The organism is Delftia tsuruhatensis (assembly GCF_903815225.1).
In the GTDB taxonomy this organism is placed as follows: domain Bacteria; phylum Pseudomonadota; class Gammaproteobacteria; order Burkholderiales; family Burkholderiaceae_C; genus Comamonas; species Comamonas tsuruhatensis_A.
The window spans coordinates 5,019,305-5,132,135 of sequence record NZ_LR813084.1 but is presented as its reverse complement, the minus strand read 5'-3'; the positions used below and the strand labels follow the sequence as shown (position 1 = coordinate 5,132,135).

General features: G+C 68.6%; 100 protein-coding genes and 1 tRNA gene (2 of these 101 cut by a window edge). 64 read left to right on the top strand and 37 right to left on the bottom strand.

What is annotated here, in order from left to right; translation table 11 throughout:
* From L1Z78_RS23375 to L1Z78_RS23350, 6 genes are all read left to right on the top strand, one after another.
* On the top strand, positions 1-495 hold the 3' portion of the coding sequence (locus L1Z78_RS23375) for a TlpA family protein disulfide reductase (protein WP_234642251.1). The gene continues 48 nt to the left of window position 1, outside the view; the window shows 495 of its 543 coding nt (coding positions 49-543); the start codon falls outside the window, past its left edge; the stop codon is at positions 493-495.
* Positions 496-641: 146 nt separating this feature from the next.
* Positions 642-1,106 carry an acetyl-CoA carboxylase biotin carboxyl carrier protein gene (accB, locus tag L1Z78_RS23370; protein ID WP_234638720.1) on the top strand — a complete coding sequence of 155 codons (465 nt, stop codon included), beginning with the start codon at positions 642-644 and terminating at the stop codon, positions 1,104-1,106.
* 132 nt (positions 1,107-1,238) lie between these two features.
* Complete coding sequence (gene accC / locus L1Z78_RS23365) at positions 1,239-2,603, top strand: acetyl-CoA carboxylase biotin carboxylase subunit (RefSeq protein ID WP_234638719.1); 1,365 nt, start codon at positions 1,239-1,241, stop codon at positions 2,601-2,603.
* An 84-nt stretch (positions 2,604-2,687) separates the two neighbouring features.
* Positions 2,688-3,578, top strand: coding sequence for a 50S ribosomal protein L11 methyltransferase (prmA, locus tag L1Z78_RS23360; RefSeq protein WP_234638718.1), 891 nt, complete (start codon positions 2,688-2,690; stop codon positions 3,576-3,578).
* Positions 3,579-3,653: 75 nt separating this feature from the next.
* The gene (locus tag L1Z78_RS23355) at positions 3,654-4,913 is read left to right on the top strand and encodes a zinc-ribbon and DUF3426 domain-containing protein (RefSeq protein ID WP_234638717.1); all 1,260 of its coding nucleotides are present in this window, start codon (positions 3,654-3,656) and stop codon (positions 4,911-4,913) included.
* Between the two features lie 33 nt (positions 4,914-4,946).
* On the top strand, positions 4,947-5,849 hold the full coding sequence (locus tag L1Z78_RS23350; RefSeq protein ID WP_234638716.1) for a carbohydrate kinase family protein: 903 nt from the start codon (positions 4,947-4,949) through the stop codon (positions 5,847-5,849).
* Between the two features lie 70 nt (positions 5,850-5,919).
* On the opposite strand, the gene L1Z78_RS23345 is transcribed toward L1Z78_RS23350, so the two are convergent.
* From L1Z78_RS23345 to L1Z78_RS23310, 8 genes are all read right to left on the bottom strand, one after another.
* Positions 5,920-6,840 carry a hypothetical protein gene (locus L1Z78_RS23345; RefSeq protein ID WP_234638715.1) on the bottom strand — a complete coding sequence of 307 codons (921 nt, stop codon included), beginning with the start codon at positions 6,838-6,840 and terminating at the stop codon, positions 5,920-5,922.
* Positions 6,841-7,017: 177 nt separating this feature from the next.
* Entirely contained in the window at positions 7,018-8,115 is a 1,098-nt protein-coding gene (locus tag L1Z78_RS23340) for a ribonucleotide-diphosphate reductase subunit beta (RefSeq protein WP_234638714.1), read from the bottom strand.
* A 200-nt stretch (positions 8,116-8,315) separates the two neighbouring features.
* Complete coding sequence (locus L1Z78_RS23335) at positions 8,316-11,237, bottom strand: ribonucleoside-diphosphate reductase subunit alpha (RefSeq protein WP_234638713.1); 2,922 nt, start codon at positions 11,235-11,237, stop codon at positions 8,316-8,318.
* 529 nt (positions 11,238-11,766) lie between these two features.
* Positions 11,767-12,396: a 1,6-anhydro-N-acetylmuramyl-L-alanine amidase AmpD gene (gene ampD, locus L1Z78_RS23330; RefSeq protein WP_234638712.1), complete on the bottom strand. Its 630-nt coding sequence runs from the start codon at positions 12,394-12,396 to the stop codon at positions 11,767-11,769.
* Positions 12,383-13,900 (bottom strand): sigma-54-dependent transcriptional regulator, encoded by a 1,518-nt coding sequence (locus L1Z78_RS23325; RefSeq protein ID WP_234638711.1) that lies wholly within the window; start codon positions 13,898-13,900, stop codon positions 12,383-12,385. The genes ampD and L1Z78_RS23325 overlap by 14 nt, the downstream gene beginning before the upstream one ends.
* Positions 13,900-15,663 (bottom strand): sensor histidine kinase, encoded by a 1,764-nt coding sequence (locus L1Z78_RS23320; RefSeq protein WP_234638710.1) that lies wholly within the window; start codon positions 15,661-15,663, stop codon positions 13,900-13,902. Before L1Z78_RS23320 ends, L1Z78_RS23325 begins: the two co-directional genes overlap by 1 nt.
* 2 nt (positions 15,664-15,665) lie before the next feature.
* A complete protein-coding gene (locus L1Z78_RS23315; protein WP_234638709.1) occupies positions 15,666-15,905 on the bottom strand; it encodes a PP0621 family protein in 240 nt (79 codons plus the stop codon).
* Positions 15,902-16,714, bottom strand: coding sequence for a cytochrome C assembly family protein (locus tag L1Z78_RS23310; RefSeq protein ID WP_234638708.1), 813 nt, complete (start codon positions 16,712-16,714; stop codon positions 15,902-15,904). Before L1Z78_RS23310 ends, L1Z78_RS23315 begins: the two co-directional genes overlap by 4 nt.
* Before the next feature lie 261 nt (positions 16,715-16,975).
* Between L1Z78_RS23310 and ffh the strand changes: the two genes are divergently transcribed.
* On the top strand, positions 16,976-18,364 hold the full coding sequence (ffh, locus tag L1Z78_RS23305) for a signal recognition particle protein (protein ID WP_234638707.1): 1,389 nt from the start codon (positions 16,976-16,978) through the stop codon (positions 18,362-18,364).
* 105 nt (positions 18,365-18,469) lie between these two features.
* Entirely contained in the window at positions 18,470-19,024 is a 555-nt protein-coding gene (locus tag L1Z78_RS23300) for a C40 family peptidase (RefSeq protein WP_234638706.1), read from the top strand.
* A gap of 2 nt (positions 19,025-19,026) precedes the next feature.
* Here L1Z78_RS23300 and L1Z78_RS23295 read toward each other — a convergent pair whose 3' ends face one another.
* From L1Z78_RS23295 to modA, 9 genes are all read right to left on the bottom strand, one after another.
* Positions 19,027-19,692, bottom strand: a complete 666-nt coding sequence (locus tag L1Z78_RS23295; RefSeq protein ID WP_234638705.1) for a DUF1266 domain-containing protein — start codon at positions 19,690-19,692, stop codon at positions 19,027-19,029.
* On the bottom strand, positions 19,689-20,897 hold the full coding sequence (locus L1Z78_RS23290) for a hypothetical protein (RefSeq protein ID WP_418921647.1): 1,209 nt from the start codon (positions 20,895-20,897) through the stop codon (positions 19,689-19,691). Before L1Z78_RS23290 ends, L1Z78_RS23295 begins: the two co-directional genes overlap by 4 nt.
* The gene (locus L1Z78_RS23285) at positions 20,891-23,116 is read right to left on the bottom strand and encodes a hypothetical protein (protein ID WP_234638703.1); all 2,226 of its coding nucleotides are present in this window, start codon (positions 23,114-23,116) and stop codon (positions 20,891-20,893) included. Before L1Z78_RS23285 ends, L1Z78_RS23290 begins: the two co-directional genes overlap by 7 nt.
* A 238-nt stretch (positions 23,117-23,354) precedes the next feature.
* Positions 23,355-24,683, bottom strand: a complete 1,329-nt coding sequence (miaB, locus tag L1Z78_RS23280; RefSeq protein ID WP_234638702.1) for a tRNA (N6-isopentenyl adenosine(37)-C2)-methylthiotransferase MiaB — start codon at positions 24,681-24,683, stop codon at positions 23,355-23,357.
* Positions 24,684-24,823: 140 nt separating this feature from the next.
* The gene (locus L1Z78_RS23275) at positions 24,824-25,225 is read right to left on the bottom strand and encodes a hypothetical protein (protein WP_234638701.1); all 402 of its coding nucleotides are present in this window, start codon (positions 25,223-25,225) and stop codon (positions 24,824-24,826) included.
* A 73-nt stretch (positions 25,226-25,298) separates the two neighbouring features.
* Positions 25,299-26,201 (bottom strand): formate dehydrogenase accessory sulfurtransferase FdhD, encoded by a 903-nt coding sequence (fdhD, locus tag L1Z78_RS23270; protein ID WP_234638700.1) that lies wholly within the window; start codon positions 26,199-26,201, stop codon positions 25,299-25,301.
* A gap of 51 nt (positions 26,202-26,252) precedes the next feature.
* On the bottom strand, positions 26,253-27,374 hold the full coding sequence (modC, locus tag L1Z78_RS23265; protein WP_234638699.1) for a molybdenum ABC transporter ATP-binding protein: 1,122 nt from the start codon (positions 27,372-27,374) through the stop codon (positions 26,253-26,255).
* Complete coding sequence (gene modB / locus L1Z78_RS23260; RefSeq protein ID WP_234638698.1) at positions 27,371-28,051, bottom strand: molybdate ABC transporter permease subunit; 681 nt, start codon at positions 28,049-28,051, stop codon at positions 27,371-27,373. Before modB ends, modC begins: the two co-directional genes overlap by 4 nt.
* 56 nt (positions 28,052-28,107) lie before the next feature.
* Entirely contained in the window at positions 28,108-28,881 is a 774-nt protein-coding gene (modA, locus tag L1Z78_RS23255) for a molybdate ABC transporter substrate-binding protein (protein ID WP_234638697.1), read from the bottom strand.
* Positions 28,882-28,986: 105 nt separating this feature from the next.
* Here modA and L1Z78_RS23250 point away from each other — a divergent pair, with 105 nt between their 5' ends.
* Both L1Z78_RS23250 and L1Z78_RS23245 read left to right on the top strand, forming a co-directional pair.
* Positions 28,987-29,805, top strand: a complete 819-nt coding sequence (locus L1Z78_RS23250; protein WP_234638696.1) for a TOBE domain-containing protein — start codon at positions 28,987-28,989, stop codon at positions 29,803-29,805.
* A gap of 73 nt (positions 29,806-29,878) precedes the next feature.
* Positions 29,879-30,295, top strand: a complete 417-nt coding sequence (locus tag L1Z78_RS23245; RefSeq protein WP_234638695.1) for a hypothetical protein — start codon at positions 29,879-29,881, stop codon at positions 30,293-30,295.
* 71 nt (positions 30,296-30,366) lie between these two features.
* Here the strand turns inward: L1Z78_RS23245 and L1Z78_RS23240 are convergent, their stop codons facing one another.
* Positions 30,367-31,512: an MFS transporter gene (locus L1Z78_RS23240; protein ID WP_234642250.1), complete on the bottom strand. Its 1,146-nt coding sequence runs from the start codon at positions 31,510-31,512 to the stop codon at positions 30,367-30,369.
* A 544-nt stretch (positions 31,513-32,056) separates the two neighbouring features.
* Between L1Z78_RS23240 and L1Z78_RS23235 the strand changes: the two genes are divergently transcribed.
* The 4 genes from L1Z78_RS23235 (at position 32,057) to L1Z78_RS23220 (ending at position 37,133) form a co-directional block, all read left to right on the top strand.
* Positions 32,057-33,253, top strand: a complete 1,197-nt coding sequence (locus L1Z78_RS23235; RefSeq protein WP_234638694.1) for an imelysin family protein — start codon at positions 32,057-32,059, stop codon at positions 33,251-33,253.
* Between the two features lie 103 nt (positions 33,254-33,356).
* Complete coding sequence (locus tag L1Z78_RS23230; protein WP_234638693.1) at positions 33,357-34,874, top strand: di-heme oxidoredictase family protein; 1,518 nt, start codon at positions 33,357-33,359, stop codon at positions 34,872-34,874.
* On the top strand, positions 34,874-35,959 hold the full coding sequence (locus L1Z78_RS23225) for an imelysin family protein (RefSeq protein WP_234638692.1): 1,086 nt from the start codon (positions 34,874-34,876) through the stop codon (positions 35,957-35,959). Before L1Z78_RS23230 ends, L1Z78_RS23225 begins: the two co-directional genes overlap by 1 nt.
* Positions 35,943-37,133 (top strand): DUF1513 domain-containing protein, encoded by a 1,191-nt coding sequence (locus tag L1Z78_RS23220; protein WP_418921646.1) that lies wholly within the window; start codon positions 35,943-35,945, stop codon positions 37,131-37,133. The genes L1Z78_RS23225 and L1Z78_RS23220 overlap by 17 nt, the downstream gene beginning before the upstream one ends.
* Positions 37,134-37,226: 93 nt before the next feature.
* Here the strand turns inward: L1Z78_RS23220 and L1Z78_RS23215 are convergent.
* The 5 genes from L1Z78_RS23215 to L1Z78_RS23195 all read right to left on the bottom strand — a co-directional run bounded on the left by L1Z78_RS23215 (position 37,227) and on the right by L1Z78_RS23195 (position 42,305).
* A tRNA-Met gene (locus tag L1Z78_RS23215) sits at positions 37,227-37,303 on the bottom strand.
* 128 nt (positions 37,304-37,431) lie between these two features.
* Positions 37,432-38,211 (bottom strand): enoyl-CoA hydratase, encoded by a 780-nt coding sequence (locus tag L1Z78_RS23210; RefSeq protein ID WP_234638690.1) that lies wholly within the window; start codon positions 38,209-38,211, stop codon positions 37,432-37,434.
* A 75-nt stretch (positions 38,212-38,286) separates the two neighbouring features.
* Positions 38,287-40,197, bottom strand: coding sequence for a M61 family metallopeptidase (locus L1Z78_RS23205; protein ID WP_234638689.1), 1,911 nt, complete (start codon positions 40,195-40,197; stop codon positions 38,287-38,289).
* Positions 40,198-40,317: 120 nt separating this feature from the next.
* Positions 40,318-41,028, bottom strand: a complete 711-nt coding sequence (locus L1Z78_RS23200) for a DsbC family protein (protein ID WP_234638688.1) — start codon at positions 41,026-41,028, stop codon at positions 40,318-40,320.
* A 131-nt stretch (positions 41,029-41,159) separates the two neighbouring features.
* Entirely contained in the window at positions 41,160-42,305 is a 1,146-nt protein-coding gene (locus tag L1Z78_RS23195) for an FAD-dependent monooxygenase (RefSeq protein WP_234638687.1), read from the bottom strand.
* Between the two features lie 133 nt (positions 42,306-42,438).
* Between L1Z78_RS23195 and L1Z78_RS23190 the strand changes: the two genes are divergently transcribed.
* Together L1Z78_RS23190 and ychF are read left to right on the top strand one after the other, a co-directional pair.
* On the top strand, positions 42,439-43,305 hold the full coding sequence (locus L1Z78_RS23190) for an MOSC domain-containing protein (protein WP_234638686.1): 867 nt from the start codon (positions 42,439-42,441) through the stop codon (positions 43,303-43,305).
* 69 nt (positions 43,306-43,374) lie between these two features.
* Positions 43,375-44,469, top strand: coding sequence for a redox-regulated ATPase YchF (ychF, locus tag L1Z78_RS23185; RefSeq protein ID WP_234638685.1), 1,095 nt, complete (start codon positions 43,375-43,377; stop codon positions 44,467-44,469).
* 148 nt (positions 44,470-44,617) lie between these two features.
* Here the strand turns inward: ychF and L1Z78_RS23180 are convergent, their stop codons facing one another.
* Both L1Z78_RS23180 and L1Z78_RS23175 read right to left on the bottom strand, forming a co-directional pair.
* The gene (locus L1Z78_RS23180) at positions 44,618-45,388 is read right to left on the bottom strand and encodes an IclR family transcriptional regulator (RefSeq protein ID WP_234638684.1); all 771 of its coding nucleotides are present in this window, start codon (positions 45,386-45,388) and stop codon (positions 44,618-44,620) included.
* Between the two features lie 85 nt (positions 45,389-45,473).
* Complete coding sequence (locus tag L1Z78_RS23175; RefSeq protein ID WP_234638683.1) at positions 45,474-46,439, bottom strand: Bug family tripartite tricarboxylate transporter substrate binding protein; 966 nt, start codon at positions 46,437-46,439, stop codon at positions 45,474-45,476.
* A 214-nt stretch (positions 46,440-46,653) separates the two neighbouring features.
* Between L1Z78_RS23175 and L1Z78_RS23170 the strand changes: the two genes are divergently transcribed.
* The 9 genes from L1Z78_RS23170 (at position 46,654) to L1Z78_RS23130 (ending at position 55,542) form a co-directional block, all read left to right on the top strand.
* The gene (locus L1Z78_RS23170; protein ID WP_234638682.1) at positions 46,654-47,820 is read left to right on the top strand and encodes a CaiB/BaiF CoA transferase family protein; all 1,167 of its coding nucleotides are present in this window, start codon (positions 46,654-46,656) and stop codon (positions 47,818-47,820) included.
* Positions 47,821-47,828: 8 nt separating this feature from the next.
* Entirely contained in the window at positions 47,829-48,548 is a 720-nt protein-coding gene (locus L1Z78_RS23165) for an enoyl-CoA hydratase/isomerase family protein (RefSeq protein WP_418921645.1), read from the top strand.
* A 28-nt stretch (positions 48,549-48,576) separates the two neighbouring features.
* Entirely contained in the window at positions 48,577-49,416 is an 840-nt protein-coding gene (locus L1Z78_RS23160; RefSeq protein ID WP_234638680.1) for a CoA transferase subunit A, read from the top strand.
* On the top strand, positions 49,413-50,147 hold the full coding sequence (locus L1Z78_RS23155) for a CoA-transferase subunit beta (protein WP_234638679.1): 735 nt from the start codon (positions 49,413-49,415) through the stop codon (positions 50,145-50,147). The genes L1Z78_RS23160 and L1Z78_RS23155 overlap by 4 nt, the downstream gene beginning before the upstream one ends.
* Before the next feature lie 23 nt (positions 50,148-50,170).
* Positions 50,171-51,664, top strand: coding sequence for a class I adenylate-forming enzyme family protein (locus L1Z78_RS23150; RefSeq protein ID WP_234638678.1), 1,494 nt, complete (start codon positions 50,171-50,173; stop codon positions 51,662-51,664).
* A 183-nt stretch (positions 51,665-51,847) separates the two neighbouring features.
* On the top strand, positions 51,848-52,315 hold the full coding sequence (locus L1Z78_RS23145; RefSeq protein WP_234638677.1) for a hypothetical protein: 468 nt from the start codon (positions 51,848-51,850) through the stop codon (positions 52,313-52,315).
* Positions 52,316-52,385: 70 nt separating this feature from the next.
* Positions 52,386-53,324, top strand: a complete 939-nt coding sequence (locus L1Z78_RS23140; protein ID WP_234638676.1) for an NUDIX hydrolase — start codon at positions 52,386-52,388, stop codon at positions 53,322-53,324.
* A 137-nt stretch (positions 53,325-53,461) separates the two neighbouring features.
* The gene (gene nadC / locus L1Z78_RS23135) at positions 53,462-54,343 is read left to right on the top strand and encodes a carboxylating nicotinate-nucleotide diphosphorylase (protein WP_234638675.1); all 882 of its coding nucleotides are present in this window, start codon (positions 53,462-53,464) and stop codon (positions 54,341-54,343) included.
* Between the two features lie 194 nt (positions 54,344-54,537).
* Positions 54,538-55,542, top strand: a complete 1,005-nt coding sequence (locus L1Z78_RS23130; protein ID WP_234638674.1) for a tripartite tricarboxylate transporter substrate binding protein — start codon at positions 54,538-54,540, stop codon at positions 55,540-55,542.
* Between the two features lie 9 nt (positions 55,543-55,551).
* On the opposite strand, the gene L1Z78_RS23125 is transcribed toward L1Z78_RS23130, so the two are convergent.
* Positions 55,552-56,472, bottom strand: a complete 921-nt coding sequence (locus tag L1Z78_RS23125) for a LysR family transcriptional regulator (protein ID WP_234638673.1) — start codon at positions 56,470-56,472, stop codon at positions 55,552-55,554.
* Positions 56,473-56,692: 220 nt separating this feature from the next.
* Between L1Z78_RS23125 and mdlC the strand changes: the two genes are divergently transcribed.
* From mdlC to L1Z78_RS23090, 7 genes are all read left to right on the top strand, one after another.
* Complete coding sequence (gene mdlC / locus L1Z78_RS23120; protein ID WP_234642249.1) at positions 56,693-58,240, top strand: benzoylformate decarboxylase; 1,548 nt, start codon at positions 56,693-56,695, stop codon at positions 58,238-58,240.
* 39 nt (positions 58,241-58,279) lie between these two features.
* Complete coding sequence (locus L1Z78_RS23115; protein WP_234638672.1) at positions 58,280-59,266, top strand: Bug family tripartite tricarboxylate transporter substrate binding protein; 987 nt, start codon at positions 58,280-58,282, stop codon at positions 59,264-59,266.
* Between the two features lie 421 nt (positions 59,267-59,687).
* Positions 59,688-60,878, top strand: a complete 1,191-nt coding sequence (locus tag L1Z78_RS23110) for an efflux RND transporter periplasmic adaptor subunit (RefSeq protein WP_234638671.1) — start codon at positions 59,688-59,690, stop codon at positions 60,876-60,878.
* Positions 60,875-64,051, top strand: a complete 3,177-nt coding sequence (locus L1Z78_RS23105; RefSeq protein ID WP_234638670.1) for an efflux RND transporter permease subunit — start codon at positions 60,875-60,877, stop codon at positions 64,049-64,051. The genes L1Z78_RS23110 and L1Z78_RS23105 overlap by 4 nt, the downstream gene beginning before the upstream one ends.
* 11 nt (positions 64,052-64,062) lie before the next feature.
* Positions 64,063-65,418 (top strand): TolC family protein, encoded by a 1,356-nt coding sequence (locus L1Z78_RS23100; RefSeq protein ID WP_234638669.1) that lies wholly within the window; start codon positions 64,063-64,065, stop codon positions 65,416-65,418.
* Positions 65,419-65,508: 90 nt separating this feature from the next.
* The gene (locus L1Z78_RS23095; protein WP_234638668.1) at positions 65,509-66,609 is read left to right on the top strand and encodes a sensor histidine kinase; all 1,101 of its coding nucleotides are present in this window, start codon (positions 65,509-65,511) and stop codon (positions 66,607-66,609) included.
* The gene (locus L1Z78_RS23090) at positions 66,602-67,240 is read left to right on the top strand and encodes a response regulator transcription factor (protein WP_234638667.1); all 639 of its coding nucleotides are present in this window, start codon (positions 66,602-66,604) and stop codon (positions 67,238-67,240) included. Before L1Z78_RS23095 ends, L1Z78_RS23090 begins: the two co-directional genes overlap by 8 nt.
* A gap of 3 nt (positions 67,241-67,243) precedes the next feature.
* On the opposite strand, the gene L1Z78_RS23085 is transcribed toward L1Z78_RS23090, so the two are convergent.
* A complete protein-coding gene (locus L1Z78_RS23085; RefSeq protein WP_234638666.1) occupies positions 67,244-67,765 on the bottom strand; it encodes a YqaA family protein in 522 nt (173 codons plus the stop codon).
* A 146-nt stretch (positions 67,766-67,911) separates the two neighbouring features.
* Here L1Z78_RS23085 and L1Z78_RS23080 point away from each other — a divergent pair, with 146 nt between their 5' ends.
* The 6 genes from L1Z78_RS23080 (at position 67,912) to L1Z78_RS23055 (ending at position 72,623) form a co-directional block, all read left to right on the top strand.
* Positions 67,912-68,436: a hypothetical protein gene (locus tag L1Z78_RS23080; RefSeq protein ID WP_234638665.1), complete on the top strand. Its 525-nt coding sequence runs from the start codon at positions 67,912-67,914 to the stop codon at positions 68,434-68,436.
* Between the two features lie 145 nt (positions 68,437-68,581).
* Positions 68,582-69,652 carry a tRNA dihydrouridine synthase DusB gene (gene dusB / locus L1Z78_RS23075; RefSeq protein ID WP_234638664.1) on the top strand — a complete coding sequence of 357 codons (1,071 nt, stop codon included), beginning with the start codon at positions 68,582-68,584 and terminating at the stop codon, positions 69,650-69,652.
* Positions 69,649-69,882, top strand: coding sequence for a Fis family transcriptional regulator (locus L1Z78_RS23070; RefSeq protein WP_234638663.1), 234 nt, complete (start codon positions 69,649-69,651; stop codon positions 69,880-69,882). The genes dusB and L1Z78_RS23070 overlap by 4 nt, the downstream gene beginning before the upstream one ends.
* A gap of 85 nt (positions 69,883-69,967) precedes the next feature.
* Positions 69,968-71,566: a bifunctional phosphoribosylaminoimidazolecarboxamide formyltransferase/IMP cyclohydrolase gene (purH, locus tag L1Z78_RS23065; RefSeq protein WP_234638662.1), complete on the top strand. Its 1,599-nt coding sequence runs from the start codon at positions 69,968-69,970 to the stop codon at positions 71,564-71,566.
* Complete coding sequence (locus tag L1Z78_RS23060) at positions 71,566-72,024, top strand: c-type cytochrome (RefSeq protein ID WP_234638661.1); 459 nt, start codon at positions 71,566-71,568, stop codon at positions 72,022-72,024. The genes purH and L1Z78_RS23060 overlap by 1 nt, the downstream gene beginning before the upstream one ends.
* Positions 72,021-72,623 carry a DNA-3-methyladenine glycosylase I gene (locus tag L1Z78_RS23055; RefSeq protein ID WP_418921644.1) on the top strand — a complete coding sequence of 201 codons (603 nt, stop codon included), beginning with the start codon at positions 72,021-72,023 and terminating at the stop codon, positions 72,621-72,623. Before L1Z78_RS23060 ends, L1Z78_RS23055 begins: the two co-directional genes overlap by 4 nt.
* A 44-nt stretch (positions 72,624-72,667) precedes the next feature.
* Here the strand turns inward: L1Z78_RS23055 and hemL are convergent, their stop codons facing one another.
* Entirely contained in the window at positions 72,668-73,972 is a 1,305-nt protein-coding gene (gene hemL, locus L1Z78_RS23050) for a glutamate-1-semialdehyde 2,1-aminomutase (RefSeq protein WP_234638660.1), read from the bottom strand.
* Entirely contained in the window at positions 73,956-74,915 is a 960-nt protein-coding gene (gene thiD / locus L1Z78_RS23045; protein ID WP_234638659.1) for a bifunctional hydroxymethylpyrimidine kinase/phosphomethylpyrimidine kinase, read from the bottom strand. The genes hemL and thiD overlap by 17 nt, the downstream gene beginning before the upstream one ends.
* A 115-nt stretch (positions 74,916-75,030) precedes the next feature.
* On the opposite strand from thiD, the gene L1Z78_RS23040 reads away from it, so the two are divergent.
* From L1Z78_RS23040 to L1Z78_RS23015, 6 genes are read left to right on the top strand one after another with little or no spacing between them, the layout of a single operon-like run.
* The gene (locus L1Z78_RS23040) at positions 75,031-75,183 is read left to right on the top strand and encodes a rubredoxin (protein ID WP_267967018.1); all 153 of its coding nucleotides are present in this window, start codon (positions 75,031-75,033) and stop codon (positions 75,181-75,183) included.
* A gap of 47 nt (positions 75,184-75,230) precedes the next feature.
* Positions 75,231-75,629: a response regulator gene (locus L1Z78_RS23035; protein ID WP_234638657.1), complete on the top strand. Its 399-nt coding sequence runs from the start codon at positions 75,231-75,233 to the stop codon at positions 75,627-75,629.
* Positions 75,629-75,994, top strand: a complete 366-nt coding sequence (locus L1Z78_RS23030; RefSeq protein WP_234638656.1) for a response regulator — start codon at positions 75,629-75,631, stop codon at positions 75,992-75,994. Before L1Z78_RS23035 ends, L1Z78_RS23030 begins: the two co-directional genes overlap by 1 nt.
* Before the next feature lie 15 nt (positions 75,995-76,009).
* Positions 76,010-76,537, top strand: coding sequence for a chemotaxis protein CheW (locus L1Z78_RS23025; protein WP_234638655.1), 528 nt, complete (start codon positions 76,010-76,012; stop codon positions 76,535-76,537).
* Between the two features lie 18 nt (positions 76,538-76,555).
* Entirely contained in the window at positions 76,556-78,808 is a 2,253-nt protein-coding gene (locus L1Z78_RS23020) for a methyl-accepting chemotaxis protein (RefSeq protein ID WP_234638654.1), read from the top strand.
* 58 nt (positions 78,809-78,866) lie between these two features.
* Entirely contained in the window at positions 78,867-85,220 is a 6,354-nt protein-coding gene (locus L1Z78_RS23015; protein WP_234638653.1) for an Hpt domain-containing protein, read from the top strand.
* 54 nt (positions 85,221-85,274) lie between these two features.
* Here the strand turns inward: L1Z78_RS23015 and L1Z78_RS23010 are convergent, their stop codons facing one another.
* Complete coding sequence (locus L1Z78_RS23010) at positions 85,275-86,756, bottom strand: cryptochrome/photolyase family protein (RefSeq protein WP_234638652.1); 1,482 nt, start codon at positions 86,754-86,756, stop codon at positions 85,275-85,277.
* A gap of 23 nt (positions 86,757-86,779) precedes the next feature.
* Here L1Z78_RS23010 and L1Z78_RS23005 point away from each other — a divergent pair, with 23 nt between their 5' ends.
* The 7 genes from L1Z78_RS23005 (at position 86,780) to L1Z78_RS22975 (ending at position 91,939) form a co-directional block, all read left to right on the top strand.
* On the top strand, positions 86,780-87,379 hold the full coding sequence (locus L1Z78_RS23005; RefSeq protein WP_234638651.1) for a YqgE/AlgH family protein: 600 nt from the start codon (positions 86,780-86,782) through the stop codon (positions 87,377-87,379).
* On the top strand, positions 87,376-87,834 hold the full coding sequence (gene ruvX / locus L1Z78_RS23000; protein ID WP_234638650.1) for a Holliday junction resolvase RuvX: 459 nt from the start codon (positions 87,376-87,378) through the stop codon (positions 87,832-87,834). Before L1Z78_RS23005 ends, ruvX begins: the two co-directional genes overlap by 4 nt.
* Positions 87,831-88,349: a bifunctional pyr operon transcriptional regulator/uracil phosphoribosyltransferase PyrR gene (gene pyrR / locus L1Z78_RS22995; protein ID WP_234638649.1), complete on the top strand. Its 519-nt coding sequence runs from the start codon at positions 87,831-87,833 to the stop codon at positions 88,347-88,349. The genes ruvX and pyrR overlap by 4 nt, the downstream gene beginning before the upstream one ends.
* 1 nt (position 88,350) lies before the next feature.
* Entirely contained in the window at positions 88,351-89,313 is a 963-nt protein-coding gene (locus L1Z78_RS22990) for an aspartate carbamoyltransferase catalytic subunit (RefSeq protein WP_234638648.1), read from the top strand.
* A gap of 76 nt (positions 89,314-89,389) precedes the next feature.
* Entirely contained in the window at positions 89,390-90,685 is a 1,296-nt protein-coding gene (locus tag L1Z78_RS22985) for a dihydroorotase (protein WP_234638647.1), read from the top strand.
* Position 90,686: 1 nt separating this feature from the next.
* Entirely contained in the window at positions 90,687-91,436 is a 750-nt protein-coding gene (locus L1Z78_RS22980; protein WP_234638646.1) for a lysophospholipid acyltransferase family protein, read from the top strand.
* A gap of 14 nt (positions 91,437-91,450) precedes the next feature.
* Positions 91,451-91,939, top strand: a complete 489-nt coding sequence (locus tag L1Z78_RS22975; RefSeq protein WP_234638645.1) for a GNAT family N-acetyltransferase — start codon at positions 91,451-91,453, stop codon at positions 91,937-91,939.
* Positions 91,940-91,952: 13 nt separating this feature from the next.
* Here L1Z78_RS22975 and L1Z78_RS22970 read toward each other — a convergent pair whose 3' ends face one another.
* The 4 genes from L1Z78_RS22970 to L1Z78_RS22955 form a co-directional block, all read right to left on the bottom strand.
* Entirely contained in the window at positions 91,953-92,339 is a 387-nt protein-coding gene (locus L1Z78_RS22970; protein WP_234638644.1) for a DUF1987 domain-containing protein, read from the bottom strand.
* Between the two features lie 35 nt (positions 92,340-92,374).
* A complete protein-coding gene (locus L1Z78_RS22965) occupies positions 92,375-92,992 on the bottom strand; it encodes a SiaB family protein kinase (protein WP_234638643.1) in 618 nt (205 codons plus the stop codon).
* A complete protein-coding gene (locus tag L1Z78_RS22960) occupies positions 92,989-94,368 on the bottom strand; it encodes a SpoIIE family protein phosphatase (protein ID WP_234638642.1) in 1,380 nt (459 codons plus the stop codon). Before L1Z78_RS22960 ends, L1Z78_RS22965 begins: the two co-directional genes overlap by 4 nt.
* Before the next feature lie 96 nt (positions 94,369-94,464).
* Positions 94,465-95,562, bottom strand: coding sequence for an ABC transporter ATP-binding protein (locus tag L1Z78_RS22955; protein WP_234638641.1), 1,098 nt, complete (start codon positions 95,560-95,562; stop codon positions 94,465-94,467).
* Between the two features lie 199 nt (positions 95,563-95,761).
* Between L1Z78_RS22955 and L1Z78_RS22950 the strand changes: the two genes are divergently transcribed.
* From L1Z78_RS22950 to L1Z78_RS22905, 10 genes are all read left to right on the top strand, one after another.
* Positions 95,762-97,408, top strand: coding sequence for an ABC transporter permease (locus L1Z78_RS22950; RefSeq protein ID WP_234638640.1), 1,647 nt, complete (start codon positions 95,762-95,764; stop codon positions 97,406-97,408).
* 40 nt (positions 97,409-97,448) lie between these two features.
* Positions 97,449-98,357, top strand: coding sequence for a LysR family transcriptional regulator (locus tag L1Z78_RS22945; RefSeq protein ID WP_234638639.1), 909 nt, complete (start codon positions 97,449-97,451; stop codon positions 98,355-98,357).
* 111 nt (positions 98,358-98,468) lie between these two features.
* Entirely contained in the window at positions 98,469-99,854 is a 1,386-nt protein-coding gene (locus L1Z78_RS22940) for an 8-oxoguanine deaminase (RefSeq protein WP_234638638.1), read from the top strand.
* Between the two features lie 25 nt (positions 99,855-99,879).
* Entirely contained in the window at positions 99,880-100,248 is a 369-nt protein-coding gene (arsC, locus tag L1Z78_RS22935) for an arsenate reductase (glutaredoxin) (RefSeq protein ID WP_234638637.1), read from the top strand.
* Positions 100,249-100,370: 122 nt separating this feature from the next.
* Entirely contained in the window at positions 100,371-101,915 is a 1,545-nt protein-coding gene (locus tag L1Z78_RS22930) for a Do family serine endopeptidase (RefSeq protein WP_234638636.1), read from the top strand.
* A gap of 310 nt (positions 101,916-102,225) precedes the next feature.
* Positions 102,226-103,728 carry an ATP-binding cassette domain-containing protein gene (locus tag L1Z78_RS22925; protein ID WP_234642247.1) on the top strand — a complete coding sequence of 501 codons (1,503 nt, stop codon included), beginning with the start codon at positions 102,226-102,228 and terminating at the stop codon, positions 103,726-103,728.
* Positions 103,729-103,783: 55 nt separating this feature from the next.
* Positions 103,784-104,188: a hypothetical protein gene (locus L1Z78_RS22920; RefSeq protein WP_234638635.1), complete on the top strand. Its 405-nt coding sequence runs from the start codon at positions 103,784-103,786 to the stop codon at positions 104,186-104,188.
* 41 nt (positions 104,189-104,229) lie between these two features.
* On the top strand, positions 104,230-104,904 hold the full coding sequence (locus tag L1Z78_RS22915) for a response regulator transcription factor (protein ID WP_234638634.1): 675 nt from the start codon (positions 104,230-104,232) through the stop codon (positions 104,902-104,904).
* Positions 104,901-106,301, top strand: coding sequence for an ATP-binding protein (locus tag L1Z78_RS22910; RefSeq protein WP_234638633.1), 1,401 nt, complete (start codon positions 104,901-104,903; stop codon positions 106,299-106,301). Before L1Z78_RS22915 ends, L1Z78_RS22910 begins: the two co-directional genes overlap by 4 nt.
* 151 nt (positions 106,302-106,452) lie before the next feature.
* Entirely contained in the window at positions 106,453-107,478 is a 1,026-nt protein-coding gene (locus L1Z78_RS22905) for a sensor domain-containing diguanylate cyclase (protein ID WP_234638632.1), read from the top strand.
* A gap of 56 nt (positions 107,479-107,534) precedes the next feature.
* Here L1Z78_RS22905 and L1Z78_RS22900 read toward each other — a convergent pair whose 3' ends face one another.
* Positions 107,535-109,142 (bottom strand): methyl-accepting chemotaxis protein, encoded by a 1,608-nt coding sequence (locus L1Z78_RS22900; RefSeq protein ID WP_234638631.1) that lies wholly within the window; start codon positions 109,140-109,142, stop codon positions 107,535-107,537.
* 430 nt (positions 109,143-109,572) lie between these two features.
* Between L1Z78_RS22900 and L1Z78_RS22895 the strand changes: the two genes are divergently transcribed.
* Positions 109,573-110,106, top strand: a complete 534-nt coding sequence (locus L1Z78_RS22895; RefSeq protein WP_234638630.1) for a DUF2939 domain-containing protein — start codon at positions 109,573-109,575, stop codon at positions 110,104-110,106.
* Positions 110,107-111,203: 1,097 nt separating this feature from the next.
* A complete protein-coding gene (locus L1Z78_RS22890; RefSeq protein ID WP_234638629.1) occupies positions 111,204-111,305 on the top strand; it encodes an IPTL-CTERM sorting domain-containing protein in 102 nt (33 codons plus the stop codon).
* Positions 111,306-111,334: 29 nt separating this feature from the next.
* Here L1Z78_RS22890 and L1Z78_RS22885 read toward each other — a convergent pair whose 3' ends face one another.
* Both L1Z78_RS22885 and yfcF read right to left on the bottom strand, forming a co-directional pair.
* Positions 111,335-111,568, bottom strand: a complete 234-nt coding sequence (locus tag L1Z78_RS22885; protein ID WP_234638628.1) for a hypothetical protein — start codon at positions 111,566-111,568, stop codon at positions 111,335-111,337.
* Positions 111,569-111,584: 16 nt separating this feature from the next.
* Positions 111,585-112,208, bottom strand: a complete 624-nt coding sequence (gene yfcF / locus L1Z78_RS22880; protein ID WP_234638627.1) for a glutathione transferase — start codon at positions 112,206-112,208, stop codon at positions 111,585-111,587.
* Positions 112,209-112,614: 406 nt separating this feature from the next.
* Here yfcF and L1Z78_RS28115 point away from each other — a divergent pair, with 406 nt between their 5' ends.
* Positions 112,615-112,831, top strand: partial view of a methyl-accepting chemotaxis protein gene (locus tag L1Z78_RS28115; RefSeq protein WP_275444440.1) — the start only. The gene runs 1,121 nt beyond the window's last position; the window shows 217 of its 1,338 coding nt (coding positions 1-217); it begins with the start codon at positions 112,615-112,617; its stop codon lies off the right edge, out of view.

The window sequence follows — 112,831 nt, the reverse complement described above, 5'->3', positions numbered from 1 at the left end:
GCGGTGGCGGCGGCGGCGGCCTTGGGAGGCGCTGGCCTCGCATGGTGGCGTTTTCAGCCCCATGCCATGGAGTCCGGCGTGGAGGAGCAGCTGTGGAGGCAGCAGTTCCTGACGCCCGATGGCTCGGCCATGACGCTGTCACGCTGGCGGGGCAAGCCGGTGCTGGTGAATTTCTGGGCCACCTGGTGTCCCCCCTGCGTGCGCGAGCTGCCCATGCTGGATGCGTTTTCGGCGCGCCAAGACCAGCACGGCATCCAGGTCATTGGCCTGGCGGTGGACAAGCCCGAGGCCGTGCAGCGTTTTCTGGGCCGCACTCCCTTGCGCTTCCCCGTGGCGCTGGCCGTGGAGGGGGGGCTGGGCCTGACGCGCTCCCTGGGCAATCTGCAGGGCGGGCTGCCCTTCACCGTGCTGCTTGGCGAGGATGGCATGGTGCGGCAACGTAAAATAGGTGAGCTCACTACCGAAGATCTGGCTTCCTGGAGTGCGAAAGGCTGATCCCGGGATCGGCCCAAGGCTGTGCAAGCTCAGGAAATGCCCTGAATTCCATGGCGACGTTGATGAAAAATATGCGGCAATGCGCGCAGAAGGGCGAAATTGGAGTAAATTCGCGCCCTATTTAGTTGTTAGCCGCTGGAGCTCCCATGGATTTGCGAAAACTCAAGACCCTCATTGATCTGGTGTCCGAATCGAACGTGTCGGAACTGGAGATCACCGAAGCAGAGGGCAAGGTCCGGATCGTCAAGAGCGAAGGCGCCGTGGTTCAGCACTATGTCGCCGCACCCGTGCAGGCGGCCCCCCTGCCCGTGGCAGCGCCCGTCGCAGCACCTGTTGCCGCGCCCGTGGCAGCTCCTGCAACCGAAGCCGCAGTCTCGGGCCATGTGGTGAAGTCGCCCATGGTCGGTACCTTCTACCGCGCATCCAGCCCGGGTGCCAAGCCCTTCGTGGAAGTGGGCAACCAGGTCAAGGAAGGCGAGACCATCTGCATCATCGAGGCGATGAAGATCCTCAACGAGATCGAAGCCGACAAGAGCGGCACCATCACACGCATCCTGGGTGAGAATGGCCAGGCGGTAGAGTACGGCCAGCCTCTGTTCGTCATCGAATAATCAGCAGGCGAGCGATGCCGCAAGCGGCACGACGCCCTGGCGCGAACGCATGCCGCGGCGCGACAGAGCAATTGGCTCAACTGACGGCTGCCGCCTGCGTACCGGCGCAGGCACCCGGCCGCGAGGACCTTCATGTTTAAGAAAATTTTGGTTGCCAACCGGGGCGAGATCGCCCTGCGCATCCAGCGCGCCTGCCGTGAACTCGGCATCAAGGCGGTGATGGTGTATTCCGAAGCCGACCGAGACGCCAAGTACGTCAAGCTGGCCGACGAAGCCGTGTGCATAGGCCCGGCGCCTTCGCCGTTGAGCTATCTCAACATGCCGGCCATCATCTCGGCCGCGGAAGTGACCGATGCCGAGGCCATCCACCCTGGCTACGGCTTTCTCAGCGAGAACGCCGACTTCGCCGAGCGCGTGGAAAAGAGCGGCTTCACCTTCATCGGCCCCACGCCCGACAACATCCGCACCATGGGCGACAAGGTCTCGGCCAAGCAGGCCATGATCAAGGCTGGCGTGCCCTGCGTGCCTGGCTCGGATGGTGAACTGCCCGACGATCCCGTGCAGATCCGCCGCATTGCCAAGGCCGTGGGCTATCCGGTGATCATCAAGGCCGCGGGCGGTGGCGGTGGCCGAGGCATGCGCGTGGTGCATACCGAGGCGGCGCTGATCAATGCCGTGCAGATGACCAAGGCGGAAGCCGGCGCTGCCTTCGGCAATCCGGCCGTCTACATGGAGAAGTTCCTGCAGAACCCTCGCCATGTGGAAATCCAGATCCTGGCCGACAACCACCGCAATGCGGTCTATCTGGGCGAGCGTGACTGCTCCATGCAGCGTCGCCACCAGAAGGTCATCGAGGAAGCTCCGGCTCCCGGCATTCCTCGGCGCCTGGTCGAGAAGATCGGAGAGCGCTGCGCCGCAGCCTGCAAGAAGCTGGGCTACCGCGGCGCCGGCACCTTCGAGTTCCTCTACGAGAACGGCGAGTTCTACTTCATCGAGATGAACACCCGCGTGCAGGTCGAGCACCCGGTGACCGAGTTGATCACCGGCGTGGACATCGTGCGCACCCAGATCATGGTGGCCGCGGGCGAGAAGCTGCCCTTCACCCAGCGCCAGATCAATGCCCAGCTCAAGGGCCATGCGATCGAGTGCCGCGTGAACGCCGAGGATCCGTACAACTTCATGCCCTCGCCGGGCCGCATCACGATGTGGCACGCACCGGGAGGCCCGGGTGTGCGCGTGGACTCGCATGTCTACAACAACTACTTCGTGCCGCCCAACTACGACTCCATGATCGGCAAGATCATCGTCCATGGCGATACGCGCGAACAGGCGCTGGCGCGCATGCGCACGGCGCTGCTGGAGACCGTGGTCGAAGGCATCAAGACCAACATTCCGCTGCACCAGGACCTGATGGTGGACGCCAAGTTCATGGAAGGCGGCACCAACATCCACTACCTGGAAGAGTGGCTGGCGCACCGCAGCGCCAACAAGCGTTGAGCGGGTCACCCGATTGACCATGCATGCTGGCCCCCGGCGACGGAGGCCAGCTTTTTCATTTATTGCATAGGAAAGGATGGGCCCATGTTCGAGTTGAGCCTGCTGTGCCCGGAAGACCGGGTTGAGACCCTCAGCGACGCGCTGGACGCACTGGATGCGTTGAGCGTGTCGGTGGAGGACGCCGACGCTCAGACCGAGGCCGAGCAGGCGCTGTTCGGCGAACCCGGCATGCCCCCGCCCAAGGATGGCTGGCAGCGCAGCCGTCTCGTGGCGCTGTTCCCCTCGCAGGAAGCGGCCGAGGAAGCGCGCGAACTGCTGCTGCCCCAGGACTTCTTCGAGGGCTGCAGCATCATCGCGGTCAAGCAGGTGCCCGAGCAGGACTGGGTGCGCCTGACGCAGTCCCAGTTCGCGCCCGTGGACATCACCCCCGAGTTCTGGATCGTGCCCACCTGGCACGAGCTGCCGCCCGAGGCGCGCGTGAGCATCCGGCTGGATCCGGGCCTGGCCTTCGGTACGGGAACGCATCCGACCACGCGCATGTGCCTGCGCTGGATCGCACGCCAGCCCCAGGGCGGCCTGGGCCGCACGCTGGACTATGGTTGCGGCTCGGGCATCCTGGCCATCGGCGCGGCCAAGTTCGGCGCCACCGACATCGATGCGGTCGATATCGACCCTGCGGCCGTGGAGTCCACGCGCTACAACGCCGACGCCAACGCGGTGCAGTTGAAGGCGGGCCTGCCCGATGCCGTGTCCGGTGAATACCGCACCGTGCTGGCCAACATCCTCGCCACGCCGCTCAAGGTGCTGGCACCGCTGCTGTGCGCGCGCGTGGCCGCTGGCGGGCATCTGGTGCTGGCGGGCATCCTGGAGCGGCAGGCCGAGGAACTCCAGGAAGCCTACGCACCCTATCTGGCGCTGGAGGTCGCAGACAGCGAGGACGGCTGGATCCTGATGACCGCGCGCCGCCCCGGCTGATACCGGCCCCGAGTCCCTGCGTGGCCGCTGCCTTCATGGCGCGGTCCGCCAGCAGCTGCCTACAATCGATCGCTGATGAGCCAAGTCACCCGCTGCCCCGCCTGTGGAACCCGCTTCAAAGTGGTTGCCGACCAACTGCGCATTTCGCAGGGGTGGGTGCGCTGTGGCGTCTGCCATGAAGTGTTCGACGCGTCCGAGGACCTGCAGCCCCTGCCCGCGGCTTCCGTGCATGCGCCCGGACATGCGGCAGACGGTGGTGCCGCGCGCCATGACCTCCAGCCCGAGGACGAGGACATCCGCGAGTTCCGGGAGTCGATGTGGCTGCCGACCGCCCCGGTGGGCTTGCAGGGGAAGGCATCGTTGGCAAAGACCTCCGGCCCCGAGCTCGCCAGGGCGGGTGCGACGGCATCACCACAGCCGCCTGCGGCGCCGGAGCCCTCGCCGCCACCTGCCTTGCCCGAGCCAGCCGCTGCACCCGCAACCACCATGCGGGCTGAAGCCGCAGCACAGGAACAGCCTGCTGCGTCGCTTGCGGATGAATTGCTGGCTGCGGCCAGCCTGAGCGGATCTGCCGGCCTGCCCGCCTCTGCTGCATCGCCGGCCGAGGCCGGTACCCTGCCGCCGCAGCGCGATGAGCGCAGTGATGGGGTGCTGGCAGGTGGCGTCGATGTCCGGTCGGAGCGCGCGCCTGCCGGGGCACCAGCTGCGCAAGACCCGCAGCAGGCCGCAGAGACCTGCGCCGTGTCTGTCCCCTCGCCGCAGTTCTCCCGCTGGCCTGACAGCGAAGCCGGCGAAGCCGCAGCCGCACTGCCCGAGGCCGAGCCCGGCTTCGTGCGCCAGGCCCGGCGCAAGGCGTTCTGGCGCCGGCCTGCGGTGCGCGCAGTTCTGTTGCTGGGCAGCCTGGCGGGCGTGGCGGTGCTGGCGGGCCAGGTCATGTGGAGCCAGCGCGATGCGCTGGCCGTGCAGCACCCTGCGCTGGCGCCGACGCTGCAGGCGCTGTGCTCCCTGGCCGGTTGCGAGCTGCAGCCGCGCCGCCAGATCGGTGACGTGGTCATCGGCAGCTCGGGCTTCAGGCAGCTTCCACGCACTGGCCAGTACCAGTGGAGCCTGAGCCTGGAGAACCGCTCCGACTTTCCCGTGGCCATGCCGGCGGTGGAGCTCACGCTCACCGATGCGCAGGACAAGCTGCTGCTGCGGCGCGTGATACGGCTTGAGCAGTTCGGCGCGCCCGCGCAGATCGAAGGCCACGGCGAGTGGAGCGTGACCGCTCCGGTCGAGGTACAGGGCCTGGAGGCGGCTGTCGCCGGCTACCGCGCACTGGTTTTTTATCCCTGAATTCCCCTGACTTTTCAAGAAAGCCGAGGCACCATGGCCGCTCTCATCTGCGGATCGCTTGCGTTCGACAACATCATGACCTTCGATGGAAGGTTTGCCGACCAGATCCTTCCCGACCAGTTGCACATCCTCAATGTGTCCTTCCTGGTGCCCACGCTGCGCCGCGATTTCGGCGGCTGCGCGGGCAACATCGCCTATGCGCTGCGTCTGCTGGGCGGCGATGCCTGGCCCATGGCCATGGTGGGCAGCGATGGCGAGGACTATGTGCAGCGCCTGAAGGCGCTGGGCGTGCAGACCGCGCACATCGGCCAGTTGCAGGACACGCACACGGCCCAGTGCATGATCATGACGGACCGCGACAACAACCAGATCACGGCCTTCCACCCGGGCGCCATGATGCAGGCCCACGGCAACCGGATCACGCCGCAACTCAAGGAGCATGTGCGTGTTGGCATCATTGCGCCTGATGGGCGCCAGGCCATGCTCGAGCATGCCCAGCAATTCAAGGCCGCCGGCATCCCCTTCGTCTTCGATCCGGGCCAGGGCCTGCCGATGTTCGACGGGCAGGAATTGCGCAGCTTCATCGAGCAGGCCGACTGGGTGGCCGTGAACGACTACGAGGCACGCATGCTCAGCGAGCGCACGGGCTGGAGTCTGGAGCAGATTTCGGAGCAGGTGCAGGGCCTGATCGTCACCTTGGGCGCGGAGGGCTGCGAGGTCTGGGTGCATGGCGACAAGACACTGGTGGCTCCGGTGCAGGCGGCGGCCGTGGTGGACCCCACGGGCTGCGGCGACGCATGGCGCGGCGCCCTGCTGTTCGGCCTGGAGCGCGGCTGGGAGCTGGTGCGCTGCGCCGAGCTGGGCAACCGCCTGGGGGCGCTCAAGATCGCCAGCCGCGGGCCGCAGAACTACGTGCTGGACTTCGATCAGCCCTGATGGATGGTCTGGCGATGAAAAAAGCCCGGCTCGAAAGAGCCGGGCTTTTTGCTTTGAGACCGGAAAAGTCTCAGGGCTTGTTGCCCGTGGGGAAGGGCCATGCGGCCTGAGGAGCCAGGCGGGTTTGCGCGATGGGCGCTGCGGCTGCGGGAGCGGCTGCAGGGGCGGGAGCGGCTGCGGGAGCAGCAGCAGCCTTCTTGGGCGCAGCGGCCTTCTTGGGCGCGGCCTTCTTCGGAGCTGCAGGAGCGGCGGCCTTGGCCGGCGCTGCTGCGGCCTTGGCGGGCGCGGCAGCCTTCTTGGCGGGAGCGGCAGCCTTCTTCGCAGCGGGCGCAGCAGCCTTCTTGGCGGGAGCGGCAGCCTTCTTCGCAGCGGGCGCAGCAGCCTTCTTGGCGGGAGCGGCGGCCTTCTTCGCAGCGGGCGCAGCAGCCTTCTTGGCGGGAGCGGCGGCCTTCTTCGCAGCGGGCGCGGCAGCCTTCTTGGCGGGAGCGGCGGCCTTCTTCGCAGCGGGCGCGGCAGCCTTCTTGGCGGGAGCGGCGGCCTTCTTCGCAGCGGGCGCAGCAGCCTTCTTGGCGGGAGCGGCGGCCTTCTTCGCAGCAGGCGCGGCAGCCTTCTTGGCGGGAGCGGCGGCCTTCTTCGCAGCAGGCGCGGCAGCCTTCTTGGCGGGAGCGGCGGCCTTCTTCGCAGCAGGCGCAGCAGCCTTCTTGGCGGGAGCGGCAGCCTTCTTCGCAGCAGGCGCAGCAGCCTTCTTGGCGGGAGCGGCAGCCTTCTTTGCAGCAGGCGCGGCAGCCTTCTTGGCAGGAGCGGCTGCCTTCTTCACAGCGGGAGCGGCGGCCTTCTTCGCAGCAGGCGCAGCAGCCTTCTTGGCGGGCGCTGCCTTGGCGGTGGCCGTGGTCTTCTTCACGGCTTCAGCCTTGGGAGCAGCCGCCTTCTTGGCGGTGGTCTTCTTGTCGGTGGGGGCCTTGGTGGAGGCCGTCTTCTTCGCAGTTGCCATCATCTTCTCCTTCGTTGATTTGCACAAAACACTTCGGGGTACGGGGCTCCGAAGCGATTCAAAGCGATGTGGAGTGACGCATCGCAATGAACACGGAGACGCCCCACGCCGCAACACCATCGGTGTTGCAAAAGCGTGAAGCGCGTCATGGATTGCATTGTGCCTGCAGAGAAGCGATTAATCCCAGGAAAGTGCGCCTCCGGTTTGATACTCGATGACGCGTGTCTCAAAGAAGTTACGTTCCTTCTTCAGATCGATCATCTCGCTCATCCAGGGGAAGGGATTTTCCTCGTTGGGGAACAGTGCCTCCAGGCCGATCTGCGTGGCGCGACGGTTGGCGATGTAGCGCAGGTAGCCCTTGAACATCGATGCGTTCATGCCGAGTACGCCGCGCGGCATGGTGTCCTCCGCGTAGCGGTACTCCAGCTCCACGGCCTTCACGAACAGCGCCGTGATTTCTTCCTTGAACTCGGCCGTCCACAGGTGCGGATTCTCGAGCTTGAGCTGGTTGATCAGGTCGATGCCGAAGTTGCAGTGCATGGACTCGTCGCGCAGGATGTACTGGTACTGCTCGGCGGCACCCGTCATCTTGTTCTGGCGGCCCAGCGCGAGGATCTGCGTGAAGCCCACGTAGAAGAACAGGCCTTCCATCAGGCAGGCAAAGACGATCAGCGACTTGAGCAGGGTCTGGTCGGTCTCGGGCGTGCCGGTCTTGAAGTCGGGGTCCATGATCGCTTCGATGAAGGGGATCAGGAACTCGTCCTTGTCGCGGATGGACTTGACCTCGTTGTAGGCGTTGAAGATCTCGCCTTCATCGAGTCCCAGCGACTCCACGATGTACTGGTAGGCATGGGTGTGGATGGCCTCCTCGAAAGCCTGGCGCAGCAGGAACTGGCGGCATTCGGGTGCCGTGATGTGGCGGTAGGTGCCCAGCACGATGTTGTTGGCCGCCAGCGAGTCGGCCGTCACGAAGAAGCCCAGGTTGCGCTTGACGATGCGGCGCTCGTCCTCGGTCAGCCCGTTGGGGTCCTTCCACAGTGCGATGTCGCGGTTCATGTTCACTTCCTGCGGCATCCAGTGGTTGGCGCAGGTGGCCAGGTACTTTTCCCAGGCCCACTTGTACTTGAACGGCACCAGCTGGTTGACGTCGGTCTTGGCGTTGATGATGCGCTTGTCGGCGGCGTTGACGCGCTGGTGTGTGCTGGAGGACGCGGTTGCCGCTCCGGCGCCTGCCGGCGTGTTCGAGAGGGTGGCGTCGTCGTCAAAGGTCAGCATTGCATGGTTCTCCGGCATGCCCTGGGGCATATGTTCAGTTCATTCGGTGCGAAAGATCTCTCTCTTTTCGCCCCGGTCAATGTAGGACCATGGGTGGCCTTGCGTGTTGAGCGGGCCCAAGGTCCGTGGCGGCGATACCGCGCACAGCGCTGGCTGGCGGGCGGCGCAAAGCCCCGATGCGGGGCTTTGCGTGGCCTGGCTTACTGGCAGGCTTCGCAGCCGGGATCGTCGATGGCGCAGAACTTGATGTCCGTCGCCGGGGCCTGGGCGCGCGCGGCGGCGGCAGCGGCTTCCAGGGCACTGGAGGTGCTCACGGCGGCGGGCTGTGCGGCTGCCGCCGAGGGGACGGCATTGAGCACGCGGCTTTGCACCGTGGACTTCTCGATGTTGGTGGCGCTGGTGGTGCGCAGGTAGTAGGTGGTCTTCAGACCGCGCAGCCAGGCCAGCTTGTAGGTGTCGTCCAGCTTCTTGCCCGATGCTCCGGCCATGTAGATGTTCAGGCTCTGGGCCTGGTCGATCCACTTCTGGCGGCGTGCGGCGGCCTCGACCAGCCAGGTGGGCTCGACTTCGAAGGCCGTGGCGTAGAGGTTCTTGACGTCCTGTGGCACGCGGTCGATGGGACGCAGCGAGCCGTCGAAGTGCTTGAGGTCCATGACCATCACGTCGTCCCACAGGCCCAGGCGCTTGAGGTCACGCACCAGGTACTGGTTGATGACGGTGAATTCGCCCGAGAGGTTGGACTTGACCGACAGGTTGCCGAACGACGGCTCGATGGAGGCATCGACGCCGACGATGTTGGAGATGGTTGCCGTCGGAGCGATGGCCACGCAGTTGGAGTTGCGCATGCCGTGCCGGGCGATCTTCGCGCGCAGCGCTTCCCAGTCCAGGCGGGCCGAGCGGTCCACCTCCACGTAGCCGCCGCGCGCCTTCTCCAGCAGGTTCAGCGTGTCCAGCGGCAGGATGCCCTGGTCCCACAGCGAGCCCTTGTAGCTGGAGTACTGGCCACGTTCCCTGGCCAGCTCGGTCGATGCCTGGTAGGCGTAGTAGCAGATGGCTTCCATCGACTGGTCGGCGAACTCCACGGCCGCGTCGCTGGCGTAGGCGATGCGCATTTCATAGAGCGCATCCTGGAAACCCATCAGGCCCAGGCCCACGGGGCGGTGGCGCAGGTTGGAATCCCTGGCCTTCTGCACGGCGTAGTAGTTGATGTCGATCACGTTGTCGAGCATGCGCATGGCCGTGTTGATGGTCTTGCGCAGCTTGTCGTGGTCGATGGCGCCGTCGGCAATGTGGCGTGCCAGGTTGACCGAGCCCAGGTTGCAGACGGCGGTCTCGGTGTCGCTGGTGTTCAGCGTGATCTCGGTGCACAGATTGGATGAATGCACCACGCCGGCGTGCTGCTGGGGCGAGCGCACGTTGCAGGGATCCTTGAAGGTGACCCAGGGGTGGCCGGTCTCGAACAGCATGGACAGCATCTTGCGCCACAGGTCCACGGCGGGGATGCGCTTGAACAGCTTCAGCTCGCCGCTGTCGGCCTTGGCCTCGTAGGCGGTGTAGGCGCGCTCGAAGGCGGCGCCGAACAGGTCGTGCAGGTCGCCGACGTCGGAGGGCGAGAACAGGGTCCACTGGCCCTTTTCCATGACGCGCTTCATGAACAGGTCGGGAATCCAGTTCGCCGTGTTCATGTCGTGCGTGCGGCGGCGGTCATCGCCGGTGTTCTTGCGCAGCTCCAGGAACTCCTCGATGTCCAGGTGCCAGGTCTCCAGGTAGGTGCAGACCGCGCCCTTGCGCTTGCCGCCCTGGTTCACGGCCACTGCCGTGTCGTTGACCACCTTGAGGAAGGGCACCACGCCCTGCGACTCGCCGTTCGTTCCCTTGATGCGCGAGCCCAGGGCGCGCACGCGCGTCCAGTCGTTGCCCAGGCCGCCCGCGAACTTGGACAGCAGGGCGTTTTCCTTGATCGATTCGTAGATGCCGTCCAGGTCGTCGGGCACCGTGGTCAGGTAGCACGAGGAAAGCTGCGAACGCAGCGTGCCGCTGTTGAACAGCGTGGGCGTGCTGCTCATGAAGTCGAAGGATGACAGCAGCTCGTAGAACTCGATGGCACGCGCATTGCGGTCGTCTTCCTGCAGCGCCAGACCCATGGCCACGCGCATGAAGAAGGACTGGGGCAGTTCGATGCGCGTCTTGCGCACGTGCAGGAAGTAGCGGTCGTACAGGGTCTGCAGGCCCAGGTAGTCGAACTGCTGGTCGCGTTCGGCCTTGAGCGCGGCGCCCAGGCGCGGCAGGTCGAACTTCAGCAGCTCGGGGTTGAGCAGTTCGTTGTCCACGCCCTTCTGGATGAAGCCGGGAAAGTAGTCCGCGTAGGCGGCCTGGATGTCGGCAGGCTGCACGTCGCGGCCCATGACCTCGCGCACGATGGTGTGCAGCAGCAGGCGGGCGGTGACATAGGTGTAGTCGGGATCCTTTTCGATCAGCGTGCGCGCGGCCAGGATGGAGGCCTTGAACACTTCCTCGATCGGCACGCCGTCATAGAGGTTGCGCAGCGTCTCGGCCACGATCGGCGCGGCCTGGATGTCGGCGTTCAGGTTGCTGCAGGAGGCTTCGATCAGGGCGCGCAGGCGGGCCTGGTCCAGCGGCACGCGCTGGCCGTTGTCGGTCACATGCAGCACGGGGGCCGGCGCGGCAGCGGCGGCAGCGGCGGCCTCGGCGGCCTTCTTCTGCTCGGCGCGCTCCTGGTTGCGGCGCTCGCGGTACAGCACATAGGCACGTGCTACATCATGGTGGCCGCCGCGCATCAGGCCCAGTTCGACCTGGTCCTGCACGTCCTCGATATGGAAGGTGCCGCCGCCCGGGCGCGAGCGCAGCAGGGCGCGCACCACGGCCTGGGTCAGCTCATCCACGGTCTCGCGCACGCTGGCCGAGGCCGCGCCCTGGGCGCCGCGCACGGCCAGGAAGGCCTTGGTCAGCGCGATGGCGATCTTCTGCGGAGTGAAGGGCACCACGTCGCCGCTGCGGCGGATGATCTGGTAGCCGTCCTGGGCGGACAGGTGGCTGGGGGAGGAAGGATTGGCAGCATCACCGTGCGCAGCGGGAGCCAAAGAATTCAGTGCTTCTTGCATGAGTTTCCTCAACGGGTGTTTGTGGATAGGACAGACGCGGGCCTGCACTGGGGGCAGACTTGCCGAGAGATGGATTCGGGGGCCGGATGTGCACACCGTTTTCACAGGGTGTTCACAACTTGTGAACACTAGATATGGTGTCCAGCGTGCTCTGGAGCACTACCTGTAGTGTATCGCCGTCTCATGTACACGGGGTCCTCACAACCGCAAAACCGGCTTTTTGTACCGCGCCAAAATGGTGCGCCACACGCAAGCCATAGCAGCAGATGACGGCAGCACGGAGGCTTGCGGGCCCTGTCCCGCCGAAAGCCGCGGCAGCCTTGACCCCGGGGTGCACGGTCCGCTGAAAGCCCCATGGACAGTGGGGCTGGGGCATGTGCATGCATTTGTAAAAAAAGTTCCGGCAACGCCGTGATGCGGCTGCACGCCACATCGGTTCCATCCTGGATTGACAACCGGCCTCGGCTCTGCCTGTGGAAAAGCCTGACGGGAAGCATTGCCCGGCAGGCTTTGTGAAGAGGGTGTGCGCTTACGTTGGGGCGTGGTCGGTGCCCGGGGGAAGCTGCCAGTGCGATGTCGGGCCATGGCTGGCCAGCAGCCGGCGCAGTCGAGGCCAGTCGAAGCCCGGCCCCGGATCGTGCTTGCGTCCCGGTGCGATGTGCTCGTGGCCGGCGAGATGGGCCACCGGATAGCGTTGCGCGATGGCCTCGCACAGGGTGTCCAGCGCCGCATACTGCGCGGGCTCGAAGCGAAGGCCTTCCAGGCCTTCCAACTCTATGCCGATGGAGTCGTCGTTGCAGCGGTCCCGGCCGCGCCAGCACGAGGCACCGGCATGCCAGGCACGTGCGTCGCAGTCGACGAACTGCCATATCTCGCCCTGGCGCGTGATGAGGAAATGCGCCGACACCTCCAGCCCGCGTATGCCCTGGTAGTAGGGGTGTGCGTCCCAGTCGAGCCGGTTCGTGAACAGCTGCTGTACCGCGCCTGTGCCGAACTCGCCGGGCGGCAGGCTGATGGAGTGCACGACCACCAGATCGATCCGCGCCTGCGCGGGACGTTCCCCGAAGTTGGGTGAAGGCAGGTGGCGGGCCTGCGCCAGCCAGCCTCCTTGCCAGATCCCTGCGGCGTGGAGCGGAGCCTGTGGCTCAGGATTCGCCATGGCCGCCTCCGTCCGCTTCGGCTCCGGCGTCGCCGGGCAGGGCGATGTTCAGGCGCTCTATGCGGTAGCGGATCTGGCGCAGGCTCAGTCCCAGCCGTGCGGCCGTGGCCGTGCGGTTGAAGCCGTTTTCCTGCAGTGCCTGCACGAGGATGCCGCGCTCGCGTTCGTCCAGCCAGGCCTGCAGATCCCGTGGCAGGCCGGCCTCGGCGGGCTGTGGCGCTACGAGCCCGTTGCTGTCCTGCGATCCGCCGGGTGGCGGCAGCGGCGGAGCTGGCGGCGTGCCGCAGGGCAGCTGCATCTCGGGGTCTATGCGCAGCGGTCCGTCCTCGCCCAGCGTGATGGCGCGGTGCAGCAGGTTCTCCAGTTCGCGCACATTGCCGGGCAGCGGCAGGCTGGCGATCTGCTCCAGCGTGCGGGCATCGATCTCGGGCATGGGCAGGCCCGATTCCTGGGACAGCCGCGCCAGCAGCGCGCGGCACAGGGCCGGGAGATCCTCGCGCCGCTCGCGCAGCGGGGGCAGCAGTACCTCGATGACGTTGAGGCGGTAGTACAGATCCTGGCGAAAGCGTCCTTGCTGCACGTCGGCGGCGAGATCGCGGTGCGTGGCGCTGACGATGCGCACATCGGCGGCCTCCTCCTGCGTGGAGCCCAGCGCGCGCACGCGGCGCTCCTGGATGGCACGCAGCAGCTTGGCCTGCATGGGAAGGGGAAGGTCGCCGATCTCGTCGAGGAACAGTGTGCCGCCGCGCGCCGCCTGGAAGTAGCCATCGCGGTCCTGGGTGGCTCCGGTGTAGGAGCCCTTGCGCGCGCCGAAGAACTCGGCTTCCAGGAGGTTTTCGGGAATGGCGCCGCAGTTGACCGCGATGAGGGGCCCGCTGGCGCGCTGGCTGCAGGCGTGCAGGGCACGCGCCACCAGCTCCTTGCCCGTACCCGACTCGCCGTGCACCAGCACCGGTGCCATGCCGCGAGCCACCTTGGCGATGCGCTGCTTGACGGCCTGCATGGCCGGCGAGTCGCCGACCATGGCATCCAGCGCGCCGCTGCCGCTGAGCACGGGGCCGGCGCCCGGCGCCATGGAGGGAGCGCGCGCCGGCATGGCTCCCGGCGGGGGCACGCCCCCCACGCCCTGCGCGGCCGAGGCCACGACCTGGCGGAATTGCTTGAGATCCACGGGCTTGGTCAGGTAGTCGAAGGCACCTGATCGCAGTGCCTCCACCGCGTTCTCGGCGGAGCCGTAGGCCGTCATGACCACGCAGCGTTCGCGGCGCTGCTGCTGGCGCAGATCCTGCAGCAGCTCCATGCCCATGCCGTCGGGCAGGCGCATGTCGGTGATGACCACGTCGAAGCGCTGGGTCTGAAGCTGCTCGCGTGCCTCGCCCACGCTGGCGGCGGTCTCCACGCGGTAGCCTTCGCGCAGCAAGGTCAGTTCATAGAGGGTGCGCAGATCCGGCTCGTCGTCCACGACGAGGATCGAGGCGGCTGCGGGCTGGGAGTTCACGGACATCACACCACAATCTGGTCAAACAGGGAGGCCGGCAGTGCCGAGGCCGGCGCCGCGCGGAACACGATGCTGAAGGCATTGCCTTCGACGAGGCCGCGCGGCGTGGGCCGTGACAGCCGCTGGTAGCTGATGCCGGCATCGTAGCGCTGGCACAGCTCCCGGCAGATGTACAGGCCCAGGCCGCTGGAGCGGCTCTCCGAGGAGAAGAAAGGCTCGAACAGATGGCGCTGGACCGTCGGCTCCAGCGCCGCGCCATCGCTCCAGACCTGCAGCCAGATCTGGCCTGCTGCCGGCGCGCCGGTCAGCACCTGCAGCGCATGTGCGTCCTGCGCACTGCTGCGGTAGCGCTGGGCATTGTCCATCAGGTTCACGAGGATGCGGCGCAGGTGCTCGTGATCGAAGACCACGCTTCTCGCCTTGGCGTCCAGATGGAGCTGGACGAGGCGTGCGGGCTGACCCTGGGCCTGCCATTCCTGGCAGACCTGGGCCACGTGCTGGTCCAGGTCGAGCAGGCCGGCATGGGTTTCGCCGATGTGCTGCTGGGCCCGGGCGATGTTGAGCACATCCTCGACGATGCGCGCCAGGCGCTCGGCATTCTGCCCCACGATGCGGCACAGCTGCTGCTGGGCCGGCTCCTGGGCCAGGTCCTCCGAGAGCAGGGCGTTGGCCTGGGTGATGGCGGCCAGCGGGTTGCGGATCTCGTGGGCCACGGCGGCGGACATGCGGCCCATGGATGCCAGCTTTTCGGTGCGCAGCCGCGCCTCCAGCTCGCGCAGGTCGTGCAGGAAGACCACGCACAGCTGCTGCAGCAGCGCGGGCTCGTCGGGGTCTTGTGCTTCGGGCACGGCCGCGACCTCGGTCAGCCAGGTGCGCAGGTGCAGGCCCGTCATGCCCTCCTGGCCGATGGACTGCAGATGGACGGCCGCCGAGATCGGCAGATTCTGGGCGAAGCTCTGTGCCACGGCGTCTTGCAGCCGCTGCCAGCCCGCATGTGCCTCCAGGGCGAAGGGCAGGCCGTGCCCGTCGGCCAGTCCCAGCAGGCGCAGGGCCGCCGGGTTGGCCTGCTGTACGCGGAACTGCGGATCAACCACCAGGACACCCTCGGCCAGGTGGCGGATCACCAGCGCATTGACCTGCTCCTGGGTCCGCGCCTTGCGGCTGCTGTGCTGTGCCAGGTGCCGCTCGCGCCGCACGCGGCGGGCCAGCTCATGCGTCAGGTAGGCCACGGCGAAGTAGCCGGCGCATGCAAAGCTGGCCTGGTAGTAGGCCTGGGTGCTGTCCAGATGGTTGGCCAGATCCTGCCATGCCACCCAGCCCAGGGTCAGCAGCGTGACGCTGGCGGTGGTGGCCAGCGCCAGCGTCAGGCCACCCAGCACGGCCGAGATCAGGATGGGGATGGCCAGCAGCGCCGAATAGTTGAGCGGGCCGGTCTGCAGCGTCTGCAGCAGGCTGATGGCCACGATGTCCACACCGATCACGGGCAGCCAGTGCACGCCTGCCCGGGGCGACGGTGGCTGGGCGCGCGCCGTCAGGCGCAGCAGCAGCGTCAGCCCCAGGTAGCCGAGGCAGACCAGCCAGACCAGCGGGTTGCTGCCGGGCTGCATTCCCAGAAGGGCCAGTTGCAGCAGCAGCAGCGCTGCGGCGATCAGCACACGCCCGGTCAGAAAGCCCTGCCACAGCCGCACGAAGGGCGCATTGGCATCGCGCAGCGACCGCGCTGCTGCCTCGTCCATGGCCGGGGTCTGTTCGGGGGCAGGATCCTGCATGTTCAGCGCCGCTGGGCCAGCGCCCGGTGCTCGGCGCTGCAATAACAGCGTCCCGCGGCTTCGAAGGCTTCGCTGCGTGGCAGGTGCAGGCCGCAGTGCGCGCACTCCACCATGTCCTGTGGCGCGGAAAGCGGCGCAGGCGGCGCCGCGCGCTGGCGCCGTTCCCGGACCTCGGCGCGCCGCTGGCCGCGCCACACGCCGATGGCAATGGCGACGACGATCAGTACCAGCAGGTATTTCATGCCGCCCGCCCCAGCAGAACTTCCATCACGAAGCGCGAGCCCGCATAGGCCAGCAGCAGCAGCAAGGCTCCCGCATAAAGCATGCGCACGGCACTGCGGCCACGCCAGCCAAAGCGTGCGCGGCCGATCAGCAGCACGGCAAAGGTCAGCCAGGACAGCAGCGAGAACACCGATTTGTGGTTCCAGACCCAGGCCTTGCCATACAGCTGCTCGCCAAAGAGCCATCCGGCGGCCAGCGTGGCCGTCAGCAGCACGAAGCCCGCGCCCACGAAGCGGAAGGTCAGGCGCTCCAGCGTCAGCAGCGGCAGGCCGCTGTCATGGCCGCCGCCCTGGCGCATGTGCTGCTCGGCGCGCGTCATCAATCCCGCATGGACCACCGAGGCCGCGAACAGGCCGTAGGAGGCGATGCCCAGCGCCAGGTGCAGCGGCAGCCAGGGCGAGGCATCGACATGCAAAGGCGTTCCCGGAAACAGGGCGGCCATGAGCACGGCGACCGTACCCAGTGCCGACAAGGCCAGTTGCGCCCGCATCTTGGGGAACAGCTGCTGCTCCACCGCATAGACCGTGAGCACCAGCCAGGCGGTCATGGACAGCGCCGGCGCAAAGCCGAAGTGCGGCTGCTCGCCCAGCAGGCCCCAGGCCAGGGCCAGGGCATGCAGCACCCAGGCCAGGCGCAGTGCGGCGCGCGCGCCTGCCTGGCTGATGCGTCGGGCGCCGACGGCCGGCACGGCATAGGCAACGGCGGCGGCCATGGCCAGCATCCAGCCCAGTGGCGATGCGTTGGCGGAAATCAGGGGGACAGCGAGCATGTTTCAATGATAGCTGGCGCTGCTGCGGCGACAGCTGCGCAGGCTCAGAATCCAGGCGCGCTGGGCCCGCCTGCCCCTGCGCGGCGGCAACCATGCCACGCGGCGGCAGCCCTGCCGGTCATCGGGTCGCCGGTACCGGCCCCGCCAGGGGCTGCGGGTAGAATCTCCGGGACATGCCGGACCCGCGGCGTCGACGCCGCCCGCCGGCCCGTGCGCCACGGCGCAACCCTCCATTTCCCGCAGCTTCCAGTCTCCCCGCTTATGGCCTCCGCTCTGACCGACAAACTTTCGCGACTCGTCAAGGAGATGCGCGGCCAGGCCCGCATCACCGAATCCAATGTGCAGGACATGCTGCGCGAGGTGCGCATGGCCCTGCTCGAGGCCGACGTGGCCCTGCCCGTGGTGCGCGACTTCATCGCGCGCGTCAAGGAAAAGGCGCTGGGGCAGGAGGTGCTGGGCTCGCTGCAGCCGGGCCAGGTGCTGGTGTCCATCGTCAACAAGGAACTCGCCGCCACCATGGGCGAGGGTGTGGCCGACATCAACCTCAACGCCCAGCCGCCGGCCATCATCCTCATGGCCGGGCTGCAGGGCGCCGGCAAGACCACGACCACGGCCAAGCTGGCCAAGCACTTGATCGAACGCCGCAGGAAGAAGGTGCTCACGGTTTCGGGCGACGTCTACCGCCCCGCCGCCATCGAGCAGCTCAGGACGGTGACGGCCCAGGCCGGTGCCGAATGGTTCCCTTCCACGCCCGACCAGAAGCCCCACGACATCGCCGTGGCCGCCCTGGACTATGCGAAGAAGCACTTCTTCGACGTGCTGCTGGTCGATACGGCCGGTCGCCTTGCCATCGACGAGTTGCTGATGGCCGAGATCAAGGATCTGCACGCCACGCTCAAGCCTGTGGAGACCCTGTTCGTGGTCGATGCCATGCAGGGCCAGGATGCGATCAACACGGCCAAGGCCTTCAAGGAGGCGCTGCCGCTGACCGGCATCGTGCTGACCAAGCTCGACGGTGACTCGCGCGGCGGCGCCGCGCTGTCGGTGCGCCAGATCACGGGCGCGCCCATCAAGTTCGCGGGCGTGTCCGAGAAGATCGACGGTCTGGAGGTCTTCGACGCCGACCGCCATGCCCAGCGCGTGCTGGGCATGGGCGACATCGTCGCCCTGGTCGAGCAGGTCACCAAGGGCGTGGACATGGAGGCCGCGCAGAAGCTGGCCGAGAAGGTCAAGAGCGGTGACGGGTTCGATCTCAACGACTTCCTGGCCCAGATCCAGCAGATGAAGCAGATGGGCGGCCTGTCCAACCTGATGGACAAACTGCCGGCGCAACTCACGGCCAAGGCCGGCCAGGTGGACATGGACAAGGCCGAGCGCGAGATCCGCCGCAAGGAGGGCATCATCTGTTCGATGACCGCCAAGGAGCGCAAGAAGCCCGAGATCATCAAGGCCACGCGCAAGAAACGCATCGCCGACGGCGCCGGCGTGCAGGTCCAGGAAGTCAACCGCCTGCTCAAGGAGTTCGAGCAGATGCAGGAGATGATGAAGAAGATGAAGGGCGGCGGCCTCATGAAGATGATGAAGCGCATGGGCGGGATGAAGGCCATGAAGGGCATGATGGGTGGCGGCATGCCCAAGCTGCCGTTCTGATTTCCCCCGATCCCCCGCGGACGCCACCTCCTGTCCGCCAAGCCGCAGCGCAGCCTGCGGCTTTTCTTTTGCCGCTGCAGGGCCTTTGTGAGAACATGCCTCGCCATGAGCAATGGTGTCCCGACTTCTCGCGCCCGCGCCCTGGTGCCGGCGCCACGGCTGTCGCGCCGCGACTGGACCTTGCTGGCGGCGGCCACGTTGCTGGCCGGCTGCTCCTCGGCGCCGCGCAAGGGCACGGGGCCCGCGCCGGCCCCTTCGCCCCAGGCGCTCAATCTCGATTCGGAACTGCGGGAGGCGCTGCTGGCACGCACCATGCTGGTCGTCAACACGCCCTATACCTATGGCGGCAATTCGCCCGAAGGGGGCTTTGACTGCAGCGGCCTGATCCAGTGGGCCGTGGGCGGCATCACCGAAAGCCGCCTGCCGCGCACCACGGCCCAGTGGGCGCAGTTCAGCAACCCCGTGGGGGGCGCCAGCCTGCAGCGTGGCGACTTCGTGTTCTTCAACACCCTGGGCACGCGGTACTCGCACATGGGCATCTTCGTGGGCAACGGCCAGTTCGTGCACGCGCCATCCAGTGGTGGAACAGTGCAGCGCGTGCGCATGGACAACAGCTACTTCGCCAGGCGCTTCACCGAGGCGCGCAGCATCTTTGCCTGAAGCTAGGCCGCATCCCAGTCCATGGCGTGCCAGGGATGGCGTGGATCGGCCACCCACTGGCGCACTTCTTCGGGCGTGACGCTGCGGCCCAGCACGTCGGCGCGACCATGGGCCAGCCATTGGCTGCGGCCGCGTGCATAGGCTTCACCAAACGCCTGCCAGTCGCCGAAGCAGTCCCGGGCACGGCTCGCATTCATGAGCAGGATCTGTTGCTGCAAGGCCTCGTCCAGCCAGCCCAGCAGCCAGGCGCAGCGCACATGGAAGGCCACGCGCGCACAGGCGAAGGCCATGGCGGCGCGGGGATCGTCGCCGGGCAGCAGGCGCTGCAGGTCCAGCGTGAACCAGCGCTGGCGCAGGCCTTCGGGCAACTGCTGCCGGGCCTGGGCATCGTCCAGGTCGGTGCGCAGGCCCAGGTGGTGCAGGACCATGGGGCGCAACTGGGAGGCCAGGGCCGCGTCGGCCCCGTGCAATTGCCGGTCGGCAAAGCCCCCTCGGATGGCGTGAAAGGCCATGGGGTGCGCCAAGGCCAGGGCCTGGTCCAGCGCGGCATCTCCCGTACGGTAGCTGCTGAAGTCACCGCGCTGGCGCGCCGCGCGGACGCGGCGCAGCCCGGCGCGGGCAGTCCAGGCCAGCAGCACCAGAATGATCAGAACGGTCCAGGCGTTCACCGCGCACCTCCTGCCGTGCGCCTGCGTGCCAGCGCCAGCGCCTGCTGCAGCGCCGGACTGCGTGGCATGCGTTCGAAGACGGCCACCGGCACCGTGTCGCGCCGTGCCGCGACCAGCCACTGCATGAGGGGGGTGCGGATGTCCAGCTGCTCCAGCAGTCCAGGGTGGGTCTGCAACAGCCACAACTGCTCGGCCTCGCCGTGCAGCTCGGCGGCCGCGCACCAGGCGGGTGCCGGGGGCTGCGCATGGAGATCGCGCAGGTGCGCGGGCCGGTGCACGATACCCATGGCCAGGGCATCCGCAGGTGCCTCGCCGTCCGCGTCCAGGTGGTTGAGCAGGGCCAGCACATCGGGCAGGTAGCGCGCGATGGGCGGGCGGTTCTGCTTGCCCTTGATCTGGTCGATGCGCAGCCGTCCGTCTTCCCGCACCAGGGCGCTGACGGTGATGCGCGGCTGGGCCGTGCCCGTGCGGTAGCTGAACAGGCGCAGCCTGCCCTGCTCGCAGGCTTCGGCATAGTGCTCGCCGTAGCCGCCGCGCAGTGCGCCGCGTTCGCTGAACTGGCCCAGGCAGTGGCGCATCATCTGGCTTTCATAGGCCATTTCGGCGCGCAGCTGTGGGCTCTTTGCATCGAACTCCACGAAGATGCCGAACTGGCCCTGCAGCAGCGCGCGTACGGCGCCGGGCTGGTGCCCGGCCCAGCCGCTGTCGCGCCTCTGTGCAAATGCCAGGTGCTCCAGCGTCCAGCGTGCCAGTGCCTGGGGGCAGTTGATGCGCTGCAGCTTGCCTTCGAGCGCCGTGCCCCGCCGCGTGGACAGGAACTCCAGCAGCCGGCCCTCCAATGCCAGCAGGGGGGCACTGTCAGGGTCCACCCACCACAGCGGCGTCTGGTGTGCCTGCGCCCCCGCGCCATGGCCCGATGCCGGCCGGGCCGCATGCTCGCGCAGACGTTCCAGGGCCCAGGCGGGCGGCGGGGCCCCACGGTGCAGGCGCAGCAGGTCGGCCTGCGTGGTCAGGGGCTGTACGGCGGGCGGTTCGGCATCGAGGTTGCCGACCACATGGCGGTAGAAATGGTTGGCCAGCCAGGCCGCGATCTCCTGGGTGTCGCCGCGCGCGGCGCTGCGCTCGCCGATGCGCTGCTTGATGGCGGGCGCGTTGACCACGTCGCGCGGGCGGTAGGCACGGCGCGCGGCGGTGGCTTTCACCACAGTTTCCACCAGGGCTTGCTGGCGGAGTGCAGTTTCTGGCAGCGCTTGAGGCCTTCCCGGGCCATGCGGTGCTCTTCTTCGCTGTCATCGGCCGTGAGTTTCGCGATGGCTTCGCGGTGCAGGGCGACGGCCTGCTCGAGGGGGCCGCAGCTTTCCATGGCGCAGGCCAGGCGGCGCAGCGTGTAGCACTCTCCCAGCGCGCGCACCTCGGGCAGCAGGGCCAGCAGGCGCGGATGCACCAGCTCTCCATGGTTTTCGGAGAAGAAGTCGAGCAGTGACATCAGGGCCGCCAGGTAGTCGCGCCGTTGTTCGCGCTGGTTTTCCTCATCCAGGTCACTGAACCATTCGTCCAGGCGTTCGAGCCAGATGCCGATCTCGCCCGAGCGGTCCAGCTGGTAGAGCGCCTGTCCGGCGCTGGGGAAGTAGTCCGTGGGGCTGTGGCGGCTGTAGCCGTGCTCCTGCGTGAAGTGCCACAGCTGCTCGGCCGCCGCGACGATGGCGGCGCGGTCGTTCTGGCCGATGGCACACCACAGCAGGCCGTCGTGGTGTTCCGCGAAGGGGCTGCTGGACAGGCCCTTGCGGTGCAGGGCCGCGGCATCGTCGTAGCGCTCGAGCATGCGGTACTTGATGGCCAGGTTGTTGCAGAGCATGGAGTAGACGTGCAAGTCGCCGTCCTTGTACATGCCCTGGCCGCTGGCCCAGAAGGACTCGAAGCGGGCCAGGCCCTCCTCGTAGTAGCGTTGCACCAGCGGCTCGCGCACTGCGTCGGCCGGCACCTGCCGGCCCGCTCCCATGATGGGGGCCAGGTCGTCCTCGTCGTCCAGCACCACGCCGGCTGCATAGCACCAGTGGCCGCCATGGCCTTGAGGGAAGGGACGTTGCAGCGCCTGCTGCGGGGAGAGCACGGCAAAGCGGGCGGCCCAGAGCATGGGCAGCAGCTCGGAGTTGGCGTAGCGGGGCTGCCCGCCCACGCCGCGCTCGAGCAGCGGCAGGGCCTGCTCCCATTGGCGCTCCTTGGCCAGTCTCCAGCCATCGATCAGGTCCAGCAGAGGGTGTCCGGGCGCCTGGCTGCGTGCCAGGGCCAGGTATTCGTCGGCGCTGCGCGGAGCTGCGGGGCTGTCCTCCAGGATCTCCTGCATGTCGGGGTCCAGTCCGGACCAGGCCAGGATCAGTGCCCAGGTCGGAGCGTGCGCGTTGTCGCTGTCCACCATGCGCAGGGCCAGTTCATGGCCCTGCCGGGCCGATCCCGGACGGCTGTGCAGCACGCTTTCCAGGGCCAGGTCGGCGGCCTCGGCCATGCGTCCCGCCTCCTGCAGCCATTGCAGCACCAGGCCGCTGAAGGGGTCGCCCGAATCGTCCACCAGTCCGATGCGTCCCGACGGCGCCAGCTGCAGGGCGGCCTCGGTCTGGCCCATGGCGTGGCAGGCCATGGCCTGAAGCCGCGCCGCATGGACCTTGCGATGGGTGCGCACGGCCTGCGAGGCGGCAGGGGTTTCGGTGCGCGCCAGATGCTGATCCGCCGCCATGAGCACGGCCGGAACGCTCTGCGGGGCCAGCGCGAGCACCTGGTGGGCCAGGTGCAGCCAGTCGCCGAAGTCCACGCCTTGCGCGGCCTGTGCCTGGCTCAGTTGCGCCGTGGCGGCCTGTACCTGGCGCACGGTGGCGGCCGCATCGCCGCGCAGTCGGGCCAGCTCGGCCTTGCGCAGGCAGGCGCGCGCATCGCGACAGGCGGGCGAGGCCTCTCCATCGGGATCGCTGCGTTCATGGTGGCGCTGCAGGTCCACGCCCTGCTCGGCCAGGTCCCAGGCACAGGCCTCGCGGGCCAGGTAGTGCCAGCCGTTCCAGTACCTGTACGGCTCGCCGGTGTGCGGCAGCCGGCCCATGAGGTCGGCGGCTGGCCCGAGCAGTGCCACGCCCCCTTCGCGGTCGAAGCGCAGCCGGCTCTGGATGTCGCTGAGCGCCAGGCTGGCCGTGGCCTGCAGGCGCTCCTGCCCGGACAGGGAGCGCAGCGCGGCATCGCGGTGTTCGCGCAACAAGGCATTGGCGGTCTCGGGCTGGTCCAGGTCGAGCCAGAGGTCGTGCAGGCGTTCCAGCTCACCTACGGTGGACGGGACGAAGCGCTGCTGGGCCAGCAGTTCCCTGACCGCGGCCTGGCGCTCGGGCGCGGCGATGCCGGAGCCCTCGTCGTCCTGTTGCAGCAACTCATGGGCCTGGTCCACGAAGGCGTGCAGGGCTTCGCCCTCCAGGACGGGGAGGCAGGGGGGCGGGCTGGGGTAGGGTCATGGAATCGATAGCAGGCAAGCGATGCTGGGAGAGCCATGCAGCCCGATGGGCCTCAAGGCGGCGACCCCGAGATGCTATCGGCAGCCCCTGTGTCCAGCCAGTGCCGCCCGCCTGTTTTCACGCTCTGTTACACGCCATGCCCCGCCTTTTGCCCGTGTGCCGCGGCAGGGTCCGTCAGTGGCGCACCACCACCTCGCCACGCAGCGTGAAGGTGCGCGCCTCGGTGATCTTCACATCGACCATCTGGCCGATCAGGCGTTCGTTGCCGGGGAAATTGACCACGCGGTTGCACTCGGTGCGGCCCATGAGTTCGCTGCCGTCGCGCTTGGACAGGCCTTCGACCAGCAGGCGCTGCACCGTGCCCACGCGCTCGTCGCTGATGTCCTTGATGTTCTGGTTGATCACGGCCTGCAGCTCCTGGAGGCGGCGCAGCTTCACGTCGTGGGGCGTGTCGTCGTGCAGGTTGGCGGCCGGCGTGCCGGGGCGCGGGCTGAAGATGAAGCTGAAGCTGTTGTCGAAGCGCACGTCGTGGATGAGCTTCATCATCTTCTGGAAATCCTCTTCGGTCTCGCCGGGGAAGCCCACGATGAAGTCGCTGCTCATGGCCATCTCGGGCCGGATGGCGCGCAGCTTGCGGATGGTGCTCTTGTATTCCATGGCCGTGTAGCCGCGCTTCATGGCCATGAGGATCTTGTCGCTGCCGTGCTGCACGGGCAGGTGCAGGTGGCTGACCAGCTTGGGCAGCCGGGCGTAGGCCTCGATCAGGCGCGGCGTGAACTCGTTGGGGTGGCTGGTGGTGTAGCGGATGCGTTCGATGCCGGGGATCTCGGAGACGTATTCGAGCAGCAGGGCGAAGTCGGCGATCTCGGCGGTGTCGCCCATCTTTCCGAGGTAGGCATTGACGTTCTGGCCCAGCAGCGTGACTTCCTTGACGCCCTGGTCGGCCAGGCCGGCGACCTCGACCAGCACGTCCTCGAACGGGCGGCTGACCTCTTCGCCGCGGGTATAGGGCACGACGCAGTAGCTGCAGTACTTGGAGCAGCCTTCCATGATGGAGACGAAGGCCGATGCGCCTTCCACGCGGGCAGGCGGCAGATGGTCGAACTTCTCGATCTCGGGGAAGCTGATGTCCACCTGGGGCTTTTGCCGGGCCGCGCGCGCGTTGAGCAGATCGGGCAGGCGGTGCAGGGTCTGCGGGCCGAAGACCACGTCCACGTAGGGCGCGCGCTTGATGATCTCCTCGCCTTCCTGGCTGGCCACGCAGCCTCCCACGCCGATGAGCACACCGCGCTCCTTCAGGTGCTTGTAGCGTCCCAGGTCGCTGAACACCTTCTCCTGCGCCTTCTCGCGCACGGAGCAGGTGTTGAACAGGATGAGGTCGGCCTGCTCGGGATCGTCGGTGGATTCGTAGCCCTGGGCCGCGCCCAGCACGTCGGCCATCTTGTCCGAGTCGTACTCGTTCATCTGGCAGCCGAAGGTTTTGATAAAGACTTTCTTGGACATGGTGGGGTTCCGTCGTGCAGCCACCACAGGACAGGGCGGTCTGCGAAAAAATGGAAAGGGCGGCCACCCCGGAGCGAAGGGATGGCCCATGGCCGCGTCTGCGCGGGCCTTTGCCGATGCTTGGGCGGGGAGCTCCGGCCTCAGTTGAAGATGCGCAGCAGCATCGACCTGGGTTTGTAGTGCTTGTCGGCTTCGGCCTTGGTCAGGATCCAGGCCTGGTGCACCCACTGCGTCTGCGGCTCGATCACGTAGCCCACGACGAGCTTGCTGCCCTGGTAGTTGGGCGCCTGCACCAGGGTGCGCTCGGGGCTGAACAGGCGAAAGCCTGGCGTGGTGCGCATGGCCTTGCCGTCGATTTCTATCTCGGGAAACCTGGAGGTCACGAGCAGTTCGCCGAACTGGGTCTGCGGCGGGAAGTTGCGCGTCTCGTTGGAGGGCAGGCCTTGCGCGGCGGCACCCAGGCTGGCGCAGGCCAGCGCGGCGAGCAGTGCGCCGGCGCACAGGCGCCGGGCGGGGGAGAGAAGAGGCTTGCAGCGGTTCATGGTGTACATCCAGGGGCTGAACCCGCGATTCTACGAAGATGCGCGGCCAGGGGTGCTGCACCGGGGCATTGGGTCAGGCGCTGCCCGGCGCATAGAGCACGGCCCTGGGCGGCCGGCACAGGCCCCAGAAGCGCAGGCCCGTCAGCTCGGCCATCTGCACGCCCATGGCCGTGGGCGCGGAAATGGTGGCCAGCGCCGCGATGCCGACCCTGGCGCACTTGCGCACCAGCTCATGGCTGCCACGGCTGGACAGCACGACGAAGCCTGGCTCGCCCAGGCGGCTTGTGCGCGCGAGCCGGCCCACGAGCTTGTCCAGCGCGTTGTGGCGGCCCACGTCCTCGAGCACGTCGGTCAATTGCCCGTCCAGCCCGGCCCAGCCTGCGGCATGCACGGCGCCGGCCTGGGCGTTGAGCAACTGCTGCGGCGGCAGGGCGGCCATGGCGGCGCAGACCGTGGCTGCATCGACACGGGCGATCCAGCCGTGTGCAGGCAGCGGGTCGAAGGACAGGTCCAGCGCCGCGAAGCTGTCCACGCCGCAGACACCGCAGCCCGTGCGCCCGCTCATGCTGCGGCGCCGGTCCTTGAGCCGCGCGAAGCAGCGCGAGGCGACATCGAGCTGCACCTCGATGCCATCCATGCCGGCCGGCAGTCCCGCGGCCTCGGCCGCCACGGGGCGCACTTCGATGCCGTAGCAGTCGGCAGCGCTGTCCAGGATGCCTTCGGTCAGGGCGAAGCCCAGCGCGAAGTCCTCCAGGTCGGAGGGCGTTCCCATCATCACGGCATGCGAGATGCCGTTGAAGACCAGGGCGATGGGGACTTCGCTGGCCAGGACCTGGGGCTCGGGCCAGGCGCGCACCGTGCCGTCGTCCTCCAGCCGCAGGCGGGTGACGTCGACGCTGCGCAACGCGGCGATGGCGGGGATGGCGACCGGACAGGCGGCGCCGGACTCGGGCAGGGGTTCGGTGAGGGCGTTCATGGCAGGGGCCGCACGGGTGGTGGGGCCATGATATCGGCGCGCCGCAGGGACTCAGTCCAGCAGTGCCATGCCCTTGATCTGCGCAAAGACATGCAGGCCCGGGGCGATGGCCAGCTGCCGTGCCGAATGCGCGGTGATCCGCGCCAGCAGCCGGGCCTGGCCCAGTTGCAGCGAGACCATGACCTGGCCCGGGCCGTCCTCGCGCGTGTCGCACACGGTGGCGGGCAGGATGTTGAGGATGCTGCTGTCCTCGGGGTGCTTCAGGCTCAGGCTCACGTCGCGTGCCTGCACGCGCAACTGCACCGGCTCCTCCACGGGGCGCGGCGTCGCCATGACCATGCGCAGCTGGCCTCCGTCGAATTGCAGCGTGCCCAGGTGCGTGGCGGGGTCGTGGTGCAGTGCCCGTGCATGGACCACGGCGGCCGCCGTGTCGCCGGCGCTCAGCGGCAGGTCCAGGCGTGCCAGCAACTGGTCCGTGGGACCGGCCGCGACGATGCGGCCGGTGTCCAGCAGCACCATGTGCCGGGCCAGGCGCGCGACCTCGTCGATGGAGTGGCTCACATAGACGACGGGGATGTCGAGTTCGCGGCGCAACTGGTCCAGATAGGGCAGGACCTCGGCCTTGCGCTGTGCGTCCAGCGCGGCCAGCGGCTCATCCATCAGCAGTACCTGCGGGCTGGTGGCCAGGGCCCGCGCGATGGCCACTCGCTGGCGCTCTCCGCCCGACAGCGTGGAAGGCATGCGGTCCATCAGGTGGCCTATGCCCAGCAAGGCCACGGCCTGGTCCTGGGACACCTTGCGCCGCGCGGCCGGCGTGCGCTTGAGGCCGTAGTCGATGTTGCGGCGCACGCTCAGGTGGGCGAACAGGCTGGCTTCCTGGAACACGTAGCCCAGTGCGCGCTGGTGCGTGGGAAGCCATCGGCCGGCATCGTCGTCCTGCCAGACGGCGCCGTTGACCACGACGCGGCCGCGCGCGCGCTCCAGCCCCGCCAGGCTGCGCAGGCAGGTGGTCTTGCCGCAGCCCGAGGGCCCGAACAGGGCCGTGACGCCGCGGCCCGGCAACTGCAGCCGCACGTCGAGGCGGAAGTCGGCGCGTGCCAGCGCGAGCGTGGCAAGGATTTCGGCGCCGTTGAGGTCGCCGTACATCGGGGGCGGGGAGAAGGCGGTCATCATGCCCGGCGGTCCTCGCGCGGCTGCAGCAGGTGCAGGGCCAGCAGCACCAGGAAGGAGAACACCACCATGCCGCCGGCCAGCCAGTGCGCGTGGGCGTACTCCATGGCTTCCACATGGTCGTAGATCTGCACCGAGACCACGCGCGTCACGCCGGGGATGTTGCCGCCCAGCATCAGCACCACGCCGAACTCGCCCACCGTGTGCGCGAAAGTCAGCACGGCCGCCGTGATGAAGCCCGGGCGCGCCAGCGGCAGCGCCACGGTGAAGAAGCGGTCCACAGGACCCGCGCCCAGGCTGGCCGCAGCCTCCAAGGGACGCTTGCCCAGCGACTCGAAGGCGCGCTGCAGCGGCTGCACCGTGAACGGCATGGAATACACCAGCGAGCCGATGACCAGACCGGGAAAGGTGAAGGGCAGGGTGCGCAGCCCCAGCGCCTGCGTCAGCTGCCCCACGGGTCCGTTGGGGCCCATGGTGACCAGCAGGTAGAAGCCGATCACCGTGGGCGGCAGCACCAGCGGCAGCGCCACCACGGCGCCGATGGGCCCTCGCCAGCGCGAACGCGTATGGGCCAGCCACCAGGCCAGCGGCGTGCACAGCGCCAGCAGCAGCACCGTGGTCACGGTGGCCAGCTCCAGCGTCAGCCGTATGGCGGCGTAGTCGTCGGCGGTAAGAATCATGCGGGAAGAATTCGGTGGTTCGCGGCGCAGGCCTCCAAAGAGAGGGGGAAGGCGCGTCAGCGCCTCAGGGGGAGCCCATAGCCGTAGGAACGGATGATGGCATGCGCCTTGTCGGCGCGCAGGTACTTCATCAGCGCGTTGGCGGCCTCGTTGTCCTTGCCGTTGTTCAGCACGATGGCGTCCTGGCGGATGGGCTCGTGCAGGGAGCCCGGCACCTGCCAGGCCGAGCCTTCGCGCAGCTTGCCGTTCTCCATCACCTGCGACAGGGCCACGAAGCCCAGCTGGGCGTTGCCCGTGGCCGCGAACTGGTAGGTCTGGGCGATGTTCTCGCCCATGACGATGCGCGGCTGCACCTGGGCCGTCAGGCCCAGCTTGTCGAGAGCTTCCATGGCGGCCGTGCCGTAGGGCGCGAGCTTGGGATTGGCCACGGCGATGTGCCTGTAGTCACCGGTCCTGAGTACCTCGCCCTTGTCGTCCACATAGCCGGCCTTGGGGCTCCACAGCACGAGCTGGCCGATGGCGTAGGTGAAGCGCGAGTCGGGCAGGCCACGGCCTTCCCTGGCGATCTTCTCGGGCGTGGTGTCGTCGGCGGCCAGCAGGATCTGGAAGGGGGCGCCGTTGACGATCTGCGCATAGAACTTGCCCGTGGCGCCGAAGGACAGCTGGGCCTTGTGGCCCGTGTCCTTCTCGAATTCGGCGGCGATCTTCTGCATGGGCGCCGTGAAATTGGCGGCGACGGCCACCGACACCTCGGCGGCATGCGCACCCGTCAGGCCGAACAGGGCAAGGGCGGCGAAGGCCGTGGCGCGCAGGGGGGTGTTCAGTGGCATGGGTCTTTCTCGCTATTCCGTTGATGAATAGCGAAGTGTAGCGACCTGACCGCACATCTCCAAGGTGCAGGCGTTTTATCTGGCGGGACATAGCGCTTGCGGGGCATGATGTCGCGCATGACCGCCGACCCCTCCCTGCCCCTGTCCGAACTGCTGCCTGCGCTGGGCCATGACCCGGCCGACCGGCGCATCGCCATCCTGCGCCATATCGCCGCGGGCCATTCCATCTCCCAGGCCGCGCGCGAGGCCGGCATCAGCTACAAGGCGGCCTGGCAGGCGCTGGATGTGCTGACCAACCTGGCCGGCCGTGCCCTGGTCGAGCGCTCGGTGGGGGGGGCGGGCGGCGGCGGCGCGCGCATCACCGAGGCCGGCCTGTCGCTGCTGGCCATGGCCGACGCGCTGGAAGATGCGAAGGTACAGGTGCTGCGCCGCTTTGCCGCACAGGGGACGTCAGGCCTGGCGCCGGCTGCCCGGCTGGGCCTGCGCACCAGCATGCGCAACCTCTGGCCCTGCCGCATCGAATCGCTGAAGGCGCAGGGCGCGCAGGCGCTGGCCTGCCTGGTGCCCGATGCCGGAGCGGACGGTGTCCCGGGCGGCTACCGCATCGCCGCGCGGGTCACGCAGGAAAGCGTGCAGCTGCTGGCGCTCGCGCCCGGTGTGCCGGTGCTGGCGCTGTGCAAGGCGACGGCGGTGCAGGTGCTGCCCTCTGCGCCGGGCGATGCCGAGGCGGGCACCAATCTCTGGCCTGCCACGGTGCAGCGCGTGGCACGCGGCGCCACGGCCGCGCCGCGCGAGGTGGTGGCGCAACTGCCATGGGGCGGCAGCGGTGTGGGCTATGTCCATGCCGGCGAGAATCTGCGTGCAGGCCGCAAGGTCTGGATGCAGGTGGCCGGATCGGCCGTGGTGCTGGCCATCGTGGATTGAGCACGGGTGCTTGTTGCACAGGGTTTCCATGATGGCAGGGAACCCGGCAGGCACTTCGGAGTCCATGGCTCTCATGAAAGTCCTTTTGCGCAAATGCCTGCTGGTGCCGCTGCTGAGCCTTCCCATGCTCTGCCAGGCCAGCCTCTTCGATGCCACCCCGCTCGATGCCCAACAGTTCAACCTGGGCCTCGTGGGCTTTGCCGGGCAGATATCGCCTGCGGAGCAGCATCTGGATGATCTGCTCAGGCGGCCCGAGGCGAATGCCATCCTGCTGTCGCTGATCGACGATCCGGCACGCTCGCCCGTGGCCAAGCTCTATGCGCTGTGCGGGCTCAAGCGCCTGGGCAGCGGCGGCTACGAGACCGCGCTGGGCAAGATGCGCGGCCTGGACGGCCAGGTCTCCGTGATGTTCGGTGACCAGATGCTCCTGGAAGACATCCGCCAGGCGGCGGAGCGCATCGAGCACCAGCAGTGCGACGAAGGCAGTTGAGCTCGGCGCGGTGAATGAAAAAAGAGCTGCCATCGGCAGCTCTTTGCATTGCAGGGGGATGGCCGGCCCGCTCAGGACAGCTCGCGCCCCTTGAGTTCGGGGATCAGGAAGGCCGTGGCCAGCATGTCCAGCACATAGATCGCGGCCAGCAGCGCGATGGCGACCTGGAACGAGTAGCCCATGGCCAGCGCGCCGATCACCACAGGGCCCAGGCCGCCCACGGCGCGGCCGATGTTGAACAGCACGTTCTGCGCGGTGGCGCGCGCCTCGGTGGGGTAGGCCTCGCTCATGACGGCGCCGTAGCCGCCCATCATGCCGTTGACGAACAGACCCATGAGGGCGCCGGCCCAGAGCATGGCCGTGGGGTCCGAGAGCTGGGAGTACAGCAGCACCATGATGACCGAGCCGAGCTGGAAGATCAGGAAGCTGGGCTTGCGGCCGATGCGGTCGGCCAGCTGGCCGAAGACCCAGATGCCGACCATCATGCCGATCACGGTCACGGCGGTCCACATCGAGGACTTGGTCAGGCTGAAGCCCAGCTGCCTGGACAGGAAGCTGGGCATCCAGATCATGATCCCGTAGTAGCCGAAGTTCTGCACCGAGGTCAGCACGATCACGCCCAGGCTGACGCGGGTCGTGGCCCTGTCCTTGACCAGCAGCTTCAGGCTTTGCATCACCGGCGGTCGCTGTGTCTTCTGGCGCTGCACGAAGACCTCGGGCTCGTGCAGCCTGTTGCGGATCACCCAGGCGACGACGGCCGGGATCACGCCGACCAGGAACATGCCGCGCCAGCCGATGACCGGCAGCAGCAGCGGCGTCAGCAGCGCGGCACCGAGCACGCCCATCTGCCAGCCCAGGGCCACATAGGACGAGACGCGTGCGCGGTGGCGCGCGGGCCAGGCTTCGGCGGCCAGCGCCATGCCGATGCCGAACTCGCCGCCCAGGCCGATGCCTGCGATGGTGCGGTAGACCAGCAGGTCCCAGTAGCCCTGGGCGAAGGCGCACAGGCCCGTGAACACGGCGAACAGCACGATGGTCCAGGTCAGCACGCGGATGCGGCCGTAGCGGTCGCTGAGCATGCCGAAGAACAGGCCGCCGAACACGGCGCCGATCAGCGTCCAGGTCACCAGCGAGCCGGCCTGTCCCGGCGTCAGGTGCAGGTCGGCCGAGATGGCCGAGAGCATGAAGCCCAGGATCAGCAGGTCGAAGCCGTCCATGGCGTAGCCGACGGCCGAGCCGGCCAGGGCTTTCCAGCTGTCGCGGCTGACGTGCGTGAGGGCATGCGTGGGGGTGCTGGCGCCTGCGGCACCGGCCGCGGTCGCCCCGGAAGGGATGGTGGTCACTTGGAAATCCTCGAAATGCAAGCGGTTTGCAGACCGCAACGGACGGGCCATGCGCGATGGCCCGTGCAGAGCAAGCCGCTGTGCAAAAAAACGCTTCTGCAAAAAGCGAAAGCCCTGAATGCGGCAAGGCAGTCAGGGCTTTTGGAGGTGTCCGGGCGGGCGGTATTCTAAGCCAGGTTGGGTTGCCAGGCAAGGGCCGCCCCAAGTCGGCGGACCTTGCCATGCCATGCCATGCCGTTGCCGCCTGTGATGGAGCGCAGATGCCGCGCTTGCCAGGATCGCGGCGCCGGGCGGACAAGACCTTGCTCGGCGGTGCGGCGATATCACGGAAATTTTGCCAATAAAAACAATTCTCATTACATTTTGGCGTTCCGATTTCAAGTTTCCGAGTTCCTCCATTCCTGAATTCCCTTCCGCCATGCAATCCATCCTGATTGCGGCCGCCCTTGCCCTGGGCGCGGCCGCCCCGATGAGCCAGGCCGCAGCCGCCGGCACTGTCCAACAGCCCGTGAAGAAGAACCTCTCCGTCTCGGACGTGGTCAGGCACTACAGCACGCTGGTGCATGCCAATTACTCGGACTCGATCACCTCGGCCAAGAGCATGCAGAAGGCCATCGACGCCTTCCTGGCTGCGCCCAGCGAACAGGGCCTGCAGCGTGCGCGTCAGGCCTGGCTGGACGCCCGTGAGTACTATGGCCAGACCGAGGCCTTCCGCTTCTACGCCGGCCCCATCGACAACGACGAAGGCCCCGAAGGCCAGATCAACGCATGGCCCATGGACGAGTCCTATGTGGACTATGTCGAGGGCAATCCCACGGCCGGCATCATCAACAACCGCAAGGAAGCCATCACCAAGAAGCGCCTGGCCGAGCTCAACGAGCACGATGGCGAGGAGAACGTCTCCACGGGCTGGCACGCCATCGAATTCATGCTGTGGGGCCAGGACCTGGACGACAAGGGTCCGGGTGCCCGTCCCTACACCGACTACGTTGATGGCAAGAAGCCCAATGCCGACCGCCGCCGCCAGTACCTCAAGGTCGTGACCGAGCTGCTGATCGAGGACCTGCAGTCCGTGGCCGACGCGTGGAAGCCGGGCTCGGCCAGGAACTTCCGCGCCCAGTTCGAGAAAAAGCCCGATGACGCGCTGCGCCGCATCTTCGTGGGCCTGGGCTCGCTGTCGCGCGGGGAACTGGCCGGCGAGCGCCTGGAAGTGGCGCTGGCCAGCCGCGACCAGGAAGACGAGCACTCGTGCTTCTCCGACAACACGCACCGCGATGCCGTGACCAATGCCCAGGGCATCCTCAACGTCTGGCAAGGCAGCTACAAGCGCCTGGACGGCAGCCTGCTGCAGGGTCCCGGCATCAAGGACTGGGTCGCCGCCAAGGACAGCGCCCTGGCCGACAGGACCACGCGCCAGATCCGCCAGTCGGTGGAAGCGGCCCAGGCCATCCCCGCGCCGTTCGACCAGGCCATCCAGGGCGCGCGTGACTCCGCCTCGCGCGCCAGGATCCAGGCGACCATCGACAGCCTGGTCCAGCAGAGCAAGGACTTGGTGGAGGCGGCCAACGCCGTCGGCATCACCCAGCTGAACCTGGTGGACCCCAAGGCCAACTAAGAGCCTGAGTCCGCCCGGCATCCGATCCCCCCATGCCATGCGCCAAGGCCGCCGCTCCCGCAAGGGTCCGGCGGCCCTGGCATTTCCAGGCAAGCCACCCACCATGAACATCTCCCCTTTGCTGCTCGCCGCCGCCACCCTGGGACTGATGGCCTGCTCGGCCCAGCGCCAGGATGCGGCTGCGCCTGCACCTGAATCCGGGCCTTCACCGGCGCCCTCCACGGCTTCCAGGCCAGCACCTCCACCCGAGCTGCTGTTCGCCGCGCCCGCCGAGCCGCTGCAGCCCGGCGGCCTGACCACGGTCCACGCCACGGGTCGCAATGCCTTCTCGCTGCCGGCTGCCAATCTCGACGATGCCGAGCGCACGCGCTTCGTCATCGGCAACTCCTTTTTCAAGCGCAACTGGGTGCAGGCGCCGGCGTCGACCACGGCGCGCGACGGACTGGGGCCGCATTTCCTTGCGCGCTCCTGCGGCGGCTGCCATGTGCAGGACGGCCGCGCCCAGCCGCCCGATTTCCACAACCCGCTCAAGCCCCAGCCCTTCGCGGGCCTGCTCATGCGCCTGTCGATTCCGGGCGAGGGCCCGCATGGCAGCCCGCTGCCCGATCCCGTCTATGGCGACCAGTTCAACACCCAGGGCGTGCTCGGCGTCCAGGGCGAGGGCGAGGTGCGCATACGCTACGAGCAGGTGCAGGGGACATTTGCCGACGGCACGTCCTACACGCTGGAAAAGCCCGTCTACGAATTCAAGGGCCTGAACTATGGGCCCATGGCCGCCAACGTGATGGTCAGCCCGCGCATTGCGCCGCAGGTCATCGGCCTGGGGCTGCTGGAGCACATCCCCGAATCCGAGATCCTGGCCAATGCCGCGGCCCAGGCCGCCCTGGGCGGCTCCATCAAGGGCCAGCCCAACTATGTCTGGGATGCCTATGGCGAGCGCATGATGCTGGGCCGCTTCGGCTGGAAGGCCAACGTCGCCTCGCTGGCCCACCAGACCGCCTCGGCCTTCCTGGGCGACATCGGCATCACCTCGAAGCGCTTTCCCCAGCAGACCTGCACGCCCGCGCAGAAGGACTGCCTGGCCGCCCCGCATGGCAAGGGCGCCGAGGGTGTGGAGATCGAGGACCGCGTGCTCGACGACGTGATCTTCTACCAGGCCACGCTGGCGCCACCGGCACGGCGCAATCCGGATGACGCCACCGTGCGCCGTGGCGAGGCGCTGTTCCATGCCGCCCAGTGCGCGCAGTGCCACCGTCCCAGCTACAAGACGGCCGGCGCGCTGTTCCCCGGGCTGTCGCCGGCCCTCAGCAGCAAGGCGCTGTCGGGCCAGACCATCACGCCCTATACCGACCTGCTGCTGCACGACATGGGTGAGGCGCTGGCCGACGGCCGCCCCGATTTCCGCGCCACGGGCCGCCAGTGGCGCACGCCGCCGCTGTGGGGTATCGGCCTGCTGCCCGACGTGAACAACCACCAGCGCCTGCTGCATGACGGCCGTGCGCGCGGTGTGCTCGAAGCCATCCTGTGGCATGGCGGCGAGGCCGAACCGTCGCGCGAGAAGGTGCGCCAGTTCAGTGCCCAGGACCGTGAAGCCCTGGTCAAGTTTGTGGAGTCCCTCTGATGCCCCGCCTGCTCACATTCCCTCGCCAACTCCTGTCCGCCGCCGCCCTGGTGCTGCTGGCCGCCGCTCCTGCGCAGGCCCAGGAGGTGGAGGCCCACATGGCCATCCCCTTCTACAACACGGCCCATGCCGTCCAGGGCCTGTACGGCAAGTGGTATGCGCCCCAGTCCAAGGCGGCGCTGCAGTCCGCACAGTCATTGCGGCAGGCGCTGCAGGCGCACTGCGCGGCCGATGCCGCAGGCGACGCCGGGACGCTGAAGGCCGCGCGCCAGGCCTATGTGCAATCGGCCGTGCGCTGGAGCGCGCTGTCGGCCGTGGCCCTGGGGCCGCTGGTCGAGCGCCGTTCGGCGCGCCTGGTGGACTTCCGCCCCATGCGTCCGGCCCTGCTGAAGAAGGCCATACAGTCCGCCCCGGCCCATCTCGCGGCCATGGAGCGTATCGGCGCGCCCGCCAAGGGATACCCCGCGCTGGAACACCTGCTGTGGACCCAGCCCGCCGCGCCGCAGACGCCGGCATGCGCCTATGCCGTGCTGGTGGCCGAGGAGATCGCCGCCGAACTGGGCCTGCTGGAGCAGGGCTTCGCCGGGCTCGCCAGCCAGGACTGGTCCGAGGACGGCGATGCCACCACCGAGGCCATGGCCGAGTTCATCAACCAGTGGGTGGGCGGGCTGGAGCGGCTGCGCTGGGCGGACATGGAAAAGCCTTTGCGTAGTGCAGGCAGTGCGGGCAGCAAGCCGCCCGCCTGGGAACACCTGGCCAGCGGCAGCACGCTGGAGATCTGGCGCGCGCACTGGCAGGGCCTGCGCGCGCTGGCCGTGAGCGTGGACCGCAAGGTTCCCCAGCCCGGTACGGACATCGTGCCCATCGAGTCCTACCTGCGTGGCCGGGGCCTCAATCCACTGGCCGATCGCTGGCTCAAGGCCGTCGACGAAGCCGATGCCGGCATGCGCGCGATGAACGAGCCGACGACCCAGGCCGTCGATGCGGCGACCAGGCCGCTGTCGCGCCTCAAGCGGCTCATGGAGGGCGAAGTCGCGCCCGCGCTCGAAGTCAACATAGGGTTCTCGGATGCCGATGGAGATTGAGCCGACGCTGAACCGCCGCCAGTGGTTGCACGGCATGGGGCTGCTGGCCGCCATGCCCCTGTCCGCCGCACGGGCGGCCGGGACCGCTGCCGGATCGCTGGCCGCTGCCTGGATGCAGGGCGAGCAGATGCGCGTGGGCATCGTGCAGCCCGCCGCCCAGGCGAATGGCCCGTTGCAGGTGCTGCAGTCGCTGGACGTGCCCACCCGCGCCCACGGCATGGCCGCGCTGCGCGACGGCTCCGTGGTCTTCGCGAGCCGCCGCCCCGGCGACTGGCTGGTGCGCCTGCGCCCCGGCCAGCCGGCCGACGCGGCGCAATGGCTGTGGATAGAGCCCGACCGTGTCTTCAACGGCCATGTGATCGAAAGCGCCGATGGCCGGCATCTCTACACCACCGAAACCGACCTGGAGGACGCCCAGGGCCTGATCGGCGTGCGCGATGCCGCGACCCTGGAGAAGATCGCCGAATGGCGCACGGGCGGCATGGACCCGCACCAGCTGCTGCTGGACGGCGACGGCACGCTCATGGTGGCCAACGGCGGCATTCCCACGCAGTCCGAGACCGGCCGGCGCAAGCTGCAGCTGGACCACATGGACTCCTCCATCGCCCGGCTGCTGCCCGCCGAAGGTGGTGCCCGTGCAGGCCTGTGGAAGCTGGACGACAGCCGCCTGAGCCTGCGCCACCTGGCCTGGGGGCCCGAGGTCGGCCATGCGCCCGGCCGCCGCTGGCTGGGCATTGCGCTGCAGGCCGAGCACCGCGATGCGCAGGCCCGTGCCTCGGCCCCCGTGCTGGCGCTGTTCGACGGCGAGCGCCTGCATGCCGTGCCACTGCCTCAGGGCCGTGGGCCCCTGGCCGGCTACGGCGGCGACATCGGCTGCGATGGAGAGCTGTTCGCCGTCAGCTGTCCGCGCGTGAACACCGTCACCTGGTGGCAGGTGCCCGAAGGCCGCGAGGCCCGTGGCCGCTGGCTGCGCGGCGACGCCATGCAGGGGGTGTACTGCGTTGCCAACACCAGTGTGTCGCTGGATGCCGGGGGGCGACCGCTGCCCGCCGAGTCCGCGCTGTGGATGGGTGGCACGCGCCAGGCCCAGCTGCGCCAGCGCGGCCAGGTGCTGCGCACGGCCGGCGCACAGGACATGGCCCTGGACAACCACTGGATACCGCTGCGGCGCTGACGCCGCGGCCGCAGGCGATTGCCTCCTGCGGCCGTGCATCCGAACCGGAAAAGGAAAAGGGCCTACGTTTGCACGTAGACCCTTTGCTTTGTTTGGTGGCGCTTCACGGACTCGAACCGCGGACCTGTGGATTATGATTCCATCGCTCTAACCGACTGAGCTAAAGCGCCGTAAGACCTAAATTATATGCAGAATTTTTGGTCCATCCGGGAAGTTTTGCAAATTTCTCGAAATTTCTTTGCGAGAGCCTGCGGCAGCTTGCCGGAAGACGCGCATTGTAGCGCGTCTTTCAGGGGCTTCAGAGGTTCTTGAAGGCGGCCGGGCGCTTGTTCACGAAGGCATCCATGCCTTCCTTCTGGTCCTGGGTGGCGAACAGGGCGTGGAACAGGCGGCGCTCGAACATGACGCCATCGGCCAGCGAGCCCTCGAAGGCACGGTTCACCGATTCCTTGGCGGCCATGACGGCGATCTGCGAGAAGCCGCTGATGATGATGGCGGCGCCCAGGGCCTCGTCCATGAGCTTGTCCAGGGGCACGACGCGGCTGACCAGGCCGGCGCGCTCGGCTTCGGTGGCATCCATCATGCGGGCCGTGAGGGCCATGTCCATGGCCTTGGACTTGCCCACGGCGCGCGGCAGGCGCTGCGTGCCACCCGCGCCGGGGATGACGCCGAGCTTGATCTCGGGCTGGCCGAACTTCGCGTTGTCGGCCGCGATGATGAAGTCGCACATCATGGCCAGCTCGCAGCCGCCGCCCAGCGCGAAGCCGCTGACGGCCGCGATCACGGGCTTGCGGATGGCGCGGATGGTTTCCCAGTTGCGCGTGATGTAGTCGCCCTTGTAGGCGTCGGCGAAGCTGTATTTGGCCATGGCGCCGATGTCGGCACCGGCCGCGAAGGCCTTTTCGCTGCCGGTGATGACCATGCAGCCGATGGACTCGTCGGCGTCGAAGGCCTGCAGGGCCTGGCCCAGCTCGTTCATGAGCTGGTCATTGAGCGCGTTGAGCTGCTTGGGGCGGTTGAGCGTGATGATGCCGACCTTGTCGGCTTCCACGCGGATTTCGATCATTTCGTAGGCCAAGGGAGTCTCCTGCTGGGGGTTGTCGTCGTGATCCTGAAGAATAACCGGCTGCCGCGACGCGGGCGCGTGCGCCCTTCACGGCGCGGCAGGGGCCGGCGCGCTGCCCGCATCGGCGGCCAGCCAGCGTGCAGCGGCCTTCTCGTCCCCGATTTCCAGCCCGAAGTTGCTGGGTGCCGACGGCGGCAACGCTGCGGAACTGGCAGTTTTTGCATCGCCGTTGTCCGTTTTGTCGACCAGGGCGGCCGCCTCGGAGAGCAGGCCCGAGGCCCAGGGCAGGGTGAGGGCCATGATCTGGCGATCCCGGGACACCCAGGCGATGATGTCCAGCGCCGTGCCCGCATACAGCGCCAGGTCGTCGAGCCGGGTGATGCGCCAGCGCGCGGGCTGGGCCTGGGCGGCGCCGGCAGGCATCTCGATGGCCAGCCATTCGTCGCCCGCCATGAAGCCCGCGCGTTCGGCCGGGCTGCCGCGCAGCACGGTCTTGACGGTGAGGCCCTGGCTTTCCTGCACGCGCAGTCCCAGGCGCTGGGCGGTCTGCGCGGGCTCGGCCCTGGCCTGCACGCCGTGGGCGGCCAGCAGCTCGGCCAGCGGCAGGTCGTCGGTGCCGTGCACCCATTGCGCGATCTCGGGAGCGAAGCTGCGCCCGCCCAACTGCTGCAGAACGGCCAGCACATCGGCCTCGCGCATGGGGCCCGCATCGCAGCGCTGCCACAGCGCGCGCATCACATCGTCCAGCGTGGTGCGGCCTTCGCGGCGCAGCAGCAGGTCCAGGGCCAGCGCGACCAGGCTGCCCTTGGTGTAGTAGCTGACGGTCTGGTTGGGCGTGTTCTCGTCCTGGCGGTAGTACTTGACCCAGGCGTCGAAGCTGGCCTGGGCCACGGATTGCAGGCGCCGGCCCGGCGTCTGCAGCACCTGGTTGATGGTGCGCGCGATGAGCTTGAGGTACTGGCCATCGTCGATCAGCCCCGCGCGGCGCAGCAGCAGATCGTCGTAGTAGCTGGTGAAGCCCTCGAAGAACCACAGCAGCTCGGTGTAGTTCTCCTGCCCGTAGTCGTAGCGCGCGAACTCGGCCGGGCGCAGGCGCTTGACGTTCCAGGTGTGGAAATATTCGTGGCTGATCAGGCCCAGCAAGGTGGTGTAGCCCTCGGCCGCCTTGCGTTCGCCCACGCGCGGCAGGTCCCGCCGGCCGCAGATCAGGGCCGTGGAGTTGCGGTGCTCCAGGCCGCCGTAGCCGTCGTCCAGCACGTTGAGCATGAACACGTAGCGCCGCATGGGGGCGGGCGTGGCCTGCTCGCCCTCGCCATGCCAGAAGGCCAGCACGGTCTCGCAGATCCTGCGTGCGTCGGCGATCAGGCGCGCGCCGTCGAAGCTGGGCGCGGCGCCCGCGACGACGAAGCTGTGCGGCACGCCCGCGGCCACGAAGTCGCCGCGCCAGAAGCTGCCCATTTCCACGGGGCAGTCCACCAGCTCGTCGTAGTGCGCGGCGCGGTACAGGCCCCAGCCGCGCTCGTCGGTGTCCGCGGCCTCCAGGCCGGTCGCGATCTGCCAGGCGGCCGTGGCGTCGGAGGGGGCCAGCTCCAGCGTGTGCGGGGTGTCCTCCTGGCCCTGCACGCGCAGGCACAGGCTGGTGCCGTTGAAAAAGCCGCGCCGGCGGTCCAGCCAGGCTGTGCGCACCGAGCTGTCATAGGCGCAGAACTGGTAGCTGAGCACCAGCGGCTTGTCGGCGGCACAGTCCGCATGCCAGAGGTTCTTGCCCTGCTGGGCGAGCGCGACGGGGCGGCCGTCCTGCTCGGCTGCCAGGTCCTGGAGGTTCTTGGAAAACTCCCTGACCAGGTAGCTGCCCGGGATCCAGACCGGCAGGGACAGGGCCTGGCCCTGGGCCGGACGGGCGATGTGCAGCTGCACCGCGAACAGGTGCGCGTCCACATCCAGCGCCTGTATGCGGTAGTGGATGCCTGCGGCGGCGGTGGGGAGGGATGAGGTCATGCGGGCTCCTGCAGGTGAGGCCTGGAGGCTGCCCGGGCCCGCCGCGGCGGGCTGGAGCCGGGAAGCTCCGGCCTTGGGAAAACGATCGTCAAGGGGCGGCATCCGGGGCCGCCCCGGGGGTCAGCGGGCGGCCGCCGCGAGGTTCTTCTCGACTTCCTGGGCGCTGATGGCGCCGGGCACGCGCGTGTTGTTGGTGAAGATGACGGTGGGCGTGCCCGTGATCTTGTACTTGCGGCCGAAGGCCAGGTTGCGCTGCACGGCCGAGGTGTCGCACTGGGCGGATGCCGGCACCTTGTCGCGCAGCATGTGGTCGGCCCAGGCGCCGGCCTGGTCCTTGGCGCACCAGATGTTGCGCGACTTCTCGGCGGAGTCGGGGCTCAGGATGGGGTACAGGAACAGGTAGATGGTGACGTTGTCCACGTTCTGCAGGTCGCGCTCGAAGCGCTTGCAGTAGCCGCAGTTGGGATCCTCGAAGACGGCCATCTTGCGCTCGCCCTTGCCGTGGACGATGGTGATCGCATCCTTGAGCGGCAACTGCTTGAAGTCCACGGCCGTCAACTGGTTCATCCGGTCCTCGGTGAGGTTGCGCCGTGCCTTGGTGTCGATCAGCTCGCCCTGGATCAGGTAGTTGCCCTTGGCGTCGGTGTAGAACAGGTCCGTGCCGATGCGCACCTCGAACAGGCCGGACATGGGCGTGGGCCGGATCTCGTCGATCTTCTCGAGCTGGGGGATGCGCTCGGTCAGGGTCTTGCGCAGGTTGGCGTCCTGGGCATGGGCCCCCAGGCTCCAGGTCAGGCTGGCGGCCGTCAGCAGGCAGGCGAAGAGTTTCATGGCAATGCGGTGGGTGGGCGAGGAGGCAGTCGGGCCTTGCGCGCCGTGGTTGAGGGGGAGAGCGTGGCGACGGGCACCACGCGGCAGAAGTACGAGTCGTGAATCGGCAAAGGGTTCACTTTGCCGCGCGCTCATGCGCCGCCACGGGGATCCAGGCCCATGGCCTGGCGCGCCATCCAGTCCTTGAGCGGGCCGAAGCGCTCGAAGCCCTTCATGCCCCAGTTGCGCAGCATCTGCACCGGCACCTCGGTGCGGCTGAACAGCTGCTGCAGTCCGTCCATGGCCAGCCCCATGGGGGCCAGAGCGGCCTTGCGCTCGCGTTCGTAGCGGCGCAGCAGGCGCAGATCGCCCGTGCTGCGCCAGTAGCCGCGCTCCTGGAGCACGCGGGCCAGGGCCTGCACATCGCCCAGGCCCAGGTTCAGGCCCTGGCCGGCCAGCGGGTGCACATTGTGGGCGGCATCGCCCACCAGCACCCAGCTGCGGGCCGAGCGCGCATCGCTGTCCGGCATGGTGCCGCACCAATGGTCGGCCACGGCCTGCTGCAGCGGCCAGGCCATGCGCGGTGCGCTCAGCTCCAGCCGGCCCAGCGCGCCCTGGCTGATGGCTTCCAGCCTTGCCGTGAAGTCCTGTGCATCGGCGGCCAGCCAGCCGTCGGCCAGCTCGCGGGCAATGGACCAGACCACGGCCACGCCGTTGCCCTGGGGGCCGTCCAGCGGCAGCAGGGCCAGGATGCCTTCGGCCGTGAACCACTGGCGCGCCACCTGGCCGTGCGGCAGCTCGCAATGCAGCCGGGTGGCGATGGCGTGCTGGGCATAGGGGGTGACGGCGAAGTCCACGCCGAACTCGCGGCGCGTGCGGCTGGCGCGTCCTTCGCAGATGGCCGTCAGCGGCGCCGCCACGGGCTGCTCCACCACCTCGACCATGGGCTGGTAGCGCACGGCCTCGGCCAGGCGCTGCTCCAGCGCCGGCACATCGACGATCCAGGTCAGTGCCGCGACATCCTGGCGGGCGGCATCGAACAGCACGCGGCCATCCAGATCGCCGAAGACCTCCATCTGCGTCACGGCCGTGGCATGTTCCTCATCGGGCCAGCAGCGCAGGCTGTCCAGCAGGCCACGTGCGCTGGCATTGAGCGCGTAGGCGCGCACATCGGGGGCATTGCCTGCCGGCGGGGCCACGACCAGGGCCACCCGCAACCGCTCGCGGGCCAGCAAAAGAGCCAGGGTCCGGCCTGCGATGCCGGCCCCGCGTATACATACATCAAAGGATTGCGCCATGGCCGGCATTGTAGGAGTGCGGGCCGTGCAGGCAATTCCAACTGGCGCAAACTATGGCATTGCGACCCCGGGCCGCAGCCCGCGCCGTCATCTGGCATATTGGCCGCCCATCCAAAGAGATATCCGATATCCGATGTTCGATCAAGAAAGAGACGTTCAGGGCCGCATTGCCCAGCTGTGGGTCTATCCCGTCAAGTCCTGCGCGGGCATCGCGCTGCAAAAGGCCGATGTGGGCGCCACGGGCCTGGCCTGGGACCGCCACTGGATGGTGGTCGACCCGCAGGGGGAGTTCCTGACCCAGCGCGACCATCCGCGCATGGCCTGGATCCAGCCCGAGATCGGGACGCAGGACCTGGTCCTGCGCTTTCCCGGCCAGGAACCGCTGCGCGTCGCCCTGCAGGCCACCGGTGCGGTGCGCAAGGCGCGCGTGTGGTCGGACCGGGTCCAGTCCTGGGACATGGGCGCGGAGGCCGCGCACTGGCTGTCGCAGGCCCTGGGCACGGACTGCTCGCTGGTGCGCTTCGATCCCGCCGTGCCGCGCCGCACCAGCGAGCGCTGGACGGGGGGAGAGGCTGCGCCCGTGCACTTCGCGGACAGCTACCCTCTGCTGGTGCTGAGCCAGGCGGCCATCGAGGACCTCAATCAGCGCCTGCAGGCTGCCGGCCACGCGGCCGTGGATGCGCGGCGCTTTCGCCCGAACGTCGTGATCGAGGGCCTGGAGGCCCATGACGAGGACCGGGTGGACGGTTTCGACGTGCTCGGCACCCAGGGCCTGCGCCTGCGCATGGCCAAGCCCTGCACGCGCTGCCCCATCCCCGACATCGACCCCGTCACGGCCGAGCAGGGCACGGCCGTGGGCGATGCCATCCGCACCTACCGCCAGGATGACCGTGTCGATGGCGCAATCACCTTCGGCATGCATGCGGTGCTGGAGGGATTGCAGGACGGGGCCGGGCTGGCCGTGGGCCAGGCCGTGGCCGGAGACTGGCAGTTCGCCTGAAACGACAGGAAATGGCGGGTTGACTAAAATACCGGGTTTGTCCCCAGAATTCCTGTAGAAAGCCCTGCCATGAGCCTCAAATGCGGCATCGTGGGCCTGCCCAACGTGGGCAAGTCCACCCTCTTCAACGCGCTGACGAAGGCCGGCATCGCCGCCGAGAACTACCCCTTCTGCACCATCGAGCCCAACACCGGCGTGGTGGAGGTGCCCGATCCGCGCCTGCAGAAGCTGGCCGACATCATCACGCCCGAGCGCATCGTGCCCGCCATCGTCGAATTCGTGGACATCGCGGGCCTGGTGGCCGGCGCCTCCAAGGGCGAAGGCCTGGGCAACCAGTTCCTGGCCCACATCCGCGAAACCGACGCCATCGTCAACGTGGTGCGCTGCTTCGAGGACCCGAACGTGATCCACGTGGCCAACAAGGTGGACCCCATCGCCGACATCGAGGTCATCCAGACCGAGCTGTGCCTGGCCGATCTGGGCACCGTGGAAAAGGCGCTGAATCGCTACAGCAAGGCCGCCAAGTCGGGCAACGACAAGGAGGCGGCCAAGCTCGTGTCCCTGCTCACCCCCATCCAGGCGGCACTCAACGAGGGCAAGCCGGCCCGCACGGTCCCCGTCTCCAAGGAAGACGCGCCCCTGCTCAAGCAGTTCTGCCTGATCACCGCCAAGCCCGCCATGTTCGTGGGCAACGTCAGTGAAGACGGCTTCGAGAACAACCCGCTGCTGGACAGCCTCAAGGCCTACGCCGAGGCGCAGGGTGCCCCCGTGGTGGCCATCTGCGCCAAGATCGAAGCCGAAATGGCCGAGATGAGCGACGAGGACCGCGACATGTTCCTGGAGGAACTGGGCCTGGAAGAGCCCGGCCTGAACCGCCTGATCCGCGCCGGCTTCGGCCTGCTGGGCCTGCAGACCTACTTCACGGCCGGCGTCAAGGAAGTGCGCGCCTGGACCATCAAGGTGGGCGACACCGCTCCCCAGGCCGCCGGCGTCATCCACGGCGATTTCGAGCGCGGCTTCATCCGCGCCCAGACCATCGCCTTCGACGACTTCATCGCCTTCAAGGGCGAGCAGGGCGCCAAGGATGCCGGCAAGATGCGTGCCGAAGGCAAGGAATACGTGGTCAAGGATGGGGATGTGATGAACTTCCTGTTCAACGTCTGAACGCCGTTGGCGAGTCGCCCCCTGCGTTGTCAGGGGGCTCCGGAAAACCCCGCAAATCTTCGATCTGCGGGGTTTTTTGTCATTCATGCGCCATGGCGCCGCTTCGTGACGGCGTGTCGGGCTTCTTGCGGCTTTCGGGCCTGTCCGCTCAGACCGATTCCCCGAAATACCCGCGCGCATACCCCAGGGCCCTGGACAGCTGCGCGGCGGCATCGATGACGCGCGGCGCCATCTCCTTCATGCGGGCCACGCTCAGGCGGTCCAGCGGCCCCGAGATGCCGATGGCGGCCACGGGGCGCTCGAAGGCGTCGTAGACGGCCGCAGCCAGGCCGCCCACGCCCTCGCGCCATTCCCCGCGATTGACTGCGTATCCGACGCGAAGCGCCTTGGCGCACTCGGCCTTCAGGAGCTCCCTGGTCGCGATCGTGTTCGGCGTGAATCTCGGCAGGAGTTCCGGCAGCCGGTCCAGATAGTCGGCAGGCTGCGCCGCGAGCAGGGCCTTGCCCGTGGCCACGGCGTAGGCGGGGGCGCGGCCTCCGATCATCGAGTACGCGCGTATGGGCTGGATGCTGTCGATCTTGTCCACGTAGATGACGTCCTGCCCTTCCAGCACCGACAGGTGCACCGTCTCCGCGCTTTCCCCGGCCAGTACCGCCATGAACGACGGCGCGATCTTGCGCAGGTCGAGCTGTCCCAGCTGGCGCACGCCCAATGCATACATCTTGGTCGTGCTGCGAAAGCCTCCGCCTGCCGGGTCGCGCTCCACGTAGCCGGCGTGGATGAGGGTCTGCAGCGTCCTGTGCGTATTGCTTCGCGTGAGGCCGACGCGGGCCGCCACGTCATCGATGACGCGGGCCTCGCCCTGCATCTCGGCGATCGCCTCCAGCACTGCCAGTCCCTTGAGTAGCGTTTTGTCCATGCCAATAAGTCCCAAATATTGGGATGAGATTAGCATGTCTTTTGATTCTCACGGCTGAACGGTCCTCCCGAGGGCGCCGCTGCCCTCACTGCACCTGGGCGGTCTTTTGAACCTGGCCCCACTTGGCCAGCTCGGCCTCGATGATCCGGTTCGTGTGCTCGGGACTGCTCGCATGGGCATCGGCACCTTGCCTTTGCAGCGTCTGGCGCACCTCGCCCATCCTGGCGATCTCCTGCATGGCCCTTGAGAGCCGGTCCACGATGGCCGGTGGCGTGGCCTTGGGTGCGAGCAGCCCGTAGTAGGTCGTGACGTCGAAGTCCGGGAAGCCGGATTCCCTGAGCGTGGGAACGTCGGGCAGCATGTCGCTGCGCCTGGCGCTGGTCACGCCCAGGATGCGCAGCTTGCCGCCGCCGATCTGCGTGGCCAGGGCCGGCAGTGTCTCGAACACCAGGTCGATCTGGCCGCCCAGCAGGTCGGCGATGGCAGGTGCGCTTCCCTTGTAGGGGATGTGCATCAGCTTCATGCCGGCCGCCTGCTGGAAGTACTCCCCGGTCATGTGCTGGGTGGAGCCATTGCCGGCGGAGCCGTAGGTCAGGCCTTTGCCGCCAGCCTTGCCGAGCTTGACCAGCTCGGCCACGGAGTGGGCGGGCAGGTCGCTGCGCACCGAAATCGCCAGGGGAACCGAGCTGCCCATGGAGATGCCGGTCAATGCCGTCATCAGGTCGTAGGGGGGCTTTTGCGTGGGGATGACCGCATGGATGGTCAGGCTGCCGATCGCACCGAACAGCAGGGTGTAGCCGTCGCCGGCACTGTTGGCGACGGCCGTGGCGCCGATCTCGCCTCCGGCGCCCGCACGGTTTTCGATGACGAAAGGCTGTCCCAGCAACGGGCCCAGGTGCTGCGCATAGACGCGTGCCGTTATGTCGGTCGCGCCGCCCGGCGGGTAAGGCGTGATGACGCGCACAGGCTTTGCCGGCCATGTCTGCGCGAGCAGCGGTCCCGAGCAGGCCATGCCGGCGATGCCCGTCAGGATTTGGCGTCTTCGGATCATCTTTTGTCTCCTTTTGCCCTTGGGGCGGTGTGGCGTCCGGTCGCTGTCGATCTGGAGTCGGTATCTATGGATATTCCTAAAAATTAGGATTCATGTTCCATAATTTGTTGACATCATGGATGCCGCTGCTAGGATTTGTCAACGCGGCAGAACCTGGGGGCTGGCACCAGGCCAGCCGGGCAGGCAGAGCAAGCCCTTCATTTCGGGAGACAACATGAGCCATCGACTGCCGCTGGACGGCATCAAGGTGATCGAGATCTGCAACGTGGCCGCGGGCCCCTTTTGTGGAATGCTGCTGGCCGACCTGGGGGCCGAGCTGATCAAGGTGGAGAACCCGCAAGGCGGTGACACGCTGCGCAGCTGGCCTCCCATCAACGAGGGCTGCAGCGAGAACTTCGCCTCGCTCAACCGCAACAAGAAATCGGTCACCCTCGATCTCAAGGAAGCCGGCGATGCGCAACTGCTGCGCGAGCTGGTCCGGGGCGCCGACGTGCTCATCGAGAACAACCGGCCCGGCGTCATGGACCGGCTGGGCCTGGGCTACAGGGACCTGAAGGCCCTGAACCAGCGCCTGGTCTACTGCTCCATCTCTGCCTACGGCCAGACGGGGCCGCGCGCCAAGGAGGGCGGATTCGATCTCACCGTCCAGGCCATGAGCGGCATCATGAGCGTCACGGGCGAGGAGGGCGGTGCTCCGGTCAAATGCGGAGTGCCGCTGGCCGACTTCTCGGCGGGCCTCTACGCCGCCTTCTCGATTGCGGCGGCATTGCGCGCAGCGCAGGCCAGCGGGCAGGGCGTGCACCTGGATGTGCCCATGCTGGGCGCCACGCTGGGCATTGCGGCGCTCCAGACCTCGGAGTACTTCGGCAGCGGGCGTGACCCTCGCGCGCTGGGCTCGGCCCATCCGCGCAACGCGCCGTACCGTGTCTTTCGCTCGTCCGACGGCTACTTCGGCATGGCAGCAGGCAACAACACGCTGTGGCGCTCGGTCTGCGAGGTGGTCGGCAGGATGGCGCTGCTGGACGATGCCCGTTTCCTGACGCCTGCGCTGCGTGCCCGGCACCAGGATGCGCTGCTGGAGATCCTCGAGGAGGCGTTCGTGCGTGCCGACACGGCCACCTGGCTGCAGCGCTTTCGCGACGCGGGGGTGCCTTGCGCTCCCATCAACCGGTACTCGGAAGTGCTTGCCGATCCGCAGGTCGAGCACATGCAGTGGGTGCAGCCGCTGGAGCTGCCCAACGGCGTGATGACCAGGACCTTCGTGTCGCCGGTCCGCTTCGATGACCGCACACTGGCGGTGCGCCTGCGTCCGCCCGCGCTGGGCGAGCACAACGAGCAGGTGCTGGGACCGCTGCGCGATGGCGCCAAGGGGGTCGCATGAGCGGTCCTGTGAGTGGCGTCCTGGACATCCAGGTCAGCGGCCGGTGCTGGACGTTCACGCTGAACCGCCCCGAGAAATTGAACGCGCTCAATGCAGAGTTGGTGGAGGCCCTGCTGCAAGGGGTGCACCAGGCCGACACCGAGGGCGCCCGCCTCCTGGTCTTTCGTGGTGCCGGCAAGGGCTTTTGTGCCGGCTTCGACCTGTCGGACCTGGAGGCGCAAAGCGAAGGGGATCTGGTCCTGCGCTTCATCCGCATCGAACAGCTGCTTCAGGCGGTTGCGTCGTCCCCCGCATACACCGTGGCACTGGCGCACGGCAAGGTGTTCGGCGCAGGCGTCGATCTGTTCGCTGTGTGCCGGCGCCGTGTCGCCGCCGCCGACAGCATGTTCCGCATGCCCGGCCTGAAGTTCGGCCTGGTGCTCGGAACCCGGCGCTTCGCCGACCTGGTGGGATCGCAGAAGGCCTTGGAGATCCTTGGCGCAAGCCGTCCGTTTTCCACGGACGAGGCCCTGCGGATGGGCTTTGTCCAGCAGGTCCTCGCCCAGGAGGATTGGGCGGGAGCGGTGCAGGAGTGCGAAGCGCTTTCCGCGGAACTCGAGGACGAGGCACGGGCCTCGCTTTATCGCGCGCTCGATGCGGTACAGGCGGACACGGACCTGGCGCATTTGGTGCGTTCCGCCGCGCAGCCCGGGCTGAAGGAGCGGCTGCGCAAGTATCTGGGCCAGTAGCCAGGCCATCTTGGACAAGGACCATCCCATGCCTTCCGGATTCGTTGGAAAGAACAAATGCGTTCCCCTGCGGGAACTCGTCGCACGCGTCCCGGACGGGGCGTCCCTGGCCATTGGAGGGAGCTTTCTCCACCGTGGCCCGTTCGCCTTCGTGCGCGAACTGATTCGCCAGGGCAGGACCGGCCTGGAAATCATCAAGCAGTCTCCCGGCTACGACATCGACATTCTTTGCCGGGCCGGGGCCGTCAGAAAGCTGCGTGCCGGCATCGTCGCGATGGAGGGGAACTTCGGCCTGGCGCCCTGGTACCGCCGGGCCGTCGAGCGCCAGGAACTCGAGCTCGAGGAGCATGCCTGCGCGAGCCTGACCGCCGGGCTGCGCGCGGCGGCCTACGGCATCCCCTTCCAGCCTTGCGCGGGCCTGCACGGAAGCGACCTGCCCGCCTTGAACGGATGGGTGAGCCTGCCGGACCCTTACTCGGACGCCACCCCGGTGTACGCCATCCCCGCCATCCAGCCGGACTATGCGGTGCTGCTGGCCTCGGAGGTCGATCCGCAGGGAAATGTGCGCATCGCGGGAACACCGCATTGGGACCGCATCATGAGCCGTGCCGCGCGCAGTGTGCTGGTGGTGGCGGAAACGTTGGTGGACACGCAGGTATTCCAGGACAACCCGGAGTCCACCGTCGTGCCGTATTTCATGGTCGAAGCCTTCTCCGTCGTACCTGGGGGAGCCTGGCCGGGCTCATGCTGGCCCAGCTATCCCATCGATTACCCCGCGGTCGAAAGCTATCTGGCCGAGGGCGTGGAGGCCCTGGCCGCGCACCTCGCTGCAGCGCCCGAGGCGGCAACACAGGAGAAGGCACGATGAGCGCGAACTGGTCCGGTTTTTCCTACATCGCCATCAACCTGGCCCGGTTCATCCGGCCCGGCGAGATCACGTTCAGCGGCGTCAATTCCACCTTGCCCATGCTGGCCTGCCTGCTGGCCAAAAAGACGCTGGATGAGGACTTCATCTACATCAACGTCGCGGGCGGCGTGGACCCCGAGCCGTCCTGCGTTCCGCTGTCGAGCTCGGACCCCGTGCTTGCGCAGCACAGCGCGTCCATCTTCGCGAACGAGGACTTCTACGACCTGTGCTGCCGTGGTCGCATGGATCTGACGTTTCTCGGCGCCGCGCAGATCGACGGCGAGGGGTGCGCCAACAACTCGGCGATCGGCGACTGGCACCGGCCCAAGGTGCGCCTTCCCGGTGGCGGCGGAGGCGCCGTCATGCTGCCCACGGCCTTGCGCGCGTGCACCTGGCGTACCGAGCATTCGACGCGCACCCTGGTGAAGAAGCTCGACTTCCGCACCTCTTGGGGGGGCTTTCACGGGGTGGTCACCCCGATCGCGACCTTCATCAAGCGCGACGGCCGCCTGGCGCTGGATTCCTGGCATCCGCAGTCGTCCCTCGAAGAAGTGCGCGAGCGCACGGGTTTCGAATTCGACGCCAGCACCGCGCATCCCACCGGCTTGCCGACGCAGCGCGAGCTGCAGGCGTTGGCCTCGCTGGACCCCGACGGGCAGTTCGAGCGCGATGCCCGCGTGAGCCTGCGCTGAGCCACACCGGACAGGAGCTGCCCATGACCGACGCATTCGAATCCCTGGTCTCGGCCTTTCATCGCCGATGGCCATCGGCCGAGCGTGCCGCAAGACCCGCCCTGGTGGCGCAGGAGGCTGTCCTGAGCTATGGCGCCCTGGCGGCGCGGGTGGGGGCGCTGGCGGGCGGCCTGCGGGCCGCCGGAATACGCGAGGGTGACCGCGTGGCCATCGCCGTGCCGCGCTCCATGGACCTGGCCTGTGCACTGCTTGCGACCCTTGCGGCCGGTGCCTGCCCCTGCGTGCTGGAGCCCGGCCTCGGCCCCGAGGAGACCGCGCGGCGTTTCGCGGCGACAGGCATGACCTGGCTGCTGCATGATCGGACCCACCGGGACGACCCCGGCCTCGCGGCCGTGGCGCAGGTGCGGCGCATTGCATTCGAGAGTCTTTCCGCGGAGGCGCAGCCGTACTGGGCCCATGCATTGCAGCCCGGGGACTGTGCCTACCTGCTGTTCACCTCCGGAAGCAGCGGCAGGCCCAAGGGCGTGCTGCAAAGCCATCTCGGGTTGCGCGTCAACGCGGATGGCATCGTCGGGCGCACGGGGCTGGGCCCGCAGGACAGGTTGCTGCACACCATGCCGCTGCACCACACCAATGGTGTCAACAACCAGTTGCTGGCGCCCTTGCTGGCGGGCGCGGCCGTCGTGCTGGCAGAGCGCTTCAAGGCGCAGGACATGCCCGCCCTGATGGCACAGCACCGGCCGACCGTGATCACCGGGGTGCCGACGATGTACTCGCGCATGCTCGCGTTCGAGTTCCCGCCGGCTGCGCTGGCCGCCTTGCGCATGGCGCGCTGCGGCTCGGCCCCCATCACGGAGGCGCTGCACAGGCAGGTCGAGGAAAAGCTGGGCGTGCCCCTGGTCGTGTCCTACGGACTCTCGGAGGCGACCTGCACCTCCACGATGAATCCGCCGCTTGCGCGCAGGGTGGGCTCCGTGGGCACCGTGCTGCCGGGGCAGCGTGTCTTTCTTGCCGGCCGGGATGGCGCCGAGATCGAAGACCCCCGGCAGGAAGGAGAAATCTGCATCGGTGGTCCCAGCCTCATGCTGGGCTATCTGGAGGAGGGGGCCGCAGGCAGGCCCGCCGGTCCCGGGCCGGTGCTGCGCACCGGAGACCTGGGGCGCTTCGATGCCCAGGGGTATCTGTACATCACCGGGCGCATCAAGGACGTGATCATCCGCGGCGGCGAGAACCTGTCGCCCCACCTCATCGAAGGCGTGCTCGCGAAGGTGCCGGGCGTGCGTGCCTGCTGTGTCGTGGGCCGGCCCGATGCCGACCTGGGCGAGGTTCCCTGCGCCTTTGTCGTGAGAACCGCCGACGGGCCGGGACGCGCGTTGACGCAGCAGCACCTGACCGCCGCAGTGCTGGGCGAACTTTCGCGGGTCCATGCGCCCGTCGCCTACTACTACGTCGATGCGCTTCCGGAAAATTCCGTGGGGAAGGTGGACAGGAAGAGCCTCAAGGCCGCGCTGGCCTGAGCAGCCGGGTGCCGGCGGCCCGGGACGCCGGGCCTGCGATCGGACCGCGCCGGAATGGATTTTCGATGCTCCACCGAGGCCTGTCGTCGTCCTGCCGCCGCGCTTGGGCGGAAAATGGCGGCTTTCGGCCCTGCGTGCAAGCCAGGGCGCCGATGGACCAAGACAGGGGGGAACCGGGCCAAGATGCATGACAGTTTGACGCGGCTGGGGCGCATGGCGGCCACAGCTTCCCTGGCCATCCTCACCGCAGGCTGCGCGCCGCCCATGACTTTCGAGTCCTATGGCATCCCCCTGAGCCCGCTGCCGCAGCCCGTACCCACCCGGATACCCGACACCGGCCTCAACTGGAAGATGCGCCAGTACCTGGAGATGAGCGCCGATCCTGGCGAACCCGACTTCGCGGACCGGCTCACGGTGTTCAAGATCAGCTGCGGCACCGGCTGCCTGGAGTACCGGCTCATCGACCGCCGCACGGGCGAGGTGCTTCAGGGCGACTATGTGACCAACGGCGGGGTCGAGCACCGGCGTGACAGCCGGCTGCTGATCGTGCGCCGCTCCCAGGGCTTCGGGCGCCCCGTGTTCCTGGACTACCTGGTCTGGGATGGCGCCCGGCTGCGTCGCGTGATGACGGCCATGCGCGCAGCGGATTGAACGGGCCGGCCGCGTCCGCCAGCCACCCACCATAATCACGCTTCCCGTCCACAGAACACCTGCCCTCTTCGTGCCCCAGCCCACCAGCCCCGCAGCGTCTCCCATCCATGCCGAACTCGTCGCCGTGCTGGCGGCCGTGACCCAGGGCACGCCCCGCGTGCTGACCACGGCGGACGGACAATTGCTGCCAGCCGGGCCTTTCAGTGTCGGCCATCGTTCCCTGCAGGCGGGCCTGCGCGACTGGGTGGAGGCGCAGACCCACCATCCACTGGGCTACATGGAGCAGCTCTACACCTTCGCCGACAGCGACCGCACGGACGCCAGCGGCGCGCGCGTGATCTCGGTCAGCTACCTGGGGCTGACGCGCGAATCCGCCGACCGCAGCGCGGGGCAGGCCGTGTGGCAGGACTGGTACCGCTACTTTCCCTGGGAGGACTGGCGCAGCGGCGAGCCCGCGCTGCTGCGTGCCCAGATCGCACCGCGCCTGCATGCCTGGATGGCCGAGGCCCGTGGCGCCCAACGCGCGCTGCGCCGCCAGCGCGCGGACATCGCCTTCGGGCTGGACGGCGGTTCCTGGAACGAGGACATGGTGCTGCAGCGCTACGAACTGCTCTACGAAGCCGGGCTGGTGCAGGAGGCCGCGCACCGCGTGCACGGCGCGGCCGCCATGCTGCCGGGCGAGGCCATGCGCCATGACCACCGCCGCATCCTGGCCACCGGCATGGCGCGGCTGCGCGCCAAGATCAAGTACCGGCCCGTGGTCTTCGAGCTGATGCCGCCCGAATTCACTCTGCTGCAGTTGCAGCAGACCGTGGAAGCCCTGGCCGGCCGAGGCCTGCACAAGCAGAACTTCCGGCGCCTGATCGAGCAGCAGGACCTGGTGGAGGAGACCGGCCAGCTCACGGCGGGCGCGGCGGGCCGGCCCGCCAAGCTGTTCCGCTTCCGCAGCGATGTGCTGCTGGAGCGCGCCATCTCCGGCAGCAAGCTGCCCCTGGCCCGCAGCGACTGAAACGTCTGTGGCGGCCAGTTGGCCGCGCCCGCCCGATTGTGACAATGGCTTGACAGGGGTTATGCTCGTATTTAGCATAAATGCCGTGTCCGCGATTGCGCAGGCATCCAAATTTTTTTGCACGATATATACTCAAAATGAGCATTAATTCCATGCGCACCATCAGCGCCCGATTGCCTGTGCCGCCACTGCCCGACCTGATGCTGGAGCCCCTGGTGCGTTCGGCCCTGCTGGAAGACCTGGGCCGCGCGGGCGACCTGACCACCGATGCCATCGTCCCTGCCGACGCCCAGGCAGAACTGCGCCTGGTGGCACGCCAGGACGGTGTGCTCGCGGGGCTGGACATGGCGCGCCTGGCCTTTCGCGCGCTGGACGCGCAATCGCGCTTCGAGGTGCTGTTGCGCGATGGAAGCGAGCTGGCGCCAGGCCAGGAGATCGCGCGCATCCACGGCAGTGCGCGTGCCATCCTCACGGCCGAGCGCGTGGCGCTCAACTACCTGTGCCATCTGAGTGGCGTGGCCACGGCCACGGCGTCCATCGCCCGCGCCATCGCCGACACCGGCGCGCGCGTGACCTGCACGCGCAAGACCATGCCCGGGCTGCGCGCACTGCAAAAGTACGCAGTGCGCGTGGGCGGTGGCAGCAACCACCGGTTCGGCCTGGACGATGCCGTGCTGATCAAGGACAACCACATCGCGCTGGCAGGAGGCGTGGCCGAGGCGCTGGCCCGGGCGCGTGCCGGCGTGGGCCACATGGTGCAGATCCAGCTGGAGGTGGATACGCTGGCGCAGCTCGAGGTCGCGCTGTCCCTGGGGGTCGAGGTCGTGCTGCTGGACAACATGGACCTGGACACGCTGCGCACGGCGGTCGCCATGGCGCGCGGCCGCGCCGTGACCGAGGCTTCGGGCCGCATCACGCCCGAGACCGCGCGCGCCGTGGCGGAGACCGGGGTGGACCAGATCGCCGTGGGCTGGATCACGCACAGCGCGCGCGTCCTGGATATCGGCCTCGACGCTTGAAATGAAGCTCCCCCTGAGCCGCTGCGCGGCTTCCCCCGTATGCACGGCGCCCTCTCTCGCTGCGCGGGAGGGGGGCGTCCGGGCAACCGGCGACACCCTCGGTGCGGGGCGGCGCGGCCGGCCCAGGCCCTTCCTCGGTGTCTCTCGCTTGGGTCGCGCCGGTTTTTTGCACTTGTCTCGGAGGAGCAGTTGCCATGTTTTATGAAGGCCGTACCCTGAAGCGGCGGGGACTGTGGACGCTGGCGGCCTGCGCGCTGGCGGCTGCGGCATCGGGGCTGTGGCTGGCCGCGCCGGGCAAGGCGGCAGGCCGCTTCGAGCGGCCCATCACCATCGTCGTGACCTTTCCGCCGGGCGGCGGCACCGACCTGCTGGCGCGGCGCCTGGGCGAGCAGCTGCAGCAGCGTCTGGGCCAGAGCGTGGTGGTGGAGAACCGGCCCGGTGCCAGCGGCAACATCGGCGCCCATGCCGTGGCCCAGGCCACGCCCGACGGCAGCACGCTGCTCATGGCCAACAGCTCGTTCGCCATCAACCCCGGTGTCTACGAGCGCCTGGACTTCGACCCGCGCAAGGATTTCACGGCGGTGTTCAATGCGGGCTACATCGCCTCCGTGCTGGTCGTGCCGGCCGATGGGCCGCTGCACAGCCTGGAGGAAGCGCTGGAGCAGGCCTCGCGGGAGCGGCCGCTGGCCTTCGCCTCCTGCGGCAACGGCACGCCCCAGCATCTGGCCGGCGAAATGCTGGCCCGGCAGGCCGGGCGCTTCGTCCAGCAGGTGCCTTACAAGGGCTGCGGCCCTGCGATCACGGCCGTTGCGGCGGGCCAGGTGCCGGCGGGCATGGTCACGGCCAGCAGTGCCTCGGCCATGATCGCTGCGGGCCGGGTCCGCGCGCTGGCCGTGACCTCGGCGCAGCGCCTGCCGCAGCTGGCCGGCGTGCCCACGGTGGCCGAGCGCGGCCTGCCGGGTTTTGCCGTGGAGCAGTGGCATGGCCTGCTGGCGCCGGCCGGCACGCCCCAGGCCGTGGTGCAGGCCTTGCACGAGACGCTGGCGCAGGCCCTGCGCGAGCCGGCAGTGGAGGCGGGCCTGCGTGACCAGGGCTACACCCTGGCGCAGCAGACACCCCGGCAATTCCAGGCCCTGATCGCCGCCGATATCGAGCGCTACGCTGCCGTGACGCGCGCGCTCAGGCTGCGCGCCGACTGAGGATCTTGCTCAGCCGCCCGTGCGATGGCGCGGCTGCTGGAACAGCTCGCAGACCAGCTCGCGCAGCCAGCGCTTGGCCGGTTCCTGCTCGAAGCGCCAGCTCCAGTGCAGCGAGACGTCGAAGCGGTGCCGGGGCAGGTCGGCGTCGCGCACGGTGTGGCCGCGTCCGACGAAGCCCTGGGCGATCTCGGCGGGCATGACCACGGCCAGGTCGGTCTTGACGACGATGGAAGGCACGGCCATGAAGTGGGCGGCCGACAGGCGGATGCGCTCTTGCAGTTGCAGGGCCTGGAGGATGCGCAGTGTCTCGCCATGCGAGCGCACGGCCACGTAGTCGAGCCGGCGCAAGGTATCGAGCGCCAGCGGTGCCCCGTCCGGCAAGCCGTCCAGCACGGGATGGCCCTCGCGCAGCAGCACGGCATAGTGGTCGGACAGCAGCACGGCCTGCCGGGTGCGCGTATTGCCCGGCAGAAAGCCAATGGCGATGTCCAGCGCGCCCCGGTCCAGCGCGTCGGCGATCTCGTCCATGGGCATGGGCAGGGTCTCCAGCTGCACATGGGGGGCGCGCTGGTGCAGGGCCTGCATCAGCGGTGGCAGAAAGCGCGCCTCGCCGATGTCGCTCAGGTGGATGCGAAAGCGCTGGCGTGCCTGCAGCGGCTCGAAGCTCTGGGCCTCGGACATGGCGACTTCCAGCGTCTCCAGTGCCTGGCGTACGGCCATCGCGAGCCGCTCGGCACGCGGCGTGGGCCGCACGCCGGCATGCACGCGCTCGAACAGCGGATTGCCCAGCAGCAGGCGCAGCCGCGTCACGGCCTGGCTGGCCGCGGGCTGGGACAGACCCAGCTCGTCGGCCGCCCGGCTGACGCTGCGGTGGCGGTACACGGCGTCGAAGACGCGCAGCAGATTGAGGTCCAGATGCTTGATATCCATAGGATGAATATCTCTTAGATGATTTATTAGATTGCTGGAAATTATGAAGGCTTGCACCATGGGCGCCAGACTGTGCGGCCCTTGCCCGGCCGCCCCTGCCGCCTTTTTCAGGAGACCGCTCTTGCAAGCCCCCACCACCACCCGGCCCGAAGAGGCCTCCAAGTCCCTGGCCGCCGCCGCGCAACCCGCCGCCCACACCGTGCGCCACGCCGTGATCGACATGCTGCGCCAGCTGGGCATGACGCGCATCTTCGGCAATCCCGGCTCCACCGAGCTGCCTCTGTTCCGCGACTATCCCGAGGACTTCTCGTACGTGCTGGGCCTGCAGGAGACCGTGGTCGTGGGCATGGCCGACGGCCACGCCCAGGCCACGCGCAATGCCAGCTTCGTGAACCTGCACTCGGCCGCCGGCGTGGGCCATGCCATGGCCAACATCTTCACGGCCTTCAAGAACCGCACGCCCATGGTGATCACGGCGGGCCAGCAGGCGCGCTCGCTGCTGCAGTTCGACCCCTTCCTGCACTCCAGCCAGGCGGCCGAGCTGCCCAAGCCCTACGTGAAGTGGAGCTGCGAGCCCGCGCGTGCCGAGGACGTGCCGCAGGCGCTGGCGCGCGCCTACTACATCGCCATGCAGGAGCCGCGCGGCCCGGTGCTGGTATCGATTCCCGCCGATGACTGGGACAGGCCCGCCGATCCCGTCACGCTGCGCCATGTGGGCTTCGAGACCCGGCCCGATCCGCGCACCCTGGCCCTGATCGGCGAGGCCCTGGACGGCGCCCGCGCCCCGGCCCTGGTCGTGGGGGCGGCCGTGGACCGCGGCCAGGCCTGGGACGCCGTGGTGGCCCTGGCCGAACGCCACCAGGCGCGCGTCTTCGTGGCGCCCATGAGCGGGCGCTGCAGCTTTCCCGAGGACCATCCGCTGTTCGCCGGCTTCCTGCCGGCCATGCGCGAGCGCATCGTGCAACTGCTGTCGGGCCACGACGTGGTCTTCGCCGTGGGCGCGGCGGCCTTCACCTACCACGTGGAGGGCGAGGGTCCGCACATCCCCGAAGGCACGGCGCTGTACCAGCTGATCGAGGACCCTGCCATCGCCGCCTGGGCGCCCGTGGGCACGGCCGCCGTGGGCAACATCCGCATGGGTGTGCAGGAACTGCTGCAGCGCCCGGCCCTGGCGCGGCGCGCGGCACCGGCACGCAAGCCCGCGGTGCCCGTTCCGGCCGCACCCGCCGCAGGCGAGCGCATGTCCGTGGCCTTTGCCATGCACACGCTGGCCCAGGTGCGCGACCGCCACAGCATCGTCGTGGAGGAGGCGCCCAGCTCGCGCCCCACCATCCAGGCCCACCTGCCCATCTTCCATTCGGGCACCTTCTACACCATGTGCAGCGGCGGCCTGGGCCACAGCATGCCGGCCGCCGTGGGCGTGGCGCTGGCCCGGCCCGAGGCCAAGGTCGTGGCCGTCATCGGCGACGGCTCGGCCATGTACGCCATCCAGGCCCTGTGGAGCGCGGCCCAGCTGCGCCTGCCCATCACCTTCGTGATCCTCAAGAACCGCCGCTACGCGGCGCTGCAGGACTTCGCCCATGTCTTCGGCTACCGCGCGGGCGAGAAGGTCGAAGGCACGGAGCTGCCCGACATCGACTTCGTGGCGCTGGCGCGTGGCCAGGGCTGCGACGGCGTGCATGTCGAGGATGCGGGCCAGCTGGCCGACGTGCTGGCCCGCGCGCTGGCCCATCCCAAGCCCATCGTGGTCGAGGTCGAAGTCGCCTGAAGCCACGCTTTTTTTCCATCAAGACGAGGAGACAAGAACATGTTCGACAAGACCATCCAGCGCCGGGGCCTGCTGGGCTCGCTGGCCCTGGCCGGTGTGCTCGCCTGCACGCCTGTCATGGCCCAGTCCAAGTGGCCGGAGCGCCCCGTGCGCCTGGTCGTGAACTTCGCGCCCGGCGGCGCGGCCGACGTGCTGGCGCGCGCCATCACGCCCACCATGTCGCAGGTGCTGGGCCAGTCGGTGGTGGTGGACAACAAGCCCGGCGCGGGCGGCAACATCGGCATCAGCGAGACCGTGCGCGCGCCCAAGGACGGCTACACGCTGCTGCTGAGCTCGGGCGGGGCCATCACCATCAACCCGATGATCTACAGCAAGCTGGCCTTCAATCCCGAAAAGGACCTGACGCCCGTGGCGGCCGTGGCGCGCGTGCACGTGTTCCTGGAGACCAACCCCAGCGTGCCGGCCACCAATGTGGGCGAGTTCATCAAGCACCTGAAGGCCAACCCCGGCAAGCTGTCCTATGGCTCGCCGGGCCAGGGCAGCTCGCCACACCTGGCCGGTGAGATGTTCAAGCGCATGGCCGGTGTCGATGCCGTGCACGCCCCCTACAAGGGCGCGGGCCCCGCGCTCAGCGACGTGCTCAGCGGGCAGCTGCAGTTCTGGTTCGACCCGGGGCCGGGCCTCAAGCAGGTGGAGGCTGGCAAGCTGCGCCTGCTGGCCATCGGCAGCCCGCAGCGCTCGCCGCAGTATCCCAACGTGCCCACGCTGGCCGAAAGCGGCCTGCCCGGCTTTGATGCGGACACGCTGTTCGGCATCTACGCGCCCACGGGCACGCCCGAATCGGTGATCGAGGCCGTGCGCACGGCCGTGGCCAAGGCGCTGGAGCAAAAGAACGTCAACGATGTCATCCTCACGCTGGGCGCAACGCCCGCACCCATGACCCGCAAGGCCTTCGTCGACCACCACGCGACCGAGCGCGAGCGCTTCGGCGAGCTGGTCAAGGCCATAGGGCTGAAGGTGGATTGAGGTCCCGCGACGGGTGACAAGCCTTGGACAAGCCGCCAGCCCTGCGCTGGCGGCTTTTTGTTTGCGGACCACGCGCGGATCCGCAGCAAAACCTATACCAAGGTATAGGCGGAGTCCACCAATCGCCAGGCCAGCCTTCCCAACAAAGGCTGGCCGGGGCCCGTGGCGCCTTTGATAATCCCGGTCACATATTGCACTGCACCAATCAGGGCTCCCGTCCAGCGCGGGGACTCCGCCATCGACACGCAAAGGAGTGCTCCCATGGACCCCGATCCCGATCCCGATCCCGATCCCGCCAGGCGCTGTTGGCGCCGCCTTTCCCCTCTTCTTTTTGCTGATCTGCCCGGCCCCGGGCGGAGGCCTGTGATCGCCTGAACGGGCGAAAGGTCTCCGCGCGCCATGGGCCCCCGGAGACCCCAGGATGAATCCAACTCTGCCTTCCGGCCGTCGCCCGCGCCGGTCCTTGATGCTGGCCGCATGGCCATTCGGCGGACTGCTGATCAGCGTGGCCATGGCGGCCTGCAACGGCTCCACCGAGTCCAAGGCCGATGCATCGGCGACCCCTTCCGCGCCGTCCACCCATGCGCCCCAGCCGGCTCCCGTGCGCCGCGACGGCAATCTGATCGTGGTGCCCGAAGGCTCGCCGCTGCGCGAGCGGCTGCAGGTCGCCGAGATCGCACTGCAGCCGCTGCAGACCCGGTTGTCCGCGCCGGCCACCATCGAGGCCGAGCCCGAGAAGCTGGTGCGCATCACCCCTCCCGTGGCCGGGCGCCTGGTACGCCTGCACCGCCAGCTGGGCGATGCCGTGCGCGCCGGCGACGCGCTGATCACCATGGATTCCTCCGAGATTTCCGGCGTGCGCGCCGAGCACGCCAAGGCCCAGGCCGCGCTGCTGCACGCGCGCCAGGAATTCGACCGCCAGAAGTTGCTGTTCGATGCCGAGATCGCGGCCCGCAAGGACTACGAGGCCGCGCAGCAGGCGCTGGCCGCCGCGGGTGCCGACGCGCGCGCCGCCTCCGACCACCTGGCCCAGCTCGGCGCTGCCGTGCAGGAGGGCTCTCGCGGCAGCTATGTGGTCAAGTCGCCCATCAGCGGCCGCGTGGTCGAGATGGCGGGCTCGCAGGGCGGCTACTGGAATGATGTGAACGCCTCGGTGATGACCGTGGCCGACCTGCGCAAGGTCTGGCTCAGCGCCAGCGTGAGCGAGCGTGACCTGGCCCATGTGGATGTGGGCCAGCAGGCCCATATCGCGCTGGCCGCCTATCCCGACCTGCAGCTCGAAGGCCGTGTGCAGTACGTGGGCGAGCTGGTGGATACCGCCACGCGCAGTGTCAAGGTCCGGGTGGCCGTGGACAACCCCGAGGGCCGGCTGCGCCCCGGCATGTTCGCGCGCGTCGGCTTCGATGCACCGGCGCGCCAGGCCGTGATGGTGCCTGCCGCGGCCCTGCTGCAGGGGCAGGTGAGCACCCGCGTCTTCGTGGACAAGGGCGGGTGGCGCTTCGAGCCGCGCGACGTGCAGGTCGGCGCGCAGCAGGGGGGCCGGGCGGAAATCCTCTCGGGCCTTTCGGCCGGTGAGCGCGTGGTGGTCAACGGGGGAGTGCTGCTGCAATGATCGAGCGCATCGTCAACCTGTGCTTCGCACGCCGTGGGGTCGTGTGGCTGGTCTTCCTCTTCGCCGCGCTGTATGGCGTGTTCAGCTGGAAGCAGCTGCCGCTGGAGGCCTATCCCGACATCGCCGACGTGACCTCGCAGATCGTCACCCAGGTGCCGGGCCTGGCGGCCGAGGAGATCGAGCAGCAGATCACCATCCCGCTGGAGCGCGCCCTGCTGGCCACGCCCGGCATGCACGTGCTGCGCTCGCGCAGCCTGTTCGCGCTGTCGCTGATCACCGTGGTCTTCGAGGACGGCGTTGACGGCTACTGGGCGCGCCAGCGCCTGAAGGAGCGCATCGACGAAGTCACGCTGCCCTATGGCGCGCGCGCCGGGCTCGATCCCTACAGCTCGCCCACGGGCGAGGTCTACCGCTACACGCTGGAGAGCCCCGTGCGCAGCCTGCGCGAGCTGTCCGAACTGCAGCAATGGGTGGTGATCCCGCGTCTGAAGAAGGCGCAGTCCGTGGTGGACGTGACCAACTTCGGCGGCCTGACCACGCAGTTCATGCTGGAGCTGGACCCGGCGCGGCTGCTGCAGTACGGGCTGGCGCTGTCCCAGGTGATCGAGGCCATCAACGCCAACAACGCCAGCGGCGGCGGCAGCGTCATCGACCGGGGCGATGTCTCCTACGTGGTGCGCGGCGTGGGCCTGCTGGGCTCTCTGGACGACATGGGCAACGTGGTCGTCAAGACCACCGACAGCGGCACGCCCGTGCTGGTCAAGGACCTGGGGCGGCTGACCTACGGCAACGTGGAGCGGCGCGGCATCCTGGGCAAGGATGGCAACCCCGACACCATCCAGGGCATCGTGCTGCTGCTCAAGGGCTCCAATCCCTCCCAGGCGCTGGAGGGCATCCACGCCGCCGTGGAGGAGCTCAACGGCAAGCTGCTGCCGCCCGACGTGAAGGTCGTGCCCTACCTGGACCGCACCACGCTGATCGAGCGCACCACCCACACCGTGGGCAAGACCCTGGCCGAAGGGCTGATCGTGGTGACCCTGGTGCTGCTGGTCTTCCTGGGCAGCCCGCGCGCGGCGCTGATCGTGGCGCTGACCATTCCCATGGCGCTGCTGCTGGCCTTCATCTTCATGCACCACGCGAAGATTCCGGCCAACCTGCTGTCGCTGGGCGCCATCGACTTCGGCATCCTGGTGGACGGCGCGGTGGTGGTGGTCGAGAACATCCTGCGCCGCCGCGAGGCCGACGAGCAGCGGCCCCTCACGCCCAGGGATGCCATCACCGCCACGCTGCAGGTGGCGCGGCCCATCTTCTTCGGCATGTGCGTGATCGCTGCCGCCTACCTGCCGCTGTTCGCCTTCGAGCGCATCGAGTACAAGCTGTTCTCGCCCATGGCCAGTGCCGTGGGCGCGGCCCTGGTCGGGGCGCTGGCCGTGGCCCTGCTGCTCACGCCGGCCCTGGCCTGGCTGGCTTTCCGCAGGCCGCGCAAGATCTTCCACAACCCTGTGCTGCACCGCCTGGGCGTGGGCTATGACCGCTTCCTTGAAGCGGCCGTGGGCCATGTGCGCTGGCTGGCGGGGGCCGTGCTTGCCTCGCTGCTGGCGCTGGGCGTGCTGGCCGGCACCATGGGCCGCGACTTCCTGCCGTACCTGGACGAAGGCTCCATCTGGCTGCAGGTCCAGATGCCGCCGGGCATCACGCTGGACAAGGCGCGCGAGATGGCGGACGCGCTGCGCGGCGCGGCGCTGGAGTTCCCCGAGGTCTCCTACATCGTCACCCAGACCGGGCGCAACGATGACGGCACGGACTACTGGACGCCCTCGCACATCGAGGCCAGCGTGGGCCTGCATCCCTATGGCGAATGGAAGTCGGGCCTGACCAAGCAGCAGCTGATCGCGAAGATGGCCGCGCGCTTCGACCAGTTGCCCGGCTACTCCGTGGGCTTCATGCAGCCCATGATCGACGGCGTGCAGGACAAGCTGTCGGGTGCGCACAGCGACCTGACCGTGAAGGTCTTCGGCCAGGATCTGGCCGAAGACCGGCGCGTGGCCGATGCACTGGTGGCCGTGCTGGAGAAGGTGCCCGGCGCCGCCGACGTGGCCGTGGACGTCGAGCCGCCACTGCCCAATCTGCGCATCGCGCTGGACCGGTCGGCGGCCGCGCGCTACGGCATCAATGCCTCCGACGTGGCGCAGCTCATCTCCACGGGCGTGGGCGGTGCCTCCATCGGCCAGCTATACGTGGGCGAGCGCAGCTACGACATGGCCGTGCGCTTCACGCCCGACACGCGCGGCAGCCCCGAGGCCATCGGTGCCCTGCGACTGTCGGCGGCCAATGGCGCCCAGGTGCCGCTGGCCGACGTGGCGCGCATCACCACCACGGTGGGCCAGAGCGTCATCGTGCGCGAGGGCGGAGAGCGCCACATCCTGGTCAAGCTCAATGTGCGTGGCCGCGACCTGGCGGGCTTCCTCAAGGACGCGCATGCGGCCATCGACGAGCACCTCGACTACGACCGCCAGAAGCTGCACATCGAGTGGGGCGGCCAGTTCGAGAACCTGCAGCGCGCCGAGGCGCGGCTGCTGATGATCCTGCCGCTGACGCTGGGCATCATGCTGGTGCTGCTGTTCGGCGAGTTCGGCAACCTGCGCCAGCCGCTGCTGGTGCTGGGCGTGGTGCCGCTGGCCATGATCGGCGGCTTCGCGGGGCTGCACCTGCGCGGCATGACGCTCAACGTCTCCAGCGCCGTGGGCTTCATCGCATTGTTCGGCGTGGCCGTGCTGTCCGGCGTGCTCATGGTCTCGCAGATCAACCGGCTGCGCCGCGAGGAAGGAATGGCGCTGCGCGAGGCCGTGCTCGAAGGTGCCTCCAGCCGCATGCGGCCCGTGCTGATGACGGCCACCGTCGCGGCCTTCGGCCTCACGCCGGCCATGCTGGCCACGGGGCTGGGCAGCGACGTGCAAAGGCCGCTGGCCACCGTCGTGGTCTGCGGCCTGCTCAGTGCCACCTTGCTGACCCTGCTGCTGCTGCCCAACCTCTACTACGTGATCGAGGCACGCGCCGCGCGCGCGGCCGAGCGCCGGCAGCGCCGCGCCGCGGAGCGTGGCGAGAGCGGCGAGCTGGAGCCCGCCCCCGCCTCGGAAGGCCTCGCGAACGGCGCGCCGAGCCAACCCCATTGATGCGAGTCGCCATGCAACCGATCCTTTTCCTCTCCAGGCCGGCACTGGCCCTGCTGATGTGCCTTGGCGCTGCGGCCCAGGCCCAGCCCCTGCCTGCGCAATCCACCGCCGCGACAACGACCGTGGGAGCCCCTGCGGGCCTGCGGTTCTCCGACTACCTCGACGCCGTGGAAACACACAGTCCGCAGCTGCGTTCGGAACAACAGGGCGTGGAATCCGCGCGTGCCGGCATCGGCATCGCAGGCATACGGCCCGACCCGAACCTGACGCTGGGTGCCTCGCGCGAGCAGGTGCGCACGGGCCAGCCGCGCCCGACCACGCGCAACTACGAAGTCAGCATGGAGCTGGAGACCGGCGGCAAGCGTGCCGCGCGCATCCAGTCTGCGCGCAGCCAGTTGCGCCTGTCCGAGGCCGGCCTCGAAGGCGTGCGCAGCCAGCTGTTCTCCGAGGCGGCCCAGGATTACACCCAGGCCTGCCGCGACATGCTGGCGCTGGAGCGCAAGCAGCAGACGCTCAAGGCGTTGAGCGACGTGGTGCAGGCCAACGAACTGCGCCGCAAGGCTGGCGACATCGGTGGCGTGGAGTGGCTGCAGTCGCGCGTGGAGCGCGACCGCTTCCAGGCCGAGGTGGTGCAGGCGCGCGCCGAAGCCCGGAACTCGCGGCTGGCCCTGTCCGTTCCGCTGGGGCGCCGCCTGTCCGAGGTCTTTGCCAGCGATGTCCTGCAATGCGGCTTCATGGATCTGGCCGAAGGCTCGGGGCCCGAGGATGCCGAGGCGCTGGTCGCGCAGGCCCTGCAGTCGCGCGCCGAGGTGCGCATCGCCCAGGCGGCGCTGGAGCATGCGCGCGACAACGCGGGCCTGGCCCAGGCCAACCGCTGGGTCAATCCCACGCTGGCCGTCGGCATGGCCGCCGTACCGGCCACGGCGGGCGGCACCGACGCCCAGGGCAATCCTTTCGATGGCGGCGGACGCTCGCGCACGCTGTCGGTCTCGGTCAGCGTGCCGCTGCCGCTGTCGCGCCTGGACCGGGGTGACCTGGTGCAGGCCGAGGCGGCCGTGACCCAGGCCATGCTGGCCCTGCAGCAGGCGCAGAACCGGGCCGAGGCCGATGTGCGCGCCGCGCGCTTTCGCCTGACGGCTGCACGCGAGAACGTGCAGCGCTACCGCGACGGTGTGCTGCGCGATGCGCAGCGCGTGCTCGAAGCCCTGCGCCTGTCCTATCGCCATGGAGAAGCTTCGCTGCTGGAGCTGCTGTCCGCGCAGCGTTCGGCCGACGACGCCTACCTGGGATCGCTGGAAGCCGAGACCGAGCTGGCCAAGGCCACGGTGGAGCTGCAGCTGAGCGTGGGGCGCCGCCCCGCGCTTTGACGGCAGATGCCGGCAACCGGCGAGAGCGGACATCTTGCGACACAATCGATACGCCTTCACCGGGCGCATCGCAGCCCTGCACGACATGACATGACCACCGCACCGCGTCACTTGCGCCACTGGCCCCGGGCCCTGATCCTGGCCGCCATGGCGGCCGCCATGGGGGCGATCTTCGTGCTGGACACGCTGACGGACTATGCCGTGGCCGCTGCCGTGTTCCACACCGCGATCATCCTCGTGGCGGTGCGCTGGTTCAGCCCCCGCGCCGTCATCGGCGTGACGGCCCTGTGCATCGTGCTGACCCTGGTCAGCTTCGCGCTGACGCCCGCGGGCGCCTACCGCACGGGCCTGATCAACACGGTGATCAGCATCCTGGCCATCGCCATCACCGCCTACCTGGGCCTGAGGATGGTGTCGGCCCAGAACGCGGCCCACGCGGCGCGTACCCAGCTGATGCGCATCACCCAGACCACCAGCCTGGGCCAGTTGACAGCCTCCATCGCGCATGAGGTCAACCAGCCGCTGGCCGCCATCGTGACCAGCGGCAATGCCTGCCAGCGCTGGCTGGCGCAGGAGCCGCCCAACATCGCCAAGGCCGGGCAGGCGCTGGAGCGCATCCTGGCCGATGCCCGGCGTGCCAGCGATGTCATCGCACGCATTCGCAGCATGGCGCGCGGGGAGGCTCCGAGCCGGCAGTCCTTCGATCTCAACGAGGCCGTGCGCGAAATGGCCCGCCTGTCGGCCGCCGAACTGGACCGGCGCGGCACCGGCCTGGACCTGCAGCTGGCGCCGTCGCTGCCGCCGGCCTGGGCCGACCGGGTGCACATCCAGCAGGTCCTGGCCAATCTGCTGCTCAACGCCATGGAGGCCATGCAGGGCACGCCGGCCGCACGGCGGCGCATTGTCGTCGCGACGCAGACCCTGGGCCACCAACTGGTGCTGACCGTGACCGATGCGGGGGAGGGGCTGTCGCCGCTGGCCAGGGCCCACCTGTTCGATGCGTTCTGGACCACCAAGCCCGACGGCATGGGCCTGGGCCTGAACATCTGCCGCCACATGGCCGAGGCCAATGGCGGCCGCATCTGGGCCACGGACCGCGAGGACGGCGGCAACGGGGCCGTCTTTCACATCACCATCGCCTGCGCGCCGGCTCCGGGCGCCGTGCCAGCCACGGGAGGCCGCCTTGGCTGAAACCGCCACAGATCCTTGCGAGGCGCTCGTCTACATCATCGACGACGATGCCTCGGTGCGTGCCGCCATCGAAGACCTGCTGGCCTCCGTCGGCCTGTGCGTGCAGGCCTTCGGCGCCACGCGGGACTTCCTGGAGCACTGGCGCAGGCAGCCGGCGCAGGGGCCTGCCTGCCTGGTGCTGGACATCCGCATGCCGGGCCAAAGCGGCATGGAGTTCCGGCGCCAGATGCTGGAGCTGGGGCTGAAGCTGCCCACCATCTTCATCACCGGCCATGGAGACATCCCCATGAGCGTGGAAGCCATGAAGACCGGTGCCATCGAGTTCCTGACCAAGCCCTTTCGCGATCAGGACCTGCTGGACGCCATACAGCAGGGCATCGCCCAGGATCGACAGCGGCGTGCCAGCGATGCGGACCTGCAGGCCTTGCACGCGCGCTGGGAATCCTTGTCGCGTGGAGAGCAGGCCGTGGTCGTCGGCGTGGTGCGCGGCCAGCTCAACAAGCAGATCGCGGCCGAACTCGATGTCAGCGAGATCACCGTCAAGGTGCGCCGGGCCCAGGCCCTGCGCAAGATGGAGGTGCGCACGCTGGCCGATCTGGTCAGGGCGCTGGAACGGCTGGACATCCGCTGAGGGTCATGGCTGCCAGGACGCCGGAATGAACTGCAGGATCACGGCCGTCATCACCACATAGCGCAGGAACTTGCCTACGGCCATGTAGAACACGCAGGGCCAGAAAGGCAGCCGCAGCCAGCCGGCCACGGCACACAGCGGATCGCCCACCACCGGCAGCCAGCTCAGCAGGCAGGCCTTGGCGCCCAGGCGGCGCAGCCAGATGCGGGCGCGCCGCTCATGGCGCGACAGGCTGCGCGGCGGCCTGGCATGTTCGGGCGGCAGGCCGGCACGGCGCCGGTCGCGCGCGGCACGCCAGGCCTTGTGCGCGCCCAGGCCCATCCACCAGCTGATGGCGCCGCCCAGCGTATTGCCGGCCGTGGCCACCGCGATCGTCTGCCAGAACAGGTCGGGGTTGAGCTGCAGCAGCCCGACGACCGCCGGCTCCGAGCCCAGCGGCAGCAGCGTGGCCGACACCAGCGACACGATGAACACCGTGCTCAGGCCGAACTGCGGCAGGGCCAGCCAGCCCAGCAGTTGATGCATCCAGACTTCCATAGATGGGGCAAGTGTAGGTCTGCGCTGGCTGACGCTTTGTCGGCGCGGGGCTATCGTGGCCTGATCCAGGCAAAAAAATGGAGGGTGTCATGCGCATACGGCGGATCGCTGCATGGGTGGGGTGGATCGGGGGCATGGCCTTGGCCGGCGGGCTGGCCGGCTGTGCCGTGCCGGGGCAGGGCGGTGACAAGGGCCCGGCACCGGCGCAGGCGCCGGTGGCGGCACCGTCCGTGCCGCCCGTGGCGGCTGCACCGACATCGGCCTGGAGCCAGGCGCTGCTGGCCAAGGGATGCGCCCTGCCGGTGGAGCCGGTGGGCGACCGGCTGGAGCATCTGCAGCGCGAGCTGGAGCCCCTGGGGCTGGAGCCCCGCCTTCAAGCCTGCGTGAGCCTGGCGCAGTCACAGCCGGCAGTGGCGCTGCTGCTGGACGCCTGGGTGACGGATGGCCGCAAGGCGGTGGCCGTGGTGCGCGGCCCGCTGGCCGATGGCGAGGCGCTGGACCTGGGGCTGCGCCCCGCGCGGGCCGACGCCGCTGCTGCTACCGATGACGAGGTCTCCCCGGATGTGCAATTCAACCGCCGCTGGTGGCAGGGGCGGCTGCGGGCCTACGGGCTGCAGGCGGTTCCTGGCCGGGGCGGTGCCTTCGTACCCACGCCATGAAACCGCAGCAGTGTCTTGTTTTTGCCGCTTGGCCGCCTTGACGGCCCGGTTTTGGTCTTGCTGAAAATTTGGGCAGGTACAATCCTGGTCCTTTGTTGCCGCCCGTCCGCGGGTGAGCACATGCGTTTTTTGCCGCCTTTTCCCCATGTCCTCCCTTCCCCTGTCCATAGGCCCCCATGCCCTGGCCAACCGCCTGTTCGTCGCCCCGATGGCCGGTGTGACGGACCGTCCGTTCCGCCAGCTGTGCAAGGCCCTGGGCGCGGGCTATGCGGTCAGCGAGATGGTGACCTCGCGCAAGGACCTGTGGAACAGCCTCAAGACCTCGCGCCGTGCCAACCATGAGGGCGAGCCCGGCCCCATCGCGGTGCAGATCGCGGGCACGGACGCCGAGATGATGGCCGAGGCCGCGCGCTACAACCTGGACCGCGGCGCCCAGATCATCGACATCAACATGGGCTGCCCGGCCAAGAAGGTCTGCAACAAGTGGGCCGGCTCGGCCCTGATGCAGAACGAGGCCCTGGCCGTGGAGATCGCCGAGGCGGTGGTCCAGGCCTGCGCCCCGCACGGCGTGCCCGTCACGCTGAAGATGCGCACCGGCTGGTGCGATGCGCACCGCAATGCCGTGGTACTGGCCCGGCGCTTCGAAGAGGCGGGCATCCAGATGCTCACCGTGCATGGCCGCACACGCGAGCAGGGCTACAAGGGCTTTGCCGAATATGACACCATCGCCGCCGTCAAGGCCGCGGTGCGCGTGCCCGTGGTGGCCAATGGCGACATCACCAGCCCCGAGAAGGCGCGCGACGTGCTGGCATACACCGGCGCGGACGCAGTCATGATCGGCCGCGCCGCCCAGGGGCGTCCCTGGATCTTCCGCGAGATCGCCCATTTCCTGGCCACGGGCGAGCACATGGCGCCGCCCCTGGTGGCGGAGCTGCGCCGGCTGCTGCTGGAGCACCTGCAGGACCACTACAGCCTGTATGGCGAAGGCACGGGCGTGCGCAGCGCGCGCAAGCACATCGCCTGGTACGTGCGCAGCCTGCCCGGCGGCGAAGCATTCCGACAACACATCAACACCATCGAGGACTGCGCGGTGCAATGGCAGGCCGTCGCCGACTATCTGGACGCCCTGGGCGCGCGGATGGACCGGATACCGGCCGCCATCGAGTCCGGCGCCACGAGCGCCGATCTCGCAGAACCCGCAGGAATGACAGTATGAGCAACCAGAACATCGAACAATGCGTGCGTGAAAGCCTGGAGGGGTATTTCCGCGATCTCGACGGCGAAAAGCCCAATGGCATGTACGACATGCTGATCCACCTGGTGGAAAAACCGCTGCTGGAAGTGGTGATGAGCCAGGCCGACAACAACCAGTCGCGCGCCGCCGACTGGCTGGGCCTGAACCGCAACACGCTGCGCAAGAAGCTGCTCGAGCACCACATGCTCTGAGCCGCCTCCCCGGAATCCATGGCTGCAAGACCTCCCGCCCACGGGCTTGCAGCCCGTTTTTTTCAAACTCCCTGCACTGACTCCCATGAACGCCCTGCTCTCCGTCTCTGACAAGACCGGTATCGTCGAATTCGCCCAAGGCCTGCACGCCCTGGGCATCAAGCTGCTGTCCACCGGCGGCACCGCCAAGCTGCTGGCCGATGCCGGCCTGCCCGTGACCGAGGTGGCCGAGGTCACCCAGTTCCCCGAAATGCTGGACGGTCGCGTCAAGACCCTGCACCCCAAGGTCCACGGCGGCCTGCTGGCCCGCCGCGAGCTGCCCGCCCACATGGAGGCCCTCAAGGAGCACGGCATAGCCACCATCGATCTGCTGGTGGTGAACCTGTACCCCTTCGAGGCCACCGTGGCCAAGCCCGGCTGCACGCTGGCGGACGCCATCGAGAACATCGACATCGGCGGCCCCGCCATGGTGCGCTCGGCCGCCAAGAACTGGGGCGACGTGGGCGTGATCACGGATGCCGGCCAGTACGAGGCCGTGCTGGGCGAGCTCAAGGCCCACGGAAAGCTGTCCGACAAGCTGCGCTTTGCGCTGTCCGTGGCCGCCTTCAACCGCATCGCCCAGTACGACGGCGCCATCAGCGACTACCTGTCCAGCGTCAAGTTCGAGGACGACAAGCTGTCCGAAACCTACGTGCCCGAGCGCAGCCTGTTCCCCGGCCAGAGCAACGGCCAGTTCACCAAGGTGCAGGACCTGCGCTACGGCGAGAACAGCCACCAGCAGGCCGCGCTGTACCGCGACCTGTACCCGGCACCGGGCTCCCTGGTCACGGGCGAGCAGCTGCAGGGCAAGGAGCTGTCGTACAACAACATCGCCGACGCCGACGCCGCCTGGGAATGCGTCAAGAGCTTCGAGGAATCGGCCTGCGTGATCGTCAAGCACGCCAACCCCTGCGGCGTGGCCGTGGGCAAGGACGCGCACGAAGCCTATGCCAAGGCCTTCCAGACCGACCCCACCAGCGCCTTCGGCGGCATCATCGCCTTCAACCGCACGGTGGACAAGGCAGCGGCCGAGGCCGTGGTCAAGCAGTTCGTCGAAGTGCTGATGGCACCCGATTTCACGCCCGAGGCGCTGGAGATCTTCAAGCCCAAGGTCAATGTGCGCCTGATGAAGATCGCCTTGCCCAAGGGCGGCGCCACCGCCTGGGAGCAGGGCCGCAACGCCATGGACGCCAAGCGCGTGGGCTCGGGCCTGCTGCTGCAGACCGCCGACAACCATGAGCTGGCACTGGCCGATCTCAAGGTCGTCACGGTCAAGCAGCCCACCCCCGAGGAACTGCAGGACCTGCTGTTCGCCTGGAAGGTCGCCAAGTACGTCAAGAGCAACGCCATCGTGTTCTGCAAGAACGGCATGACCATGGGCGTGGGCGCGGGCCAGATGAGCCGCCTGGACTCGGCACGCATCGCCTCCATCAAGGCCGAGGCCGCCAAGCTCAGCCTGCAGGGCACGGTCGTGGCCAGCGACGCCTTCTTCCCCTTCCGCGACGGCCTGGACGTGGTCGTCGATGCGGGCGCCACCTGCGTGGCCCAGCCAGGCGGCTCCATGCGCGACCAGGAAGTCATTGACGCCGCCAACGAGCGCGGCGTCGCCATGGTCTTCACGGGCGTGCGCCACTTCCGCCACTGATGGATGGCCACCTGCATCCCGACGGAGACGAGGACGCGCCCCGCCGGCCCCGTTGGCTGGGCTGGGCGCTCGTGGTCTTCATGCTGCTGGTGGCGCTGGGCGTGTTCAACATCGGCTGGCGCATCATGCGGGGGGCGGTGCCGGCCCCCGTCCCGGCGGCCTCGGCACCGGCCGATGCCCGCATCGCCGCAGGCAAGGCCCTGGTCGAAGGCAGCGACTGCATGCGCTGCCACGGCCTGGCGCGCCACTACGTGGGTCCTGCCTACCAGCAGATCGCCGATCGCTATCGCGACCGCGCCGATGCCGCCGAGTACCTGGCGCGCAGGATCCGCGAAGGCGGTGCCGGCGAATGGGGCCGCGCCATCATGCCGCGCCACCCCCAGCTCACCGAAGCGCAATCGTTGCTCATGGCCGGCTGGCTGCTGTCGCTGCCCGGCCCATCGACCTCCGCACCATGACCATGGCCCTCTTCATCGCTCCCGACGGTCGGCCGCGCTGCCACTGGTGCGCGGCCACTCCCGGCTACCAGGCCTATCACGACCATGAATGGGGCTTTCCCGTGGTCGACGATCGCCGCCTGTTCGAGAAACTCAGCCTCGAAGGCTTCCAGTCCGGCCTGAGCTGGCTGACCATCCTCAACAAGCGCGAGAACTTCCGTGCGGCCTTCGCGGGATTCGATCCTGCTGCGGTGGCGCGCTTCACCGAGGAGGACGTGCAGCGCCTGCTGGGCGACGCCGGCATCGTGCGCCATCGCGGCAAGATCGAGGCCGTGATCAACAACGCCCGGCGTGCTCTGGAGATGGTCGATCAGGAGGGTTCGCTGGCTGCCTTCTTCTGGCGCCATGCACCGGCGCCCGTGCAGGGCGGCGCGCCTGTCTCCGAGACGGCCGAATCGCGCGCCCTGTCCAGGGAGCTGAAAAAGCGGGGCTGGAAGTTCGTCGGCCCGACCACCGTGTACTCATTCATGCAGGCCATGGGCCTGGTCAACGACCATGCGCCGGGCTGCGCCGTGCGCGAAGAAGTGGAGAAAGCGCGCAAGGCCTTTCGCCAGCCCTGAAATGCAAAGAGCCCGCCAGGGCGGGCTCCGTCGGCGAGGTGGCGTCAGAGTGTCCTGAACACTTCGCGCGCGGCCTCGACCGTCTTGTCGATGTCCGCGTCCGTGTGCGCGGCGCTCACGAAGCCGGCCTCGTACAGCGCGGGCGCGAAGTAGTGGCCGCGTTCCAGCATGCCGTGGAAGAAGCGGTTGAAGCGCGCGCCATCGGTCTTCATGACCTCGGACCAGGTGCTGGGCAGCTCGGGCAGCAGGTAGAAGCCGAACAGGCCGCCCTGGTGGTCCACGCTGAAGGGCACACCGGCGGCATCGGCCTCGGCCTTGAGGCCGGCCATCAGGCGGCCGGTCCTCGCATGCAGCGCCTCGTGGAAGCCGGGTTCGCTGATCAGCTCCAGCGTCTTGAGGCCGCAGGCCGTGGCGATGGGGTTGCCCGACAGCGTGCCGGCCTGGTAGACCGGGCCCAGGGGCGAGAGCTTTTCCATGATCTCGCGGCGCGCGCCGAACGCCGCCATGGGCATGCCGCCGCCGATGACCTTGCCCAGCACGGTGATGTCGGGAGCGAAGCCCTCGATCTGCTGCGCGTACAGGCTTTGCGCGCTGCCCAGGGCCACGCGAAAGCCCGTCATGACCTCGTCGTAGACCATCAGCGCGCCATGCTCGCGTGTGAGTTCGCGGATGCGGCGCGTGAACTCCACGCTGGCGCGCACGAAGTTCATGTTGCCGGCAATGGGCTCCATGATCACGCAGGCGATCTCGCCGCCGAACTGGGCGAAGGCCTCCTCGATCTGGCCCACGTCGTTGTATTCCAGCACCACGGTGTCCTTGACCACGTCCTGTGGCACGCCTGCCGAGGACGATGCGCCGAAGGTCGCCAGGCCCGAGCCTGCCTTGACCAGCAGGGCGTCGGCATGGCCGTGGTAGCAGCCGTTGAACTTGATGATCTTGTTGCGGCCCGTGAAGCCGCGCGCCAGGCGCAGCGCGCTCATGCCGGCCTCTGTGCCGGAGCTGACCATGCGCACCATGTCCATGGAGGGCATGAGCGAGAGGATCTTCTCGGCCAGCACCACCTCGCGCTCCGTGGGTGCGCCGAAGGAGAAGCCTTCCAGCGCGGCGGCCTGCACGGCGGCCATCACCTCGGGGTGGCCGTGGCCCAGGATCATCGGACCCCAGGAGCCGATGTAGTCGGTGAACTGCTGGGCGTTCTCGTCCCAGAAATGCGCGCCCTGCGCACGGCGTACGAAGCGCGGCGTGCCGCCGACGGCATTGAAGGCGCGCACGGGAGAGTTGACGCCGCCTGGGATGACGGCCTTGGCGCGCTCGAACAAGGGAAGATTCAGATCAGTGTTTTGTGTCATGGGGAGGCATCACGAAGCCTTCGATGGCTTGGGGATCGGATTCCAGGGTCGCGGGCGGCTCGGCCGCCGCTTCGGCGTCTTCGTCGTCGGACTCGGGCTGGGCCCAGAACATGCGGTCCGGGATGAAGTGGCCCATGCCGGGGCGAAAGCCGCTGTCCAGGCTGCGGTCCAGATATTCCAGCGCTTCCTGCGTGGCCAGCCCCAGGTCGTTGCCGCTGGCCACCAGGGCCGTCAGCGCCGCCGACAGCGTATCGCCCGAGCCCGTGAACGTGGCATCGAACAGTTCGTACTTGCTGTTGCCCAGCACCGACTGGGCCGTGGCCAGCACGTTGTCCACGAACTGGTCGGGCAGGGGCATGCCTGTGACCAGCACGTAGGGCACTTCCAGGGCCTCGGCCGCCATGGCGATGTCGCGCGCCGTGGGGCTGCGGCTGCCGCTCCAGTCGGGCAACAGCCAGCGCCACAGCGTACTGTGGCTTCCGACCAACACCGACGTTTGCGGAAGGACAAGCTCCTTGAAGGCATCCAGGTACTGGTCGAGGGGGTCTTCCTCCCACCAGGACAGGTCGGGCATGTAGCTGACGATGGGGATGTCCGGGTAGTCGGAGGCGATCTCGGCGATGGCCGCCAGATTGCCAGGACTGCCCACGAAACCGACCTTGATGGCGGAGACGGGAATGTCCTCGAGCACGGCGCGCGCCTGCTCGGCAACGGCCTCGTCGTCGAAGGGAAAATGTTCGAAGACCTTGGCCGAGTCGCGTGCGTAGGCGCCCGTGACCACGGGCAGCGGATGGCCGCCCACGGAGGCAATGGTGGCGATGTCGGCCGACAGGCCGCCCGCGCCGCTGGGGTCGCTGGCGTTGAAGACCAGCACGCAGACGGGCGCTGCCTCGTCCATCGGGTCGGTGTCGGGACTGGGGGAGTTGGAGGGGTTCAATGCCATGGCTCGGCCCAGTGTGCACCCCTGCGGCGAAGGCCGTGGCGGGTGGTTATGACTAGATACAATCGTTGCATTCTATGTGAAGGCCCTTTAAGCTGTGACCGACCCTAAAACTTGGATGTGCTTGATCTGCGGGTGGATCTATGACGAGGCGCAAGGCTGCCCCGAGCATGGCATCGCGCCCCGGACGCGTTGGGAGGACGTTCCCATGAATTGGACCTGTCCCGAATGCGGAGCACGTAAAGAAGATTTTGAGATGGTCGAAATCTGAGCGCGGGACCACCCGCGCCGACTCACACATTTCCGGGAGGTTTCTCAGTGACGACATCGGGCGCACCCCTGCGCGTACTCGTGGTGGATGACAGCAATACCATCCGCCGCAGCGCAGAAATCTTCCTCAAGCAGGGCGGGCATGAAGTGCTGCTGGCCGACGACGGCTTCGACGCGCTGTCCAAGGTCAACGACTACCAGCCCCAGCTGATCTTCTGCGACATTCTCATGCCCAAGCTGGACGGCTACCAGACCTGCGCCATCATCAAGCGCAATGCGCGCTTCGCCGACACGCCGGTGGTCATGCTCTCGTCCAAGGACGGCGTTTTCGACAAGGCGCGCGGGCGCATGGTGGGCTGCCAGGACTACCTCACGAAACCCTTCACCAAAGACCAGCTGCTGCAGGCCGTGGAGCAGTTCGGCAAGCAACCCATAGGAGCACTTTGATGCCCATCCGCAAAGTCCTGGTCGTGGACGATTCCAAGACCGAACTGATGTTTCTGTCCGACATGCTGCAAAAGCAGGGCCTGCAGGTGCGCACGGCCGAGAACGGCGAGGAGGCGCTGCGCAGCCTGGCCGAGGACCGCCCCGACCTGATCCTCATGGATGTGGTCATGCCCGGCCAGAACGGCTTCCAGCTGACGCGCGCCATCACACGCGATCCGCAGTACGCGGACCTGCCCATCATCATGTGCACCAGCAAGAATCAGGAGACCGACCGGGTCTGGGGCATGCGCCAGGGCGCGCGCGACTACATCACCAAGCCCGTGGATGCAGGCGAGCTGCAGGCCAAGATCGCGGCGCTGAACTGACGCGGTGCGCTGTCCATGGCGAACCGTGAAGCACTGCGCGACCTGCAATCGCGCCTGGCCGGCCGTCTCCAGGCCGCCCGCAGCGAAGGCGTCAAGGTCGCTGCCTGGCTGGCCGTGCAGGCCGGCGGGCGCAACTATCTGATGCCGCTGGGCCAGTCCGGCGAGATCTTCCCCTGGGCGGGCGTGCAGCCCGTTCCCTATACGAAGCCCTGGTTCCTGGGCATCGCCAACCTGCGCGGCACGCTGGCCGGCGTGATCGATCTGGCCGGCCTGCTGGGCCACGGCGGGCCGCGCAGCGAACCGGCGCTGGCCGAGTCCAGCCTGCTGGCCTTCAATCCGGCACTGGAGCTGAATGCGGCCTTGCTGGTGGACCGCCTCCTGGGCCTGCGCAGCGCCGACGCTTTCGTGAGCACGCAGGCGGCTGCCGAGCAGTCGCCCGCCTATTTCGGCCCCGTGCATATCGATGAAGCGGGCCACCGCTGGCAGGAACTGCAGTTGCAGCGCCTGTCCCAAGCCTCCGAGTTCCTGAGCATTAGAGCCTGAGTATCTGAAGGTCGTCCCATGTCATTCTTGCAACGTCTTGCAAATCGCTTCCAGCGCAAGCCTGCCGACTCCGGCACGGGCGCGGACAACAGCATGCTCGGAGACACCGTCTCCCAGGACATGTATGCGCTCGATGCCTCCCTGACCGTGCAGGGCGCGCCGGATGCCAATGCCGACCGCGAGGCGGACAGGGGCCTGGATCAGGACCTGGTGACCTTGCCGCTGCTGGGCCGCGCGCCTGCGGCGCGCCACCAGCGCACGCTGTCCACGCTGCTGGGGGTCTCCGTGCTGGCCCTGGTGCTGGCAGCGGCCTGGGCGCTGCGCCAGGCGGACGGCTCGGCCCAGCAACTGGCTGCCACCGGCCAGGCGCTGATGCAGTCGCAGCGGCTGGCCAAGTCGGTCTCCCAGGCACTGACGGGCGCACCCGCATCCTTCGCGGACGTGCAGGACAGCGCCGGCGTGCTGGCACGCAACGTGCGCGCCATCGCCTCGGGAGACGATGCCATGGGCGTGCGTCCGCTGGGCGATGCCTATGCCGACGAGCTGGGCCAGATCACACCGCTGATGGAGCGTGCCGAGCAGAGCGCCAAGGTCGTGATGGAGCAAAAGCAGATCCTGACCCAGGTCGGTGACGCGCTGCGCACCATCAACCGGCAGTCGTCGGACCTGCTGGAAATCGCGGAAACCATTTCCTCGCTCAAGCTCCAGCAGGGTGCCAGCCCTGCCGAGATCTCGGCCGCCGGCCAGCTGGTGATGCTGACGCAGCGTATCGGCAAGTCGGCCAACGAGTTCCAGACCGCCGAGGGCGTGAGCCCCGAGGCCGTTTTCCTGCTGGGCAAGGACTTGAACTCCTTCAAGGAAATCTCCGAAAGCCTGCTGGGCGGCAGCAGCGAACTGCGCCTTCCCGCCACGCGCGACGGCCAGACGCGCGAGCAGATCGAGGCGCTCATCAAGCTCTACGAAGAGACCCGTACCCAGGCCAGCGCCATCCTGGGCAACCTCCAGGGCCTGGTCTCCGCCCGCGAGGCCCAGACCGCGATCAACGCCGACAGCGAGCCGCTGCGCCGCCATCTCGAAGACCTGCAGAACAAGCTGCAGGGCGGCGCCGGCATCGGCTCGCTGCCCATGGGCCTGCTGGCCCTGGCCACCGTGCTGGTGCTGCTGTGCGGCGTGGGTCTGTCGCGCGTGCAGCTGCTCGACAGCCGGTTGCGCCAGGAAGCGGCCGAACGCCGCCAGGAAGAGTCGCGCGTGCAGGAGCATGAGGCCAAGCGCATCAACGATGCCAACCAGGCGGCCATTTTGCGGCTGATGAACGAACTGCAGTCGGTGGCCGAGGGCGACCTGACCCAGGAAGCCACCGTGACCGAGGACATCACCGGCGCCATCGCCGACTCGGTGAACTACACGGTGGAAGAGCTGCGTGCCCTGGTGGGCAGCGTGCAGAACACCGCCACGCGCGTGGCGCAGACCACGGCCGAGGTGGATGCCAACTCCACCGAGCTGCTGGCCGCATCGACCGAGCAGCTGCGCGAGATCCGTGAAACCGGCCGCTCGGTGCTGGACATGGCGGGCCGCATCAACGACGTGTCCACCCAGGCGCAGGAATCGGCCCAGGTGGCGCGCCAGTCGCTGGAGGCCGCGGACCTGGGCCTGAAGGCCGTGCAGAACGCCATCGGCGGCATGAACTCCATCCGCGACCAGATCCAGGAAACCTCCAAGCGCATCAAGCGCCTGGGTGAATCCTCGCAGGAGATCGGTGAAATCACCGAGCTGATCTCCGACATTACCGAACAGACCAACGTGCTGGCGCTGAATGCCGCCATCCAGGCGGCATCGGCCGGTGAAGCGGGCCGGGGCTTCTCGGTGGTGGCCGAGGAAGTGCAGCGGCTGGCCGAACGCTCGGCCGACGCGACGCGCCAGATCGCGGCGCTGGTGAAGGCGATTCAGACCGACACCCAGGATGCGGTGGCCGCCATGGAGCGCTCCACCCAGGGTGTGGTCGAGGGCGCTCGCCTGTCCGACTCCGCCGGCACGGCGCTGACCGAGATCGACTCCGTGTCGCGCCGCCTGGCCGAACTGATCGAGCTGATTTCCTCCTCCACCTCGCGCGAAGCCGAACTGGCCAACGATGTGGCCGAGAATATCCAGCACATTTTTGCGGTGACCGAGCAGACCGGCGAAGGCACGCGCACCACGGCACAGCAGGTGCGCGAGCTGTCGCACATGGCCGAGGAGCTGCGCCAGTCGGTGGCTCGTTTCAAGATTGCCTGACCCGGTTCACGGCCCACCTCTACCTAAGCACAGGCCCTGGCGGCCTGGGGAACTGTCCATGTCAGTGGTTGACGAATCGCAAACGGGCGCGGCGCAGGCCGCGCACACCGAACAGGATCTGGGCCCGCTGGCCTGGGTGCTCGATGAGCTGCGCAAGTCGCTGGAAGGGGCCAGCAAGGCCGTGGCCCGTTTCGTGCGCGATGCCGATGCGGCGCGGGCCTCGGACCTCGAGGAGCTCGACACCTCGGCCCTGCGCATCGCCCGCCAGCAACTGCACCAGGCCTGTGGCGCGCTGGAAATGGTGGGCCTGGGCTCTCCGGCCCTGGTGCTGCGCGGCATGGAAAGCGCCGTGCAGCGCTTCGTGCAGCGCCCCGAGCTGTGCACCGACCAGGCCGCCTCCACGCTGGAGCGTGCCAGCTTCGCCCTGATCGAATACCTGGAAACCGTGCTGGCCGGCAAGAGCGTCTCGGCCGTGGCCCTGTTCCCCCAGTACCGCGACACCCAGGCGCTGGCCGGCAACGACAAGGTGCATCCGGCCGACCTGTGGCCCGCCGAGCGCCGTGCGCGCGAGCCCGGATGGGCGCGCCAGCCCGAGCCGCTGGCCTATGGGGCCGATGCCCGGGCCCTGCTCGACGGCGTGGTGCTGCGCATGGTCAAGAGCGACGACCGCGAGGCCGCCGCCCAGATGCGCGACCTGTGCCTGCGCTTTGCCGTGGGGCAGACCGAGGATGTCACCGCGCGCAGCTTCTGGAAGGTGGCGGCAGGCTTCTTCGATGCACAGTCGCGCGGGCTGATCGTCGTGGACCTCTACGTCAAGCGCATGGCATCGCGCGTGCTCATGCAGTACGCGGCCATGGCCAGGGGCGACCGCACGCCGCCCGCGCGGCTGCTGCAGGACCTGCTGTTCTTCTGCGCCCAGGCGCGGCCCGCCGAGCAGGCAGGTGCGGCGCTGCAGGCCGTGCGCCAGGCCTACGGCATGCAGGCCCAGCCCCAGGTGGACTACCAGCAGACACGCTTTGGCCGCTACGACCCCGCCGTGCTCGTGCAGGCGCGCAAGCGCATCACCACGGCGGCGGAAACCTGGTCGGCCCTGGCGGGCGGCGACCGAGCCCGGACCAAGACCGTGGTGGACCAGTTCGCCCAGGTGGCCGAATCCCTGGTCAAGCTGCACCCGGCCAGCCACGGACTGGCACGCATGCTGATCAAGGTGGCCGAGACCGTGGCACGCATCGGCGAGCCGCCGCCGGCCGAGCTGGCCATGGAGGTGGCGACCGCGGTGCTCTACCTGCAGGCCGCGTTCGCCACCATGGACATGGGCGACGAGGAACTCGCGGCCCAGTCCGCCAATCTGGTACAGCGCCTGGAGGAGTCCCTGCAGGGCGCGCCCGCACGGCCGCTGGAGCCCTGGATGGAGGAGCTGTACCGCCAGGCCAGCGACCACCAGACCATGGGCTCGGTCGTGGGCGAGCTGCGCGCCACGCTGGCCGAGGCCGAGCGCCACCTGGACCAGTACTTCCGCAACCCGGCCGACGCCACCGTGCTGGCACCGGTCTCGGGCCAGATGGCGCAGATGCGCGGCGTGCTCTCGGTGCTGGGGCTGGACCAGGCCACCCAGGCCATGCAGCGCATGCGCGAGACCGTGGAGCGCCTCGTGCTGGGCGAGATTGCCGAGGCCGACCGCGCGACGGTCTTCGACAAGCTGGGCAACAGCCTGGGGGCCATGGGCTTCCTGATCGACATGCTGAGCTACCAGCGCAGCATGGCGCGCAAGCTCTTCGTCTATGACGAGGCCGAGGGCGGCCTGCGCATCGTCATGGGCCGCCGCGGCCACCGCGCCGATGATGCCGGCAAGGCGCCTGAGCAGTTGCCGGCCCTGGACCGTGCCGCCGTGCCGCCGCAGCGCGAAGCCGTTGCCCTGGCGCAGCCGCTGCCCGTGCCGCAGCCAGAGCAGCCGCAGGCGCAGGAGGTGCTCATGGAGCCCAGCGTGCCCGCACCCGCGCCCGCGCATGCCGCAGCCGGCGAGGCACCACAGGCGGCCGTGGCCGAACCCGACGGGCTGGCCGATGCTGCGGAACTGGCGCAATTCGCCCGGGCCGTCACCGAGCCCGCAGCGTCGGCTGCCGCAGCGTCGGCTGCCGCAGCACCGGCTGCCGCAGCACCGGCTGCCGCAGCGTCGGCTGCCGTGGGGCTGGAGCCGGTGGCCACCCTCCCGCCCGAGCCCGAGCCCGAGCCCGAGCCCGCACTCCCCCCGGCGGGCCTGTCGGTCTCGGAGGAGGATTCGGACGACGAATTGCTGGGCATCTTCCTCGAAGAGGCCCGCGAGGTCGTGGACAACGGCCTGCAGGCCCTGCGGGCCCTGGCCGAGGAGCCCGGCAACCTCAGCGAGCAGACCACGCTGCGCCGCGCCTTCCATACGCTCAAGGGCAGCTCGCGCATGGTCGGCCTCGATGAATTCGGCGAAGCCGGCTGGGCCATGGAGCAGATGCTCAATGCCTGGCTGGCCGAGCAAAAGCCCATGCCCCAGCCCATGCAGGAGCTGGCCGGCGACGCGCTGCGCGCCTTCGGGGCCTGGGCCTCGGCCATAGAGCGCCGCCAGGCCGAGGCCTGGCAGGCCACGCCTTTCCGTGCTGCGGCCGATGCCATGCGCCTCGAAGGGCTGCGCGCCGAAGTGGCCCTGGTGCCACGCTCCGACCGCCGGGCGCAGCCCGGGACCGAGACGGTGGCGGACCAGGCTGCGCAGCAGGCTCCGGCCGAGTTGCCGAAGGCCAGCGGCATGGATGCCGGCGGCGACACCAGGGCCGATGGCGACGGCGACACCAACGCCGCCCACAACGTCGACCCGATTGGCGCCCAGGACATGGCAGTGGACTTCGACTTCCTGGACCCTCAGCCGGCGCCCACCGTGCCGCAGGATGGCCAGGACGACCTGCCGCCCCTGGAGTTCGCGCAGGCGCAGGACCCGGCTGCCTCCGAGGCGCCTGCCTTGCTGGCCACCGATGCCGTCGAGGAACTGGACTTCGCGGCCTTCGAGGCTGCCATGCGGGACAGCGAGCAGCAGGCGCTGGCCGCCATTTCCTCCGATCTGCCGGCGGTGCCCGAGGTGCCGGCCGGTGCGCATGGGGATGCCGAGGCCGACCCCGAGGCGCAGGATGCGGACGGGCATGCGCCGTCGCAGCGCCCCATGCCTCTTGCGCCCTTCGAGGGCCTGGATCTGGAGCTGACCCAGGCGGTGACGCCGCCCGAAGCGGCCCAGGCGCCGGCCTTGGAGCCAGTCCTGGAGCCGGCGCAGGCTCTCGCCTCCCCCGCCGACGGGGAGGCCGCCGATGCCCTGCTGCCCGATGGCACCGACCCGTCCGACGCCGTCCAGACCGCCGCCGAGGCCGATGGCTTCAAGATCGTCGACGGCCTGCGCATCAGTGCACCGCTGTACGGCGTCTACCTCAACGAGGCTGACGAATGGTCTCGCCGCCTGGATCTGTCACTGCAGCGCTGGGCCGCCGAGCCGCATGAATCCGTGCCCGACGATGCGATCGCCTTCGCGCACTCGCTGGCCGGCAGTTCGGCCACCGTGGGATTCAAGGCCTTGTCGGACCTGGCGCGCCTGCTGGAGCACACGCTGGCCCACCTGCAGCCGCAGCGCCGCGGCGAGCCCGCGCAGATCGCCGCCTGCATCGCCGCCTCCGACGAGGTGCGGCGCCTGCTGCACCAGTTCGCTGCGGGCTTCCTCAAGACGCCGCAACCCGGCGTGGAAGAGGCACTGCAAGCCTTGCTGGCACTCGACATCGAGATCGCCGATGCTCCGGACAGCCGCCTCGACGCCATCGAGGCCGAAGACTCCGCGGCGTCCGATGGCGTGGCGGATGCCGTGCTCGACGCCGCGGCGCAGGATCCCAGCCCCGCCGGGGCCTACTCCATGCGGCCGCTGGTCAACGATGTCCGCCACGAAGCCGAACTGCAGCGCCGCATCGACGAGGCCATCGCCCATGCCGTGGCCGTGGGCAGCGACCTGGACGACGACATCGACGCGCTGGACGAAGTCGATCCGGACCTGTTCCCCATCTTCGAGGAGGAGGCCGTCGAGCTGCTGCCGCGCCTGGGTGCCGCACTGCGCCGCTGGCATGGCCGGCCCTCGCTGGACGAGGCGCGCAACGAGACGTTGCGCGCCCTGCACACGCTCAAGGGAAGTGCCCGCCTTGCGGGCGCCATGCGCCTGGGCGAAATGGCCCACCGGCTCGAATCCGCGGTCGAGCAGGTCGATGGCGAATCTCCGACGGCCGAGCAGATCGAGCCGTTGCTGGGCAATTTCGACGCGCTGCAGGCCGGCTTCGACGTCTTGCGCGTCGCCGGCGAGCAGGTCCAGGAGACACCGCTGGGGCTGGCCGATGAGTCGCCCCAGGTGGAGTCTGCGCTCGCCGACGCCGACGTCCCGGCAGGAACCGATGCGGTGCAGGCGGCCCCGGCCATCTCTCTGCCCGCGCCTGTGACACCGCCACTGCGTGCGGGAGCGCAGCAGACCGTGCGCGTGCGGGCCCAGTTGCTGGACCGCCTGATCAGCCAGGCCGGCGAGGTGCTGATCGCCCGTTCGCGTGTCGATGTGCGCCTGGCCCAGGCCCGTGGCTCGCTGGACGAGCTGGCCGGCAACCTGGAGCGCCTGCGCATGCAGTTGCGCGACATCGAAGTCCAGGCCGAGAGCCAGATGCAGTCGCGCCTGGCCCTGTCCAAGGACTCGGCCGCAGGCTTCGATCCGCTGGAGTTCGACCGTTTCACGCGCGTGCAGGAGCTCACTCGGATGATGGCCGAGTCGGTCAACGACGTGGCCACCGTGCAGCGCAATCTGCAGCGCGACATGGCCGGTGCCGAGGACGACCTGGTCGCCCAGGGCCGCCAGGCGCGCGAGCTGCAGCGCGACCTGCTGCGCACGCGCATGGTGGAGTTCGACTCCCTGGCCGAGCGCCTGTATGCCGTCGTGCGCCAGACCTCCAAGGAGATGGGCAAGCAGGTGCGGCTGAACATCCTGGGCGGCACCATCGAGATGGACCGCGGCATGCTGGACCGCATGATGCCGGCCTTCGAGCACCTGCTGCGCAACTGCGTGGCCCACGGCATCGAATCGCCCGAGCAGCGCGCCGAGGCCGGCAAGCCCGCCATGGGCACCATCGAGATCATCCTGAGCCAGGAGCGCAACGACGTGGCCCTGTCGGTCGAGGACGACGGCGCCGGCCTGAACCTGCAGCGCATCCGCGACAAGGCCGTGGCCCAGGGCCTGTGGCCCGAGGACCAGCCGCTGACGGCCGAGGATGCGGGCCGCCTGATCTTCGAGCCGGGCTTCACCACCGCCACCGAGGTCACCGGCGTGGCCGGGCGCGGCATCGGCATGGACGTGGTGCGCTCCGAGGTCAATGCCCTGGGCGGGCGCATCGAGACCCACAGCGAGGCCGGCCGTGGCAGCGCCTTCCGCCTCGTGCTGCCGCTGACGACCGCCGTCACCCAGGTGGTCATGCTGCGTGCGGGCCAGTTGCTGGTCGGCGTGCCGGCCAGCCTGGTGGAGATCGTGCGCCGTGCCCCGCTGGAGCTGCTGGAGCGCGCCTACGCCGGCCATGCCTTCGAGGATGGCGGCGAGACCCTGCCGTTCTACTGGGCCGGCGCGCTGTGGCAGTCCTCGCTGCGCAGCGAGGAGACCGTGGGCCGCACCCGGCCCGTGGTCATCCTGCGCAGTGCATCGCAGCGCATCGCGCTGCACGTGGACGAAGTGCTGGGCAACCAGGAAGTGGTGATCAAGAACCTGGGGCCGCAACTGGCGCGGCTGCCGGGCCTGACCGGCATGTCGGTGCTGGCCTCGGGCGCCGTGGTGCAGATCTACAACCCCGTGGCCCTGGCCAACGTCTATGGCGACGAGGTGCGTGCCCGCACCGAGCAGACCGAGCGCGAGGCCGGCGAGGGCGGCGGCGAAGCCGTGCTGGCCAGTGCGGGGCCGGCCTCGGTGCCGCTGGTGCTGGTGGTGGACGACTCCATCACCGTGCGCCGCGTCACCCAGCGCCTGCTTCAGCGCGAAGGCTACCGCGTGGCCCTGGCGGCCGACGGCCTGCAGGCCATGGAGCGCCTGGCCGAGGAACGCCCGACCCTGGTGCTGTCCGACATCGAGATGCCGCGCATGGACGGGTTCGACCTGCTGCGCAACATCCGCGCCGACGAGGCCTTGCGCGACCTGCCGGTGGTCATGATCACCTCGCGCATCGCGCAAAAGCACCGCGAGATGGCGCGCGAGCTGGGCGCCAACCACTACCTGGGCAAGCCCTATTCGGACGAGGAGTTGCTGGGCCTGATCCAGCACTACTCCCTGCAAGATGGTCGTACCGAGCCGGCGCCGCAGTCGCTGCAGGCAGACCCCGAGCCCCAGAGCCAGGATGCCTGAACGCAGGCGCTTGCCGTCAACGGGAAAGAGCAGCAGCCGCTGCTCTTTTTTCTTTCAACCCGCCTGCTTGACCACACCATAGCGTGCCAGCGTGCGCTCGCGCGCGGCTGCGTGGTCCACCACGGGATGGGGGTAGTCCGTGCCCAGCACCACGCCGGCCTCGGCCAGCTCCAGCGGTCTGGCCTGCCATGGCGCGTGGCGCAGAGGGGCAGGCAGGCGGGCCAGTTCGGGCACGTAGCGCTCGATGAAGCGTGCGTCGGCGTCGAACTTCCGGCTTTGCGTGACCGGATTGAAGATGCGGAACCAGGGCTGGGCGTCGCAGCCCGTGGAAGCCGCCCATTGCCAGCCGCCGTTGTTGGCGGCCAGGTCGAAGTCATTGAGCTGGCGCGCAAACCAGGCTTCGCCACGGCGCCAGTCGATCCCCAGGTCCTTGACCAGGAAGCTGGCCGCCACCATGCGCAGGCGGTTGTGCATGTAGCCCGTGGAGTTCAACTGGCGCATGGCGGCATCGACCAGCGGATAGCCGGTGCGGCCCTCGCACCAGGCGGCGAACAAGGCATCGGCCTCGGGGCCGGTATCCCACTGGATGGCATCGTAGGCGGGCTTGAAGCTGGCATGCACCACGTGCGGGTGATGCGCCAGGATCTGGAGGTAGAAGTCGCGCCAGACCAGCTCCGACAGCCAGGTGGCCGCGCCTTCGGCATCGTGGGGCTGCTGCTGTGTCTGCTCCCAGGCCAGGCGCGCCAGGCGGCGGATGGAGACGGTGCCGAAGCGCAGGTGCACGCTCAGGTAGCTGGGGCCCTTGACGGCGGGAAAGTCGCGCGCCTGCTTGTAGCGCGGCAGGCGCGGCAGAAAGTCGGCCAGCAGTTCCTCGGCACCAGCGCAGCCCGTGGGCAGGCGCAGGCCGTCCAGCGTGCCCGTTTCAAAGCCCAGGTCGGCTGCCGTGGGCACGGGGCGGCGCTCGCCTTCGGGGCGCGGGGCCAGGCGCTCGGGCAGGTCACGCTCGCTGGGGTAGGCGGACAGGAAGAAGGGCGTGATCTGTCGCAGCCAGGCGTTCTTGTACGGGGTGAACACCGAAAACGGCGCACCGGCCTGGGTCAGCACCTCGTCGCGCGCAAAGACCATGTGGTCCTTGAAGCCGTGCAGGGCCACACCGTCGGCGGCCAGCGCCTGGCGTACGCGTGCGTCGCGGGCCAGGGCGTCGGGTTCGTCGTCCCAGTTGCAGAACACGGCCTGCGCGCCGAGCTGCCGCGCCAGGGCCGGTATCTGCTCAGCGGGCCGGCCCCGGCGCACGATGAGGCCGGTTTCCGCGCGCGCCGAGGCCGCGCGCAGCGCCTCGTCCAGCCCGGCCAGGCTCCGGCAGATGAACTCGATGCGCCGGTCCGCGCGGGGCAGGGGCGCCAGGATGTCGTCGTCGAACACGAACACGCAATGCACTTGCCGGCATTGGCGCGACGCGTGGTAGAGGGCGGCGTGGTCGGCCAGACGCAGGTCGCGCCGCAGCCAGACCAAGCCCACAGGGTAAGAAGGTGGCATGGATCGCCGGTAAAATCGGTTGTATGTCTGCTGAAACTGCGCCTATCAATCTGACGCACCACTTCCTGATCGCCATGCCTGGCCTGGAAGACGAAGCGTTCTCGCGCAGTGTGGTCTACCTGTGCGAACACAGCGAGCGCGGAGCGCTCGGCCTGATTATCAACAAACCTTCGCCGCTGACGCTGGAAGCGCTGCTGCAGAAGGTGGACCTGGCGTTGGGCCGCGACGACCTGCGCGGCGATCCCGTGTTCCACGGCGGCCCGGTGCAGACCGACCGGGGCTTCGTGCTGCACGACCCCATGGTCATCGAGGGCGCGGCCGACGATGAATCGGCCTATGCCTCGACCATGACCATTCCTGGCGGGCTGGAGATGACCACGTCCAAGGACGTGCTCGAGGCCCTGTCCGATGGCGCAGGCCCCAGGCGCCTGCTGGTCACGCTGGGCTATGCCTCCTGGGGCGAGGGGCAGCTCGAATCGGAGCTGGCCGAAAACGCCTGGCTCACGGTCGGCGCCGATGCCGACGTCATCTTCGACACCCCGGTCGTCGACCGCTATGACCGCGCCCTGGGCCTGCTGGGCCTGCAGCGCTGGATGCTCTCGCCCGAAGCGGGGCGCGCATGACCGCGCCGGCTCCCGCGTCCCGGGCAGCAGCCGCGGCCGGCACGGCCGTGCCGGCCACCGTTCCCGCCCATTTCCAGAGTTTCGTGGCCTTCGATTTCGGGGCCAAGCGCACGGGCTGCGCCGTGGGCACGCGCATGCTGCGCTCGGCCAACCCGCTGCCCACGATACGTGCGGAAGCCGGCGAGGCACGACTGGCCCAGGCCGGCGAGCGCATCAAGGAATGGCAGCCCGATGCCCTGGTGATCGGCGTGCCCTACCACCCGGACGGCGCGGCGCACGAGAACACGGCCCGCGCGAAGAAATTCGGCCGCCAGCTCAAGAGTCGCTTCGGCCTGCCCGTCTACGAGGTGGACGAGCGCTACAGCACCACCGAGGCCCTGGCCGGTGGCGCGTCGGATGCCGATGCGGCCTCGGCCTGCATCATTCTTGAACAGTTTTTGAGGAGTCTTCCATGAGTGAAACCATTGCGGGAGCCGGCAGCCTGGTGCTGGACGCCGAGGCCCTGTACCGCGAACTGCTGCGCGGCGTGCGCAGCCTCATGGGGCCCCAGACGCGCCTGGCCGGCATTACCTCGGGCGGCGCCTGGCTGGTCGAGCGCCTGCACAAGGACCTGAACCTGCCCGGCAGCCCCAGCGTGCTGTCCTCGGCCCTGCACCGTGACGACTTCGCGCAGCGCGGCATGGCCACCACCGCACAGACCCAGATCGACTTCGACGTCAATGGCGCCGACATCCTGGTGCTGGACGACGTGCTCTACACGGGGCGCACCGTGCGCGCCGTGCTCAACGAACTCTATGACTACGGCCGCCCGGCCTGCGTGCGCCTGGCGGTGCTGGTGGACCGGGGCGGGCGCGAGCTGCCCTTCCAGGCCGACTTCGCCGCCGCGCGCGTGACGCTGCCCGCCGACCGCCTGCTGTCGCTGGCGCGTGACGACGCCGGTGTCTTCCAATTCCGCATCCAAGAGGCCTGACGTGCTGTACAAGCGCAATCCCCAGCTCAACAAGAACGGCGAACTGATCCACCTGCTGTCCACCGAAGGACTGTCCAGGGACATCCTGACCCACATCCTGGACACGGCGGCCAACTTCGTCAGCGTCAACGACCGCGAGGTCAAGAAGGTGCCGTTGCTGCGCGGCAAGAGCGTGTTCAACCTGTTCTTCGAGAACAGCACGCGCACGCGCACCACGTTCGAGATCGCCGCCAAGCGCCTGTCGGCCGACGTGTTCAACCTGGACATCGCGCGCAGCTCGGCCAGCAAGGGCGAGTCGCTGCTGGACACCATCGCCAACCTCTCGGCCATGGCTGCCGACCTCTTCGTCGTGCGCCACAGCGAGTCGGGCGCGCCCTACCTCATCGCCCAGCATGTGGCGCCCCATGTCCACGTGGTCAACGCCGGCGACGGCCGCCATGCCCACCCCACGCAGGGGCTGCTGGACATGTACACCATCCGTCACTACAAGAAGGACTTCGCCAACCTGCGCGTGGCCATCGTGGGCGACGTGCTGCATTCGCGCGTGGCGCGCTCGGACATCCATGCCCTGACCACGCTGGGCGCGGCCGAGGTGCGCGTGGTCGGACCGCGCACCCTGGTGCCCTCGGACCTGTCGCAAATGGGCGTGCGCGTCTTCCACACGCTGGAGGAAGGCATCAGGGACTGCGACGTCATCATCATGCTGCGCCTGCAGAACGAACGCATGAGCGGCGCGCTGCTGCCCTCCAGCCAGGAGTACTTCAAGAGCTTCGGACTCACGGCCGAGAAGCTGCGCCTGGCCAAGCCGGATGCCATCGTCATGCACCCCGGCCCGATCAACCGGGGCGTGGAGATCGACTCCGAGGTCGTCGACGGCCCGCAGGCCGTGATCCTGTCGCAGGTGTCGTTCGGCATCGCCGTGCGCATGGCCGTCATGTCCATCGTGGCCGGGAACGAAGCCTGAGCCTTCGCAAACACATGTTTTTGATTGACGCAGGCCGCCGTCCAGGCGCCGCCTGCGGACCCTGGGGTAGCAAACCATGAAGATACTCATACGCAACGGCCGGGTGATGGACCCTGCGCGCAGCTTCGACCAGCAGGCCGACGTGGCCATCGCCGACGGCAAGGTGCTGGCCATCGGCCAGGCGCCCGCAGGCTTTGCCGCCGACCGCGAGATCGATGCGGCCGGCTGCTGGGTGCTGCCGGGCCTGGTGGACCTGGCCGTGCGCCTGCGCGAGCCCGGCCACGAGCACGAAGGCATGCTGCAGTCCGAGATGGCGGCTTCGGTGGCCGGTGGCGTGACCAGCCTGGTCTGCCCGCCCGACACCGATCCCGTGCTCGACGAGCAGGGCCTGGTCGAGATGCTCAAGTTCCGCGCCGAGAAGCTGCACCAGTCGCGCCTGTTCCCGCTGGGGGCGCTGACGCTGGGCCTCAAGGGCGAGGTGCTGACCGAGATGGCCGAGCTGACCGAATCCGGCTGCATCGGCTTCAGCCAGGCCGAGGTGCCGCTGACCAGCACCCAGACCCTTCAGCGCGCGCTGGCGTATGCCGCCACCTATGGCTACACCGTCTGGCTGCGTCCGCAGGAACTGTACCTGGGCAAGGGCGTGGCCGCCAGCGGCCCGCTGGCCACGCGCATGGGCCTGTCCGGCGTGCCCGTGGCGGCCGAGACGATTGCCCTGCACACCATCTTCGAGCTGATGCGCGGCACCCAGGCGCGCGTGCACCTGTGCCGCCTGTCCAGCGCCGCCGGCGTGGAACTGGTGCGCCGTGCCAAGTCCGAAGGACTGCAGGTCACGGCCGACGTGTCCATCAACTCGCTGCACCTGACCGATACCGACATCGGCTACTTCGACAGCAGTGCGCGCGTCACGCCGCCCCTGCGCCAGCAGCGCGACCGCGATGCGCTGTCCGCCGCCCTGGCCGACGGCACCATCGACGCCCTGGTCTCGGACCACACGCCCGTCGATGAAGACGCCAAGGTCCTGCCCTTCGCCGAGGCCGAGCCCGGTGCGACGGGCGTGGAGCTGCTGCTGTCGCTGGCCGTCAAATGGTCGCAGGATGGCGACGTGCCGCTGCAGCGCGCGCTGGCCGCCATCACGGCATCGCCCGTGCAGGTGCTGGGATCGTCGCTGGGCGGGCTGCAGGAGCAGCTCGGCCGGCTGGCCGAGGGCGGCGTGGCCGACCTGTGCATCGTCGACCCCCAGGCTGCCTGGACCGTGCAGCCGCAGGCCCTGGCCAGCCAGGGCAAGAGCACGCCTTTCGGCGGCTACGAGCTGCCGGCCCGCGTGCGTTGCACGCTGGTGAACGGCCTGGTGGCATTCGAGCGTCGCTGACATGAACCGCCTGCGCCGGGGAGGGCGCGCCGCGCTGCGCGCAGTGCGCTTGTTCGGCCATGTCTGCAAGGGCCTGTGGATCGTCGCACTGCGCTTTCCCCAGCTGTCCGAGGAGCGCCAGCACGCCCATGTCCAGGCCTGGTCCATGCAACTGCTGGCCCATGCCGGCGTGCGGCTGCAGATCCAGGGCGAGCCGCCCACGCTCGGCCCCGTGCTGATGGTCTGCAACCACATCTCCTGGCTCGACATTCCCGTGCTGCACGCGGCGCGCCATTGCCGCTTCATCTCCAAGTCCGACGTCAAGGGCTGGCCGCTGATCGGCACGCTGGCCACGGCGGCGGGTACGCTGTACATCGAACGCACTTCGCGCCGCGATGCCCGGCGCATGGTGCAGAGCATGGAGGAGTCGCTGCAGCGCCGCGAGATCCTGGCCATCTTCCCCGAGGGAACGACGGGCGACGGCCGCAAGCTGCTGCCCTTCCATGCCAACCTGTTGCAGGCCGCCGTGCAGATCGGCGCACCCGTGCTGCCCGTGGGCCTGCGCTTCATCGACGGCGCCACGGGCGCCATCAGCCATGCGCCCAGCTACGAGGGCGATGAAACCCTGCTGGGCTCCATCTGGCGCACGCTGTGTGCCGATGGCCTGGAGGCCGCCGTCCACTATGGCGAGCCGCAGACGGCCGACGGGCGCGACCGCCGTGCCTGGGCGCTGGACCTGCATGCCGAAGTGGACCGGCTGCGCCAGGCCTGAGCCCCGACCGCACCATGACACGCGCTTTCGGACCCCCTCCCACCGTGCGGGCCGCCCGGCCCGGGGATGAACCCGCCCTGCGTGCCGTGCTCTGGGCCACCTATGAAAGCACCTGGCGGCCACAGCTGACGGCGGCCCGGGACGCGCAGTTCCGCGCCTCGGGCCGGACCGCGCAGTACGTGCGGTCGCGCGGCCACCTGTTCTGGGTGGCTGAATGCGAGGGCGTGGTGGCCGGCTTCGTGGACTGGGTGGACGATTTCATCGATGCCCTGCACGTGCTGCCAGCCTGGCAGGGCCGCGGCGTGGGCCGTGCGCTGCTGGCCCATGCGGAGCAGGCCATGCGCGCCGATGGCCATGGGCAGGTACGCCTGGAGACCGACAGCTTCAACACCCAGGCCCTGGGCTTTTACATGGCGCAGGGCTATGCCACGCTGGACACCTATCCCGACGAGGAATGGGACTGCGGCCTGACCACGGTGCTCATGGGCAAGCCGCTGGGCTGAGGCCCGCCTGATCTCAGCTGCTGCAGGGCTGGCGCTCCAGCACCAGGTTGGAGAAGTCCTCGACCAGATCGGCGCCCAGTTCCTCGATGGCGTCGTCCTCCTCGTCGAAAGCCCAGACCACGCGGATGTCCGTGCCCCTTTCACCGGCCTGGTCCAGCAGTGCGAACAGCGAGCGCAGGCCCATGGTGGAGGCGCTGTTGATGTATTGCAGCTTCATCTCGGCGACGAAGCGCGCGGGCTGGCTGGCCTCGAAATACCGGCCCAGGGTGGCCAGCAGGGGGGTGAAGAAGGGCAGGGGGTTTTCGGGGTAGCACTCGCCTTCGATGCGCAAAAGCTGCTCGGCCGGGGAGAAGACCACTTCGGGCGTGACGGAGGTGCGTTCGGATTTCAGTGCTTGCATGGCGGCGGCGCGGTTCGTTGAAGGGCGGGTGGCGCTCAGATCAGCGCCTTGACGTGGAACACGGCATGGGGGGCCGCCTCGGCGGCGTCCTCTCCCGTGGCGATGTGGTATTGCAGCGGTGCCGAGGCATCGCGCGCGATGGTCAGCCAGCCCAGGCCTGCGCCCCGGCTGATGGCATCGCTGGCGCCGTGGTCCGTGTTGTGCAACTGGGCCTTGTAGGCGGCCTTGATCTCGGCGAGGCTCATGGCGCGCACGGCATCCAGCCTGGCGGCCAGGCGCGGGACATGCTCGCTGCGCACGGCGTTGCTGCAGGCGATCCAGAAGCGGGCCGGCACCGGCTGTGCGTCGGCATCGCTGTCGCGCGCGTCCACGCGACCCACGCCGATCGCGCCCTGGGCCATGGGCTCGCCCGCAGCTCCAGGCTCGCCCCGGGGCAGGGGCGCGGCATAGTGCAGCACGTTCTGCGCCATCTCGATGAAGGTGGAGAACAGCTTGCGCTTGGCGCTGCTCGAGCCGTCCTCGCTGGCCAGGCGGCTCTTGAGCGTGTCGGCAGCGGCCTGGATCACGTTGGGATTGAAGCTGCCCGCGTAGTAGAGCAGCAGGCCGTTGTGCTCGGCCTGGGCACGCAGGCGCGCGAATTCGGGGGGATTCATGCGCAGGCTCCGTCCGGCAGAGCGTGGTTACGCCACAGCAGCAGCGAGACATCGTCGCGGCGCCGCTGCGTGCCCTGCCACAGCGCGAAGGCCTGCCGGAATTCGGCGCAGGCCTGGGCCGCGGGCCGGTCCTGCTGCTCGTGCAGGAAGCGCGCCAGGCGCTTGCGGCCATGGGCGATCTGGCGCGGACCGCCAAGCTGGTCGATGACGCCGTCGGTGGCGATCATCAGCAACGAGTCCGGCACCAGCTCCAGCGCCTGTGTGCTCCAGGTTGCATCGTCGGGCGTGGTGGCATAGCCGATGCCATGCTTGTCCCCGGCATGGATCTGCACCTGCGCAGCCTCCTGCACGCCGGCGGGCGCGACCAGCAGGTCCAGCCGTGCCGAGGCAAAGCGCAGCCGTGTGCCGCAGTGCGATTGCAGGAACAGCGCGGCGTCCAGTCCGTCGCTGGAGGTCTTCTCGGCGGGATGGCCCGCCATGGGGGCTGGCGCAGTCCAGGCGGGCTGGGCATCGCGGTTGCGCTGCTGGAGCACGCGCTTGATGTAGCGGTTCATCTGGCCCAGCAGGACACCGGGGTCCTGCATGGCATCGGGACTGCCCGCGGCGTTGACGGCCTGCTCCAGGAAGGACAGGGCGATCAGCGTCATGAAGGCGCCGGGCACGCCATGGCCCGTGCAGTCGAAGACACAGCCCAGCAGGCCCTGCGGCGTGGCCCGGAAGAAATAGGCATCGCCACCCACCACATCGCGCGGCTCCCACAGCAGGCCATGGTCGGGCAACTGGCTGGCCAGCACACGGTCGGACTCGATGAGGTGCGAGCGCTGGATCAGACTGGCGTAGTCGATGCTGGCCATGAGCTGGCGCGTCTTGTCGGCCTCGATGTCTGACATGGCGGCCATCAGCGCATGGCCCGTGCCTATGCCTGCGTAGCGGCCTTCTTGCGTGGTGATGAAGCCGTCCTTGAGCACGCGGCTGCCGCCGGCCAGCGCCTGCTGCACCAGCTGGTCCATGGGCAGGCTGGCGGCGACCACCATGGGAGCGGTGTCCGTGAAGACCAGGCAGGAGCGGCGGCCGAACACATCGCGTGCGAAGGGGCGGGCGTACTGCTCCATGAAGCGCTGGCGGTTGATCAGGCCCAGCGGCCGGTCCTCGGCCACCACGGCCAGGGTCTCGAGCAGGGGCTGCTCGCTGAACAGCCGGTGCACGTCTTCGTTGCTGGCCTCGGGCGCGATCGGTGCCGTGGGCCGGCTGAGCTGGCCTGCGCGGGCCACAAGGCGCGGCGCGGCGGGCGCTGGGGCCAGCGCGGGAACGGGGGCAGGATCAGGTAGGTGATCCGCTGCGGGGTGCTGCGTGGAGGAGGGGTCCAGAGCAAACATGGGTGGCCTTGAATTGTCACAAGATGTGACTGATTCTGGGTTTCACCCGTGACCGTCGAATGACAAAGCCCGGACGGCATGGCCGCCGCCACGGGTTCAGGCTGCCGCGGACTGCCGGGCGCCCTGTGTTTCTCGCGGGAAGGCGACCACGTGATTCATGTCCAGCCGGATTCCCACCCACTCGCCCACCGCATGGTCGTGGTGGCTGGGCACATGGGCCATCACGCTGTGGCCGCTGGCCAGCTCCAGCGTGTAGAGGAATTCGGAGCCACGGAAGGCCTTGCGCACGATGCGGGCCTGCACGGGCGAGCCGTCGTCGTGCACCACGTCGTCGGCGCGCAGCAGCACGTCGCAGGCACCGCCCGGGAACTGCGCGGGCAGTGGGCAGGTGGCGGGATCGACCAGGTCGCCCAGCGCCGTGCGCGCCACCACGCCGCCGCCCTCGCTGGGGACCAGCGTGGCGGGCACGAAGACGCCGTGGCCGATGAAGTCGGCCACGAAGCGCGTGGCGGGGCGGTGGTACAGCGAATAGGCATCGTCCCACTGCTGGAGCCGGCCCTGGTGGACCACGCCGATCATGTCGCCGATGGCGAAGGCTTCCAACTGGTCGTGCGTCACGAACAGCGCCGTGGCACCCGCGGCCTTGAGGATGCCGCGCACCTCATGCGCCAGGCGCTCGCGCAGGTCCACGTCCAGGTTGGAGAACGGCTCGTCCAGCAGCATCAGCTGGGGGCTGGGCGCCAGCGCGCGCGCCAGCGCCACACGCTGCTGCTGGCCGCCCGACAGCTCATGCGGAAAGCGCGCGGCGCTGCCGGCCAGGCCCACCAGCTCCAGCACCTCGGCCACGCGCTCGGCCTGGCGTGCCTTGGGAAGATGGTGAATGCCGAAGGCCACGTTGCGGCCCACGCTCAGGTGGGGGAACAGCGCATAGTCCTGGAACACCATGCCGATGCGCCGCTGCTCGGGCGGCAGCGAGAAGGCCGCGCTGCCCACGAGCTGGCCGTCGATGCGGATCTCGCCCCCGCTCACCGGCTCCAGGCCGGCCACCGCGCGCAGCAGCGTGGTCTTGCCGCAGCCCGAAGGGCCGATGAGCACGCCGATGTCGCCAGCGGCCAGGTTCAGCGTGACGCCTTGCACGGCGGGCCGGTCGCGGCCCGGGTAGCGCACCTCGAGTTGGGAGACGGTCAAAAACATGCGGGGATTGTAGAGTCGCGCAAATGAATAGAATTCGCATTTGCATTGGCGGGCCAGGGGCATGCCCCGGCTGCCGATTCCAGCAGACCGGAGGTGCGCCCGGTCGCGGCGCACGGGCCCGGCGGCCTGCAGGCAGCCGCGACGCCCGGACCGTTCCGCAGCCAGATCCTCCCCTCACCCTTTAGCCGAGACCTCCGCCTTGCGCCGTCTGTCGTCCGTACTCCGCTCCCTTCCCCTGCTCTTGCTGTCCCTGGTGCTGATGCTGCCCGTGCTGGCCGTGCTCGGCTCCTGGCTGCCCGTGGGGCAGGGCGATGCCCTGGCCGGCTCCATCCTGCGCGAGATGGCGGCCACCGTGCTGCCCGGCTACCTGCGGACCACGGTCTGGCTGGGCCTGCTGGTGGCGCTGGGCGCGGCCATCGTGGGCACGGGCACGGCGGCGGCCGTGACGCTGTTCGACTTTCGCGGCCGGCGCCAGCTGGAGTGGCTGCTGCTGCTGCCGCTGGCCATGCCGGCCTATGTCACGGCCTATGCCTATACCGACTTCCTGCAGTTCAGCGGCCCGCTGCAGACCTGGCTGCGCGACACCTATGGCCTGGAGGGCCGGCTGCTGCCCGAGGTGCGCAGCCTGGGCGGCGCGGTCTGGGTCTTCATCTTCTCGCTCTATCCCTACGTCTACCTGCTGGCGCGCACCGCGCTGGGCGAGCGCGCCGCGCACCTGATGGAGGCCGCGCGCCTCATGGGCGCGCCGCTGTCGCGCCGGATCTGGGCCGTGGCGCTGCCGCTGGCGCGCCCGGCCGTGGCCGCCGGCGTGGCCCTGGTGGTGATGGAGACGCTGGCCGACTTCGGCGTGGTCAGCTACTTCGGCATACCCACCTTCACCACGGGCATCTACAAGGCCTGGCTGTCCATGGACAACCGCATTGCCGCCGCGCAGCTGGCGACCTTTTTGCTGGTGCTGGTCGTGCTGCTGCTGCAGCTGGAGCTGCGCGCGCAGCGGCGCATGCGCTTTGTGACCGGCAGCACGGGCCGCGCCAGCTCGGCCGAGGCCCAGCCGCTGCGCCTGCGCGGCTGGCGCAGCGCGCTGGCCTGGCTGGTGTGCCTGCTGCCCGTGCTCATGGGCTTCGTAGCGCCCGTGTTCTTCATGCTGCGCCCCCTGGCCTCCGACTGGTCGGTCCTTCCCTGGGACCGTTTCCTCGACTGGGCCGCCAACAGCGTGCGCCTGGGCGCCATGACCTCGGTGCTGGCCGTGGTCATCGCCCTGGCCCTGGCCTTTGCCGTGCGCCGCCACAAGGAGTCTGCCTTCACGCGCGGCGTGGTCCAGCTGGCCAGCCTGGGCTATGCGGTGCCGGGCGCCGTGGTCGTCGTCGGCCTGTTGCTGCCCGTGGGATGGATCCAGCAGATGCGGCCCGAATGGGGCTTTGCAGGCCTGGTCACGGCCACCGCCGTGGGCATCGTCTGGGCCTACCTGGTGCGCTTTTGCGCCGTGGCCCTGCAGTCCATGCAAAGCGGCTATGCGCGCATCGCGCCCAGCCTGGACGACTCGGCCCGCATGCTGGGCACGGGCGCCTGGGGCATGCTGGCGCGCGTGCACTGGCCGCTGCTCAGGCGCTCCACGGCGGCGGCGGCGCTGCTGGTCTTCGTCGATGTGATGAAGGAGCTGCCCGCCACCATGGTGCTGCGCCCCTTCAACAGCGACACCCTGGCCGTCGTGGCCTACCAGCTGGCGCGCGACGAGCGCCTGGGCGAGGCGGCCCTGCCGTCGCTGGCCCTGGTGCTGGTCGGCCTGATCCCCGTGATCATGCTCAGCCGCACGCTGCGCGCCGAACGCCCGGGCACGGCGCGCTGAGCGTCGTGCGCGGCTCTTCGAAGCCGGCTACGCTCGCGGCATGCACGCCCGAGTCCTGCGCTATCTCGATGAAGTGGTCCGCCGCGGTTCCATCCGCAAGGCGGCCGAATACCTGCATGTGGCGCCCACGGCCGTCAACCGCCAGATCCTGGACCTGGAGGCCGAGCTGGGCGCGCCGCTGTTCGAGCGCATCCACAACCGTCTGCGCCTGACGCCACTGGGCGAGATGGTGCTGGCCCACGTGCGCGCCACGCTGCGCGAGCATGCGGCGCTGCGCGAACGCATTGCCGAGTTGCAGGGCGCGCGCAGCGGCGAGATCACCGTGGCTGCCACCACGGGCCTGGCCGGTTCGCTGCTGCCCTCGCTGGTGCATGAATTCCGCCAGCGCCATCCGGGCATCGCGGTGCGCGTCATCGACCTGCCCGTGGCCGGCATCGCGGCCGCCGTGGAAGGCGGCGATGCCGACCTGGGCCTGGCCTACGACCTTCCGGAACGCCCCGCGCTGCGCGCGCTGGCCACCAGCGAATGGCAGATAGGCGCCATCGTCCCGCCCCGGCATGCGCTGGCACGCCAGTCCTCGGTGCTGCTCAGTGAATGCGTGGGCCACCCGCTCATCCTGCCTGCGCCGCCGCTGTCCATCCGCAGCCTGCTGGACGAGGCCTTTGCGCGCAACGCCATCGAGGTCACGCCCGTGGCCGAGTCCACCTCCATGGCGCTGATCCAGCGCCTGGTCATGCTGGGCGAGGGCATTGCCCTGCTCAACCCGCTGGACGTCATGGAGGAGCGCAGCCGCAACGCCCTGGTCTTCGTGCCGTTGCGCGACGCACACCTGCAACGGCAGACGCTGGTGCTGGCGGCACGGGCCCGCGGGCAACTGAGCGCGGCGGGCGAACTGATGGCGCAGAGCATCTGCGAGGCGCTGGCGCGCCTGTTCGCCATGGGCCGCTGAACGTCTGCACTGTCCACTTTTTGTGGACAGGTCAGGCGCAATTCAGCGCTATCGGCGATGGCCCGACCTTCCTAGACTGGCGGCATTTCCAACGCCATCGAAGAGAACGCCATGACCTTGATCGCCCTGAACGCCGATGTACTCGTCACCATGGATGCGCAGCGCCGCGAGATCCGCGACGGTGCCCTGGTGGCCGACGGCCCGGCCGTGCAATGGGTGGGCGTCACGGCCGACCTGCCGCCGCAGTACCGCCGCATGGTGGACGAGGGCACGGCCCGGGTGCTGGACATGCGCGGCCGCGTGGTCATGCCGGGCCTGGTCAACACCCACCACCACATGTACCAGAGCCTGACGCGCGCCGTGCCCGCCGCCCAGGATGCCGAGCTGTTCTCCTGGCTGACCAACCTGTACATGCTGTGGTCCCACCTCACGCCCGAGATGGTCCATGTCTCGACCCAGACCGCCATGGCCGAGCTGATGCTGTCCGGCTGCACCACCACCAGCGACCACCTGTACCTGTACCCCAACGGCGCGCGCCTGGACGATTCCATTGCCGCCGCGCAGCAGATGGGCATGCGTTTTCATGCCGCGCGCGGCTCCATGAGCCTGGGCCGCAGCAAGGGAGGCCTGCCACCCGACGTGGTGGTGGAGCAGGAGGAGGCCATCCTGCGCGACAGCCTGCGCCTGATCCAGCAATACCACGACAGCTCGCGCCATTCCATGCTGCGCGTGGTGCTGGCGCCGTGCTCGCCGTTCTCGGTGACGCGCGAGCTGATGCGCGAGTCCGCCGTGCTGGCGCGCGCCCACGGCGTGTCGCTGCACACCCACCTGGCCGAGAACGACAACGACGTGGGCTTCTCGCGCGAGAAGTTCGGCCTCACCCCTGCGCAGTACGCCGAAAGTCTGGGCTGGGTCGGCCACGACGTCTGGCACGCGCACTGCGTCAAGCTCGATGCCGAGGGCATCGCGCTGTTCGCCCGCACGGGCACGGGCGTGGCGCACTGCCCCTGCTCCAACATGCGCCTGGCCTCGGGCATCGCTCCCGTGCGCACCATGCGTGATGCGGGCGTGCCCGTGGGCCTGGGCGTGGACGGCAGCGCCTCCAACGACGGCGCCCACATGCTGGGCGAGGCGCGCCAGGCCCTGCTGCTGCAGCGCGTGGGCCACGGCCCCGCCGCGCTCAGTGCACGCGATGCGCTGGAGATCGCCACGCTGGGTGGTGCGCGCGTGCTCAACCGGGACGACATCGGCGCGCTGGCGCCGGGCATGTCGGCCGACTTCGTGTCCTTCGACCTGTCGGGCGTGGGCCATGCGGGCGCGGGCCATGACCCCGTGGCCGCGCTGGTGTTCTGCACGCCGGCCAATGTGGATGCCAGCGTCATCAACGGCCGCGTCGTGGTCGAGGACGGCCGTCTGCTCACGGCCGACCTGCCCCAGGTTCTGGGCCGCCACCGCGCGCTGGCCCGGACCCTGTTCGAGCGCGCTGCAGGGCACTGACCGGCCGGGGCCTACACTGCGGCCCATGAACTCCACCGCACCCCGCACCGACATCACCATCTATCACAACAACCGCTGCAGCAACTCGCGCGGCGCGCTGGCCCTGCTGCGCGAGCACGGCATCGAGCCGACCATCGTGGACTACATCGCCACGCCCCTGGATGCCGCGCAGCTCAGGGCGCTGTTCGAGCGACTGAACCTTCCGGTGCGCGAGCTGCTGCGCAGCAAGGAAGCGGTCTTTGCCGAGCTGGGCCTGGGCGATGCCGCCGTCACGGACGCCCGGCTCATCGATGCCGTTGCCGCCCATCCCGTGCTGCTCAACCGCCCCATCGTCGTCACGCCCAAGGGCGCGGCGCTGTGCCGGCCGCCCGAGAAGGTGCTGGCGCTGATCTGAGCGCTGGTGCAGGGCAGTGCCCTGTTCGCCGCTCTTGGCGGCTTCTAAGCCTCGCCTAAGTCTCCCCCTTCAGACTTCTCCTCAACGCAGCAGGCAACGCTGCTTTTGAGGAAAGGTCTGCGATGAACAAGATTCTGTCGACTCCCCGCCGTCTGGTCCTGGCCCTGGTGGCTGCGGGCGCCATCGGAGCCCTGGGCGCCACGGGTGCAGGACTGGTCGGTGTGGTGCATAGCGATGCGCGGGCGACCACGTCGCTGTTTGCGCCCACGGCCCAACCGGCTTCGCCCGTTTCTGCAACCGGTGCCGTGGCGGCCCCCAACTTTGCCGACATCACGGCGCGCAACGGCGCGGCCGTGGTCAACATCAGCGTGGTCGGCAGCTCGCGTGCCATGGGCGATGACGGTGACGAAGCCGCTGCACGACAGGGCCAGGGCGTGCCGGGCATGGACCCCAGCGATCCCTTCTATGAATTCTTCCGCCGTTTCGGCGTTCCCGGCATGCCGGGCATGCCCGGGGCCGGCCAGCCCCAGCGCGACGTGCCCATGCGCGGCGAGGGCTCGGGCTTCATCGTCTCCAGCGATGGCCTGATCCTGACCAACGCCCACGTGGTGCGCGGTGCCAAGGAGGTGACCGTCAAGCTCAACGACCGGCGCGAATTCAGCGCCAAGGTGCTGGGTGCCGACCCCAAGACCGATGTGGCCGTGCTGCGCATCGCCGCCAAGGATCTGCCCACGGTGGCGCTGGGCAAGACCGCCGACCTGCGCGTGGGCGACTGGGTGCTGGCCATCGGTTCGCCCTTCGGCTTCGAGAGCAGCGTCACCGCCGGCGTGGTCAGCGCCAAGGGGCGCACCCTGCCCGATGATTCCTTCGTGCCCTTCCTGCAGACGGACGTGGCCATCAACCCCGGCAACTCCGGCGGCCCGCTGTTCAATGCGCGTGGCGAGGTGGTGGGCATCAACAGCCAGATCTATTCGCGCTCGGGCGGGTACCAGGGCGTGTCCTTCGCGATTCCCATCGAGGTGGCCACGCGGGTGCAGCAGCAGATCGTGGCCACGGGCAAGGTGCAGCATGCGCGGCTGGGCGTGGCCGTGCAGGAGGTGAACCAGGCCTTTGCCGACTCCTTCAAGCTGGACCGCCCCGAAGGCGCGCTGGTCGCCAGCGTGGACCAGAGCGGCCCCGCCGCCAAGGCGGGCCTGCAGCCCGGCGACGTGGTGCGCAAGGTGGATGGCCAGCCCGTTGTGGGTTCCGGCGACCTGCCGGCCTATGTGGGCCAGGCGCTGCCGGGTCAGAAGGTGGCGCTGGAGATCTGGCGCAACGGCGAGGCCCGCACCCTGAATGCGGTGCTGGGCGATGCCAGCGACAAGGCCGCGAAGGTGGCCCAGGACAAGCCCGATGCCGGCAAGGGCCGGCTGGGCCTGGCGCTGCGCCCCTTGCAGCCCGATGAAAAGCGCCAGGTCGGCGTGAAGGAGGGGTTGGTCGTGGCCGATGCGGCCGGTCCCGCGGCCGAGGCGGGCATCACCGAAGGCGATGTGCTGCTGTCCATCAACGGCGCGCCCGCCGCCGACATCGACGCCGTGCGCGCCGCCATGGCCAAGGCCGGCAAGACCGTGGCCGTGCTGATTTGGCGCGATGGCAACAGGATCTTCGTCCCCGTACGTCTCGGGTAAGCAAAAGGAGGTAGCGACCGGAACGACCACCCCATTGCATTGATCGCCCGGCCCCGGTGCTTATGCGCCGGGGCTATCGCGCTGTGGAAACCGAAAGAAAAATGCCAGCTGACGCGGCACCGATACACCAATGTGATGGTTGTATCCTGTGAAATGACGTCCATTTGCGTTAGTAGTGTTTCTTTTTGTGACGATTTGAGCTAGGGCCAAACCGCTTAGACTGCCGGCCCATCGAGCCGGGCGCTGAGCCGTCCCGGCTTCACAGAAAGCGGCCCGCGAGGGCGCATCGCATCACAGGGAGGGCATGGCTTTGAAGCAGGACTACAGCTTGCAGGTGACGGGTTTGGGCGCATCGTTCGGCGCGCGCGTCATCCTGGCTGAGGTGGACTTCGTGCTGCCGGCCCGTGGCATCACGGCCCTGCTGGGCCCTGTCGGCTGCGGCAAGTCCACGCTGCTGCGCACGCTGGCCGATCTCAATGCCGCCAATCCCCGCTTTCGCCGCTGGGGCGGCATGCGCTACGCGGGCCAGCCATGGCATGGCGGCATGCCGGCCCCTCGCCTGGTCCAGCAGCAGGCCCGGCTGATGCGGGCCACCACCTTCGACGCCATCGTCGAACTGGCCCGGCCGCGCCTGAAGATGGTGCCGCATGAACTGCGCGACTGGTGCCGGCAGCAGGTGCAGGCCTTCGGCCTGCCCGAGCTGGGCCTGATGCTGGACCAGCCCGCCATGGAGCTGCCGCCCCTGCAGCAGCGTGCCGTCGCCATCCTGCGCGAGGCCCTGGCCGGACCGCAGGTCCTGCTGGTGGACGAACCCACGGCCGAGCTGGAGGGCTACGAGGCCTTCGTGCTGCTGGAGCTGCTGCGCCAGGTGGCGCAGCGCATGGCCGTGCTGATGAGCACGCACCAGCAGCAGCATGCCCAGGCCGTGGCGCAGGACATGCTGCTGCTCGCCGGCGGGCGCATCGTCGAGGCCCAGTCCATGGAGGCCTTTCTGCGTGCGCCGCTGTCGCTGGCGGGCCAGCAGTTCGTGCGTACCGGCAGCTGTTGCGTGGCCTCGCCCGATGCGCGTGCCGAGGACCTGGAGGAGGGGGCTTGCGTGCCGCCACCCCTGCCCGCAGCGGCCCTCGCTGCGATCTCCGAATTCCAGCCACAGGCACCGCAGGCCGCAACGCCGCCTGCGGACGTGCCCCTTGCCCAACCCAAGCCCGCGGCGGCCACGGTGGCCGCCGCACCTGCCGTGCCGCGGCCCGCTGCTGCCTCGCCCCGGCTGCGCGGCGTCAACCCGGCCGTGCTGGTGGACTGGCAGCCGCTGGCCGCCGATCCCCAGGCCGTTCCCGCCAGCCGCGGACCCAATGGCTTCGCCTGGCTGGTGCCGGGCCGTCTGGCCGGTGCGCCGCAGCCCGGCGTGGTGCAGGACATGGACATCGACCTGCAGGCGCTGCGCCGCTGCGGCGTCACCGTGCTGATCACGCTGACGGAAAACGACCTGTCGCAGGAGCCCCTGCGCCGGCACGGCCTGCGCAACCTGCACCTGCCGGTCCACGACCATGAATCGCCCACCGTGGCACAGATCCAGATGCTGCTGGCGCGCATGTCGGCCATGCTGCGCGCGGGCGAGGTGCTGGCCGTGCATTGTCTGGCAGGCCTGGGGCGCACCGGCACGGTGCTGGCCGCCTGGCTGGTCCGGGAAGGACTGACTGCCGAGGAGGCGCTGCGCCGCGTGCGCCTCATCGATGCCCAGTACGTGCAGTCCCGGGCCCAGGAGGATCTGCTGTATGCGTACGAGGTGGCACTGCTGCTGAAGATGGGCTGACCGATCACATCAATCCGGCGCGTGCATCCCATGCGCCAAGAAAAGGAAAGCTGCAATGAGTCTTGACAACGTTTTGAGCGAGGTGGCCGGCTCCGTCCCCGAGTGCCTGGCCATCGGCTATGTGGATGCCGCCTCCGGCATGCTGCTGGCCATCCGCACGGTGGACTCGCATCCGCGCGAGGTCATCGACCTCGTGGCCGCGGCCACGGCCGACCTGTTCAATGGGCCCAATGTCTCCATGATCGAGAGCCTGTTCAAGAAGTCGCGGGGCCTCAAGGATGACGGCCACCACTATTTCCAGGAGCTGATCGTCAACAGCGACAACCTGATCCACGTCTTCCTGCGCGGCAAGCAGATGCCCGACTACGTGGCCGTCTTCGTCTGCCGCCGCACCGCCAACCTGGGCATGGCGCTGACCAAGGCGCGCATGGCCATGCCAAGGATCGAAGCGGCGGTGTAGCCGCCGCCCACCCCCTCGTTCCAGAGCGTTATTCTTCCACCATGCGCTTACTGCTTGTTGAGGATGACGCCATGATCGGCGAGGCCGTGCACATGCTGCTGCGCGCCGAAGGGCATGCGGTGGACTGGGTGCGCGACGGGCTGCATGCCGATGCGGCCTTGCGCTCGGGGGCCGGCCACAGCCATGGCTATGACCTGGTGCTGCTGGACCTGGGCCTGCCCGGGCAGGACGGTCTGCAGGTGCTGCGCCAGCTGCGCGCGCGCCGCGACCGCACGCCGGTGCTGGTGGCCACGGCGCGCGATGCCGTGCGCGACCGCATCGCGGGGCTCGATGCCGGAGCCGACGACTACGTGGTCAAGCCTTACGACCTGGACGAGCTGCTGGCCCGGCTGCGCGCGCTGGCCCGCCGCGCGTCGGGGGCGGTGGAGCCGCTGTACGAGCATGGCGGCGTGCGCCTGAACCCCGCCACGCGCGAGGCCAGCGTGGATGGCCGTGACGTGGTGCTTTCGGGCCGTGAATGGGCGGTGCTGGAGACGCTGCTGGCACGCCCCGGCAGCACGCTGTCGCGCCAGCAGATCGAGGACAAGCTCTATGGCTGGGGGGACGAGGTCAGCAGCAATGCCATCGAGGTCTACATCCATGGCCTGCGCAAGAAACTGGGCGCCGGGCTGATCCTCAATGTGCGCGGCGTGGGCTACATGCTGCCCAAGCCATGAGCGGCCACCTCGCCAGTCGCCTGTCGGCATGGGCGCGCCGCTTGCTGCCGGGCGCGCTGGGCACGCGGCTGCTGCTGTTCATCGGGGGCGCCATCGTGCTGACGGCCTTGTTGCAGGGCCTGCTGGCCTATCGCAACGCCCTGCAGCAGACCGACATGCTGTTCGACTACCAGATGCAGCAGACCGCCTTCGCGCTGCGCGCGGGGCTGCCTGTGGATGCCAAGGGCCGGCCCCAGGGCACGCCGCCCGAGGACGAGAACCACGACTTCATCGTCCAGGTCTGGACCAATGAGGGCCTGCGCATCTTCGAGTCGGCCCTGGGCGCGGCCCTGCCGCAGATGGCGGTGCTGGGCTTTGCCGACGTGCCCGCGCGCGGCACGGTCTATCGCGTGTTCTCGCTGCAGACGCGCTCGCAGGTGATACAGGTGGCGCAGGACATGCGCGTGCGCCGAGCGCTGGCCCGCGATGCCGCCTGGCAGAGCCTGCTGCCGATCGCGCTGCTGGCGCCCGTGCTGGCGCTGGCCGTATGGTGGGTGGTACGCCGTTCGCTGGCACCCGTGCAGCGCGTGCGCCGCGAGCTGGCCGCACGCATGCCGCAGGATCTGGCGCCCGTCGCCACGCAAGGCGTGCCCGACGAAGTGCGCCCCCTGGTGGCCGAACTCAATGCCCTGCTGCAGCGCGTGGGCCGGGCCTTCGAGGCGCAGCAGCATTTCGTGGCCGATGCCGCGCACGAGCTGCGCTCGCCGCTTGCCGCGCTCAAGCTCCAGCTGCAGGCCCTGCGGCGCGCGCCCGATGGCGCAGCGCACGAGGAGGCCGTGCAAAGGCTCGCGTCTGGCATAGACCGTGCCACGCGCCTGGTCGAGCAGCTGCTGGCGCTGGCGCGGCAGGAGGCCCAGGCCACGGCACCCGCGCACAGGCAGGAGGCCGCAGTGGACCTGCGCGAGGTCGTGGCCCTGGCCCTGGGCGAAACGGCCGTCGCCGCCAGCCAGCGCGGCCTGGACATGGGGCTGAGCGAGTCGCCCGCGCAGCAGCAATCCTTTGCCGTGGCCGGTGATGCCCAGGCGCTGCAGACACTGGTGCGCAATCTGCTGGACAACGCCATCAAGTACGTTCCGCCGGGCGGCCGTGTCGACGTGGGCTGGCGAAGCGATGCGCAAGGGCGCGCGCTGGTGGTCGAAGACTCTGGGCCCGGCATCGCCGAGAGCGAGCGCGCACAGGTGCTGCGGCGCTTCGTGCGCGGGCCTTCGGCGGGCCGGCAGGCCGAGGGCAGCGGCCTTGGCCTGGCCATCGTGCAGGCCATCGCGCAGCGCCACGGCGCCCACCTGGTGCTGGACCGTTCTCCCACGCTCGACGGCCTTCGCGTGCAGGTGGTATGGCCGCCTGAGGTGAGTGGCTGACACACTCGGTGTTTCCCCTGGTCTGTGGTCAAGCCGTGGGGACATGCTTTCAGGGCGGTCCTGGCCGGGTCACAATCTGCACGAAGTCTCCCGCCTCGCCCGCGCTGCGACAGGCGGGAGCGCGTTCTTAGCCATTTCGAGAGGTCATCGCATGGAGTCCCTTGTTCAGCGTCTGTCCCAGTCCGTGACGCAGGCGCATTCGCTGGAAGAGCTGACACGCCCGCTGCTCCAGATGCTGGAGGAGAGCACGCGGCTGGAATCCACCTACCTCACAAGGGTCGACGAGACGCAGGGCGTGCAGCAGGTACTGTATGCACGCAACGTGCAGGAGATGCAGATTCCCGAGGGTCTGGTCGTTCCCTGGGACGACACGCTGTGCAAGCGCGCGCTGGAGGAAGAGCGCATGTACACGCCCGACGTCGGCGCCTGCTGGGGCGACTCCGAGGCGGCGCGCGCGCTGGGCATACGCACCTACGCCAGTGCCCCCGTGCGCTTTTCCAATGGGCAGCTCTACGGCACGCTGTGCGCGGCCAGCCAGTCATCGGCGGCGCTGAGCAAGGAGTCCGAAGGCATGCTGCGCCTGTTCGCCAGCCTCATCGCCGAGCGCGTGGAGCGCGAGCAGCTCATCGCCCGCCTCAGCAAGACCAACCAGGAACTGGCTGCGCTGGCCCTGCTCGACCCTCTGACCGGCCTGCCCAACCGCCGCAGCCTCACCGAGGAGCTGGGCCGCCTTATCGCGCGGTGCACGCGCAGCCAGGAATGCGTGGTGGTGGGCTTCATCGACCTGGACCGCTTCAAGCGCATCAACGATGAACACGGTCACGAAGCCGGCGACGCACTGCTGCGTACCATGGGCGAGCGTCTGTCCGCCAGCCTGCGCAGTGCCGACATGCTGGCGCGCTTCGGCGGCGACGAATTCGTCTTCATCGGCGTGGGCCCGCTGTTCGGCAGCGAGGCCGACGCCGTGGTGCACGAGTTGCAGCAGCGGTTGTCGGCCGCCTCCATCTTCCAGATGGAGCTGCCCGACGGCAGCCTGCTGTCCTATGGCGGTGCCAGTGTCGGCGTGGTCTGCCTGCGGCCCGAGGCCACCGATGCGGATGACGCCCTGCAAAAGGCGGATGCGGCCATGTACCGCGTCAAGACGGCCCGCAACCGCGAATCGTCGACGCTGCACTGAGCCAGGGGCCCGTGGCCGGGCAACGCGATCTCCATGATTGATGACGTGAACAGGCCCTAACCCGCGGCCAGCATCGGGCGGCGCTGCCGCTGCAATGCCGCTGTCTCCTGGTGGGAGGCTGCTGCATCGAGCTTGAAGGCGCTCACCGTGCGTACCAGGTCGCCGGCCTGGCCGCGCAGACTGGAAGCCGCCGCGGCCATCTCCTCGACCAGGGCGGAGTTCTGCTGGGTGGCCTGGTCCATCTGCGTCACCGCCTCCCCGATCTGCGCCACGCCCGAGCTTTGTTCCGAGCTGGCGGCGCTGATCTCTCCCATCAGGTCCGTCACGCGCCGGATGGCATCCACCACCTCGGCCATGGTCGTGCCCGCCTGGTCTGCCAGGGTGGCGCCGTCATGCACGCGGCTGGTGCTGTCGGTGATCAGTTGCTTGATCTGCTTGGCGGCCTCGGCACTGCGGCTGGCCAGGCCGCGCACCTCGCTGGCCACCACGGCGAATCCCCGGCCCTGCTCGCCGGCCCGCGCGGCCTCCACGGCGGCATTGAGCGCCAGGATGTTGGTCTGAAAGGCGATTCCGTCGATCACATTGATGATGTCGGCGATCTGGCTGCTGGAGTCGCTGATGCCGCGCATGGTGTCGACCACCTGCCGCACCACCTGCCCCCCCTGTTCGGCCACCGTGGACGCACCCAGTGCCAGCCGGTTGGCCAACTGCGCGTTGTCCGCGTTCTGGCGAACGGTGGAACTGAGCTGCTCCATGGACGCCGCCGTTTCCTGCAGCGCGCTGGCCTGGCTTTCGGTGCGCGCCGACAGGTCCTGGTTGGCCTGTGCGATCTGGCCGCTGGCGGCCGCCACGCTGACCGAACCCTGGTGCACCTGGCGCACTACGCCGCGCAACCCTTCCTGCATGGTCTGCAGCGCGCGCAGCAGCATGGATACCTCGTCCTTGCCGCGCACATCGATGTGCCGCGTCAGGTCTCCCGCGGCCACGGCATCTGCCGCGTGGATGGCCTGGCGCAGCGACCGGGCCATGTTGCGGATGATGGACCATCCCAGCAGCACCCCCAGCAGCACGCCCGAGACGATGGCGCCCACGGCCACGGAGAAGATCACCTCGTACAGCGATTGCGCGGCCTCGTATTCCTCCTTGGCGACGCGGGTCTGCAATGCGGTCAGTTGCACGATCACCTCGCGCAGCGGCGCGTACAGCGCCTCGTCCTTGTCGATGAGCAGTTGCCGTGCCAGCTCCAGATCCTCGGACTGCAGCGCCTGCTGCGCCGGCTTCAGAAAACCCTGGAGAAAGAGGGTGCGCACGGCTTCGAAACGGTCGGCCATCTGCGCTTCCTCCACGGTCAGCTTCGTTTGCCGAAAGGAACTCCAGAAGCGGTTCACGTCATCGATATTGGTCTGTATCTCCTGCTGTTTCTGGCGGGTGTATTCGGGTGTGTGGATGGCGATGGCCGTGGATACCGCATTGCGATTGCGCAGCAGCAGGCGCTGCACCTCCAGCAGATCGCCGAGCGCGACCAGACGCTCTTCATAGACGACCTTGAATCGGCGGTTGGATTCGCTGATTCCATAAAGGCCGAAAGCGCCGATCAGAATCATGACCAGTGAGAGGAAACCAATCAGGGCGGTCAGGCGAGTCGATAACTTGAAATTATTCATACTGCGTCCCTTGCATGCTTTGCGGATGTAGGTGGGTACTTGCTGCGACGATTCCCATGGAAGCAGCGTCATTCCCACAAAGGGCTCGGCCGCTGCCGCAGTGCGCTCTTCATGAGTAATGCGCTGTCTGCGCAAAGGGCGCGCAGACGCCGGGAGACGGAGACCCTGGCTTGCCGACCGGCTGTCTCCAGCGGAAGGGCGTCCATGTTGTGGTGAATTTTAAACTTTTTGTTACAAACTATAGTCCGAATCGTATTCCACGGGCAATACCCCTTTTTCAGGTATTGGGCGGGGATCGATAGATGTTTTCTGTGGGCTGGTGTTACCCCCGGCAATGCCTGCCGCCCTTGAGGTTCTGGCATGGCGCCTAGAATGGAGGCCCAGCCAGGCCAGCGGCCCGGCATTCACGAACGCACACGAAAGACCGCGGATGAAATCCAAGACACTGGCCGGCATCCTGGCCGTACTTTGCGTTGCGGGAGGCGGCCTGCTCTATGCGTCGCCCTACATCGCCCTGCACCAGATCGGCAAGGCCGTGGAGCGCCGCGATGCGCAGGCCCTGTCCGGCCATGTGGACTTTCCCGCGCTGCGCGAAAGCATCAAGGGCCAGATGATGGCCAGGCTGGAGGCGCAGATGGGGGGCGCGCCGGATTCCTCGAAGAATCCCCTGGCCGGCTTTGGCCAGACGCTGGCGCAGGGCCTGGTCACCCAATTCACCGAAGCTCTGGTGTCTCCCGACGGCGTCATGCTCATGCTGGAGAAGGGCAAGCCGGGCAAACCCGCCGACGTGGCCGCCGCAGGCGTAGGCGTGGACACCCAGGGCGGCCCGCGCCGCAAGGACTATGCCGTGGAGTACCAGGGTTGGTCCAAGGTCTTCGTCCATCCCAGGGGCGAGTCGGGCGGTTTCGTCTTCCGGCGTGAAGGCCTGATGGGCTGGAAGCTCGTGGCCGTGAAGATGGATTGAGCCCGCCTGGCTGTTGTCACGAATTGGGTGAAATATGTCATTGAAAATGCCCCATTTTCATTGAATTCATGGTTTTTTGAAATTCATGGAATAAATGGGAATTTCCTGGGATGGCCTGTTTTACCTGCATGACATGGGGGGTGATGTGGATTTTGAGCATCTTTTGGGCAATTGAAGGGCACCCAGAATGTGGTGAATCAAGCAGAATTCTGAATTTCGGCTTGCTCAAGAGAGAAGCAACCTGAAATGATGAAGCAAGCGTGATGCCGTATCTGAATAGATAAACTCAATCCATCTCGCGAGAAAAAATGGATATGGCAATGAGCCATTCCTCCATGGTCGCGGTGCTCACTGATATAAGACGCTTTTTCAGGCATTTTGTATCGGGAGATTTATGGCGTTTCGGTCCTGGCGAGTTGCATATCCCGCAGGTGTGCTGATGGGCGGGTTGTTCGCGGCCCCCGTCTGGGCGGCCGACTGTGTCAATGGAGTCAACGTGAGCGATTGCACCGTTCCTGCTGGAGCGACATCGGTCGTGATCGAGCTCTGGGGCGGCGGAGGCGGTGCCGGAGGCGCGGACGTGGGGATCAACGGTGGAGGGTGGCGGCGGTGGGGCCTATTGCCGGGGGGCGTTCTCCTTGCCGGCGGGCACTTTCATGTTCATCACCTTGGGCGGTGAAGGAGGCGGTGGGGCACTGAATGGTATCGATGGCGGCAACTCCACGGTCGATTGGGGAGCCGGCTCCATCCAGGCCGAGGGCGGACGGGGCGGCTCCCGGCCCGCAGGGGGAGCCGGCGGCAGCGCGTGCGTGGGCGCGGGTTTGACCGGGTTTTCCGGGGGGGATGGAGCGCAGGGCACTCCGCTTCCGGTGGTGGAAGGGGGCGCAGGCGGTGGTTCCGCAGGCCCGTCAAGCAATGGCAAGCCTGGAATCGGAACCACAGGCGGACCGGCGGTGGCGGGTGGAGGCGCAGGAGGAGACGAGGGGTCGAGCGGGCAATGGCCCGGAGGTGGTGGCGGCGGCGGCCGCCTGGGTGCAGGAAGGGATGGCGCCCAGGGGCAGGTAAGGCTGACCTTCAGCGCCGCACCGGTGGCTGGCGTGGCCACACCCGTGCCTACGCTGGGTGACTGGGGTGTCATCCTGCTGGGCGGCCTCCTGGCGCTGCTGGGCTTTTCGCGCGCCCGCCGTTTGCGGCGCTGATTCGCCGTGGCCCCGGTGCCTCACTTGCCCTAGCCCTGGTGCAGCCTCTTCATGATGCTGCGCCTGGCCAGGCGCAAGGCCCGTGCGTCGGCATCGGCCTGGGTGCCGCAGGGCTCGCCGTCGCACACTGGCTCCAGCGCACGGCCGGTGGCCGTGTCGAGCAGGCTGGCATGGGGCAACCATGTGGTTGCCTGGGCTTGGTCCGGGGCGACCTGGCGAGAGTCGGGCGTGATGCGCACCCCCATGTAGAGAAGGCTGTCCATGCCTGCGGCCAGGGTCTCAGCCGGCCAGAGGGGGACGCGGCTGGGCCAGCCATTGCTGGATGGCCGGGTGCTGCCACTGGCGCCTGGCGTAGCCGGCCAGATGGGGCGGAACGGGGTCGCCATTGAGGATCAGGCGGTTGAGCATCAGGGCCAGATCCACATCGGCAATGGACCAGGCGCCTGCGATGTGGTCATGCTCCGAGCGGATGAAGGCTCCCGCCACCGAGAACAGCTTCTGCGCCGCGGCTTCGCCCGCGGGCGACAGCTCGGCCTTGGTGGGGCGGTAGAACACCACTTCGGTGCTGCGCTCCGAGCGCAGGGCCATCAGGTCGCTGCGCAGCCAGGCCTGGACCTGGCGCACCCGGGCGCGGGCCTGGACATCCTGCGGATACAGCCGCGCACCGCCGAAGCGCTCTTCCAGGTACTCGGAAATGGCCGAGGACTCGGACAGGCTGAAATCGCCGTCCACCAGGGTCGGCACCCGCGCGGTCAGCGAGGTGGACACATAGTCCGCCTGGGTATGGTGGCCCGCCGACAGGTCCAGCGTGCGCAGCTCGAACGCAATGCCTTTGACCTGCAGGCAAACAAACACGGACATGGCGTAGGGCGAGGCGAATTGCGAGTCGGCGTAGAGCAGCATGAAGGCCTTTCAGGTGGGAGCATTCCTTGGGGCATCGATGTTAGCCGAGCCCTGCGGGCCCGGGATGGGTGTCCGATCGACGACCCGGAGTCCGGGTACATGAAGAAGCACCGCGGGATGAACAAAGGAGGGTAGGTATCTTTTGGTTGCATTTGTTTCTTCGATATGGGGCAGCATTGAACTTGAAGGGCTGGTTTCAATGGGGAGATTGCAAACAATTGTGGATATTCAACGTCTCCAATGCATTTTTGAGGAGTGCATGCCTGCCATATGCGGCAGGCGCCTACAGGAAAAATAAAGCAAATAGATACAATCGTTGCAGGATTGGCCTGGCGCCCGCAACGGCCGTGTGGGTGGGGCCATGCGTGCATGGCGCCCGTCCAGCGCTGAATACCAAGGTTGTTTCATGAGTGGCATCCGCTCCATCCTGGCCAGGCTTGGCCTGTGCTCCGACTCCCCCAGCCCCCAGTTGAAGGCCCTGTACAGCACACAGGCCATCATCGAATTCGACGCACAGGGGCGCATCCTCTACGCCAACGCACCATTCCTGGAACTGATGGGCTACCGCATGGAAGACCTGCGCGGGCAGCATCACCGCATCTTCGTGGCGGGGGCCGACGCGA

Bases quoted from the DNA above. Each gene is read 5' to 3' on its own strand.
- L1Z78_RS23015 (WP_234638653.1), top strand. From the start codon at position 78,867: ATGTCAGTGGTTGACGAATCGCAAACGGGCGCGGCGCAGGCCGCGCAC.
- L1Z78_RS22910 (WP_234638633.1), top strand. From the start codon at position 104,901: ATGAGCGGCCACCTCGCCAGTCGCCTGTCGGCATGGGCGCGCCGCTTG.
- L1Z78_RS22970 (WP_234638644.1), bottom strand. From the start codon at position 92,339: ATGCAAGCACTGAAATCCGAACGCACCTCCGTCACGCCCGAAGTGGTC.
- L1Z78_RS22920 (WP_234638635.1), top strand. From the start codon at position 103,784: ATGAGTCTTGACAACGTTTTGAGCGAGGTGGCCGGCTCCGTCCCCGAG.
- L1Z78_RS23150 (WP_234638678.1), top strand. From the start codon at position 50,171: ATGACCGACGCATTCGAATCCCTGGTCTCGGCCTTTCATCGCCGATGG.
- L1Z78_RS23155 (WP_234638679.1), top strand. From the start codon at position 49,413: ATGAGCGCGAACTGGTCCGGTTTTTCCTACATCGCCATCAACCTGGCC.
- ruvX (WP_234638650.1), top strand. From the start codon at position 87,376: ATGACCGCGCCGGCTCCCGCGTCCCGGGCAGCAGCCGCGGCCGGCACG.
- fdhD (WP_234638700.1), bottom strand. From the start codon at position 26,201: ATGAACGCCCTCACCGAACCCCTGCCCGAGTCCGGCGCCGCCTGTCCG.
- miaB (WP_234638702.1), bottom strand. From the start codon at position 24,683: ATGTCCAAGAAAGTCTTTATCAAAACCTTCGGCTGCCAGATGAACGAG.
- hemL (WP_234638660.1), bottom strand. From the start codon at position 73,972: ATGACACAAAACACTGATCTGAATCTTCCCTTGTTCGAGCGCGCCAAG.
- modC (WP_234638699.1), bottom strand. From the start codon at position 27,374: ATGATGACCGCCTTCTCCCCGCCCCCGATGTACGGCGACCTCAACGGC.
- L1Z78_RS23020 (WP_234638654.1), top strand. From the start codon at position 76,556: ATGTCATTCTTGCAACGTCTTGCAAATCGCTTCCAGCGCAAGCCTGCC.
- L1Z78_RS23060 (WP_234638661.1), top strand. From the start codon at position 71,566: ATGGATGGCCACCTGCATCCCGACGGAGACGAGGACGCGCCCCGCCGG.
- L1Z78_RS23160 (WP_234638680.1), top strand. From the start codon at position 48,577: ATGCCTTCCGGATTCGTTGGAAAGAACAAATGCGTTCCCCTGCGGGAA.
- L1Z78_RS23030 (WP_234638656.1), top strand. From the start codon at position 75,629: ATGCCCATCCGCAAAGTCCTGGTCGTGGACGATTCCAAGACCGAACTG.
- L1Z78_RS23125 (WP_234638673.1), bottom strand. From the start codon at position 56,472: ATGGATATCAAGCATCTGGACCTCAATCTGCTGCGCGTCTTCGACGCC.
- L1Z78_RS22940 (WP_234638638.1), top strand. From the start codon at position 98,469: ATGACCTTGATCGCCCTGAACGCCGATGTACTCGTCACCATGGATGCG.
- L1Z78_RS22930 (WP_234638636.1), top strand. From the start codon at position 100,371: ATGAACAAGATTCTGTCGACTCCCCGCCGTCTGGTCCTGGCCCTGGTG.
- L1Z78_RS23130 (WP_234638674.1), top strand. From the start codon at position 54,538: ATGTTTTATGAAGGCCGTACCCTGAAGCGGCGGGGACTGTGGACGCTG.
- ampD (WP_234638712.1), bottom strand. From the start codon at position 12,396: ATGGCGAATCCTGAGCCACAGGCTCCGCTCCACGCCGCAGGGATCTGG.
- L1Z78_RS23240 (WP_234642250.1), bottom strand. From the start codon at position 31,512: ATGGACGGCTTCGACCTGCTGATCCTGGGCTTCATGCTCTCGGCCATC.
- dusB (WP_234638664.1), top strand. From the start codon at position 68,582: ATGTCCTCCCTTCCCCTGTCCATAGGCCCCCATGCCCTGGCCAACCGC.
- pyrR (WP_234638649.1), top strand. From the start codon at position 87,831: ATGAGTGAAACCATTGCGGGAGCCGGCAGCCTGGTGCTGGACGCCGAG.
- mdlC (WP_234642249.1), top strand. From the start codon at position 56,693: ATGCTGCGCCAGCTGGGCATGACGCGCATCTTCGGCAATCCCGGCTCC.
- L1Z78_RS23095 (WP_234638668.1), top strand. From the start codon at position 65,509: ATGACCACCGCACCGCGTCACTTGCGCCACTGGCCCCGGGCCCTGATC.
- L1Z78_RS22885 (WP_234638628.1), bottom strand. From the start codon at position 111,568: ATGGACAGCCTTCTCTACATGGGGGTGCGCATCACGCCCGACTCTCGC.
- L1Z78_RS23010 (WP_234638652.1), bottom strand. From the start codon at position 86,756: ATGCCACCTTCTTACCCTGTGGGCTTGGTCTGGCTGCGGCGCGACCTG.
- L1Z78_RS23100 (WP_234638669.1), top strand. From the start codon at position 64,063: ATGCAACCGATCCTTTTCCTCTCCAGGCCGGCACTGGCCCTGCTGATG.
- L1Z78_RS22960 (WP_234638642.1), bottom strand. From the start codon at position 94,368: ATGTTTGCTCTGGACCCCTCCTCCACGCAGCACCCCGCAGCGGATCAC.
- L1Z78_RS23250 (WP_234638696.1), top strand. From the start codon at position 28,987: ATGATGTCGCGCATGACCGCCGACCCCTCCCTGCCCCTGTCCGAACTG.
- L1Z78_RS23055 (WP_418921644.1), top strand. From the start codon at position 72,021: ATGACCATGGCCCTCTTCATCGCTCCCGACGGTCGGCCGCGCTGCCAC.
- purH (WP_234638662.1), top strand. From the start codon at position 69,968: ATGAACGCCCTGCTCTCCGTCTCTGACAAGACCGGTATCGTCGAATTC.
- prmA (WP_234638718.1), top strand. From the start codon at position 2,688: ATGTTCGAGTTGAGCCTGCTGTGCCCGGAAGACCGGGTTGAGACCCTC.
- L1Z78_RS23025 (WP_234638655.1), top strand. From the start codon at position 76,010: ATGGCGAACCGTGAAGCACTGCGCGACCTGCAATCGCGCCTGGCCGGC.
- L1Z78_RS23220 (WP_418921646.1), top strand. From the start codon at position 35,943: ATGCCGATGGAGATTGAGCCGACGCTGAACCGCCGCCAGTGGTTGCAC.
- L1Z78_RS23115 (WP_234638672.1), top strand. From the start codon at position 58,280: ATGTTCGACAAGACCATCCAGCGCCGGGGCCTGCTGGGCTCGCTGGCC.
- L1Z78_RS23225 (WP_234638692.1), top strand. From the start codon at position 34,874: ATGCCCCGCCTGCTCACATTCCCTCGCCAACTCCTGTCCGCCGCCGCC.
- yfcF (WP_234638627.1), bottom strand. From the start codon at position 112,208: ATGCTGCTCTACGCCGACTCGCAATTCGCCTCGCCCTACGCCATGTCC.
- L1Z78_RS22915 (WP_234638634.1), top strand. From the start codon at position 104,230: ATGCGCTTACTGCTTGTTGAGGATGACGCCATGATCGGCGAGGCCGTG.
- L1Z78_RS23235 (WP_234638694.1), top strand. From the start codon at position 32,057: ATGCAATCCATCCTGATTGCGGCCGCCCTTGCCCTGGGCGCGGCCGCC.
- L1Z78_RS23315 (WP_234638709.1), bottom strand. From the start codon at position 15,905: ATGAAATACCTGCTGGTACTGATCGTCGTCGCCATTGCCATCGGCGTG.
- L1Z78_RS23080 (WP_234638665.1), top strand. From the start codon at position 67,912: ATGGCCTTGGCCGGCGGGCTGGCCGGCTGTGCCGTGCCGGGGCAGGGC.
- L1Z78_RS23310 (WP_234638708.1), bottom strand. From the start codon at position 16,714: ATGCTCGCTGTCCCCCTGATTTCCGCCAACGCATCGCCACTGGGCTGG.
- accB (WP_234638720.1), top strand. From the start codon at position 642: ATGGATTTGCGAAAACTCAAGACCCTCATTGATCTGGTGTCCGAATCG.
- nadC (WP_234638675.1), top strand. From the start codon at position 53,462: ATGAGCATTAATTCCATGCGCACCATCAGCGCCCGATTGCCTGTGCCG.
- L1Z78_RS23275 (WP_234638701.1), bottom strand. From the start codon at position 25,225: ATGAACCGCTGCAAGCCTCTTCTCTCCCCCGCCCGGCGCCTGTGCGCC.
- modB (WP_234638698.1), bottom strand. From the start codon at position 28,051: ATGATTCTTACCGCCGACGACTACGCCGCCATACGGCTGACGCTGGAG.
- L1Z78_RS22980 (WP_234638646.1), top strand. From the start codon at position 90,687: ATGAACCGCCTGCGCCGGGGAGGGCGCGCCGCGCTGCGCGCAGTGCGC.
- L1Z78_RS23105 (WP_234638670.1), top strand. From the start codon at position 60,875: ATGATCGAGCGCATCGTCAACCTGTGCTTCGCACGCCGTGGGGTCGTG.
- L1Z78_RS23195 (WP_234638687.1), bottom strand. From the start codon at position 42,305: ATGGCGCAATCCTTTGATGTATGTATACGCGGGGCCGGCATCGCAGGC.
- L1Z78_RS23190 (WP_234638686.1), top strand. From the start codon at position 42,439: ATGTTCGATCAAGAAAGAGACGTTCAGGGCCGCATTGCCCAGCTGTGG.
- L1Z78_RS22965 (WP_234638643.1), bottom strand. From the start codon at position 92,992: ATGAATCCCCCCGAATTCGCGCGCCTGCGTGCCCAGGCCGAGCACAAC.
- L1Z78_RS23200 (WP_234638688.1), bottom strand. From the start codon at position 41,028: ATGAAACTCTTCGCCTGCCTGCTGACGGCCGCCAGCCTGACCTGGAGC.
- L1Z78_RS23170 (WP_234638682.1), top strand. From the start codon at position 46,654: ATGAGCCATCGACTGCCGCTGGACGGCATCAAGGTGATCGAGATCTGC.
- L1Z78_RS23340 (WP_234638714.1), bottom strand. From the start codon at position 8,115: ATGCTGACCTTTGACGACGACGCCACCCTCTCGAACACGCCGGCAGGC.
- L1Z78_RS23180 (WP_234638684.1), bottom strand. From the start codon at position 45,388: ATGGACAAAACGCTACTCAAGGGACTGGCAGTGCTGGAGGCGATCGCC.
- L1Z78_RS23325 (WP_234638711.1), bottom strand. From the start codon at position 13,900: ATGTCCGTGAACTCCCAGCCCGCAGCCGCCTCGATCCTCGTCGTGGAC.
- L1Z78_RS23335 (WP_234638713.1), bottom strand. From the start codon at position 11,237: ATGCAAGAAGCACTGAATTCTTTGGCTCCCGCTGCGCACGGTGATGCT.
- modA (WP_234638697.1), bottom strand. From the start codon at position 28,881: ATGCCACTGAACACCCCCCTGCGCGCCACGGCCTTCGCCGCCCTTGCC.
- ychF (WP_234638685.1), top strand. From the start codon at position 43,375: ATGAGCCTCAAATGCGGCATCGTGGGCCTGCCCAACGTGGGCAAGTCC.
- L1Z78_RS23320 (WP_234638710.1), bottom strand. From the start codon at position 15,663: ATGCAGGATCCTGCCCCCGAACAGACCCCGGCCATGGACGAGGCAGCA.
- L1Z78_RS23005 (WP_234638651.1), top strand. From the start codon at position 86,780: ATGTCTGCTGAAACTGCGCCTATCAATCTGACGCACCACTTCCTGATC.
- L1Z78_RS22955 (WP_234638641.1), bottom strand. From the start codon at position 95,562: ATGTTTTTGACCGTCTCCCAACTCGAGGTGCGCTACCCGGGCCGCGAC.
- L1Z78_RS22905 (WP_234638632.1), top strand. From the start codon at position 106,453: ATGGAGTCCCTTGTTCAGCGTCTGTCCCAGTCCGTGACGCAGGCGCAT.
- L1Z78_RS23175 (WP_234638683.1), bottom strand. From the start codon at position 46,439: ATGATCCGAAGACGCCAAATCCTGACGGGCATCGCCGGCATGGCCTGC.
- thiD (WP_234638659.1), bottom strand. From the start codon at position 74,915: ATGGCATTGAACCCCTCCAACTCCCCCAGTCCCGACACCGACCCGATG.
- ffh (WP_234638707.1), top strand. From the start codon at position 16,976: ATGGCCTCCGCTCTGACCGACAAACTTTCGCGACTCGTCAAGGAGATG.
- arsC (WP_234638637.1), top strand. From the start codon at position 99,880: ATGAACTCCACCGCACCCCGCACCGACATCACCATCTATCACAACAAC.
- L1Z78_RS23110 (WP_234638671.1), top strand. From the start codon at position 59,688: ATGAATCCAACTCTGCCTTCCGGCCGTCGCCCGCGCCGGTCCTTGATG.
- L1Z78_RS22895 (WP_234638630.1), top strand. From the start codon at position 109,573: ATGAAATCCAAGACACTGGCCGGCATCCTGGCCGTACTTTGCGTTGCG.
- accC (WP_234638719.1), top strand. From the start codon at position 1,239: ATGTTTAAGAAAATTTTGGTTGCCAACCGGGGCGAGATCGCCCTGCGC.
- L1Z78_RS23040 (WP_267967018.1), top strand. From the start codon at position 75,031: ATGTGCTTGATCTGCGGGTGGATCTATGACGAGGCGCAAGGCTGCCCC.
- L1Z78_RS23205 (WP_234638689.1), bottom strand. From the start codon at position 40,197: ATGACCTCATCCCTCCCCACCGCCGCCGCAGGCATCCACTACCGCATA.
- L1Z78_RS23300 (WP_234638706.1), top strand. From the start codon at position 18,470: ATGAGCAATGGTGTCCCGACTTCTCGCGCCCGCGCCCTGGTGCCGGCG.
- L1Z78_RS23245 (WP_234638695.1), top strand. From the start codon at position 29,879: ATGAAAGTCCTTTTGCGCAAATGCCTGCTGGTGCCGCTGCTGAGCCTT.
- L1Z78_RS23345 (WP_234638715.1), bottom strand. From the start codon at position 6,840: ATGGCAACTGCGAAGAAGACGGCCTCCACCAAGGCCCCCACCGACAAG.
- L1Z78_RS23355 (WP_234638717.1), top strand. From the start codon at position 3,654: ATGAGCCAAGTCACCCGCTGCCCCGCCTGTGGAACCCGCTTCAAAGTG.
- L1Z78_RS23070 (WP_234638663.1), top strand. From the start codon at position 69,649: ATGAGCAACCAGAACATCGAACAATGCGTGCGTGAAAGCCTGGAGGGG.
- L1Z78_RS23350 (WP_234638716.1), top strand. From the start codon at position 4,947: ATGGCCGCTCTCATCTGCGGATCGCTTGCGTTCGACAACATCATGACC.
- L1Z78_RS22900 (WP_234638631.1), bottom strand. From the start codon at position 109,142: ATGAATAATTTCAAGTTATCGACTCGCCTGACCGCCCTGATTGGTTTC.
- L1Z78_RS22945 (WP_234638639.1), top strand. From the start codon at position 97,449: ATGCACGCCCGAGTCCTGCGCTATCTCGATGAAGTGGTCCGCCGCGGT.
- L1Z78_RS23230 (WP_234638693.1), top strand. From the start codon at position 33,357: ATGAACATCTCCCCTTTGCTGCTCGCCGCCGCCACCCTGGGACTGATG.
- L1Z78_RS23085 (WP_234638666.1), bottom strand. From the start codon at position 67,765: ATGCATCAACTGCTGGGCTGGCTGGCCCTGCCGCAGTTCGGCCTGAGC.
- L1Z78_RS23145 (WP_234638677.1), top strand. From the start codon at position 51,848: ATGCATGACAGTTTGACGCGGCTGGGGCGCATGGCGGCCACAGCTTCC.
- L1Z78_RS22985 (WP_234638647.1), top strand. From the start codon at position 89,390: ATGAAGATACTCATACGCAACGGCCGGGTGATGGACCCTGCGCGCAGC.
- L1Z78_RS22975 (WP_234638645.1), top strand. From the start codon at position 91,451: ATGACACGCGCTTTCGGACCCCCTCCCACCGTGCGGGCCGCCCGGCCC.